This window comes from Verrucomicrobiota bacterium (genome assembly GCA_016200005.1).
GTDB lineage: Bacteria > Verrucomicrobiota > Verrucomicrobiia > Limisphaerales > PALSA-1396 > PALSA-1396.
Map to the genome: position 1 here is coordinate 1 of JACQFP010000077.1, position 87,371 is coordinate 87,371.

General features: G+C 57.8%; 72 protein-coding genes. 42 read left to right on the forward strand and 30 right to left on the reverse strand.

From position 1 onward, the window contains the following. The coding region (mnmG, locus tag HY298_24480) for a tRNA uridine-5-carboxymethylaminomethyl(34) synthesis enzyme MnmG (GenBank protein ID MBI3853416.1) at nucleotides 1-1,240 on the reverse strand (1,240 nt) is incomplete at its 3' end. 8 nt (nucleotides 1,241-1,248) lie between these two features. Beyond that, complete coding sequence (locus tag HY298_24485; GenBank protein ID MBI3853417.1) at nucleotides 1,249-2,844, reverse strand: glucose-6-phosphate isomerase; 1,596 nt, start codon at nucleotides 2,842-2,844, stop codon at nucleotides 1,249-1,251. Nucleotides 2,845-3,058: 214 nt separating this feature from the next. Between HY298_24485 and xylA the strand changes: the two genes are divergently transcribed. Beyond that, nucleotides 3,059-4,372, forward strand: coding sequence for a xylose isomerase (gene xylA, locus HY298_24490; GenBank protein MBI3853418.1), 1,314 nt, complete (start codon nucleotides 3,059-3,061; stop codon nucleotides 4,370-4,372). 32 nt (nucleotides 4,373-4,404) lie between these two features. Here xylA and HY298_24495 read toward each other — a convergent pair whose 3' ends face one another. Both HY298_24495 and HY298_24500 read right to left on the reverse strand, forming a co-directional pair. Further along, a complete protein-coding gene (locus HY298_24495; protein MBI3853419.1) occupies nucleotides 4,405-6,132 on the reverse strand; it encodes a GAF domain-containing protein in 1,728 nt (575 codons plus the stop codon). Between the two features lie 88 nt (nucleotides 6,133-6,220). Further along, nucleotides 6,221-7,336: an LptF/LptG family permease gene (locus HY298_24500; GenBank protein ID MBI3853420.1), complete on the reverse strand. Its 1,116-nt coding sequence runs from the start codon at nucleotides 7,334-7,336 to the stop codon at nucleotides 6,221-6,223. A 140-nt stretch (nucleotides 7,337-7,476) separates the two neighbouring features. Here HY298_24500 and HY298_24505 point away from each other — a divergent pair, with 140 nt between their 5' ends. The 10 genes from HY298_24505 (at nucleotide 7,477) to HY298_24550 (ending at nucleotide 14,119) form a co-directional block, all read left to right on the forward strand. Beyond that, nucleotides 7,477-7,731, forward strand: coding sequence for a hypothetical protein (locus tag HY298_24505; protein ID MBI3853421.1), 255 nt, complete (start codon nucleotides 7,477-7,479; stop codon nucleotides 7,729-7,731). 223 nt (nucleotides 7,732-7,954) lie between these two features. Further along, the gene (locus HY298_24510; protein ID MBI3853422.1) at nucleotides 7,955-8,560 is read left to right on the forward strand and encodes a Spy/CpxP family protein refolding chaperone; all 606 of its coding nucleotides are present in this window, start codon (nucleotides 7,955-7,957) and stop codon (nucleotides 8,558-8,560) included. A gap of 102 nt (nucleotides 8,561-8,662) precedes the next feature. Next, nucleotides 8,663-9,238, forward strand: coding sequence for a sigma-70 family RNA polymerase sigma factor (locus HY298_24515; protein ID MBI3853423.1), 576 nt, complete (start codon nucleotides 8,663-8,665; stop codon nucleotides 9,236-9,238). 40 nt (nucleotides 9,239-9,278) lie between these two features. Beyond that, nucleotides 9,279-9,581: a hypothetical protein gene (locus HY298_24520; protein ID MBI3853424.1), complete on the forward strand. Its 303-nt coding sequence runs from the start codon at nucleotides 9,279-9,281 to the stop codon at nucleotides 9,579-9,581. Beyond that, nucleotides 9,578-10,126: a hypothetical protein gene (locus HY298_24525; protein MBI3853425.1), complete on the forward strand. Its 549-nt coding sequence runs from the start codon at nucleotides 9,578-9,580 to the stop codon at nucleotides 10,124-10,126. Before HY298_24520 ends, HY298_24525 begins: the two co-directional genes overlap by 4 nt. Nucleotides 10,127-10,463: 337 nt before the next feature. Then, nucleotides 10,464-10,817 (forward strand): hypothetical protein, encoded by a 354-nt coding sequence (locus tag HY298_24530; protein ID MBI3853426.1) that lies wholly within the window; start codon nucleotides 10,464-10,466, stop codon nucleotides 10,815-10,817. A gap of 204 nt (nucleotides 10,818-11,021) precedes the next feature. Next, a complete protein-coding gene (locus HY298_24535) occupies nucleotides 11,022-12,455 on the forward strand; it encodes an AAA family ATPase (protein ID MBI3853427.1) in 1,434 nt (477 codons plus the stop codon). 20 nt (nucleotides 12,456-12,475) lie between these two features. Continuing rightward, a complete protein-coding gene (locus HY298_24540) occupies nucleotides 12,476-13,159 on the forward strand; it encodes a hypothetical protein (GenBank protein MBI3853428.1) in 684 nt (227 codons plus the stop codon). Between the two features lie 27 nt (nucleotides 13,160-13,186). Further along, a complete protein-coding gene (locus HY298_24545; GenBank protein MBI3853429.1) occupies nucleotides 13,187-13,915 on the forward strand; it encodes a hypothetical protein in 729 nt (242 codons plus the stop codon). A 3-nt stretch (nucleotides 13,916-13,918) separates the two neighbouring features. Then, nucleotides 13,919-14,119, forward strand: coding sequence for a hypothetical protein (locus tag HY298_24550; GenBank protein ID MBI3853430.1), 201 nt, complete (start codon nucleotides 13,919-13,921; stop codon nucleotides 14,117-14,119). Nucleotides 14,120-14,172: 53 nt separating this feature from the next. Here HY298_24550 and HY298_24555 read toward each other — a convergent pair whose 3' ends face one another. The 5 genes from HY298_24555 to HY298_24575 all read right to left on the reverse strand — a co-directional run bounded on the left by HY298_24555 (nucleotide 14,173) and on the right by HY298_24575 (nucleotide 20,314). Beyond that, complete coding sequence (locus HY298_24555; protein MBI3853431.1) at nucleotides 14,173-16,077, reverse strand: heavy metal translocating P-type ATPase; 1,905 nt, start codon at nucleotides 16,075-16,077, stop codon at nucleotides 14,173-14,175. Nucleotides 16,078-16,795: 718 nt separating this feature from the next. After that, nucleotides 16,796-17,809: a Ppx/GppA family phosphatase gene (locus HY298_24560; protein MBI3853432.1), complete on the reverse strand. Its 1,014-nt coding sequence runs from the start codon at nucleotides 17,807-17,809 to the stop codon at nucleotides 16,796-16,798. A 7-nt stretch (nucleotides 17,810-17,816) separates the two neighbouring features. After that, on the reverse strand, nucleotides 17,817-18,800 hold the full coding sequence (locus HY298_24565) for an ROK family protein (protein MBI3853433.1): 984 nt from the start codon (nucleotides 18,798-18,800) through the stop codon (nucleotides 17,817-17,819). Nucleotides 18,801-18,854: 54 nt separating this feature from the next. Continuing rightward, nucleotides 18,855-19,610 carry a thymidylate kinase gene (locus HY298_24570; GenBank protein MBI3853434.1) on the reverse strand — a complete coding sequence of 252 codons (756 nt, stop codon included), beginning with the start codon at nucleotides 19,608-19,610 and terminating at the stop codon, nucleotides 18,855-18,857. Then, nucleotides 19,607-20,314, reverse strand: coding sequence for a thymidylate kinase (locus tag HY298_24575; protein MBI3853435.1), 708 nt, complete (start codon nucleotides 20,312-20,314; stop codon nucleotides 19,607-19,609). Before HY298_24575 ends, HY298_24570 begins: the two co-directional genes overlap by 4 nt. Before the next feature lie 204 nt (nucleotides 20,315-20,518). Here HY298_24575 and HY298_24580 point away from each other — a divergent pair, with 204 nt between their 5' ends. Together HY298_24580 and HY298_24585 are read left to right on the forward strand one after the other, a co-directional pair. Beyond that, nucleotides 20,519-22,471: a tail fiber domain-containing protein gene (locus tag HY298_24580; protein MBI3853436.1), complete on the forward strand. Its 1,953-nt coding sequence runs from the start codon at nucleotides 20,519-20,521 to the stop codon at nucleotides 22,469-22,471. 430 nt (nucleotides 22,472-22,901) lie between these two features. Continuing rightward, a complete protein-coding gene (locus tag HY298_24585) occupies nucleotides 22,902-25,646 on the forward strand; it encodes a VCBS repeat-containing protein (protein ID MBI3853437.1) in 2,745 nt (914 codons plus the stop codon). Between the two features lie 11 nt (nucleotides 25,647-25,657). Here HY298_24585 and trpE read toward each other — a convergent pair whose 3' ends face one another. From trpE to hisF, 6 genes are all read right to left on the reverse strand, one after another. Further along, nucleotides 25,658-27,226, reverse strand: coding sequence for an anthranilate synthase component I (gene trpE, locus HY298_24590; GenBank protein ID MBI3853438.1), 1,569 nt, complete (start codon nucleotides 27,224-27,226; stop codon nucleotides 25,658-25,660). A 19-nt stretch (nucleotides 27,227-27,245) separates the two neighbouring features. Beyond that, nucleotides 27,246-27,770 carry a hypothetical protein gene (locus tag HY298_24595; protein MBI3853439.1) on the reverse strand — a complete coding sequence of 175 codons (525 nt, stop codon included), beginning with the start codon at nucleotides 27,768-27,770 and terminating at the stop codon, nucleotides 27,246-27,248. 146 nt (nucleotides 27,771-27,916) lie between these two features. Further along, nucleotides 27,917-28,306, reverse strand: coding sequence for a phosphoribosyl-AMP cyclohydrolase (hisI, locus tag HY298_24600; protein ID MBI3853440.1), 390 nt, complete (start codon nucleotides 28,304-28,306; stop codon nucleotides 27,917-27,919). Nucleotides 28,307-28,385: 79 nt separating this feature from the next. Continuing rightward, complete coding sequence (locus HY298_24605; protein ID MBI3853441.1) at nucleotides 28,386-29,618, reverse strand: anion transporter; 1,233 nt, start codon at nucleotides 29,616-29,618, stop codon at nucleotides 28,386-28,388. A 39-nt stretch (nucleotides 29,619-29,657) separates the two neighbouring features. Next, nucleotides 29,658-30,398 (reverse strand): DUF2262 domain-containing protein, encoded by a 741-nt coding sequence (locus tag HY298_24610; protein ID MBI3853442.1) that lies wholly within the window; start codon nucleotides 30,396-30,398, stop codon nucleotides 29,658-29,660. Between the two features lie 65 nt (nucleotides 30,399-30,463). Next, nucleotides 30,464-31,237 carry an imidazole glycerol phosphate synthase subunit HisF gene (gene hisF / locus HY298_24615; protein MBI3853443.1) on the reverse strand — a complete coding sequence of 258 codons (774 nt, stop codon included), beginning with the start codon at nucleotides 31,235-31,237 and terminating at the stop codon, nucleotides 30,464-30,466. Between the two features lie 160 nt (nucleotides 31,238-31,397). On the opposite strand from hisF, the gene HY298_24620 reads away from it, so the two are divergent. The 9 genes from HY298_24620 to purQ all read left to right on the forward strand — a co-directional run bounded on the left by HY298_24620 (nucleotide 31,398) and on the right by purQ (nucleotide 37,301). Further along, nucleotides 31,398-31,970: a hypothetical protein gene (locus tag HY298_24620; protein MBI3853444.1), complete on the forward strand. Its 573-nt coding sequence runs from the start codon at nucleotides 31,398-31,400 to the stop codon at nucleotides 31,968-31,970. 220 nt (nucleotides 31,971-32,190) lie between these two features. Further along, nucleotides 32,191-32,817: a penicillin-binding protein activator LpoB gene (locus HY298_24625; GenBank protein ID MBI3853445.1), complete on the forward strand. Its 627-nt coding sequence runs from the start codon at nucleotides 32,191-32,193 to the stop codon at nucleotides 32,815-32,817. 45 nt (nucleotides 32,818-32,862) lie between these two features. Continuing rightward, nucleotides 32,863-33,183, forward strand: a complete 321-nt coding sequence (locus tag HY298_24630) for a nucleotidyltransferase domain-containing protein (GenBank protein ID MBI3853446.1) — start codon at nucleotides 32,863-32,865, stop codon at nucleotides 33,181-33,183. After that, entirely contained in the window at nucleotides 33,176-33,583 is a 408-nt protein-coding gene (locus HY298_24635) for a HEPN domain-containing protein (GenBank protein MBI3853447.1), read from the forward strand. Before HY298_24630 ends, HY298_24635 begins: the two co-directional genes overlap by 8 nt. A 127-nt stretch (nucleotides 33,584-33,710) precedes the next feature. After that, on the forward strand, nucleotides 33,711-34,091 hold the full coding sequence (locus tag HY298_24640) for a hypothetical protein (protein ID MBI3853448.1): 381 nt from the start codon (nucleotides 33,711-33,713) through the stop codon (nucleotides 34,089-34,091). 291 nt (nucleotides 34,092-34,382) lie between these two features. After that, nucleotides 34,383-35,540, forward strand: coding sequence for a hypothetical protein (locus HY298_24645; GenBank protein ID MBI3853449.1), 1,158 nt, complete (start codon nucleotides 34,383-34,385; stop codon nucleotides 35,538-35,540). 35 nt (nucleotides 35,541-35,575) lie between these two features. Next, entirely contained in the window at nucleotides 35,576-36,109 is a 534-nt protein-coding gene (locus tag HY298_24650) for a DUF1425 domain-containing protein (protein MBI3853450.1), read from the forward strand. Between the two features lie 172 nt (nucleotides 36,110-36,281). Beyond that, nucleotides 36,282-36,521 (forward strand): phosphoribosylformylglycinamidine synthase subunit PurS, encoded by a 240-nt coding sequence (gene purS, locus HY298_24655; GenBank protein ID MBI3853451.1) that lies wholly within the window; start codon nucleotides 36,282-36,284, stop codon nucleotides 36,519-36,521. A 66-nt stretch (nucleotides 36,522-36,587) separates the two neighbouring features. Further along, nucleotides 36,588-37,301, forward strand: a complete 714-nt coding sequence (gene purQ, locus HY298_24660; GenBank protein MBI3853452.1) for a phosphoribosylformylglycinamidine synthase subunit PurQ — start codon at nucleotides 36,588-36,590, stop codon at nucleotides 37,299-37,301. A gap of 32 nt (nucleotides 37,302-37,333) precedes the next feature. Here purQ and HY298_24665 read toward each other — a convergent pair whose 3' ends face one another. Beyond that, a complete protein-coding gene (locus tag HY298_24665) occupies nucleotides 37,334-38,893 on the reverse strand; it encodes a TIGR03663 family protein (GenBank protein ID MBI3853453.1) in 1,560 nt (519 codons plus the stop codon). Further along, a complete protein-coding gene (locus HY298_24670; GenBank protein ID MBI3853454.1) occupies nucleotides 38,890-39,597 on the reverse strand; it encodes a hypothetical protein in 708 nt (235 codons plus the stop codon). The genes HY298_24665 and HY298_24670 overlap by 4 nt, the downstream gene beginning before the upstream one ends. 216 nt (nucleotides 39,598-39,813) lie before the next feature. Here HY298_24670 and HY298_24675 point away from each other — a divergent pair, with 216 nt between their 5' ends. From HY298_24675 to dprA, 10 genes are all read left to right on the forward strand, one after another. After that, the gene (locus tag HY298_24675) at nucleotides 39,814-41,205 is read left to right on the forward strand and encodes a Gfo/Idh/MocA family oxidoreductase (protein ID MBI3853455.1); all 1,392 of its coding nucleotides are present in this window, start codon (nucleotides 39,814-39,816) and stop codon (nucleotides 41,203-41,205) included. 294 nt (nucleotides 41,206-41,499) lie between these two features. Then, nucleotides 41,500-41,826, forward strand: coding sequence for an HAD hydrolase family protein (locus HY298_24680; protein ID MBI3853456.1), 327 nt, complete (start codon nucleotides 41,500-41,502; stop codon nucleotides 41,824-41,826). Between the two features lie 8 nt (nucleotides 41,827-41,834). Then, nucleotides 41,835-44,243 (forward strand): phosphoribosylformylglycinamidine synthase subunit PurL, encoded by a 2,409-nt coding sequence (purL, locus tag HY298_24685; GenBank protein ID MBI3853457.1) that lies wholly within the window; start codon nucleotides 41,835-41,837, stop codon nucleotides 44,241-44,243. A 224-nt stretch (nucleotides 44,244-44,467) separates the two neighbouring features. Continuing rightward, nucleotides 44,468-45,811 (forward strand): IS1380 family transposase, encoded by a 1,344-nt coding sequence (locus HY298_24690; GenBank protein ID MBI3853458.1) that lies wholly within the window; start codon nucleotides 44,468-44,470, stop codon nucleotides 45,809-45,811. Between the two features lie 379 nt (nucleotides 45,812-46,190). Further along, nucleotides 46,191-52,382 (forward strand): LamG domain-containing protein, encoded by a 6,192-nt coding sequence (locus tag HY298_24695; protein MBI3853459.1) that lies wholly within the window; start codon nucleotides 46,191-46,193, stop codon nucleotides 52,380-52,382. Between the two features lie 161 nt (nucleotides 52,383-52,543). Continuing rightward, entirely contained in the window at nucleotides 52,544-56,083 is a 3,540-nt protein-coding gene (locus HY298_24700) for a hypothetical protein (protein MBI3853460.1), read from the forward strand. 16 nt (nucleotides 56,084-56,099) lie between these two features. Further along, entirely contained in the window at nucleotides 56,100-59,864 is a 3,765-nt protein-coding gene (locus HY298_24705; GenBank protein MBI3853461.1) for a PD40 domain-containing protein, read from the forward strand. A gap of 146 nt (nucleotides 59,865-60,010) precedes the next feature. Continuing rightward, the gene (locus HY298_24710; protein ID MBI3853462.1) at nucleotides 60,011-61,471 is read left to right on the forward strand and encodes an amidophosphoribosyltransferase; all 1,461 of its coding nucleotides are present in this window, start codon (nucleotides 60,011-60,013) and stop codon (nucleotides 61,469-61,471) included. 101 nt (nucleotides 61,472-61,572) lie between these two features. Beyond that, entirely contained in the window at nucleotides 61,573-63,327 is a 1,755-nt protein-coding gene (locus tag HY298_24715; GenBank protein ID MBI3853463.1) for an amino acid permease, read from the forward strand. 50 nt (nucleotides 63,328-63,377) lie between these two features. Next, complete coding sequence (dprA, locus tag HY298_24720) at nucleotides 63,378-64,484, forward strand: DNA-protecting protein DprA (protein MBI3853464.1); 1,107 nt, start codon at nucleotides 63,378-63,380, stop codon at nucleotides 64,482-64,484. Here the strand turns inward: dprA and HY298_24725 are convergent. From HY298_24725 to HY298_24745, 5 genes are all read right to left on the reverse strand, one after another. Beyond that, nucleotides 64,444-64,680, reverse strand: coding sequence for a hypothetical protein (locus HY298_24725; GenBank protein ID MBI3853465.1), 237 nt, complete (start codon nucleotides 64,678-64,680; stop codon nucleotides 64,444-64,446). The genes dprA and HY298_24725 overlap by 41 nt on opposite strands. Before the next feature lie 469 nt (nucleotides 64,681-65,149). Beyond that, nucleotides 65,150-65,677: a hypothetical protein gene (locus tag HY298_24730; GenBank protein MBI3853466.1), complete on the reverse strand. Its 528-nt coding sequence runs from the start codon at nucleotides 65,675-65,677 to the stop codon at nucleotides 65,150-65,152. Nucleotides 65,678-65,982: 305 nt separating this feature from the next. Next, nucleotides 65,983-67,845, reverse strand: coding sequence for a DNA primase (locus HY298_24735; GenBank protein ID MBI3853467.1), 1,863 nt, complete (start codon nucleotides 67,843-67,845; stop codon nucleotides 65,983-65,985). A gap of 34 nt (nucleotides 67,846-67,879) precedes the next feature. After that, nucleotides 67,880-68,494, reverse strand: a complete 615-nt coding sequence (locus tag HY298_24740) for a CvpA family protein (protein ID MBI3853468.1) — start codon at nucleotides 68,492-68,494, stop codon at nucleotides 67,880-67,882. A 248-nt stretch (nucleotides 68,495-68,742) separates the two neighbouring features. Further along, on the reverse strand, nucleotides 68,743-70,602 hold the full coding sequence (locus HY298_24745; protein ID MBI3853469.1) for a tetratricopeptide repeat protein: 1,860 nt from the start codon (nucleotides 70,600-70,602) through the stop codon (nucleotides 68,743-68,745). Between the two features lie 12 nt (nucleotides 70,603-70,614). Between HY298_24745 and HY298_24750 the strand changes: the two genes are divergently transcribed. Together HY298_24750 and HY298_24755 are read left to right on the forward strand one after the other, a co-directional pair. After that, nucleotides 70,615-71,682, forward strand: coding sequence for a DUF362 domain-containing protein (locus HY298_24750; GenBank protein ID MBI3853470.1), 1,068 nt, complete (start codon nucleotides 70,615-70,617; stop codon nucleotides 71,680-71,682). 38 nt (nucleotides 71,683-71,720) lie between these two features. Further along, complete coding sequence (locus tag HY298_24755) at nucleotides 71,721-71,990, forward strand: hypothetical protein (GenBank protein MBI3853471.1); 270 nt, start codon at nucleotides 71,721-71,723, stop codon at nucleotides 71,988-71,990. Nucleotides 71,991-72,431: 441 nt separating this feature from the next. Here the strand turns inward: HY298_24755 and HY298_24760 are convergent, their stop codons facing one another. Further along, nucleotides 72,432-72,758 carry a HigA family addiction module antidote protein gene (locus tag HY298_24760; protein MBI3853472.1) on the reverse strand — a complete coding sequence of 109 codons (327 nt, stop codon included), beginning with the start codon at nucleotides 72,756-72,758 and terminating at the stop codon, nucleotides 72,432-72,434. 3 nt (nucleotides 72,759-72,761) lie between these two features. After that, nucleotides 72,762-73,043: a type II toxin-antitoxin system RelE/ParE family toxin gene (locus HY298_24765; protein ID MBI3853473.1), complete on the reverse strand. Its 282-nt coding sequence runs from the start codon at nucleotides 73,041-73,043 to the stop codon at nucleotides 72,762-72,764. Between the two features lie 339 nt (nucleotides 73,044-73,382). Here HY298_24765 and HY298_24770 point away from each other — a divergent pair, with 339 nt between their 5' ends. Beyond that, nucleotides 73,383-73,616, forward strand: a complete 234-nt coding sequence (locus tag HY298_24770) for a hypothetical protein (GenBank protein MBI3853474.1) — start codon at nucleotides 73,383-73,385, stop codon at nucleotides 73,614-73,616. Between the two features lie 32 nt (nucleotides 73,617-73,648). Here the strand turns inward: HY298_24770 and HY298_24775 are convergent, their stop codons facing one another. The 3 genes from HY298_24775 to HY298_24785 all read right to left on the reverse strand — a co-directional run bounded on the left by HY298_24775 (nucleotide 73,649) and on the right by HY298_24785 (nucleotide 75,240). Next, nucleotides 73,649-74,095, reverse strand: a complete 447-nt coding sequence (locus tag HY298_24775) for a PIN domain-containing protein (GenBank protein MBI3853475.1) — start codon at nucleotides 74,093-74,095, stop codon at nucleotides 73,649-73,651. Continuing rightward, nucleotides 74,076-74,264: a hypothetical protein gene (locus tag HY298_24780; GenBank protein MBI3853476.1), complete on the reverse strand. Its 189-nt coding sequence runs from the start codon at nucleotides 74,262-74,264 to the stop codon at nucleotides 74,076-74,078. Before HY298_24780 ends, HY298_24775 begins: the two co-directional genes overlap by 20 nt. Before the next feature lie 652 nt (nucleotides 74,265-74,916). After that, nucleotides 74,917-75,240 carry a hypothetical protein gene (locus tag HY298_24785; protein ID MBI3853477.1) on the reverse strand — a complete coding sequence of 108 codons (324 nt, stop codon included), beginning with the start codon at nucleotides 75,238-75,240 and terminating at the stop codon, nucleotides 74,917-74,919. Nucleotides 75,241-75,414: 174 nt separating this feature from the next. Between HY298_24785 and HY298_24790 the strand changes: the two genes are divergently transcribed. From HY298_24790 to HY298_24805, 4 genes are all read left to right on the forward strand, one after another. Next, nucleotides 75,415-76,287, forward strand: a complete 873-nt coding sequence (locus HY298_24790; protein MBI3853478.1) for a nucleotidyltransferase — start codon at nucleotides 75,415-75,417, stop codon at nucleotides 76,285-76,287. Then, nucleotides 76,284-77,138: a hypothetical protein gene (locus tag HY298_24795; GenBank protein ID MBI3853479.1), complete on the forward strand. Its 855-nt coding sequence runs from the start codon at nucleotides 76,284-76,286 to the stop codon at nucleotides 77,136-77,138. The genes HY298_24790 and HY298_24795 overlap by 4 nt, the downstream gene beginning before the upstream one ends. Further along, nucleotides 77,135-78,283, forward strand: coding sequence for a hypothetical protein (locus tag HY298_24800; GenBank protein MBI3853480.1), 1,149 nt, complete (start codon nucleotides 77,135-77,137; stop codon nucleotides 78,281-78,283). The genes HY298_24795 and HY298_24800 overlap by 4 nt, the downstream gene beginning before the upstream one ends. Before the next feature lie 110 nt (nucleotides 78,284-78,393). Continuing rightward, nucleotides 78,394-80,007, forward strand: a complete 1,614-nt coding sequence (locus HY298_24805) for an exonuclease (GenBank protein MBI3853481.1) — start codon at nucleotides 78,394-78,396, stop codon at nucleotides 80,005-80,007. A gap of 44 nt (nucleotides 80,008-80,051) precedes the next feature. Here the strand turns inward: HY298_24805 and HY298_24810 are convergent, their stop codons facing one another. After that, nucleotides 80,052-82,454 carry a hypothetical protein gene (locus HY298_24810; protein ID MBI3853482.1) on the reverse strand — a complete coding sequence of 801 codons (2,403 nt, stop codon included), beginning with the start codon at nucleotides 82,452-82,454 and terminating at the stop codon, nucleotides 80,052-80,054. 409 nt (nucleotides 82,455-82,863) lie between these two features. On the opposite strand from HY298_24810, the gene HY298_24815 reads away from it, so the two are divergent. The 3 genes from HY298_24815 to HY298_24825 all read left to right on the forward strand — a co-directional run bounded on the left by HY298_24815 (nucleotide 82,864) and on the right by HY298_24825 (nucleotide 85,439). After that, nucleotides 82,864-83,706 carry a prepilin-type N-terminal cleavage/methylation domain-containing protein gene (locus tag HY298_24815; protein ID MBI3853483.1) on the forward strand — a complete coding sequence of 281 codons (843 nt, stop codon included), beginning with the start codon at nucleotides 82,864-82,866 and terminating at the stop codon, nucleotides 83,704-83,706. 45 nt (nucleotides 83,707-83,751) lie between these two features. Beyond that, nucleotides 83,752-84,570, forward strand: coding sequence for a prepilin-type N-terminal cleavage/methylation domain-containing protein (locus tag HY298_24820; GenBank protein MBI3853484.1), 819 nt, complete (start codon nucleotides 83,752-83,754; stop codon nucleotides 84,568-84,570). Nucleotides 84,571-84,683: 113 nt separating this feature from the next. Further along, complete coding sequence (locus tag HY298_24825; protein ID MBI3853485.1) at nucleotides 84,684-85,439, forward strand: type II secretion system protein; 756 nt, start codon at nucleotides 84,684-84,686, stop codon at nucleotides 85,437-85,439. A 63-nt stretch (nucleotides 85,440-85,502) separates the two neighbouring features. Here the strand turns inward: HY298_24825 and HY298_24830 are convergent, their stop codons facing one another. Further along, on the reverse strand, nucleotides 85,503-86,111 hold the full coding sequence (locus HY298_24830; GenBank protein ID MBI3853486.1) for a hypothetical protein: 609 nt from the start codon (nucleotides 86,109-86,111) through the stop codon (nucleotides 85,503-85,505). A 158-nt stretch (nucleotides 86,112-86,269) separates the two neighbouring features. After that, nucleotides 86,270-86,743, reverse strand: coding sequence for a hypothetical protein (locus tag HY298_24835; GenBank protein MBI3853487.1), 474 nt, complete (start codon nucleotides 86,741-86,743; stop codon nucleotides 86,270-86,272). Nucleotides 86,744-87,371: the final 628 nt, after the last annotated feature.

An 87,371-nucleotide genomic window follows, 5' to 3' on the forward strand; every position in this document is an offset into this window, starting at 1 on the left:
TAAGTCCTTGAGCACCAGCCTCTTCGTATCCAGACGTTCCATTAATCTGCCCGGCTAAGAACAAGTTGCGGCAGGTTTTTGTTTCCAATGATGCGTCTAGTTGAGTCGGGAATGCAAAATCGTATTCAACGGCGTATGCTGGACGAATGATTTCTGCGGACTCACAACCAATTATTGTTCTGACCAGTTCGACTTGGACCTCAAATGGGAGAGAAGTAGAAAATCCATTAACGTAAATCTCATCCGTGGCAATACCTTCTGGCTCCAAGAAAACCTGGTGGTGCTCTTTGGTAGGAAATTTTACAATTTTATCCTCAATGGATGGACAATAACGTGGACCGACGCCCGCTATCGCACCGGAATACATGGGCGACTTGTGAAGGTTGGCACGTATAAGATCAGCCGTCGAGTTCGTGGTATGGGTGATATAACAACACAGTTGACCTTTCAATTTATCCAAGACCGAGTTTGGAGGATAGCAACCATTGACGGAACTGATTTCACCCTTCGAAGCGCCGCATTGTTCCACGTGGAACAAGTCGTTCCTCCAGTACGAGAAGAATGGTACAGGCTCATCGCCTCGTTGAATTTCTGTTTTGTCAAAATCGATTGTGCGCCGCAAGAGCCTCGGCGGAGTGCCGGTTTTTAGCCGACCAAGTTCGAGACCAATCTCCATTAGAGAGCCCGATAAGCCCATTTCAGATGACTCACCGGCCCTTCCGCCTTGTTGTTTGGCATCCCCGATATGCATCAATCCACGCAAGAATGTACCCGTTGTAACAATCACAGTCTTCCCGTGGTATTGAACTCCCAGTCTGGTCTCCACCCCGTAGACTGCTCGATGCTTGCAAAGTAAACGTGAAGTTTGACCTTGCATCACGTCAAGATTTCGCTCCTTTTCACAAATCCATTTGAGCCTGAGCTGATACGCTTTCTTATCGCACTGAGCTCTGGGTGCCCAAACAGAAGGACCTTTTTTAGTGTTTAGCATTCGAAATTGCAGACCGGTCATATCCGCTGCTTTTCCCATCTCTCCACCTAACGCATCAATTTCTCTAGCCAAGTGGCCTTTAGCTAGTCCACCGATTGCTGGGTTACAGGACATCTGACCAATGGTGTCCAAGTTGGAAGTTAGGAGCAAGGCTTTGCACCCCATTCTAGCAACTGAAAGTGCCGCCTCAATCCCTGCATGACCGGCTCCGACAACGATTACATCGTATGTTTTCGGATAAATAAACATCGCTTAAACTAGACGAGTTGATATGTGGCTTGGAACGGATTGCGACCAGCATTCTTTTTCAATCCTCGATCTGGATTAGCGGAGAGATGCTCACAGATTTTGAGGACAGTTTCATACTCGCAAAAGGAACCTATTTCTTCGGTCACCTGCACGGCCGTGAATGCACTCCCGCAACGTGCCAAGAAGAACGCCAATACCTTAGACTGAAGCTCTATAAAACTGGCGGCTGCTGTTTTGCCTGCCTCGACCCCCGGTTGATTGTATGCGTTTACATTGATGAGGCTGGCATACAAACTCACAGTTCGCTCAAAAAGCGCGATCAGAACTCCAACTGTGAACGAGGAGACTCTTCTAAGCGAAAGCGTGATTGATTCCCGGCCTTTTTCAGACAATGCGTTGCGGGTTCCATGCAAAAAGCTAACCAAATAATCACCAGATGTTATATTATTGTCAAGCATGATGGATGGTGAGGACCGATCCTTTAGTACCTCAATGAAAGTGACGAAAGAATTGTCAATACCATCTCTAAGTTGTTGAACATAAGCATGTTGGTCTGTTGACCCTTTGTTTCCGAAAACCACAATCCCTTGATTAACCCTCTTGCCATCTAAATCAAGTTCCTTACCGAGTGACTCCATGATGAGTTGTTGGAGATATCGTGAAAGGAGCTGCAAGCGATCTTTGTAGGGCAAAACAACCATTATCTTGTCTCCTTTACCGTTACCGATATAAAACCACATCAATGCAAGCATAGCAGCCGGATTTTGATCAAAGTTTGGTTGGCGAGTAAGCTCATCGCAACACCGCGCACCTGAGACGAACTTATCTATATCTATGCCTTGTAAGGCAGCTGGGAGAAGACCAACTGCGGAGAATTGGCTTGTTCGTCCACCTACCCAATCCCACATCGGAAACCGTTTGAGCCAATTCTTTGTGATCGCAAGGTTATCAAGCTCACTTCCCAAACGGGTAATCGCCACTGCGTGTTCCTCAAAAGAATGTCCGGCTCGCTGATAAACGTTTTGCGTTTCCAACATGCTGTTACGAGTTTCTTTTGTGGTCCCAGATTTCGAGATAACAATACACATCGTCTGTCCCAACAGCGGGGTAATTCCCGAAAAGAGCTTATCCATTCCGTCCGGGTCGGTGTTGTCCAGAAAATGGATTGTCAGCTTGTCTTTGCTGGGCTGTCCGAGTGCGTCGGAAACAAATTGTGGTCCCAAAGCTGAACCCCCTATGCCGATCAGTAAGAGGTTTTTGAACGGACCCTTTGCGCCTTGAATAGTACCGGCGTGCACTTGCGCGGCAAACGCCTTGATCGCTTCCAGCGTGGTTTCTATTTCCCGGGCAATCAACGGCGTTGGAGCGAGTGCCGTGTTACGCAGCCAATAATGACCTACCATGCGGTTTTCATCGGGGTTCGCGATGGCACCTTTTTCCAAGTCTGCCATGGCTCGGAAAGCTTTTTGCATCCGCGGCTCCATTGAGACAAAATAATCGTCGGCAAAATTCATTCGGCTGATGTCCATCGCCAGCTCGATTGTCGGGAACTCCACGTAGTATTGCTGAAACCGCTTCCACTGTTCTTCTCTTGACCTGGTCATAAACGTGAGAGCTAGTTTAGCAGTCATGGCGGGACCAAAACAATGAAATTACCAATTTGAACAAAGTTCGCTGCTAAGGATGATTGACAGCGGTCTGGAACACGGTTCGAGCAATTCGCGGGGTTTCACGACGGCTTTCCGCTTGCGCATCGCCAGTGTTTAACTTAGCAATCGCTGCAGTTTTTCCGAGTAAGAAAACGAACAACTTTAGTTTATGCCACCTGCATTCGCTAACATCTTTTCAATCCCGTTTGAAGGTCCCAAGTCAAGAAACCCGCTTGCCTTCAAGCATTACCATGCGACAGAACTCGTCGAGGGTAAGACGATGAAGGAGCACCTGCGGTTTTCAGTGGTCTATTGGCACAGCTTTCGTAATCGCCTGGCCGACCCATTCGGAATGGGCACGGCGATTCGACCTTGGGACGACGGCACAGAGTCGGTGCAGAACGCCAAGGATCGCGTCCGCGCCGCTTTCGAATTCATTGAAAAACTTGGCGCCCCGTTCTATGCGTTTCACGACCGGGATGTCGCTCCGGAGGCAGCAACCCTCAGCCAAACCAATAAGAATCTGGATGCTGTCGTGAACGTCTTGAAGGAAGAGCAGGAGCGTTCCGGGATTAAACTGCTTTGGGGTACGGCCTGTCTTTTCACGCATCCTCGTTACGTGCATGGTGCGGCCACGAGTTGCAATGCGGACGTCTTTGCGTACGCGGCGGCGCAGGTAAAAAAGGCGCTCGAAGTTACGTATGAACTCGGCGGCGCAGGTTACGTTTTTTGGGGCGGCCGTGAGGGATACTCCACTTTATGGAACACGAACATGAAGCGGGAGCTGGATCATCTCGCCAGATTCCTCCACATGGCCGTGGATTACAAGAAGAGAATCGGATTCAAAGGACAATTCTACATCGAGCCGAAGCCAAAAGAACCGACCAAACATCAATATGATTCTGACGCGGCGGCCTGTCTTAATTTCCTGCGGGAGTATGACCTCATCGACCATCTAAAGTTGAACCTCGAAACCAACCACGCGACCCTGGCTGGTCACACCATGCAGCACGAACTGGAAGTTGCCGCTGCCGCAAACGCGCTCGGCTCGATTGACGCGAATACTGGAGACCCGCTGCTCGGTTGGGACACGGATCAGTTTCCCACCGACATTTATTTGACCACCCAATGCATGCTGACGATTCTAAAAACAGGTGGTTTGAAAACTGGCGGCGTGAATTTCGACGCGAAGGTGCGACGCGAAAGCTTTGAACCCATTGATTTATTTCACGCCCACATCGGCGGCATGGATGCGTTTGCCAGGGGATTGAAGATCGCTGCGGCGATTCGCAAAGACGGACGGCTGGCTGAGTTCGTCCAGCAGCGTTATTGCTCGTGGGACTCCGGCATTGGCGCGAAAATTGAATCGGGCAAAAGCAACTTCACCGAACTCGAGGCCTACATCCTCAAGCAAGGTGAAGCGGCGCCCAACCACAGCGGTCGTCAGGAGTTTTTGGAAAACCTGATCAACGAATTCATCTGATCGGGGCGTTGCGGCCGGGTGCAAACCGCCTTTCACAACGGCAGGGTGATGCTGATGGTAGTGCCCTGGCCTTGGCGCGACATAATCTTGATTTTGCCACGAAGCGTCTCAACCACACGTCGCACGATGGCCAGGCCGAGACCGGTTCCAGTCCTCTTGGTGGATTTTAGCACGGATGAAAATGCCCGGCGGCGCTGCTCCTCCGTCATCCCTTCGCCGGTGTCCTTGAACTCCACAACCACATGCGTGAGGTTCGGGTTGCTTCGCGGCACACGCAACGCCCGAGATGAAATCATCAGTCGCCCCCCCTTGGGCATCGCTTCCACCGCATTGAGCATGAGATTGAGAAAAGCCTGTTCCAATTGCACGGCGTCGGCCATCAGCAACGGCAAGTTCGGTTCAAAGTTGCAGACCAGTGGAATGTTTTGGTGCGTCAGTTTGTGTCGGGTCAGCAGACTCAAATCATCGATCAGTTGGTTGAGATTCACGGGGGTCAATTTCGGCTCGGCACTGCGCGCGAAGTCGAGTATTTGCTCCACGGTTTTGTTCAAGAGATCCATTTTTTCGCCAATCAACCGCGCATCCTTCGCCCGGGGATCCTGGTCGGGAAACTTCAAATCGAGCGAGTGATACAGCATCTTCATCACCGTGAGTGGATTACGAATCTCGTGGGCTACTTCCGCCGCAAGCAGGCCCAGCGCCGAGAGCTTTTCACTTTGGCGCAACTGTTCCTCGGCATCCACCATGCGTTCGTACAGGCGGGCCTTCTCAATGGCGATGGCGGACAATTCAGCCAGCGCAGACAGAATGCGAACCTCTTCGTTGGAGAACACGTGTGACTGCCCGGTATAAACGCTTAACGTGCCGATAGCCTCTCCCGCAAAAATCAGCGGCACACTCAAGAGCGACACCAGCCCTTCGCTTCGGGCCACCTCGACGCTTTGATAGCGGCTGGAAATCTGCACATTCTCGATTTGCAACGGTTTCTTGCGGCGCACGACGATTCCCAACAAGCTTTCTGCCACGTTCAGCCGCGGTTTCTGAATGTAGGCCTCGCCGGCACCCCAGTTCGCGCGCAAATCCAACCACTCCTGGCTTTCGTCTAGCATCAGCAGTGAACACATCTTTGCTTCCATCAACACGCACGCGTCACGTGTGATCACCTTCAATGCCTCATCGAGATTCAGGGTGGAATTGATCGCCTGCCCCACGCTGGCCAGCGTTTCAAACAGCCGTGCCTTGAGCCGCAATTGCGCGTAAAGCCAGGTGTGCAGAATGACCCTGGCCGCCGGCCTCGCGAGAGCCTCCAACAAATCCTGGTCCTCGACACTGAAGGCGTTTTTCCGGTCCGAATCCACGTTGAGCACGCCGCGCACTTCGCCGTTGACCTCCAACGGCACCGCCAACTCAGACCGTACGCCGCGCCGCAGCATGATGTAACGCGCGTCGCGCGTGACGTCGCCAACCCGGGCCGGTCGGCCCGTGCGCGCCACCCAACCGGTGATGCCTTCGCCGACGCGGAGTTTGAGTTCGCCAGCATTGGCCGGCAGACCATGAGCAGCGTGAATCTCCAGGAACCCGGATGTGGGATTGACCAGCGCGACGGACCCGCTGCTGGCGCGCATCACGCGCACGGCCTCTCCCAGAATAAGTTGCAGTGCTTCCTGCGGCTCAAGCGTGGAATGAATGACGTCGCCGACCTGATACAGCAGATGAAGCCGGTCATAACGCGCTTTCAATTCCGTCAACTCGTCACTCATCTGGAAAGCTTAACTTTCATGGCTTTGAATTTGATGTCTGGAGTCTGAAGATTTAAGGGCGCTCCGTTCAATACTTCAATCTCGGAACTCATCGGACTCGCGCGGTCAGCCACAAGCCACAAATGCCAAACGATACATTGGGGAACCACGCCGCCAACCAGGGAGGCACGTAGCCCCCCGAACCGAGCGCCAGGCCGAGACGTAACAAGACAAAATAGATGAAGCAAATGGAAATGCTGCTGGCCACGCCGACAAATACGTTTCGTCGGGCGGAACTGGCGGCAAATGGAATGGCGATGAGCACCACCACCAGGCAGGTCCACGGTGCCGCCAGCCGGCCATGCAGTTGCGTGTAGAGCCAGTTCCGGTCGGAGCGCGCCAAGTGTGGATGCAAGCGCTTGTAGTTGAAGATATCAACCAGCGGCAGATCAGCATTCCGGGCAACCAGGTTGCGGTTGTCGAAACTGATTTCGCTTTTGATCTGCTCCGGCGTTTCCGTGAATTCGGGCACCGCCAGCAACGCTGTCTGGTTGCGGTTGGTCAGCATGGTGGTGCCCGGTGCAAAGGTCAGCTCCAGCGCATTGGAAAAAGTCCAAACCTTGTCGATGCGCACCCCGCGTTGCGCGTACAATTCCCGCCGCGCACCGTCCGGGAGCTTCCACTCCACGATCACATTCTCCATCTCGTGGGTTCGCAGATGGTAGGTCCCAATATGCCAGGTGCGATCATCGCGGAAATTTCGCAGCCCCAGGTTGCGCACGATGTTTCGCTTCTCTGGGCTCGCCTGCTTTTGCACGCGGCGGTTAAGAATCCGTTCGGCGGCCTCCACGCTGTTGGGCACCCACAATTCATTGAGGGCAAAATAAACCAGCGCGAACACGCAACCGACGGCGAGATACGGCAGACACAGCCGCCACAGGCTGATTCCGGCCGCCCGCATCGCGATTAATTCGTGGTGGCGCGCATGATTCGTGAGCGCGTAGAGCAACGCCAGCAACAACGCCATTGGGAGTACCAGCACCAAAAATTCCGGGGCGGTCACCAAGTAGTACTGCAGGATGTCGCGCAGCAACAGTTTCTTTTCCTGGAAGTCATCCAGCATGTTGAACAGGTCGGACGAAACCCAGAAAATCAAAAAGCCGCTCAGGCAATAGCCCAGCGGGATCAGCAATTCACGCAACAGATACCGATCGAGCAAACGCATTCCGCCGCAGCCTAACCGCCGCGCCAACTCAAAGCAAGCGGCTGAGCCGGGCGAGGCCGACGCCCGCCTGAGAATGCCCGTTCGGTGCCGATGCGGGAAACCTGCTTGCTTTCATGGGCATTCCGCCTCATCGTCGTCACATGGGACTTCCAACAAAACCGGTCGAAATCAGCGTCGCTCAAATCGAGGAACTCAATCGCAAACTGTCGAATCTTCGTCACGACGTCAACAATCACGTTTCGTTGATTATGGCGGCGAACGAACTGATCCAATATAAACCGGAGATGATCGCGCGGATGACCATCACTTTGACCGAGCAGCCGCCCAAAATCACGGAAGCCATCAACAAGTTCTCCACCGCCTTCGAGCAGACGCTCGGGATCACACGTCCGTAGCATTAACTTTCGTCCTCGGCGCAATCTCGGATCATTTGCCAGGCCGCTCGCTGTAACGGGGACACGGTTCAGGCCGGCTAGAGTCTCGCTGTAACCTTCCGTCGGATTGCTTCGTCTCGCTCATTAACGATGAACAATGGGACGATGCCGGTTGCAATGCCGATGAAATCCGTGAAACAAAAATCACTTTCCTGAAACCAATTCAAAGAAAAGGACACCATCTATGAACACCAACACTCAACTTCGTTGTTTGAAAACATCCGCCGCACTTTTGTTCGCGGCCGTCTTGTCCAGCACACTGATCGTTTCCGCCCAGCCGCCTCCGGACGGGCCCGCCGGCCCCGACCGGCCTCGACGCCCTGAAGGTCCACGTCGCGGAATTCCGGATCCCTCTTTGAGCGAAGAACAGCGCACCGCCATCCGGGAAGCCATGGAAGCCTCGCGCAAAGACGCCGCACCGCTGGAAGAAAAAATGCGCGCCGCCCGCAAGGATTTGCAAGAAGCGATCCACGCGGAAAAAATTGATGAACAAGTCATCCGCGCCAAGGCCGCCGACGTCGGCAAACTTGAGGGCGACCTTGCCGTCATCCGCGCCAAAGCCTTTGCCAAAATCCGTCCCTCTCTCTCACGCGAACAAATCGCCCGCATGAAAAACATGCCGAGTGGATTTGATCGCCCCCGTCCGCCGTTCGCTGACGGCCGGCCCGGCGGACCCCGCCCGCGCGGCGAAGGATTTGACAGGCCGCCCGGACGCCCACTGCCACCCGGTGAAGATCGCGGCCCAGACGGATCGCTACCGCCACCCCCCAAACCCCGGCCATCGGAATAATTTCTTTCGATGGTCAAGTTGAAGGCAGCAAACCATCCCGACGACACGTTCGGGATGGTTTTGCCTTTAGTCCGGGGAGCGCGCTTGCCATACTGCGCGCCCATGGAACAGACCGATGCGGACCACATCGCCGCAGTGTTGAAAGGCGACACCGCCCGCTTCGAAGTCTTGATCGAAAAATATTCGCCGCGCGTCTTTGCCTCGGCTCGTCGTTATGCACGTCGGGAAGACGAAGTGGAAGACATTGTGCAGGAAGTCTGGCTTAAGGCGTTTCAAAAGCTCGGCAGTTTTCGCGGTGAGGCGCCGTTTGAACACTGGCTGATGCGCCTGGCGGTGCGCACCTGTTATGATTTTCTGCGCGGCCATCAACGCAATCGTGAGACCGCCTTCTCGCAACTCAGTGAACCGGAAACTGACTGGCTCGACCGGTTCGTGGCTCAGCCGGAGTCCGCCGGTGAAAACGCCGATGCCGCACGCCAACTGGTCGAGCGTGTGCTGACCCAACTTTCACCCGCCGCCCGGCTCGTGATCACGCTCCTGGAAATCGAAGAGCGCTCCGTCAAGGAAATCGCCGAACTGACCGGTTGGTCGGTGACGCTCGTCAAAGTCCGCGCGTTTCGCGCTCGCGCCGAAATGCGAAAGTGTCTGTCCAAAATCGCCAAAGATAAGTATCTGTAACCGGGCCACACCTGTGGCCGTCTGAATTAGTGCTGGATTTATGAACGTTGTTGAACTCGAACGAAAATTGATCGCTGCCGCGCGCGCCACTCCGCCGAACGACCGCGTGCCGTATGCCTTTGAAAAAAGAATCATGGCGCACCTTGACGCACGCCCCGTTCTTGATGGGTGGACGCTTTGGGGCAAAGCGCTCTGGCGCGCGACGGCGCCGTGTGTTGCTATCATGCTGGCACTTGGTGTCTGGACGATTTTCTCCACCAAGACCACTGCGTCCACCGACCTGACACAGGATTTTGAAAACACAATGCTCGCCGCCGTCGATCAGAACGGGGAATCCTGGTGAATACTTGGAAAGTCATCCTGGCCACAATGGTCATCTTCGGCACTGGCGTCATCACCGGCGGATTGGTGGTTCGACAATCTGGGAACATCAGGCCGCCCCACTTCTCTCAATTCGCTGGCGAACCGCGCCCATTGCCCCCCTTACCGGATGCTGAAATCCCTCCAGGCCATCTCCAACGGTTTGAATTCATTAATCGTGTGCAACGGGAATTGAATCTCAGGCCTGACCAGCGCGCGCGGATCGAAAGAATCATCAGCGAAGGTCAGGTTCGAACCAAGGAAATGTGGGAGCCGGTGGCCAAACAGATGCGCCAGGAAATGCAACAGGTGCGGGAACGAATCCGCGCCGAGTTGACCCCCGAACAAAGATTGCGCTTTGAAGAACTGCTGAAACAACGTCCACCGCGTAAACCCGGCGAACCGCCGATGCCAGATCGTCGTCCTCGCGACTTCCGCCACCCACCACCGCAAGGCAATCCGCCGCCGGATGGAAGACCGCAACAACCGCCTCTTGGCGGACAACCTCCACCGCCTGAAAATCCTTAAACGGGAACGATTCCCTAGTTCGGGGAGCGCCCGCATCCCGTCCCGCTACGGCGGGCGCCGGTTACCACCACATTACCAACTGCAGCGGCGCGGCCACAGGCGGGAGCAAAGACGGCGCACTTCGATTCAATGTGCGGGCCACATTTCTGTTCCATGAGAATTACGGGAGACGTGTGAAAATATGCAGCGGAGCAAGGAGTCTCTGAAAAACAAGCTATTCAGCACAGGATCTGAGACAAGGCAGAAGAATTTCTGAAGGCAAGTGGAGACGTGTTCACGCCTGGCCAAATGCAGGCTTGAAGTTTCAGACTGTAAACGGTTCAATTACGACAAACCTATGGGACTCTTCGACAAAATCTTTGGTCCGAAGTCAGACGGGAAACCAACACCGCCGCCCGCTGGTGGAGACTCCGCGCTCATTCCGCCGCCGATTCACCAATCACCTCCGTCTGCTATGCCCAATGAGCGGTCGTGCAAGTCCGCAGAAGAACCGACTTACTCCGGAAGCAGCGAGGCCGACAATCAGGATGAAGTTGAGCAAGGCCAGCCGTCTCAGGAAACGGTGAGCGAGAAGGATTTGGTTCTGGATTGGCGCTTGAATCCGTTCCTACCAAGCGCGGTTCTTGCAACGCTATTTCGAAATCCAAACACCTTCGCGATTCCCGCCTACGACTTGGCAATGCTAAACTAGTATAATCGCCAGCCAAATAAGCTCATCGTTGGGGAATTCAGAAGTGCGGGCTGGATTTCCGACGAGGAGCAAAGGCGAATCGAAATGCTCCTTAGTGATTTCAATTTGCTTCAACGGCGGGTGTTCCAAAACTCCGATTCGCGAGCGTGTATGTATGGGTACGATGTCGATGCAGAAAAGGCCATTCTTCGGAACCTAATTGGGATGAATCTTTTCGCAAAAGTTGTTGAGATTCTTACACCTTCCCGAATGACGTTTTTGAAAGCTGAATCGGGGGAGATTGATCTGATTCAATTGATGAAGATTGGCTTGATGAACCTCTCGGCCGGAGTCTGGTGTAAATTCGTCCCACCAACACGGCATCGCTTTGCTTGGGGAACGAGAAAACTTTGGAGTTCTGCGATCCAAGAAACTGGCGATAGGATCGTAGCCGAAATCGATGACGGAGTAGAGATCTCATCGCGCCATGGCCTTGCCTATGTGATTGAGTTGCTTGACAGCTCAACTGACATCTCGCAGCAGCTTGTCGATGACCATGGATTTTACCGACAATATGTCGGCGAAGGTTTGGATCAACAGTTTAATCGGATTGCATTATGTGCGACCGCATTTGGTTTACACCCAATCTGCATGGTGTTTTTCCAGAAGCCATTCGAGGAATGCATCTGGGCGTATTCCCAGATTGATAAGGACATCTCAAACGCCGACAAGCGTTACGCCGAGAACCTCATCGGGTGCATAAACCACATCACCGATGAATACGTCAAAGCTCTGGCTGCGGCCACCACCCAGCAGGGCGTCAAAGAGGATGACTTTGATTCGATTTTGAAGGAGTTGGAGCAATTGGCCGGTTTGGCATCAGTGAAAGAGAAAGTGAAGGAGGCCGCCAATTTTGCCCGCATCCAGCAGATCCGCGTTCAGAAGGGCGCTCCAAAAGTGAATCGTAGTCTGCACGCAGTTTTCTCTGGCAACCCCGGAACAGGTAAGACCACTATCGCGCGCACGATGGGCCGACTTTACAAGTCGCTCGGCGTGCTGACGAAGGGCCACGTTGTCGAATGCGACCGGTCGAGGCTGGTGGCCGAGTATGTCGGACAGACTGCCATCAAGACCAATCAAGTAATCGATTCGGCGTTGGATGGAATCCTGTTTATCGACGAGGCATACTCGCTCTCTGGAAAGGGCCAACAAGATTACGGGAAAGAGGCGATCGACACCCTGCTTAAACGAATGGAGGATGAGCGAGATCGTTTGATCGTCATCGTTGCGGGCTACACCGGCGAGATGGAGGGATTCATCGCATCTAATCCTGGGTTGAAGTCGCGCTTCACAAACTACATCTACTTCCCCGATTACTCTCCAGAAGAGCTTCAGGCGATTTTTGCCGGGATGGCAAAGCAGAACGGGCTAAAATGTTCCGAACGCTTGTCGAAAAAGCTGCTCCTGCATTATCAGATGGAACTCGAAGTTCGCGCCGTGCATTTCGGAAACGCCCGCGATGTGCGCAACAGCTTCGAGGCAACGCTCTCGAATCAATCAAACCGTCTGGCCACACATGGAAAATTCGATGACGAGTCGCTCTCGCTCTTGGAAGCCGATGATTTGGCGTCGCCGTTCAACGACAGGATTACGGTGTGAGGGGATGAACCCTTCCAGATATGGCATACACGACTCCCCACCATGTCAGGGAATATTTGAAAGCTGCCTGCTTGGGTGTTTGCCACGAATACGCCTTCCGGCGTCTTGGGAGACCTCGCGCTTGGAAGCGACAACTCATCGAGAAAACCACAGAGGTAGATTTGCAGGCACGGGTTGGTGCGTTCTTTGGCGCACCGGCCTTTCTGAGCGCGCAGGGACGTAGCGTCAGAGACCTGATCGTGGATGCACCTACAATCCGCGCAGAGGTAAAGTTCTTCCGGCCACCGGCACAAGCATGGGCTGGTCTGAAAGGTGATTGGGATTGGCTTCTGTCTGTCACAAACAACGGCAAGGAATTTCGTAAGCGCGCGTGGATTGTTTTCTGGCCGGGCAAGTCGGTCGCTTCACTGACGAACTGCCTCACAGTCAGCAAGAGCCTTGGGAACAATTTTGCTCCCGCCGACTACGCGCCATTTTCACCATACGTTGAGCCGGTCATGCCAAAGAATGGAGTCAATCAACGACTGGCATTCAAGAGTGAAAAGAACATCGCCCGATTGAGTTTGTTGCGTTTGCCCAATGGCAAGCGGGTGTTGGTTGAGATTGTCGGTTCGGTTAATCATCCGGTTTGGTGTGCGATTTATTCGCGTTTAACACCGGACGAGGCAGACACGTTGAGTTTTGATAAAGAGATCGACATTTAGGAGCTTCTTGGCGACGCTCGAATCAAGATGTTCAGTCTATCAAAATCCCATTCCGATGTTGTGCTGAACGCCCCGGAGCACGGCATGGGCTACCAGTTCGTCGAGGTCATAACCAGCGCGTCGGTCACCCGGGTTGGACGCGACTTTGTCGTTGACGGCATGTCGTTGGGCAAAAACGAGCAATGGAGAAAGGGCATCGTCCTCAACGCCGAACTGCTGATCCTCGACGATGAATTGCAGAAGGGACTGCCGGGCGGATCCTACAAGCAAATGCTGACTTCCGCCGTGAAATCGGAAGGGGTGGTCAAGAAAATCCGAGTGACCGGATTCGCGCAAGAGCAGCAAGCCGTGGCTCAACTCCGCGAGGATGCCGTGCCCTACGGTAAGAAAACGAAACGTGCTGCCGATGCGCCGCACGAAATGACTGCCGCGAATGAAATCTTCAAACGGTTCACCGCTTTTGAGAACGACCGAAGGATAACGGCTGATGGCGGTCTATTGCCAGGAACTTACGCGACAACGGAGGCTGACGCGAAAAACGTGAAAACCGGTCTGGAGGCCGTGGCACGCTACGCTTTGCCAAACCCCAAACCTGCGGTATATGTTTTTACTGTGAAACCGTTGAAGAACACGCCGATTCAGCGCGGCATTGTCGAACCGGAATTTGCTCAACCCGGCAAGGGCGTTGAAGTTTTGTTTCGCGACGGAACTGCGCCCAAGACGGTCACAGACCGTTGCACAATTCCAGAAAGGTGATTTATGACAGTCAAGCTCGCCAAAAAGTGGGTGGATTACTTGATTCGCCAGCCGGAATCTGGAATGGGCTTTCAAAAGGTGGACGTTCGTTTGAAAGGGAATCGCGTATTGCATGACGTGCCCGTTTTCAACGCGGAGGAAATTGATTTACCGGAAGACTGCGCGGGTTCGGCCATCGAGGAATTACAGTTGCACAAGGATTGATTTGAACGAGCCGAGCAAATCCAGATTGTCGCGCATCATCAGGAAAGTGTTCTCTAAATCTTCCGCCGACGCAGCCGGAGCGCGTTGCCGATCACAATCAAGTCGGATAACCCCATCGCCGCAGCACACAACACGGGACTGAGGAAACCAAGAACCGCCAGCGGAATCGCAGCGGCATTGTAGAAGAAGGCCCAGAATAGATTCTGTTTGATCGTCCGCAGGGTCGCTTGCGCCAGACCCAACGCTTCGGGGATAGCCTGAATCTCTGACTTGAGCAGGATGATGTCAGCCGCTTCACGCGCCACATCACTGGCCTGACTGACCGCGATGCCCAGATCAGCCTGTTCGAGCGCGGGTGCGTCGTTGATGCCGTCCCCGACGAAGGCGACTCGCTCCCCACGCTGCTGAAGTTGCTTTACGATTTCCGCTTTCTGTTCCGGACGTATCTCCGAAAAAACATTCTCTGCCGGAATGCCGACTTGCTGGGCAATGGCAGCGGCGGTGAGTTTGTTGTCGCCGGTGATCAAGTAAGTCGTCTTGCCTTGATGCGCAAGTTGGGCAACGACTTCAGCAGCGTGCGGTTTGATCGCGTCGCGCAACGCCAGCAAGCCAATGAGCCGGGCATCAGTAGCGAGACCGAGAATCGTCGCTCCCTGCGCCGACCATTCATTGACAAACCGTGTTGCCGCCGACAATTCCACCTTGCAGCCGCGCAACCAATTCAACGAGCCGAGCCGCAGAATTGCTTTGGATTCTTTACTCGGCGTTGTGGCCTGCACTCCGGCCCCGCGCACTTCCTGCCAATCAATCAACGCGATTTCAGCGCCGGCCAATTTTGCCACTGCCTTGCTCAACGGATGATTGGACGACCGCGCCAACGCAGCGGCAAGTTGTTGGATGCTCACGATTTGCTCGGATTCATTGCGACAATCCTCGACTTTGGCGACTTCAAGTTTGCCTTGCGTCAGCGTGCCGGTCTTGTCGAACAACACGGCGGTGAGGCGGCCGGTCTTTTCCAACGCCACGCCGTCACGAATCAAAATCCCGCGTCGCGCGGCGACGTTTGTTCCAGCCATGATCGCCACCGGCGTCGCCAGACCCATCGCGCACGGGCAGGCCACGATCAAAACTGCGGCGACTTGGATGAACGCTGCGGCCAGCGCAGTTTCGGGAAGATGAACCTTCCAAAGAAACGGGGCGAGTGTCTGGCTCACATTTCTCGCGCTGTCATAAGCCAGTCCCCACCACAAACCCGTGCCGAGCGCGATCAGCACAACGATGGGGACAAACACGCTGCTGACCTGGTCGCCAAGTTTTTGAATATTCGCCCGGCTGGTCTGGGCGTGTTGAACAACCGCGATGATCTGCGCCAAAGCAGTGGCTTCACCGGTCGCGTCCACACGCATGACCAGCCTCCCGTTCTGATTGACCGTGCCGGCGTAAAGTTTCGCGCCGGGCGCTTTGTCGATGGGCAGTGACTCACCCGTGAGCATCGATTCATCCACCGCCGAGTTGCCCTCGACCACCACGGCATCAGTTGGCACCCGGTCGCCCGGACGCAAAACCACAAGATCGTTCAACCGAAGTTTGCTCACTGGTACTTCGATTTCGGCCGCTTGCGGGAATTGATTGACGCGCCCTTCACCCCGTCCCTCTCCCCATCCGATGGGGAGAGGGTGGTTTCCAGCCGGGTGAGAAGCCTCCGAAATAATTTCGCGCATTGGATCACTGAACCCACCTCCAGCCGCTCCCAGGCGGGGAGCAACGCGCGGTGGCTCGTTCCCCTCCTGGGAGGGGTCAGGGGTGGGTGAATTGGCTGCGGCTTCATGGAGAAGGTGGCTTTCAGCCGGGTGAGGGGAGTTCGTTGAAATTTGATCGAGCCGCCGAGCCGTCGCGGGCGCAAGATTCAGCAATGCGCGCAGCGAACTCGCTGCCTTTACGCTGACGATGGATTCCATCCAATGGCCGACGCTGATCAGCGTGATGATCGCGGCGGACTCCATGAAATAGAGATGCCCCGGCCAGCCGGCGAACAATCCCCACGCGCTGTACACAAACGCCGTCGTCGAACCGAGCGCGACCAGCGTGTCCATGTTCGAACTGCCGACCTTGAGCTGGTTCCAGGCGCCGCGATAAAACCGTGCCCCACACAAAAACTGCACCGGCGTTGCCAGTGCAAACGCCAGCCACTGAAACCAGTGCTCCATGCCGAGTTGAAAGACCCATTCGCCAATCATCAACGCCGCCGTGCAACTCGAACCGACAACGACGTTGAATCGCCAGCCCGCCAGCGGCGACCAGGTCGGCTGATCTGTTTGACACGAATCTTCTTCAATCACCTTGGCGCCGTAACCCGCCGCCTTCACCGCCTGAACGACCGCCGGTTCGGTAGGTTGAGCGTCCGGTCGCCAGCGAACGGTGGCGCGACCCGCTTCCAGTTGCACAGAGGCGCTGGCCACACTGGCGACACTTTGAATGGCTTCAGTCACGTGACGAGCGCAGTTGTTGCAGGTCATGCCGCTGATCGCCAACTCAGTCAGCGAAGGAGTGGAAGAACGTTCTGATTTTTCGTTTTGTTCACTGAGCATCGTATGACTCATGGTGAGCTATGTTACGCCCGGTATGAAATACAGTCCAACTCACTCCACCCAGAAGTGCCTGCCAAGCCGACGACGCTCAACCGCCATCCATCACGGCGGCAAAGCGCAACCCGCGCGTGCTGACGCGCAGTTCGCTGAAACCAAATTGCTCCATCACCGCTTCGTAAATCGCCACGCCGGGCAGAATCACGTCCGCGCGCTTCTTCGGCAGCCCGACAATCTGTTTGCGCTCGGCGAGCGGCAAACTCCACAGCCGTTCAGAATGCCAGCGGACGCGCTCGAGGCTCAGGCGCGTCGCTTCGATTCGCTCGCGATCGTAGGTTTCCAGCTTCGCTTCCATGCGCGCGAGGATGCTCGTCGTGCCGCCCGTGCCGACGAGCAGCACGGGGCGATGTTCGCGGATTAATCCAATTTCCTGGCGCAATGACGGTTCCAGTTTCGGGCGGACTTCGGTTTCAAGAAAATGTTTCAGCCAATTGCGGCACCCGACGAGTTCCCTGACCGTTGGCGGATCGCTGTGGGGCATTTTTTCCAGGAGCCGCACAGTGCCGAGCGGAAAGCTGTGGCGAAAATCCTTGTGCTCGCCGTGGCCGAGAATGAATTCCGTGCTGCCCCCGCCAACATCCAGAATCAACAACGGCTGTCGCGCAAGTTCTGCATCGGTGGTCACGCCCTTGAACACCCAATCGGCCTCCTGTTCGCCGGAAATGATTTTCACCTCGAGTCCGGAAGCGTGTTCGATTGCAGAAACTAGATCGGCGGCATTGACCGCATCGCGCGCCGCGCTGGTGGCGAAAATGCGGATGGACGCGGCGTTCCATTCGCGCGCCTTTGCCGCGAAATCGGTGACGGCTGCCGCGGTTTGTGCGATCGCGTTGGGTTGCAGAATGTGCGTCTCGTAAAAGCCGCTGCCCAGCCGCGTTTGCTTGCTGTCTTCCCAGAGCGGCTGGACGTGATGACCCGCCACATCAGCCACCAACAGTTTGATGGAGTTAGTACCGACATCAATGACCGCGCGGCGGACGGAGCGGGACGACAGTGATGGTTTGTCAGCCGCGAGCTTTGCGGAAATGGTTTTGCCCGCTTCCATGCTCAACTCATTTGGTTTCCCGCCGCGCCAGCACCGCGCCGCCCACAATGCCCGCGTCATCTCCGAGCTTGGAAGGAATGATTTCGATGCCTTTCGCCGTGCCGGAGAGCGCATAAGCTTTGGCGGTTTTCACGATGATGGCCATCATCTCGTCCTCCAATGCGTCGATGATGCCGCCGCCCAGGACAATGATTTGCGGATTCAAAAGATTGATGACATTCGCCACGGCGATGCCCGTGTATTCAGCCGCCTTTTCGACAAGTTCTTCGACGAACTTATCGCCGCGTTTGATGGCCTTGCGCAAATCGCCGCTTCGCAGATCATCGAGATTCGGGCCGAGCATGTCGGTCAAGACCGTCTTCTGGCCGCCGGCCACCGCCTCCTGAAGCCGGCGGAAAAGGGCGGTGCGACTGGCGAGCGCTTCGAAGCAGCCTTTGTTGCCGCAACTGCACTTCGGACCGCCTACATCCAGCACCATGTGGCCGATCTCGCCCGCGGTCTGGTTGAAACCGGCGAACGGTTTGCCATCCAAGATCAAACCGGCACCGATGCCAGTGCCGATAAAAATTCCGACCAGATGACGCGGTTTGGCCCCCAGCTCTTTTTCGAAAACGCCCAGCGTGCAGATGCTGCAATCATTTTCCAGGAAGACGGGCACGTCCAGTTGCTTCTCCAATTCCTTTTTCAGCGGCACGTCTTCCCATTTCAGATTCGGAGCGAACACGACGCGGCCGCCTTCCCGGTCCACCGCCCCGGGCGCGCCGATGCCAATGCCGCGAACCTGTTTGAGGTGCAAGTCGCATTCGTCCACCGCGTCCTGCACACAATGCGTGATGCGTTCGATGACGGCCGCGGTGCCGCGCTCCGCCTTGGTGCTCATCTTGGAACGGCCGATGCACTTGAGCGACGCCGTGAAGACACCCGCCAGAATCTTGGTGCCGCCAAAATCGACGCCCACCAGATATTCGGCTTTGTTGTTTGAGTCGGCCATAAGGTTTTGCGGTCAGTGACCAACCGTCGTCCCGCCGGGTGCGCGGCCTCCCGCCTATTTCCGGTTCAAGACGGCCTGGATTTTTTTCCGCAACTCAACATTCACGGCTTCCACGGAGCGGTTGCCGTCCACGATGGTAAATCCGTAAGTCGCCTGGAGTCGTTTGAACTGGGTTTCCATCAACGCCTGGTATTGCAGGAAGCTGTCGAACAAATCGCGCGACAGGCCCAGGTCCATGCCGCTTTCCCAGTAATCGAGCGCGTGGTTCTTGGCGAAATTGCGTTGCACCAGTTGTTCCGGCGAAACGCTGAGATAAAAAACCGCGTCCGGCACCAGGGCGATGCCGTAAATATTTTTCAACCACGCTTCGTCCATGCCGCGCGCCATGTCGCGTGCCATCAGCGTGTAGATGTAGCGATCGGCCAGCACCATGAAACCCGCTTTCAACGCCGGCAAAATGATGTTTTCAAGTTGGTCGGCGAAATCCGTCGCGTAAAAAAGGCTGAGCGTGGTGTGGCTCAGAATATTTCCCTCCTGCGCGCGATCCAGTTCCTCACTGACCAAGGTGGAACGTTTCAACCCCACTTGAACCGTGGCGTGACCGCGGCCTTCGAGCCACTCGACCAGGCGGGCGATCTGAGTCGAGCGACCCGATCCGTCCGCACCCTCGACGACGATCAACTTGCCCGCCAATCGTTCCGGCGCCACGTTCGGGATGCCGTGCCCATAAAAATCGCGGCGTGAGCGCCGCGGCACCGCGATGGAGCGATTCAGGTTCGGCTGGCGACGGCTGCGAGATTTTTGCTTCATGGCTGTGACTGGTTTAAGGCATCTTCCGGCGCCACGAACTGCGAAAGGTCAATCTTGCCCGCCACCAACTCGCGCAACTCGGATTGTTGCGCTTCGACCGGCCGATTGGCGTCGATCACCAGAAAACCAAACTCCGCGCTCATGGCGAGATATTGTTCCAGGATACGCCCCTGAAAAATGCGGAAACTTTCGTATGGATCGCTCGATAGCCGCAAATCCATTCCCGCCTCAAAATATTTCAATTCCGGCCGGCCTTCCAAAATACGTTGCAGCGCGACCTCCAACTGCGCCCGGAAGAAAAACGTCATGTCCGGTAGCGCGGCAAAATTGTAAATGCCCCGCACCCATTCCGGCGGACAACCCCGCACCGTGTCCCGGGCGAAAGCCGTGAATATGTAGCGATCACACAACACGATGTAACCCGCGCGCAAGAGCGGCACGAGTTGCCGTTCATAGCGGTCGGCAAAATCTGTTGCGTGAATCAAGCTGAACGTCGTCGGCGTGAGCAACTCCCGCTTCTTGCCTTTGGTGGTGGCGCTTTTGACGAGCGCCGATGAATTCCATTCGCTGAAAAAAACCTTCAACCCCTGCAACTCCAGCCAGCGCTTGAGCAGATAAATTTGCGTGGACTTGCCCGAACCGTCCAGCCCTTCCACGGCGATCAGGCGGCCGGGAAAATTCAACTGAGCAAAAGTTTTTAGCATCGTTCAGGGAAAGTATGCCTCGGTGTAGCGGAGAGAACAACAATTCAAATTGGCAGTAAGATCAGCGCGCGCTACTTGCATTGAGCTAGACTCTTCGTCAGCGCCACCGCCCCGAGGCTTGCAAAGCTGACGCAAATCGGCTTAGAGTCCGGTAAATCCATTAAGCGCATAACTTCAGTCAAACGTTCTTAACTTGTTCACACCATGAAACAAATCCTCCCAAACCTGCTCGGCTCACTCATCATGTTCTGGATTCTCCACACTCCGTATTCAACGGCGGTCGCCCAAACCACGGCGTTCACCTATCAAGGCCGGCTGAACGACAACGGCGCGCCAGCCAATGGCCAGTACGATTTGCGGCTCGCTCTCTTTGACGCGGCCAACGACGGCGCGCAAAAAGGCAATGCCATCACGAATATCGCGACGGGCGTCAGCAACGGCCTGTTTACCGTGACGGTCGATTTTGGCAATCAATTCTCCGGCGCGGATCGCTGGCTGGATATTGCTGTGCGCACGAATGTCGGCAGCGCGTTCACCGCGGTGGCGCCGCGTCAACTCATCACTTCCGCGCCGTATGCCATCAAGGCGGCTGGCGTGGATGCGGCAGGCATCACCGGCACGATTTCACCGGCCCTCATCGGTTCGGGTTCGTTCAGCGGCTCATTTTCTGGCAACGCCGCCGGGCTGACCAACCTTGAGGCTTCGCAATTGAGCGGCACCGTGCCGGCCTCCGCGCTGGCGAACGCTTGGAAACTTACCGGGAACTCCGGAACCATTTCGAATACACATTTTCTGGGCACGACTGACAGCCAGCCTTTGGAATTGAAGGTGAATGCCCAACGCGTCCTGCGCTTCGAGCGCGACACGAACACTGTCGTTTTCGGTTCTCTCATTCCAAACATCATTGGCGGTTACGAAAGCAACATCGTCACCAAGGGTGTTGGCGGCGCAACGATTGCCGGCGGCGGCGGCCCTCAATGGTACGGAGCGACCCTGCCACACCAGGTCGGCGGCGCTTTCAGCACGATCGGTGGCGGCGTGGGCAATGTGGTGCTGGGAGTGGTGAGTACCATTGCGGGCGGGGAACGGGGGTTCATTGGGTCCAACGCCTTCAACGCCTTCATCGGCGGTGGCGCCTATAATTCAACTGAAGCCTACGACGCAGCAATCCCCGGCGGCAGAGGTAACAACATCGGCGACAGCTCCTCATCCAGCGTCATTGGCGGCGGCAGCGGCAATAGCATCGGAACGAATTCCTCATCTAGTGTGATCGGCGGCGGGAATTTCAACAGCATTTCTTATAACGCGGCAAACGCAGTCATACCCGGCGGAAACAACAACGCGGTAGGGGCTGGGGCGTTGTCATCGTTTGCCGCCGGGGCTCAGGCGAAGGTCAATCACGCCGGTACCTTTGTTTGGGCCGATCGGTCCGGAAGCGATTTCGTTTCCACCGCTGCCAATCAATTTCTGGTTCGCGCCACCGGCGGTGTTGGCATCGGTACCGCGTCGCCCGGCGCACAACTGGAAGTGCGTACGACGGCCGCCAATGCGAATGCCATCCGATTCGGTTACGCCAGCGCCGGCGCCAGCGGCAATCTTATCGCCGGTCTCGCTCGCGTTTCCATTGCCACGGATGACTTGGTCGAGCGCTTCGTCATTCGGCAAGGCTCGGGGAACGTCGGCATCGGGCTGACCGGACCGACTTACCAGTTGCAACTCAACACCGATTCCGCCGCCAAACCCAACGGCGGCTCGTGGGCCAATTCTTCCGACGCGCGACTCAAACGCAACATCGCGCCACTGACCAACGCGCTGGAGCGGTTGAACCGGCTGCGCGGAGTGACCTTCGAGTGGGTGAACCCGGAGGACCACGCCAATCAGCACGGACCGCAGGGCGGATTCATCGCACAGGAAGTCGAAAAGGTGTTCCCGAAATGGATCACGGAAGTGGACGGCGCGGAACACGACCGGACGCTGACGGACAACCGCAAGATCAAAAGCCTGACATTGCCTTTTGAGTTCGATGCGCTGGTGGTGGAAGCGATCAAAGAACAGCAGGCGCAGATTCAAACGCGCGACAGGGAGATCAACGAATTGAAGCAGCGCCTCGCCGCGCTGGAGCAAAGATTTTCCCGGCTCAAGCTCAACGTCGAATGACTTTATCTGCGATGCAGAAGTGCAAATTGCCGTTGAAGCTGAAGTAGCCCACGCAACCGCCAACGGCCCGCGCGTCGTGCCTTCTCGCCCCGTGGGATAGGCCACGGCTCGCACAATGGCGTCCGCCGACGAATTATCCCACGGGGCAAGTTCGGCGATGATCTGCATGGCGCGAATCTTCGGTGCGCCGCTCACCGTGTCGGCTGGAACTGTGCGGGAGTTGCGCGCATTTCGGTTGACCGTTGCTTTGGCGTCAGGTAGCAATCATTCGTCTCCACCATTTCTGGTTCGTTGGCCGTGAATCTCAAATCTTGGCGACATGGTTCTCGGAATCGTAATTCCACGGCCCGTTGAGCTATGAAAGATATTGTTCATTTTCTGTAAAAGTGTGCCAAGGATGCTCTTAAACAACACAAGCTGGACAATGAGCATGTCGCAATTTCGCGCAGCAAAGACCCTTTTCGCCTCGAATCTTCTTCTAATGTTGGCGGTTTGCGCGCACGGTGACGGTGGTCCCGGTTATGCGCTCAGTTTCAACCCCACCAGTTCCGTTTCTGTTCCACACGACTCGGCGCTGAACGCATACCCAATCACGATTACGGCATGGATTGAGACAGTCCAGACTTTCGCGCAGGCCGGAATTGTTACCAAGGCCACGTCCCCAGGAGCTGAGGGCTGGCAGGTGGATCTTGATTTCGGAACCCTCACGGCTTTGTATCAGACGCCAAACGGTTCGGTCGGAAGCGTTGGTTCACCCCTTGCCGCAACCGGCATAGCCGACGGAGTGTGGCACCATGTGGCTTTCACCGTGGATGCAACCGGTGGCCGCCTTTACGTGGATGGGGTGCAGCGAGATTCGCGCGCGTGGACCGGCGCGCCTGGCCCAATGTCCGCCACGACTGCCGTAACTCTGGGAAACTTCCCCAGCGGCGGCAATCTCTACGGATACGAGGGTTTTCTCGACGAAGTAACGATCTGGAACACCGCGCTCACTCAATCGCAGGTTCAATCGAACATGAGTCGCAAGCTGACTGGCAACGAGCCTGGCTTGCTGGCGTATTACCGATGCGATGAGAATGCAGGTTCCGTCCTCGGCGACAGCGCGCCCTTGGCCGGCACTAATTCGGGCACCCTCAGTGGCAATGTGTACTTTGTGCCGTCCGACATACGGCCATTTGCTCCTTTTGTAGAAACGCTGCCTCCAAGTGGCGTTAACGGACCCACGCCGACCTTCAACGGCATCGTGAATCCGGAAGGAACAAACACTGTGGTTTGGTTCCAATGGGGCACGACCACCAATTACGGCACCACCACCGCGCCGCAACCGGTCGGGAACGGCATCCTCAACACGAACTTCAGCCAGCCACTGACTGGCCTGTCGCCCGGCGTTTATCATTTCCGCGCGGTCGCCTCGAATTCCCTGCAGGTGGTGTCCGGCACGAACCAGACCTTCGAGAGGTTCGCGTTCTACGACGCGGGGTTCGATCTTCCGGGCACATTATCCGGCTCCGTGGAGTGGGGCGATTACGATAACGATGGCCGTTTGGACATTCTGCTCGCGAGCGTGGGAACCAATGGAACTGCGGAAATCTGGCGAAACACCGGCACTACGTTTTCGAATATCAACGCAGGATTGGCCAGCGCTAATACCAACGGATATACTAACCTCACCTCTGCTCGCTGGGTGGATTTTGACAATGATGGCCGGCTGGACGTTTTTCTCACCGGGTTCGCGACAGCCGCTCTGTGGCGGAACACGGGAACGGGCTTTTCAAAAGCTGTAACGTTTCCCGTTATTCCGGTTGGGACAATCAGAGGCGCGTTGGGAGATTACGATAATGACGGTCGAACCGATGTAAGAGTAGCCGCCAACGACACAAACACGCTTTGGCGGAATTCGATCGGCGGCTTCTATGTTCCCAGCCAGACGGTTGTACCTGGTCAGGCCGTGGAGCCTATGCTATGGGGTGATTTCAACAATGACGGGCGCTTCGATTTTCTCTTTGGCGCGCAACTCTGGCGAAACATCGCCGAAGGCAACGACGCTATTTTTACCAATGTGCCTGTTCCGTGGCCTACGTTCAATGCCGGTGCCAATGCCGCTGCCTGGGGAGATTTTAACAACGACGGCTTACTCGACTTGTTGTTGATGTCGGTGGCAAATAACGGCACCAACTCGATCCAGATCTGGCAAAACACCGGCTCAGGATTTACCAAGTTTCTGGAACTGCCGGAGTTCTCCGCGTCGTCGTTGGCCTGGGGTGACTATGACGGCGATGGAAACCTGGATTTCGTCGTCACTGGAGAGCGATCCGACTATTACCAGCACTACGTAACGGAATTGTGGCGGAACACCGGCAGCGGTTTTTCAAAAATCGACACGGGCCTGCCCGGCATTCGCGCCAGCGCCGTCGCTTGGGGAGATTACGACAACGATGGCCGGCTTGACTTGATTCTTTCGGGCGCTACGAACAGCCTGTATGGCACCATCACACGAGTATTTCGGAACAACACCATTGCCTCGAACACTCCGCCTGCCGCGCCGACCGGCCTGACGTTCACGGTATTGGGCGGCGAGGTCGGCTTCGCATGGAACCCTGCGACCGACGCGCAAACGCCGTCCGCCGGGCTGACTTACAACCTTCGCGTGGGCACCGCTCCCGGTGCGGGCGATGTGATGACAGCCAACGCGGCGAGCAACGGCAAACGTCGTCTCTCCGGGATGGGCAACGTGCAGCACAACCTTTTCTTCCCGTTGCGAAACTTGCCGGTGAACCAACCGCTCTACGCCAGCGTGCAAGCCGTGGACACGTCGTTCGCCGGCTCGCCATTTTCGGAAAAGAGTTTTGCCTTTAGCCTCGAGGTGACGCCGCCCACCGGCCCGGTTTCCGGTGACACAGATGGAGACGGCATCGTAAGCCAGGCCGAACTGGATGCGGTGCTGGCGAATTATTGGCCTTACGCGCCCTGGCTCCAGATGACGAACGTCGCCGGACTCGGCGGAACAAACGTGACATTTTCACTGAGCAATTCCACAGCGGGCGCATTCAGTGTTGAATATTCGACCAACGTTGTGGATTGGTATTTCCTCGGCCCGGCCATCCCGCGTTATCTTTTCACTGACACCAATGCGCCGGCCAATCCGCAACGCTATTATCGTCTGCGTTGGCCGTAACCGAAGCCTCACTAGGTTTTCGCAAACGTCTCCGCCAGCGCCACGGCTTTGAGCATGGCTTTGCTCTTGTTCACCGTTTCCTGAAATTCCGCTTCCGGTTCGGAGTCGTTCACCCAGCCGCCGCCGGCTTGCACGTAGGCTTTGCCGTCCTTGAGCAGCGCGGTGCGGATGGTGATGCACGTGTCCAGATTGCCGTTGAAGCTGAAGTAGCCCACGCAACCGCCATACGGCCCGCGCGTCGTGCCTTCGAGATCGGCGATGAGCTGCATGGCGCGGATCTTCGGCGCACCGCTCACCGTGCCCGCCGGGAACGTGGCGCGCATCAGGTCATAGGGCGTTTTGCCGGCGGAAAGTTTTCCTTCCACGCTCGACACGATGTGCATCACATGGCTGTAACGCTCAATGATCATCAGGTCGCGCACCTGCACGCTGCCGAAATCGCACACACGCCCGATGTCGTTGCGCGCGAGGTCCACGAGCATGACGTGTTCGGCGCGTTCCTTCGGGTCGGCGAGCAGTTCCTTTTCCAGCGCAGCGTCCTCGGTCGGCGTCTTGCCGCGACGGCGCGTGCCGGCGATGGGCCGAATCTCCACCTTGTTGTCCTCGCAGCGGACATGAATTTCCGGCGACGCGCCGACGAGTGAAAAGCCGTCCAGTTCGAGCAGGAACATGTAAGGCGACGGATTCACCGAACGCGCCGCGCGGTAAACGTCCACGGGCGATGCCTTGGTTTCGACGCTGAAACGCTGTGAGCCGACGACTTGAATGATGTCGCCCGCCGTGATGAACTTCTTCGAGGCCTGAACGTTCGCGAGAAATTTGTCCTTCGGTGTGTTGGACTTGAATGGGACGGAGGGCACTTCCGCCGGCAGCGTTACGGGATGATGTTCGATTGGCTGTTCGAGCAACGAAACGAGTCGTTCGATTTCGCCAACGGCGTTTTCATAAGCGTCAGCTGCGCTGGTCGAGTCGTCGAGCACGGCGTTGACGAGGATCGTGATGGTCTGCGCCACGCGGTCGAAGATGAGCAACTGATCCGCGACGAGGAAAACCATCGTGGGCGTCTGCAGTTCATCGTTCGGCGGGCGCGGCACGATTGGCTCAACGTCGTGAATGAATTCGTAACCGATGAAGCCGACTGCGCCGCCGGTGAAGCGTGGCAAACCGGGCACGTCCACAGGGCGAAATTTCTTCAGCGTGCGCTCGACAACTTCGAGGCCATCGCGAACGGTTTGCCCCTCACCCGGCTTCGCCACCCTCTCCCCATCCGATGGGGAGAGGGACGGGGTGAGGGGTTGCGGTTCAACAGAAAACTTCTCCACCACCTTGCCATTCTCTCTCACCTCCACGCGTGCGCCAGTCTGTTTGATCACCGCACGCGGATTACAGCCCACAAACGAATAGCGGCCCAAGTGTTCGCCGCCTTCAACCGATTCAAAGAGAAACGATTCGCCCTGCCCCCGGATTTTTTTGTAGGCCGACAGCGGCGTTTCGATGTCAGCGAGAATGCGGCGCGTGACGGGGATGAGATTTCCCTGCGTCGCAAGTTTCAAAAATTCGTCCAGCGTCGGTGAATGCATGAACCAGTTGCGCGGCAAATTAACTCGAAGCGCGCCGCAAGCGCCAGACCGAAAGCAGCGTGTAAATGGCCACGGCCAGCGCGTAGGCGATGATCCCCAGACCAACAGCGAGCGCAACCAACTGTCCGTCCGTGAAAAAAATCAGGACCGCTCCCACGCCGGAAATGAGCGCGGTTTGCGCCAATAAGCAGAGCAGATAAAGCGAGATGCGGGTTTCCTGCAACCGTTCGACATGCCAGTTGCGATATACTTCTTCACCCAAAGACCGCATCAGCCAGGCGGATTGAAAATTCCGCGCCGCCACGAGCACGCTGGTTGTGCTGATCACGATGGCAGGCAGGGGCCAGCCGGCAAATGTCACGCAAAGAACCAGGTTGACCACCGCGCCCCATTTCCAGCCGAGTTTTTTCGCCAGCGGATTGCCTTCCAAAACCAGGTTCGGCGTGGCGATCCAGGTGCTCAGAAAATCCATTCCGCGGGCAAAGACCAGCAGCACGAGCAAAAAGAAATACTCGCGGCTGGCGAAGGGAACTGGGTCATCCATAAATTAAGCTCCAAGTTCCAAGCTCCAAGCTCCAGAGAACATCCAACATCCAAACTTCATTTGAGACGGAGCAACGGCGGTTTTGGGCTTTGGTGCTTGGTGTTTCTCTGGAGCTTGGATGTTGGTGCTTGGGGCTTCTTCAGGTTTCACTTCTTTTTGTACATTTGCTCCGGCGTTTCCAATTGTTTCTCCGTCACGCGAAACGTTTCGCCCTTGCCTTCGACCGAGCGGAAGAAACAGGATTTGTAGCCTTCGTGACAGGCCGCACCAATTTGCTCGACTTGAATCAGCAACACGTCGCCGTCGCAATCGAACGCAATGTCTTTTACCTGTTGGGTGTGGCCGCTGGTCTCGCCTTTCATCCAGAATTTCTGGCGCGAGCGGCTCCAGAAAACCGTTTTGCCGGTCGCGATGGTTTTTTCCAGCGAGGCGCGGTTCATCCACGCCATCATCAACACGCGCTCGGTTTTTTGTTCCTGGACGATCGCGGGGATCAATCCGTTCGAGTCAAATTTCAATTTGTCGTAAAAGCTCATGCGGCACGCATTTTAGATTTGCGATGGGCGATTTGCGATTGAAAAGAAGTTGAAATCGGGAAATTCGCGTCAAAGACCGTCAGTTCACTAACAACACAATCACCATGCCCGCGACGGTCGTCAGAATCGTGACCGGAATGCCGAACTTGGCGTAATCCCAGAAGCCCACTTCCGCATGCCCCCGCGCCGACTCGACGACGATGATGTTGGCCACCGAGCCGAGGATGGTGAGGTTGCCGGCAAACGTCGTGGCGAGCGCCATGACCTTCCACATCAACTCTGGCTGTGCGAAATTGCCAATCCATTTCCCGGCCACGAGCACAAACGGTACGTTGGAGAAAACGTTCGAGCCGAGCGCGGAGAACCACGCAAAATTCCACGCCTGACTGGGCGCCGACGTTCCGAAAACGCCCCGCACCTTGTCGTAGGCCTGATCGGGCAGGCCCGTTCCATTCAATCCCTCAACGACGACGAACAGCGCCGCGAAGAAGACCAACAGATGCCAGTCCACCAGCTTGAGCACCTCGTGCGTGTCGCGCCGCGCAAGCACCATGATTAGCGCGCCGCCCGCCAGCGCGGTCCAGGGCAGATTCAAACCCGCCATGAACCCAACGAACACCAGCGCCAGCACCACGAGTGTGGTGATCAACAACCGCCGATCCAGCTTGCGCGGTTGTCTTTCGGGCCGATGGATGGCTGTATTGGCCAGAACTTTGCGGAAGCCAAACGAGAGCACCGCGTATTGAATCGCCAGTCCCGCCACCGCCACCGGCAACAGCGAAGCGGAGAATCGTAGGAAGGGAATTCCTGAAAGATGGCCGATGATCATGTTTTGCGGATTACCCACCAACGTGGCGACGCTGCCGACGTTGGCGCTCATCGCCAGCGCGAGCAGATAGGGTGGGAGCGGCAACTTGCCCTTGACCATTACGGCCACGACCAGCGGCGTCAGCATCAGGCACACCGTGTCATTCACAAGCAACGCCGACAGAATCCCCGACGTGCAGATCAGGTAAAGCAGAAGCGATTGCGGTGTCTTGGCCTTGCGTAGGATCCAGTCCGCCGCCCAATCGAAGAAGCCCGCGAGGAACAGATACGCGGCGATGATCATCATCCCCAGCAGCAGCACCAGCGTGTCGTAATCCACCGAGTGATACACCCGCTCCGGCGTCATCACGCCGCACGCGACCATCAAAACCGCGCCGAGCAAGGCGGCGGCGGGCCGGTTCAACGGCAGCACCTTCAACCGCCGCCCGCTGATCAGCAGGTAGGTGAAGCAGAAAATCGCAATGGCTATGATTTCTTTTTCCATGGAGTTCTCAGGTTCTTGTTCTGAGCCTGATTCCGCGCTTCACCCTTCGATCCCGGCATCATTTGGGCCTTCAGAAAGTGTTCCGCTCACTCGTATCGAGTGTCCCCAAAATAAATCTCCGTCGTCATACCAGAATTCGAAACTGCCGTTCGGATTAACCGTAATTGAGTTAAGCGACATTTTGCTCTTGAACTGCTCCCGACTTAGTTCCTCTTCGTCTTCGCCCAGCCAAGTGTCGTTCTTCAGGTCAAGCAGTTTGGTCACCGCATATTCGGCGATTCGCTCGCTCCAATCGCGTTGTGAGTTCCAGAGCGCTTGTGCAAGTGCGAGTGACTGTTTGATTTCCTTGGACTCGTCCGTGGATAGGCTCAGCCTGATATTCTTTGAAGCCCAAGAAATCTCAGCTTCGTACCAGTTGACGCGACGATCCAAAGTGAAAACGCCAAACCGCTCGTCTCTATAAGTTACGGGCTTCTGCAATTCTAAAGCGCACCGTCGAAGATCCGCATCGGAGTCCTTTCCAATAATTTCGACCAGCAATCCCTGCGGTTTGCCAAAGGCGTTTTGTTCGGCTACACGGGCACGCACGCGAACGCAATCGTATGGCGCGAATTCCTTCATAACCGAGTTGAGTTCTTTTTCAGTGACCTCCTTGCGGATTGTAAGCTTCCCGTTTTGGATGTTGTCGTCGGCATATTTCCATGCTTCAAAGGTCAACAACAGAATCCAAAGTCCCTTGCGGTCTGAACTACCGCCGGCCACTCCGCCGGCTTGAACCACGCCCAGAACCTCAGTGATGGGACTTTGGTTCAACTGCACCATCAATTGTTCTTCGAGGCTGGCCATTACAGTCTCACGGGAATGTTTTGCTTCGCCAAAAATTGTTTCACATCGCCGACGGTGTAGGTGCCGAAGTGGAAAATACTCGCGGCGAGGACGGCGTCGGCTTTGCCTTCGAGCAGCACCTCGGCCATGTGTTCCAAACTCCCCGCGCCACCGCTGGCCACCACCGGCACGCCCACGGATTCGCTGATGCGTCGCGTGATGACGAGGTCGAAACCGGCTTTCGTGCCGTCGGCGTCAATCGAATTCAAGACGATTTCGCCCGCGCCGAGCGACACGGCGCGTTTGGCCCATTCCACGGCATCGAGGCCGGTGGCTTTGCGGCCGCCGTGCGAGAAGACTTCCCATTTGTCCGGCGCGACGCGCTTGGCGTCAATCGAGACGACGATGCATTGGCTGCCGAACTTTTCCGCGCCATGCCGGATCAGGTCGGGATTGGCCAGAGCGCTGGAGTTGATGCTGGTCTTGTCCGCGCCCGCGCGCAGCATGGTGTACATGTCGTCCACGGACTTGATGCCGCCGCCGACGGTGAGTGGCATGAAGCATTGATCCGCCGCGCGTTCGATCACGTCCACCATCGTGCCGCGACCGTGCGCGGTGGCGGTGATGTCGAAAAACACCATTTCGTCCGCGCCCTGTTCGTTGTAGCGCAGAGCGAGTTCGACGGGGTCGCCGACGTTGCGCAAGCCCCCTTTCTCGGCGACACCGAACTGGACGCCGCGAGTGACTTTGCCGTCGTGAACGTCGAGGCACGGAATGACACGTTTGGCGAGCATGACGTCATTCAAACTTGGAATTGCGAAAGAATCAACAGTTTGCTGGATGCTGCTGAATCACGTCGAAACACCGGCGAGCAAAACAATTTACCAGCGGTCTAATTCGTGATAAGTTGCAACGCGAATAAAGAGTAACACTTACCGTCGAAGGATGATGACTATGAAAAAGCTCTTGTTGACTGTTTTTGTGGTTGGATTTGCCCTCTCAACCCAGGCCGGACATTTCCATGGTGGCGGCTGGCACAGGGGCTATTGCTATCGCGGGGGCTATGGGTTTTACCCGGGATTCTCGCTCTCGGTTGGCTACCCTGCTTACGCTTATTACCCTGACTCCTATTATTCCTACGCCGACTATGGTTACTACGGCTATTACGACGTGGGCCGTCCCAATTATGCGGTGGGCGGGACTTTGCTGGGCGCGTTGACCGGCGGGCTCATCGGCAACAGCTTCCATCATCAAGGCTGGGAAGGCGCGGCGATCGGTGCGGGCGCGGGATTGCTGCTCGGCGGAATCGCGGAGGACGCGGCGCGCCGACAAGAGCGCAGAGTTGCAGCGACGATGTATCAAGCGAGTCCAGCGCCACAACCCCAGATGCAAGCGCAGCCTCAACCGCAGTCAAGCCCTCCGCAAAGCCAGATCACGTCAAAGCCCTGCGCGACTTCCACCTATTACTGGACTACGCGACCGCAGATTGCCGACGCTCCGCGCGTGCCGGACGCGCCGGGCTTCTGATTGAAATCCGAAATCCGCATGTCGAAATCCGAAACAAATCCGAATTCCGAAACCCGAACGGAACGCAGGCTTCAGCCTGCTTCAACGTTTGTTTGCAGCCAGGTGTCCGAGCAGCCTGAAGGCGGCGTGCCTTTCCTTTCGATTATGACATTCGGGCTTCGGGCTAGTTTCGGCTTTCGGGTTTCGGCCTTCGGATTTAACCACTGACAATTTACCAAACATGAAACCATCCATCACCAAACTGTTTATTCCCCTCACCAGTGCTGTCCTCCTTGTCGGCTGCGCCTCCAGCGGCGTCAAGAATCCTTCCGGCGTGCCCGTCACGCGCATGAACGCGGACGAGCAGGGCTTCGTCGCCGGCACGGGCGTCGAATCGCAGGACCTCGTGGCCGTCAGCGACAAGATGGCGCGCAACATCCTCGGCATCCAGCAAATCGCCAGTGCCACCGTGCCGCCCATCATCGTGCTCGATCCGGTGGAAAACAAAACGCGCTTCCCGATCAACAAAGACATCTTCCTCACGCGCATCCGCTCCGAGTTGAACAAGAAATCCGGCGGCAAGGTGACGTTCCTGGCGCGCGAGCGCATGGCCGCATTGGAAAAGGAGCGCAACCTCAAACGCGAAGGCGCGGTCACGGCTACTAGCGACCCGAAGCTGCAGGAGTTCAAGGGCGCGGACTATTTCCTGACCGGCTCGCTGGAGGGATTGTCCACGCGCACGAAAGCCGGCACGAGCGATTACATCCTGTATGCGTTTCAACTGATTGACGCGCGCACCAGCGCCATCGTCTGGGAAGACAACGCCGAAATCAAAAAACAAGGGCTGGAGGACGCGGCGTATCGGTAACTCACAAAGCTTCCTTTTGACCCGGCACTGAATTAGAATGAAGTGATGAAAACGCTCGACAAGAATGTGCTTGAGACTGTCACGCAAAGACTGGTGGCGGAATTCCAGCCCGAACAAGTCTGGCTTTACGGCTCGCACGCTTGGGGCAATCCGCACGAAAGCAGCGACGTTGACCTTTTCGTCGTCGTGCCGCACAGCGAGGAGACGCCCATCCGCCGTTCGCAGCGCGCGCATCGTTGTTTGCGCGGCTTGCGGATGCCCAAAGACGTTTTGGTCGAAACCCGCCGGGAAGTGGATCGCGTCAAGGGACTCAAAACGTCGCTTGAAAACGCGATCTTGAGCCGAGGGCGGAGGCTCTATGGCTGACGCGCCCGCCCCTGATGCAAAGGCGTGGATGATCAAAGCTTGGCGCGACTTGGAGACCGCCCGCCGTGCGGCGACTGGTGAACCGCCCTTCTATGATGTGGCGGTTTATCATTGCCAGCAGGCGGCGGAGAAAGCCGTCAAAACCTTTCTCGTTCAGCATGGAAAACCGTACGAGAAAACCCACGACATCGAAGTGCTGATTGACCTTGCAGGCGAGGTTGAAGCGAGTTTCAGCAAACTGGCCGACGACGCCGATGCGCTGACTCCCTACGCGACGAGGTTCCGTTATCCCAACGCGACCTTCGCCGTCGAACCGCAGCCGGCCGAATACGCCGAAGCCGAGCAACACGCCCAGGCTGTTTACGATTTCGTTCTGAACCTGTTACCAAAGGGAGCATGACCATGAAGAAAAACAAAATCAAAGTCTGGGAAGACAACGCGGAAATCAAAAAGCAAGGGCTGGAAGACGCAGCGTATCGGTAGGAGAATAAGCTGCTGCAAATCAACTTAAATCGCTGGCAACGCTCGTGAAATTCAAGCGATCGAATGTAATCATTGCCGCGGTTGTTATCTTGCTCGGTGCATTGTGGATTCGAGGCTTTTGGTTTACCGAGGTATTTCACTCGAGCAAACGCAAGGAGCCGAATCGGGCCGCTTTGATTCAAATCCGTGCAGCCGTAAATGTCGGTGCGTCACATGCAGACGTTTTGGCAGCTTACTGGAGCAATCGCGCAGACGAACTCAAATTGTTCGCTGACAGGCCCACAGACTGGATCATTCAGATGCCTTTGGAATTTGGAGCAAGCGACTGGAAACTCTACATCGATTTCAAAGACGGGCGCGTGAACGCAGTCAAGGTCCGCACTTCTGACGGAGCAGCCAAAGATGGGCCGCCAGATAAGGAATAAGTGCCGCCGCCCGTCACTCCTTGCATCTGGTCAAGAACGCAGCCCGAATTGTTAATAATGTTTTCACGAATGAAGGGATTAACGCCAAGACACCAGGACGCCAAGACGCAGGAGCGCGGCGTTCACGCCGCTTCATCGTCCATTCGCTTTCGGACATTGAAGCGGGCTGAAGCCCGCGTTCCGGAAACATTCAACATTCAACATTCAACATTCAACATCAGATTCCTGCATCGTTCACGCACCAGACCTTGGATGTTGAGCGTTGAATGTTGGATGTTGAATGTTCTCCTTTTGACCTCTCTGCTTTTCACCGGCTGCGCCACCACACCGCAGCACAACATCGCTTTGACCGGTGACATCATGGTGGATGGGCCGAAGATGATCGCCGAAGGCCCGCCGCGCGACAAAGTCCTCTGGCAATACCGCACGGCCGCCGCCGCCATGCGTCGTGGCGATTTCGCGACCGCCAAGCCACTGCTGGATGACGCGTTGCTGACGCTCGGCGGGATTTACGGCAAGGACGCCGAGGCACGGAAGGCGCGCGGTTATTTCTCGCGTGAGGCGCGCAAGACATTCATCGGCGAGCCGTACGAGCGCAGCATGGCGTATTTTTATCGCGGCGTGATTTACTGGATGGACGGCGAACTGGACAACGCCCGCGCCTGTTTCCGCAGTGCCGAGTTCGAGGACAGCGACGCCGAGAGCAACGAATACAAAGGTGATTGGGTGTTGCCCGATTACCTCGACGGCCACGCCACGACCAAGCTCGCGGGCGACGGCTCGGACGCGTTCAAGCGCGCACAGGCCAGTGCCAAGAACATCAATCTGCCGCCATACAACCCAAAGGCAAATGTGCTGTTCATCCTGGAGTTTGGGCCGGGGCCGTTGAAGTATGCGAGCGGGCAATACGGCGAGGAACTGCGCTTCAGGACGCGCTCGTCGTCGATTGTCTCCGCGCGAATCAAAACCGGGAACATCAATCAACTCGTCGCGCCGACGGACGACGTGAACTTTCAGGCGACGACGCGCGGCGGTCGAGTCATGGATCATGTCCTCGCGAACAAGGCGGTTTTCAAATCTGCCACGGACACCGCAGGCACGGCAGCCATCATCAGCGGCGCAGTCCTCGCCGGCTCGCAAGCCGGTCGGCACAACGCGGGACAGGAAGTCGGTCTGGGCCTGGTGCTCGCCGGCATTGCGAGCAAGATTATTTCCAGCAGCACCACGCCAGAGGCGGACACGCGCACTTGGGACAATCTTCCACAGTTCATCAGCTTTGCGGCCGTGCCATTGCCAGTGGGCCAGCACGCGGTAACCGTTGAGTTTCTTGACGCCAGTGGCAAGCCGGATGAAAAACTTTCCAAATTGATCAATGTCAACGTCGCGACGACCGACCGTGACAAAGTCGTGTTCGTGAGCGACACTTCAACCACACCACAGACACAATGAAAACGAATCATAGTAAACCAATGCAGCAAACCGTTATGAACGATAAGACTCAAACGACCCCTCACCCCGCCCCTCTCCCCATCGGATGGGGAGAGAGTGGCCGGAGGTCGGGTGAGGGGAATGTTTCGGCAGCCTTCTCCATACTTGTCCCTTGCTGCCTTGCGCTGTTGGCAGCCGTCACTGCAACCTTGATCACCGGCTGCGAATCCACGCAGGACAAAGGACCGTATGTGCCGCAGCAGTCGAAAGCCCCGGCCTACGAAAGCACCGAGCCGGTTGTGCTGATGGATCCGGGCGTGCGGTATTCGCTCACGACGACGGGCCAACCGTTCGCGCAAACGCTGCCTGACGGCCGCCTGGAAGTGACCGTGCAACTCCGCAACCGCGAGAATCGACGCATCGAAGTGCAAGCCGGTTGCGTGTTCAAGGACGTGAATGGCATCGCCACCGGCGACGAAACGCCGTGGCAGACTGTCATCCTGACGGAGAATGCCACCGAGCAGGTGAAGTTCGTTTCGTCAAACGATCAGGCGAAGAAATACACGGTCCGCGTGCGCCAGGCGCGGTAAGCGTGACAGAGAAGCGTGACCAGTGATCAGGCCTCCGAGGTTTGGAGTTCGCTTTAGGCGGCAATTTGCAAATGCGCCCGGTGCGGTTGCCTGCTTCAAGAAAAATCTCGCCTCCACAGTTTTCCTGCCGCAACATCACGTCGAGTTTTTCAGCGGGCGAATCCCGCGATGCATGAAAGCCAAAATTGTCATCACGCCCAAGAAAGCGGTGGTCGATCCGCAGGGCAAAACCGTCCGCAACGCCCTCGAACACATGGGCTACACCGGCATCAACGCAGTCCACGTCGGCAAATATCTTGAAATCGAACTCAACGGTGCGGACAGGGAAACCGTGCGCAAACAACTCGACGAAGCATGCCACAAGTTTCTCAGCAATCCGGTGATTGAGGATTACCGGTTGGAAATTGAATGAAGACGTGAAGCGTGACACGTGAGTTAGGATTCCCGGTCACTTTTTACGCATCAAACATCACGAGTAATGAATTTTGCCGTCCTGCAATTCCCCGCCAGCAACTGCGACCAGGACGCCGTCCACGCGTTGCGCGATGTGCTCGGCCACTCGGCGCGCTACGTCTGGCACAAGGAAACCTCGCTCGGCGATGCCGATACCGTGATCGTGCCCGGCGGTTTCAGCTACGGTGATTACTTGCGCTGCGGCGCGATTGCGCGGTTCAGTCCGGTGATGCAGGCGGTGCAGAAGTTTGCGGCTGACGGCGGGTTGGTGCTTGGCATCTGCAACGGCTTTCAAGTGTTGTGCGAAGCCGGGTTGTTGTCCGGCGCATTGATTCGCAATCGTTCGCTCCAGTTCCGCTGCGAACATGTTTTTTTGAAAACGCTCACGACCGATTCTCCGTTTACGTGCCAGATTCAGCCGGCCAAGCTGCTTAGGATTCCCATCGCGCATGGCGAAGGTTGTTACTTTGCCGACGACGAAACGCTGAACAAACTCAAGGCGAACAACCAAATTCTGTGGCAATACTGCAACGCGCAGGGCGAAGTGACCGAGCAATCGAACCCGAACGGCTCGCTGTGGAACATCGCCGGAATATGCAATGAGCGTCGAAACGTCGCCGGTTTGATGCCGCATCCGGAACGCGCGTGCGAGACGCTTCTTGGCAGCGACGATGGGCGTTTGATTTTCGAGAGCATGATTCACGCGCTGCACAGCAAACAGGTGGCGAAGGCCGCGTGAGATCGCACGAAGTTCGGTTGCGTCGCGAATCTTCAGTCCTTCTCTGGTGGTAAAGTCTTTACGTAAGCCCGCCAGAGGTTGAGTTCGACGTACAGCTCGAAGAAAACCTGCGGTCGCAGTTGAAAGTAACCGGCCATCAGATGCGTCTTGTCCGGCCGCTCGTCGAACTTCGCCTCGTATCCGGACGAAACCAGCATGATCGGCGCGATGGGGTCTTTGGGCATTTCATCCCACCAGCCGACTTTGTTAAACCGGCGCAAATACCAGGGCAACGGCCAATAGCTTTCCTGTGAGGAGATGACTTTGATGACGGTATCGTGCCCTTGCGGCGACACTCGGGCGATGGCTTCAATTTTGTTTATCAGTTCCACGACGTTCGGCGAGGTCTGGGCATACACGTACGGATTGAATTGGCTGGCACAGTCAGGAAAACCGGCCCGCCACGCCTGCCAGCCGAGTTGTCCTGATGCGGCGAGGAGCACAGCGGCCGTCGTCCATTTCAACCCCGGCAATTTGCACGCGCGCAGCAACGCGATCGCGCCCACGCCCGCCAGCAATATCATGCCATAAAGAAAATTCAGCAGGCACCACGGCGTCTTGTAGGAAATCAGTGTGTAGCTCAGGGTCAGACCGGCGGTGTAAAAGGCGAGGACACGAACCAATGCCCCATTGGTCTGGCCGAGCCAGCGGCGGGTGAGCGCGCAGACGAATCCAATCACGGCTAATCCCACGATCAATGCCTCCGTCCAAATCGGGCCGTTCGGGTAATGAAAGAATATCAGCCGGCGCAAATAAAAATCCCACGGATAAATGTGGGGCGATTCTCCACCGGCGCGATTAAGCCAGGGCAAATAAGTCCGCAGCGAATCCAGCGGGCCGCTGGCGTTGGTGAAGAATGAAGTGAACAACACCACTGAAACCAACAGCGCGACCACGAACGCAGCAGCAATGTGTTTGAAGTTCAAATGCCCTTTGATCTCGCTGCGGTGACCGTCCACCCAACGGCTCCAGAGCAAATTGCCGAGCACTGCCAGCACCAGGCAACCCGCGGACAAGACAAAGGTTTCTTTCGTCGCAAACATCAGTGCCAATCCGGCGCCCGCCAGCAGACACCAGCCAAGTGACTTCGTTTGCCAATATCGCCAGCCCGCGCCGAGCGTCAGCGCCGTGAAAAAAACCAGCAGCATCTCGTGGATGTAGTAGCGACTGTAAAAAACCATCGCCGGTGAAATGGCCGTGAGCGCGACAGCGCAAAGGGTTTCCGGTTTGCCCAAACCATCGGTGAGCAACAGAACCAACAGAATCAAACCGATCCCGAAGGCCACCGTCACGAGGCGGAAAGTTGATTCCGTAAAGTCATCGAAATTTCGCGCGGGCGACAGCCACGCCGCCGGTAGCGTTGCATAAGGCAACGTCGGGCCGTGGAATTCGTGTGGATCATATTTGTAGTCGTTGGTGACCCAGAGCGAGCGGAACTTCATCGCATTGAGGCCCTCATCGTTGTGCATGGGGCGACGATCCAACTGGGGTAGTCGAAACGCCAGCGCGAGGCAGATGAGCAGAAACAACCCCGGTGCAAACCACCGGTTCATTTCGCAGGCAGGGCGTACACTTCGATTTCGGTATAGGCGTTCAAGGCGTTGTCCGTGCTGCCCTTGGAGTACGTGCGGACATAGCGGGCCTTGACTCCCTTCGCGTCGATCAATTTGCCTTCGTAGCCTTCAAAATATTCGCGGTCCGTGCCCACGCCTCGTTCGGAACTGTTGTCCTGATCGTTGTTGAAGATGGTTTGAACGCCGGTTTTGAATTCAGGGTCATCGGAAACCTGCACAATGACGTCGCGATAAACCACCGGCGACTTGTGCTCGTGCCAGATCAGGATGGCAAAAAGATTGTACTCCTCCTGCAAGTCAACTTGCACCCACTGCGTGCGCTTGCGCAACAGGACGACGTTCTCGTCGAACGCGTCCTTCTTCCCGTCGGTGATCTGTTTCAGTTCGCCGGTGATCGGATTGGGGTCGCTGCTCGTCACCGGTTTTCCCAGGGCGACATTCTTGACCCCTTTGGGCGCGAGAAAGGGCGGCCGCGGTTTGCCGGTCGGTTTCTCGGCAGTGGTGTCGGGCGGCATGTTTTTGGGTGTGCCCAGGTAACCGGCCGGGGGCAATTCCAGCGGGAGTGGCGCTAGATCACCCGGAGCATCTGCGGCCAAACTGACTGTGGCGCGGACGAATATCTGGAGTGTGAAAGCCGCACTAACCGCGAAAACCGACGGCCATCGAAAGAAGTTTTTATTCATGTTTTGTGACGTTTAATCCAATCAGAGCGGACTAGTTACCAAATCCCACGGCTCAGGGCAAGCGGTTCGATTGGCCACCCGCAATCCCAACCCGCCCCGGGGTTTAACTGAGTCCGACGCGTAACCGGCTTGGTTTATTTGATCTAAATGAGGGATGAAATAGGACTTGAGTTGGGTCGCTGTCCGGGGTATTTCAAGCCCATGAAAAAACAAGTCATCTCTTCTCCACAAAATCGTCGTACTTTCATCAAGTATTCCTCGTTGGCCATCGGAGCAGCCGCCCTCAGCGGTCCTTATCTGCTGCGAGGACAGAATTTAAACAGCAAGTTGAACATCGCCGCGATCGGCGCCGGCGGCAAAGGGTCGAGTGATACCGACCACTGCTCCGGCGAGAACATCGTCGCCCTTTGCGACGTTGACCAAAACACACTTGATAAGCGCAAGGAGAAATATCCCAACGCGAAGTTGTTTCGAGACTATCGCAAGCTCTTGGCGGAAGCGAAAGGCATCGATGCAGTGACCGTGAGCACACCCGATCATCATCACGCAGCCGCGGCCATCATGGCGATGAAACTCGGCAAGCATGTCTATTGTCAGAAGCCTTTGACTTACTCCGTTTATGAAGCGCGGATGATGGTGGAACATGCAAAAGCACACAAGGTTGTCACCCAGATGGGCAATCAGGGCAGTTCGGAAAGCGGGCTGCGCCGCGCGGTGGAAGTCATTCAGGCGGGCGCCATTGGGCCAGTGCGGGAGATCCACGTCTGGTCGAACCGTCCGGTCTGGCCGCAGGGCATTGACCGCCCGGAAGGTTCAGATCCGGTGCCGGAAAGCTTGGATTGGGATGTGTGGCTCGGCCCCGCGCCGGTCCGTCCTTATAAGAAGGACACCTATCATACGTTCAAATGGCGCGGGTGGCAGGACTTCGGCACCGGCGCATTGGGTGACATGGCTTGTCACACCGCCAACATGCCGTTCCGCGCGGTGAAGCTGGGATATCCCACCGAGGTCGAGGCCGAATCTTCTGGCATCAACAAGGAGACTTACCCCTTGAGTTCGAAGATCCGATTCCAATTTCCCGAGCGCGAGGGTTTGCCGCCCGTCGCGTTCTGGTGGTATGACGGCGATCCGAACAATCCCAAGAGTTTCCGTCCGCATGGTGATCAGACCAAGGAAGTGGTGGACATGCTGGGCAAGCTGCCCGGCAGCGGCTGTCTGCTCATCGGCGACAAAGGCAAAATCTTTTCACCCGACGATTACGGTTCGCAATTCTTCATCAAGCTCAAGGATGACAAGGAATACATTTCCGGAACGAAGCACGAAGCCGTCGCGAACGTGGCGCAGACCATTCCTCGCAACACCCTCAGCCCGGACACCGACCGCCGTCATCATCTGGAATGGCTTGCGGCCATCAAGGCGGGCAAGCCGGAAATGTGCTTCTCGCGGTTCGCCATCGCGGGCTACCTCACCGAGATCATCCTACTTGGATGCGTCGCGTTGCGCGCCGGCCAGAAGCTCGAATGGGACGGCCCGAAGATGAAAGCCAGGAACACGAAGGCAGCGGATCATTTCGTCCGCCGCGAGTTCCGCAAAGGCTGGAAACTCTGATCGGCGCGATTCGATAAACAGATTGCCAACCAGGGGCGGCCGTGGGAAACGGCCGCCCTTGCTGTTTGTCAGGCATGGGGCGTAGCGCTAGGGGCAAAAACAACTCGCCTACGACGACACCGTTGGTAGTTTTGTGCCGTGCGTCACAGCTATGACGCAGAATTAATTGCAATCTGACTTTTGAAAATGCCCAACCCAAACCAAGCGACCGTCAAAAACAGGGAGGCATTATCTGTAGTCGCCGGTACCCCGCGCTCAAAAACAAAAACCGTCGCGCAAGCGGCGTAATTTCAGATGAAGAACGCGAACGTTTTCGTTGATGTTGACCTGACGCTCGTCGATGCGGACGGAAAGCTGCTGCCGAGCGCACCTGAAGCTTTGACCAAACTTCGAGACAAAGGTTGCCACTTGTTTCTGTGGTCAACCAACGGCGCGAATTACGCCCGCAAAGTCGCGAGTCTGTATGGCTTGACAGAAATGTTTGAAGGATTCGCCGCGAAGCCGGACATCATCATTGATGATATGCCGGGAACGGTTGTGAATCCATTTGTCTTCGACGTGAACACGGAGGAATCATGGCCTGCGCTGGCCGACAAAATTATTCGCAAACACATTGATTGAATTTTGCCATGACCGAACCCGCCATCACATCTGAGTTGGTTGCCAAACACAACCTCACGCCGGAAGAATACGCCCGCGTCAAAGAAGTCCTCGGGCGCGAGCCGAGCTACACCGAGCTGGGCATCTTCTCGGTGATGTGGAGCGAGCATTGCAGCTACAAAAATACCCGGCCGCTGCTCAAAACGTTTCCGACCAAGTCGCCGAAAATCCTCGTCGGCGCGGGTGAGGAAAACGCTGGCATCATTGACATCGGCGACGGCATCGCCATTGCGTTCAAGATCGAGTCGCACAATCATCCGAGCGCAGTCGAACCGTTTCAAGGCGCGGCGACCGGCGTGGGAGGAATCATCCGGGATATTTTTACGATGGGTGCAAGGCCGGTTTGTGCGGTGAACTCGCTGAGGTTTGGGCCAATCGTGGCCGACGTAGCAGCGGACGTCAGTCCGCTCCATTCAAGTTCGGGGAAAAGTCAGAGCCGACTGACGTCGGCTGCTACGAATGGAGAGGCGGATGCAGCCCTGAAAAACAACCGCCGTTTGTTTGCGGGAGTCGTCAGCGGCATCGCGCACTACGGCAACTGCTTCGGCATCCCGACCATCGCGGGTGAGGTTTATTTCGACAAAAGCTACGAGGGCAATCCGCTTGTGAACGCCTTTTGCCTCGGCGTGCTGCGCCACGAACAAATTGCGCGCGGCGCGGCCAAGGGCATCGGCAATCCGGTGTTCTACGTCGGACCGGCCACCGGACGCGACGGTCTGGCAGGCGCGGCGTTCGCTTCGCAGGATTTGACCGAAGAATCCGCCGAGCAACAACGCGGAGCAGTGCAGGTTGGTGATCCGTTCATGGAAAAACTTGTTTGCGAAGCCTGCCTCGAACTGCTGGCCACCGGCGCCGTCGCAGGCATTCAAGACATGGGTGCAGCAGGCCTCACATGCTCGACTTGTGAAACCGCCGCGCGCGCGGGCACCGGCATCGAAATCGAATTGGACAAGGTGCCGCAACGCGCGCCGAACATGTCCAGCTACGAAATCATGTTGAGCGAATCGCAGGAGCGGATGCTCATCATCGTGCACAAAGGTCGCGAAGAAGAAGTGAAACGCATTTTCGACAAATGGGATTTGCCGTGGGCGGAAGTTGGTATCGTCACCGACACTGGCCGGATGGTTGTGAAACATCACGGTAAGGTCGTCGCGGACATTCCAGCCAAGAAGATCGCCGACGAATCGCCGGTCTATCAGCGCGATTCCCAAGAGCCGGAGTACTTGAAGGAAGTACGCGCGTTTCGCCTCGATGGCGTTCCCGACACGACCGACCCGGTTGCCGATCTCAAGAAACTACTCGCCTGGCCGAGCATCGCGTCCAAGAACTGGGTGTATCGCCAATACGATCAGATGGTTCGCGACGGTACGGTCGTTTGCCCTGGCAGCGACGCGGCGGTGCTGCGCATCAAGGCGGATTCATTGCCAGAAGCTGCAAACTCGCCTCACGCCTCACGCCTCACGGAGAAACTCATCGCCCTGACGGTGGATTGCAACGGCGTTTACGTTTATCTCGATCCCTACGAAGGCGCGAAGGCGGCAATGGCAGAAGCGTGCCGCAATCTCGCCTGCTCCGGCGCTGTTCCGCTCGGCACGACCGACAATCTCAACATGCCCAGTCCGCTCAAACCGGAACTGTTCTGGCAGATCAAGGAATCCGTGCGCGGGTTGGCCGAAGCATGCAAGGCATTCAACGCACCCGTCACCGGCGGCAATTGTTCGCTCTACAACCAAAGCCCCGCCGGCCCGATCGACCCCACGCCGACGGTCGCCGTTGTGGGCCTCATCGAAAAGCCGGAGCACGTCACGACACAGTGGTTCAAGGATGGAGGTGACGCGATCATTTTGCTCGGCGAAGCGGTGGACATGCAAGACCCGCTACTCGGCCTCGGCGGCTCAGCCTGTCTGCAAGTAATTCACGGGAAAAAAACCGGCAGTCCGCCGCGCTGCGATCTCGATCAAGCCCGCACGCTGCACACCACACTGCTGGGTTTGATTCAATCCGGCTTGGTGAAAAGCGCGCATGATTGCAGCGAGGGTGGTCTAGCCGTGTGCCTTGCTGAAAGCTGCATCAGCCAACTCATCGCCCGCGAAACGCCGAGGTTGATTGGTGCGACAATTGACTTGCGTGCGATGAAAGACACCCGCCTTGATGCGCTGCTCTTCGGCGAAACGCAAAGCCGCGCGGTCATCAGTTGCAAAGTCCTCGACGCCTTGAAAGTCGTCGAACGCGCCAAACTCATGGGCGTTCCCGCGGTTCAGATCGGAAAAGTCGGCGGAGACAAATTGACGGTGAAGGCGGCGGGCAGTGAATTCTCCGCCCCGATCACTGAGTTGCACGACTCTTGGTGGAACAGCATCGCCCGCGCGATGCTGTAAGCCCCACCCAAATTAGAGAGACGCGAGTTCAATCCATAATCGGCGTAGCGGTACAGTTTGATGTACTGCGTCGGGCATGGGGTTTCCCCCCATTGTGTGAACGCGGCGTTTTTCATACGGTCACTCAAATGCACGCCGCTGACCAATACATTCGGAAACAATTAACCCGAATATTTCCTTGCAAAAAAGTGCAACCGTGATCTCCGGCCCACGTTTATGGGTGTATGATTAATACAAGAGACCACGATTGCACGGGGACAGTTTGTAACCCTGAACTTTTCCAATTTCCAGCCGTAAAAAAGCGCCAGGTCACGGCGGGTTTTTCCGGCGGGGACGTGACCAGTGATGGCGGCATCCTGTTGTTGCGCCAAGCCGACCGCCAACTGGGACTGACCCAGGCGCTGGCCCGGGTGTTGCCCGATCCGCGCAACCCGGAGCGCATCGTGCATCCGCTGCTGACCTTCATCCGTCAGCGCGTCTATGGTCTGTGCCTGGGGTATGAGGATTTGAACGATCACGATCATCTGCGGCAGGATCTGGCCTGGCAGACGGCGGCGGAACGGGACGAGGCCCTGGCCAGCAGTCCGACCCTCTGCCGCTGGGAGAATCGGGCCGACCGCCAGGCGGCTTGGTGGGTGCAGGAAATCATGGTGAACCAATTCATCGCCGCCTTTGCGCAGGCACCCACGGAACTGATTTTGGACTTCGACAGCACGGATGACCGGGTGCATGGCAAACAGGAAGGCCGCTTCTTCCACGGCTACTACGGCAACTATTGTTTCCTGGCGCTGTATGTGTTTTGCGGAGAGCAGTTGCTGGTGTCGTATTTGCGGCCCAGCAACCAGGACAATGCCCGGCACGCGTGGGCGATTCTGAAGTTACTGGTCCGGCGATTGCGACGGGCTTGGCCGCAAGTAAAGATCGTGGTGCGGGCCGACAGCGGCTTTTGCCGGTGGCGGATGCTCCATTGGTGCGACGCTCACGGGGTGGGTTATGTGATTGGCTTGGCCAAGAACGACCGACTCCTGGTTCTGGCCCGGCCGTTAATGGACCAGGCGCAAGCCCAACACGAACAAACTCAGGAGAAGCAACGGCTCTTTGCCGAGGTGCGATATGCCGCCCAGAGTTGGGAGCGGGAGCGACGGGTGATCGTCAAGGCGGAGCACACGGACAAAGGGAGCAATCCGCGTTTTGTGGTGACCAATTTGGAGGCGGACGCCCAGCCGCTTTACGACGACGTTTATTGTGCGCGGGGCGAGATGGAGAACCGGATCAAGGAACAACAGTTGGGTTTGTTCAGCGACCGGACCAGTTGCCACGATTGGTGGGCCAACCAGTTTCGGCTGCTGCTCTCCAGTTGCGCGTATGTGCTGCTGGAGACGATGCGGCGACTGGGCTTGGCTGGCACCGACTTGGCGCGGGCGCAGGTGGGCACCATCCGGCTGAAGTTGTTGAAAATTGGCGCCGTGGTGTTGCGCAACACGCGGCGTGTGCGGCTGCTGTTGGCGAGCAGCTACCCGTATCAAAACATCTTTGCGCAAGTGGCCAAAGCGTTCAACACGGGATAGACCCCAACGGTGCTGTCCCCGGCACGATTAAACAATGGGGGTAAGGGGGCGTGTGTACCGGAATCGAACAAATCAAGTTGAGAGGGCAAGTGGCGTTGAAAAATCACCCGAAAGACGTCTTCGACAGCCGGAAAATCAATTTCGAAGGTATGGTGAAATATTCGGGTTAACTCAAACTGTACCATTACCATAATCCCCTTGCATTTACCGGAAGTCGGCGGATGATGCACGCGTTCTAACACTTAAGGCATTCATGCGTCCTTGGCGTGCAGCTTGCCGTTCCGCCAGGGCCGCAGGGTCGTGGTGGACGGCGCAAAGGTGGGTCACCACTCGACTCGCGTCATTCGTTCCTCTTGCGGCTCTGCTACTGACGCCGCTGGTGCTGCGGGCACAATCCGGGGCGGGCAACTGCCTCCGCTTCGACGGCACGAACGGCTACGTCAGCATCCCGCACACGAATGCGTTCAACGCGTATCCCTTCGCGGCCACGGCGTGGATTCGCACCACGTCCATCAACCCCACGGCCCAGGGCATTGTTTCCAAGTATCCCGACGCTCAATTCGACGGCTGGTCCGTGCATCTCGTGAATGGTCGCGTCAATGTCTGGTACATCCGATCCTTCGGGAACTGGGTGCTCGCCAGCGGTGATAACCCGATTGACGCCGGCTTTGTCGCCGACGGGAGCTGGCACCATATCGCCTTTGCGGTGGATGCGACTGGGGGCCGCGTCTTTGTGGACGGGACACTGCGAGCGACTGCGATTTGGACCGGGCCGGCCGGGCCAGTGACGACCACCTTGCCGCTCCAGATTGGGCGTTATTACACTTATGCGAATCGCTTCCAAGGCGACATTGATGAGGTGTCAGTCTGGAACCAGGCGCTTGGCGCGAACACCGTGAATTACCTCAAGCACCGCCGGCTCACCGGAAACGAAGACGGGCTGGCGGGGCTTTGGCATTTGGATGAAGGAATGGGAACTATCACCAGCAATGCGGTCGTTGGCGCCGTTGGCGGAACTTTAAGCAACAGCCCAGCCTGGACTGGTTCCGCTGCGCCCATTGCGCTCGCGATGGTGGCGACGAATTGTTTGCGATTCGACGGCACGAACGGCTACGTGCAGGTGCCGCACAACACGAACCTGAATGCGTATCCGTTGACGGCGATGGGCTGGTTTCGCACCACGAACACCGTTTCGTTTGTGCAGGGTATCGTCAGTAAATACGCCGAGAGCAGCCTCAACGGCTGGAGTCTCTTTGTCCAAAACGGAAAGCTGCGCGGATTTTTTTATCGCCCGGGCTTTGGCGCGGCGATTGACGCCACGTCGGTCGCCACCGTCGCCGATGGCGGTTGGCATCACGCGGCGCTGACGGTGGACGCGGCAGGCGGAAAGTTGTGGCTCGATGGTAGCGTTGTTGGCACCGGCTCGTGGGTATCGCCCGGTCCGCCCACGAATACCCAGCCGGTTTTGCTCGGGTGCTACTCTCCGGCGAATTACTCGCAACGCTTCCACGGCGCGCTTGATGAGATCACGGTCTGGAATCGTGCGCTCACGACGAACGAGATTCAAACGCTCAAGAACCGTCCGCTCGTTGGCAATGAAACCAATTTGGTCGCTTACTGGCGATTGGACGAAGGCACGGGCACCGTGGTCGGCGACGCCACCGGCCACGGCTACAACGGATCGTTCTCCAACTCGCCCTCGTGGACCGGCTCAACGGCGTATTTGGGCGATGGCAGCGTGTATCTGCTCGCGGCGACTGACATTCCGTTCATTGAACGTTATTACGCCGTCAACGGCGCCGACTTGGTAAACTCGTTCGGCGTGACAGCCAAAGCCACGTTCTGGCGGTTCTACGACTTCGGCACCGCGCCGTCGAACTTGCTCGTCGCATACAAACTGGATACCGGGCTGCAAATCGCACCCGCCGGCACGCCGCTGGCGATCAAGCCCAACACCTACTCCAACGCTTTCAACTTTGCGTCTTACAACGCGTCAGCGCCGATTGTCTCCGGAGTCGCAGCGGGAATGGCAACGATCAATCAGTTCCGAAACGTCGAACCAGACACCGGCGTGCAATTGGATTCGGTCAACAATTTCCATCTGATGACCGGCACGCTTTCGCATGACGCGACGGGCGGCGGCTTCACGACGGACGGCACGGAAGCCTCCGACCCCGCGCGGTTGTTGCACTTCAACGGGCATGTTTTCTTCGGCGGGATTGACACCATCCTCACCAATGTCATCAACACACCGGCGGCCGGCACGGTCACCGCGCCGACGCATCTGGCATCGCAACTGCAAATCGGCGCGGGCGGCGCGTATCTCGCGATCGCGCCCGGGTTCAAGTTCGGCGGCGGCGCGGCGTTCAACGTGAATCTCGGCGCGAATGGTTTCGCCACGAACCTGAACGGCTCGTTCAGCCTGGCCAACCCCACACAGTTCTTCGAGACGAACGGAATTCGTTATCGCCTGCCCGGCGCAACCCTCAGCGCGGCGGGCATGGTGGCCACGAATCTCGAAGCGTGGTTTCCCGCGGGCTTCGGCCTGGCGACCAGCACGAACACTCGCGCCATGATGCCGTTTGCGTCGAAAACCAACGTGGCGCTGGGGCCGGATCTGTTGCCCACGAGTTCGCCGGTCATTTTCACCGCCGCGTCCTACAATACGAATCTCCTTTGGTTCGCGGAGGAAACGAAACCGTTCTTGATTGGCGGCTCGCAAATTCTGTGGCGTATTCCGGAGGGCGAGTTCTACATGCCGGATGCGCAGGTGCTCCAGTTCGTCCGGCAGCAGGAGGACGCCGACCTCGACGCGGAGCGTCCGAATCTCGTGGACCAACTTGGCGGCTATCGCATCTCGAACGACAGCTACTATCGCAATATCGCCGCCGTCTCGGGCGCGCCGGTCTATGTGCGGCCCGACACCAACGGCGGCGCGCTGCTCACGATCCAGGCGGCCTTGGCGCCGGGCAACTACCGCCCGCATTTTCCCTATGTGCCTGGCTTCAGCCACATCCCAGCGGCCCCGGGCGAGCTGGTGATCACGAACGACCTGATTGACACCGCCGCGAGTTATTTGCTGCTGCAAGACGTGGTGGCCCTGCGGTACGCGCGCGATTGTCCGCCGGATGGCGGTTGCAGTAATGCGGCGGTGGTGGGCGATCAGGTGTTGTTCTTTACCGCGCCGCCCGGACATTTTGGTCTGGGCGAACTTCGCTTCACACCCGAGGGCGGGTTGCTGGCTTACGGCACGATTGCGCCGCAGAATCTCACCTGGGGATTTGCGGGCGCAGGCAAATACGCCCAACGCACGAGCGACATGTCGGACGGCGCTTGTTATTTCTCCGGCACTTTTCTGAAGGCCGACGATCTGGCGGGCGAACAGGATGCGCGTCGCCCCACGCGCCTGTTGCACACCGGCTACGGGAGCGCGAACACCAACGATTTCACCTACGTCGAACGTCCGGGCGCGGCCAACTACGCCGAGGGTCTGGCGAATTACGCGGGCTTGAATTTCCGCGCGCCGGCGTCGGGCCGCAGCGTCATCGCCGACGTGGACACCGGTTCGTATCCGCTCACGTCGCGTTCCAAATACTATGTGCGCTTTGGCGGCGTCAGCGGGATTCATGAATCGGCGACCTTTCCGACGAACCTCACGCTTTACGGTTACGCGTTCACGTTCCAAAGCTATCGCCTCTCGTTCCTCGACAGCGACAATGAAGAATCGCGCACGGACGGCGTGGTCACGTTGCCCGTGCCGTCGGGTTTTCCAGTGGAGTTCGAGCGGATGAAATTCTTGTGTCGCGGCAACCTCGACTCCGCGCGGCTGCCGGCAAACATTGACACCAAGCATCTGGTTTACTGGAACACGGATCTGAAGCTCTTGAGCCTGCAATTCAAGCCCGAATCCGGCGACCCATGCAGCCTCACCAAGCGCTATCTGGTGCTGGGGGTGGAAACCAAATTGCCCTTCATCCCGCAAGCCCTTCACACCGCGCTGGCCATCAAGAACAATGGCAACCTTGCCACGGCGGCGACCGATGTGGAAGGCGTGGATTCGCGTTTCCCTGTGCCCGCGAATCTCCAGCTTCAAGGACCGGGCGGAAGTTTTTATCCGCTCACGACGGCGGGCGATGGTTACTTCAACAATTGGGAAAGATCCGACAAGCCGACCACGGGCTTCTACAATATCGCGGCGCGGGTGCGCGTGCCGTTTTTCCGCGACGTGAAAATCCATCTCCACGTCACGCCCACCGGCACGAACTCGGCGCAGCTTGCGCTGATGGGCGGTTGGGCGGCGGAAGAAGGCAAGGGCACGCACCGCGGCTGGAATGTCGGGGCACAAAATTATTTCAACACGGCGAAGTTTGACCGGACGCACGACGGCTGGCCGGCCGGCGTGTCGCTGACCGACTATCGCAAGAACGCCGCGGATTACCGCCCGCGCGCGCAGCAGAACTGGATTGACGTGGCGGACTTCGACTATCCGCTGGCGTGGAACGAGACGCTGCGCCAGTTCAAGGGTTTTGCCGACGCGACGGTGATCCTGCCGGTGATTGACGTGAACAGCCGGCTCAAGGAACTCACGCCCGGCAAGGTGGACTTCGATTTCGCGCAGGACCTCAATCTGCAACTGCCGCGCCTCAAGGTGCTGGATTTTGCCAACGACGCCTTGAATGAAATCAACGCGCCCCTCGACTCGCTCGCCGGCGCGCTTCGCTCGCAACTCGGCGCGGGGCTGGATGTGAGCGGCCTGACCAGCGGCTTCCGCAGTCTGCAAAATGTCCTGCGCGAAAATCCCGAGGGCTTCTTCCGCCCGGTGCTCGAACCGGCGCTCGATGCGGCGGTGGTGAACAACCTTTACAACGCCCTCGCCGCCGAACTCGCCGCCAACGGCAAAGCCGCGCTGCTGGCCAAGACTGCCGCCATCGTCGGCGCGAACAGCAACTTGCTGCAATCCGCGATCATGAATCTCAACGGGACCGCGGGCCAGGCGACGAAGGTGTTCGGCCAGTTGGACCACACGTTCGCCGACGCGGAAGCGACGTTGAACCTGTTCCTCGACATGATCAAAAAAGACGGCGGCGGTAACCGCAACGTCATGCGCGCCGTCATCAAACAATTCGGGGCGGATATCGGAGACATCCCCGACTCGCTGCTCGCCAGCCTGCTGCAAGATCTCGAGCCGACACTGGCGAGCATCGAAAGCGACTTGCGCCAACTGCTCGTCCAGTTCGCCGAACTGCGCGCGCAGATCACCGGCGCGTCGGGCGATTTCGCCGCCGCGCTCAACGCCGCCAATCACTCGGGCGGGGTGGGAACTTATGTGCAGCAGGCTGGCGGCGGCATGGTGAAGCTGCTCGATTCCGTCGTCGGACCGGCGAACGATTACTTCACCGCGGATCCCTTGCGGGCAAGGCGCGAAATCCGCGAGCGGCTGATCGCCACCTTCCTCGGCTCGCCCGTGCCGGGTAGTTATCAGACGGCGTTCCGGCAATTCATGTCGGACAAGAATTTCCAGTTGGATCAGCTCATGGACGTGTTGTTCGACCAGGTAAATCGTTCGATCCGCGACGGGTTGAGTTCGTACCTCGCCGGCGCGCAGGATGGCATTCCCCAACCCACGAAGGGCGGAGGCGGCGGTTCGTTGCTCTCGGCCAAGATTCGCGGTTCGCCAACTTTTGAAGGCGATTCACTCCGCCGGATTCATCTCGATGCGGAAATCAAAATGAAATTGCCGGACGACATGACCTTCTCGGCCTACATGGACATCAAGGAACTCGATTCGCAATCCACGGCGCTGAGTTGCATCCCGGCAGGCGGTCCGGCGGCGGAGGTGACGCTCGGCGCGAAGGATATTCCGCTGGATTGGCTGGGCGTGTCGAGCGGCGGGCCGCTCAAGCTCAACATCGAGGCGCGCTGGACGTTGCAAGAAGGCGCGGTGCTCGGGATCGGCGGGTCCTTCGAGGTGCTGGGGAAAATCGGATTCAAGGGTGGCAGCATCAATGATTTTGGCGCGTCGCTGGCCATCGGCAAGTTTGAAAATTATATCGCGGCCAAGGCGGGCGCCACTGTCACGATCATTGCGATCCCGGTGGATTTTAACGTCGGGATTTTTGCCGGCCGCGCCTGCTCGCTCGACCCGCTCAAGTTTATTGATCCGGAAGTGGAGGAAGTCCTGATCACCAAGGCCGACGAATTCGCCGGCATTTATCTCCAGTTCGGCGCGAGCGTTTCGCTCTCCGACATTCTTTTCGGTTCCTCAAGCTGCCTGCTGGATCTCACCGGCAGCGTCAACTACGCGCTCTTTTATCAAGGCGGCCCGCGCTTCGGCAGCATCGGTGGCCGGCAGAAGTTGAGCTTGAGCGCCGACTTGATTTGCATCATCAGCGCCGAGGCGTCGTGGGCTATGGGCTACCGGCTGGATACGGAAGGAAAATTGTCCATGGCCGGCAAAGCGCGGCTCTGCGGGAAAATCGGCGCGTGTCCCTTTTGCCTGAAAGCGTGCGCGACGCTCTCCGTGAGCGGCACCGTGACCGATGAGGGAGTGGATTACTCGATTGATTACTGACCGAAAGAAATCCGATGACCGAAATCCGAAATCCGAAAGAAGTTCGAAACCCGATGGCCGAAGTCCGAAGAAGTCGGACGCGTGCAAGCGCCTGTTTCGGATTTCGGCCTTCGGATTTCTTTCGGATTTCGATCATCGGATTTCGGATTTCCCTGTTTTTTTTGATCCCATTGCTCACGACCTCAATGGTCGCTCAAACTCCCCTCTCCAATCTCGTTTACGCCGTCGGCACCACCGCCCGCGATAATTTGAACCAGGATTGGTCTTACGTGCTGCTCGATTCCTCCGCGCCGCAGATCCTCGCGGGAAAACGCTTCGCGGTTTATGGCAAACCTGGTTATCCCGCCGACGCGGGCACCTTTACCTTGCGCGGCGATCTGGTTCAGTCCCCGGACGTCGCCGCCATCAACGCGAAGCTGAATCAATCGGTCGCGCTCGGCCAGAACCTCGCCTCGCTCAACGACGCGCTCGCCTCGGCGGTCGGAACCAATGTCTTCGGGTTGCTGCGCAAAGTTCCCGGTATTACGAGTCAATCGCTGCCGCAAAAAGTCCTCACTGCTTTTCAACTGGCTGCGACAGATCAATCCATTGCCGAAATGCTGGCGTTGCTCGAACATGGCAATCCCGGACTCACCCTTTGCGCCGGGCACGCGTTTTCCGAAATGATCGGCGCCATCACGACTTATGAGATTCGCGAACTCGATCCCGTGTCGGGCGCGGCGGGCAATGTGGTGGGCCGGGTCACGCTCGTGCCGAATGCGCCGGTGGTTTTGCCGGCGCCGGGAAAACCGTTTCAAGTCGTCAGCAATCATATCAGCGAACATCTGCTCATCCGCTTGCGCTGGGGCACGCCGGCGGAATTGCGACGGCTCTCGGTCTTGAATGTCGGATTCAACTTGTGGCGCATTGGGAAGACAAATGCCGAAGCGGGAAATTTCCACAACCTGCCGCCCACGCTGGCAGTGCTTCACTCGAATCCGGATTTTGTTCAAGCCAATCGCGCCGCGGTGTTCGCCACGATGGACTACCACACCGGCAGCGGCGCCGGTGGGGCGGATGATCCGGCGGATCGCCTCACGTTTTTCTTCGCTGACAACGCCCGCGGGTCCGGATCGCCGCCGTTCATTGACGGGCAGGAATTTTATTATTTCGTGACCGCCCGCGATTTGCTCGGTCGCGATGGCTTGGTGTCGCCCGGTGGATTGGCGCGCGCCTGCCGCCGTTTGCCGCCCAAGCAACCGACCGATGTGAAAGTCGTCAACATCGTCCTGCCCGGCTCGACCAACCAGCCGCGGCTGCAAGTCACCTGGACGCAGAACACGAACGCCGCCGATCACGTGACGCACTACTGGATTTATCGCTGGACGAATCCGACGATGGCCCTCACCAACGACGCCGCGCCGCTGACCTTCCGCGTCGGGGTGGTGACCAACCTGCCAGGCACAAACGTGAATTCGTTCACGGACACCGGCGCGGGCGCGTTTACCGACCCGAATATCACCAACGCCTGGTTCACCGTCCGCGCGGTGAGCGAGGCGGCGTGTGATCCGTTGCTCTCGCCGCACAGTGCGCCCGCCTGGGGTGTGTTGCGACAGCGCGAGGGACCAGCGGCCACCACGGGCGAACTACTGGGCAGTTGCGGCACGCCGGTGGTGATGTTCCAGAATTTTGTGACGAATGTCATCCCCGAAGATTCCCAGACGTGGAATTTCCAGCTCACCTGCACGCGGCGCGATCGCGGCATCGCGTGGGTGCAGTTCCTCATCACCAACACCATCTCCGGCGTCAGCACGCAGGTGGACACCGTCGGCCCGACTTACTTCCCGCCGGACGAGGACACCGCCCAACTGGATTATCCCGTGACCGCCGGCGACACTTACGCGCACACCTTCCGAATCGGCTGCACCGTCGGCACTTTCCTGGAGCAGGTGTCCGCCGTCGCCAACTGCACGCTCACCGCGCCCGTGCCGCCCACGCAACAACGCGAGGCGGTGTTCTTCGCGGGCCAACTGCTCACGACCGCGCTCAGCAGCACCGACCCGTTGCTCACCGTACTCAACAACGGCAACAACACCTTTTACTCCGCCACCAGCGCCACGGTGGATCCGAGCGGGATGGTCGCGTTGCATTTCAACACCGGCCCCGTGCCGCTGCTCGTGCAGGCGCTGACGAACAACACCTGGCTCGACATCGCCGTGATCCGGCCCGACTCGAATCTGGTTTATTGGGTTTCGTATCCCGCGTGTCTCATCGGCCCGCTGCCGTATTTCCGGGGTTACACCGTGAACCTGCCCGCGACGGACGCCAATTGCGACCAGCACGTCGCCCGCGCGGCGGACAATGGCCCGGTCGCGCCGGTGCGCGTGCGCTTCAAACTCACGGAACGCACCCGCGAATATCGCGTCTATCGCCGGGCGGGCGAGGGGCCATTGACGCTCTTCGCGCAAGGCCCGGCGGCTTACGATCCGGCGAATCCGAACAAGCTCATTGAATCGAAAGACGAGGCCATGCCCACGAGTCCGACGCGGCTTTGCTACTTTGTGCAGACGCTCGACGAACATGGCAACGGCAGCCCGCTCGCATTCATCGGTTGCAAGCCCGTCGGCAGTTTGCCCAAGCCCGTGCTCGCGGAACCGCAACCCATCGGCACTGTCAACACTCCCCAAATGATGTTGAGCTGGTTCTGCCCCACGTCGGGTGTGGCGCGTTTTCAATTGAAAGTCCATCGTGTGGATCCGCCCAAGCCTGGGGGAGGCATCAACTTGAACGACCCGGTGCTCACGGTTTATGTGCCCTACAACAAGCAGGCGAGTTATCTCGGCCTCAACAAAAAGCATAAAGCCGCGCGGCAACTCTACGACGAAGCCCATCTCACCCCGCTGGTCGGTCCGGGCTTTGGCCCCGGCCCCAAGTTCACGCTCAACGTGAATGTGCTGCCGAACGCGACTTACGATGTTTCCGTCGCCGCCGTGGATAGCCAGGGTAAGGTCTGGGACAGTTCGGAAAACTGGCAGTTCACCTGGACGCCGCCGGTGGTGCCCGTGACCGTGCCGTGGCCAGCGCGGCCTCCGCCGCCGGTGAATGGCTTCGATTCGACTTCGCCGGCCGACACGTCGCTGCCCTACGCGCCGCGCGTCCAGGCGAAGGTGTTTTACGATTCCGATTTCATCGCGCCCAACCCGCGTTACCCCGTCGGCGTGCGCATCGGGGAGTTAAGCCTCACTGGGGGGCCGAACAATAACGCGTGGACGGAATTCAACAACGACTACTTGAGCTATTACACGGGCACGGCGGAGAACGTGAGTCAGCAGAGCGCCGATCCGAACGCCGGCGTGTTCCGGTCGCGCAGCTCGGCGCGGGCCGGCCAGGCGTTGCTGCCGTTCGTGCTGTATCGCGAGCAACTGACCAACGCGCTCTTCCCGCGTGTGTCCGGCGACATCACGCAAGTCTCGCCGCTGATCGAACGCGTGCCGTGGAAGGTCGGCCCCAACAACGGTCAGGTGACGATTCCGGACCGGTTGTTCGCGGGGCAGGAAGAATACTACGCCCCAAAGTACTATTTCTTTTTCTACGTGCGCGACCTGCAACCGGTGCAGCGCGGCGCGAAATACCGCTACTACGTCGTGCGCTTCAACGCCCAACGCGAAGTGGAGGAAACCATCCCGGCCGGCGACGTGGAGCCGCCGTTGAACAATAACTAGAGCCGATGAGCAACGTGTGAAATCCGAAATCCGAAATCCGAAATCCGACCCGCTGCGACGGCGCGACAGCGCGGCGAGAAGAAGCCCGAAGGCCGAAATCCGAACCGGCCGCCCGCCGGTGGCTGGATCATTCGGCCTTCGGATTTCGGATTTCGGATTTGCGTTGACGTGTGTCGCGCTCTTGTTTTTCTGCGCGCCGGCCCTTGCCGCCATCGTTTACGAAACGCCCGCCGAGTTCCTCACCTCCGGCGATTTCAATGGCGACGGCCTCCCCGATGTGCTCGTGCTGGACAAAGCGATCGGCAACGCGCGAGTCGGTTATCAAGACAACGCCGGCGTGCTCACTTGGTCCGCGCCGCTCGTGTCGGGCGTCGAGAACGCCAGCGGTTGTGGCATCGGCCGCTTACTGCAATCGGGCCGCGACGCGTTCGCCGTCACGGCGCCGGATTTCAATCGCATCGCGCTGATGGACGTGAGTAACAGCGTGCCGGTGATCATTCTGCCGGGCGACCCGGCGGCGACGAACGGGCTGATTGCCGCGTGGGATTTCTTCAGCCTGCCGGCGACCACGGTCTCGACGGCCACGCCCGCCACGATTGCCGCAACCGTCGGGACGGGAACGCTGGATATCTCGGCCTTCGGTCTGGGCAGTCCACAGGGCAGCAACCCGGAACGGACTTCGTTCAGCGGGACGACACTGAACGCATTTCCGGGATCGGTGGATGGAAATCCCGGAACGGCTTTGGCGCTGGCGAACAGTTCGGCCAACGGCAAGTCGTTGATCGTAAGTTTCAGCATGTCCGGTCATCAGGACCTGGTGGTTTCGTTCGACACGCGCGGCACTTCAACCGGTTTCACTTCCGGCACGTGGGCCTGGAGCACCGATGGAATCAATTACACGACGCTCACCGGCGTGAACACCGCTACGACAAACACCACCTTCAGCACGGCGACCGCCGACTTCTCCGCGGCGACCGGTTCGAACAATGCGGCCACGGCCTACCTGCGCTACACCCTGTCCGGCGCCACCACCGCCGGCGGCAACAACCGCATTGATAATGTTCAACTCAACGCATCGCCGCTGGTGCCGCAGGACCTGGGCCCGCATGCGTTGGCCGGTCTGACCGCGCCCTACGGAACCAACTCCGCTTTTGATCGCCTCCTTTGCGCCAGTTCGCTGAATTCGACGCCGACCGAACGGCTGCATTTGATCAGCTTGAACGCGGGCACGGTCGTTTCTTCGGACGAGCACTCCGAAACCGCGCCGCTGGAGCGGATCAACGCCCTGCCCATCGCCAACCTGACGTTCGCCGTGGGCATGGCGCGCGGCGCGACAAACGACGCTCTGCATCTCTGGCAGTTCACGAACTCCGCGAGCGTCATCGGCCTGTTGAGCAACCTCCTGCCGGGCAGCGATTACGCGTTCGGCCGATTCAACGACGAAGCACTGCCGCGTTTCTGGTTTTATGTTCCCGGCGGAACGAACGTGAGCATCCGCTCCCTCGTGACCAGCGGCGCGGGTTTTGGTTTCAGCGCGCCCGTGACGCTCAACTTCACGCAGGCGGTCGAACACGTTTACGTCACCGGGGCGAGCAACGACAGCAGCGCGATCATTCAATTTGGCGATGGCATTCAGGGCGCGCGGCTGCCCGGTGGGTCGCCGAGCCTGGCGTCTAGATACGGGACGGGCGCGAGCGGGCATGTCACCGGCGTCGCCGCGCTCGACGACGGAAAATTTGTTCTCCTGAGCGCGCCGACCGGCTCAGTCTCGTCCGTGGGCGCGCAAGTGATGACGTTCGACGGCACGAACTACACGCAGATCAGTTCCAACAGTCTGCCGGCGGTCACGACGCGCAACACGCGCGCGACCGTGTGGCTGTTTCAATCCGAGCCGTTCACCAACACCGCCGCCACGCTCATCGCGTCGTTCAGCGTGCCGGACTGGAGCAGCGGTGTGTTTGGCGTGCCCGGTTCACTCTCGGTCCGCGCGGAAAATGATTCCGGCGCGGCGTCGGGTCTCGGCAGTCCGGCCACGAATAATCTCGGCGTGCCGCCGGCCGGGACGGCATACGCCCTGCCCGACCAATATCGTGACGACATTTCCTTCTTCACTTATGCGCCGCCGCGTCCCGTCGAGCCGGTCGTCATCACCATTGCGCCGCCGCCGGGCGCGTACGGCGGACCGATCCAGATTTCTTTCATCAAACAGAACGCCGCGCACCAAGTTCTCTATCGCACTGGGACGGCGGACAGTTGGAAATTGTATGCCGCGCCTTTCGCGCTGACGAACGACGCGACGATTCAATATTACGGCAACGTCCCTGGCGGCACGCGGGGACGATTGCAATTCGCCAGCTACACGATGGGCCGGGCCGACAGCGTGAGCGAACCGCCGGTGAAGTTGCCGGGCAGCGATACCAACACGCCACCGGTCGTGAATCCGAACGTGCCGCTCCCCTCCATCCACGGCACGGCGTTTTATGGACGTCGTGGCAGCAATACCGTCCCGACGATTTGGGCGATCAATCTGGATGGCAGCGGCGAAACCTTCCTCACCACGGGTCGCGAGCCGCGCGTGTCGCGCGACGGACGCTGGATGGCGTTCTGGCGCGAAAATGATCCGCTGACGAATCAGTTCAGCCTGTGGTTGCGCGAAGTGCCCACCGGAGAGGAAAACCGCTGGCACACGAGCAGCGCCCGCTACGTCGGTTGCGACTGGGAGCTTGGCAACACGAACCTCATCTTCGCCACGGACGGCGTGTTCTGGCGGATCGGTGTGAACGAACCACCGGTGGCGTTTCCGTTGAGCCGCGACCCCCAGCAGGGCGCACCGAGCGTGAACCCGGTGGACGGGCGCGTGGCGCTGCAAGTCATTTATCCCGTCAGCCCCGGCCTTTACCTCGCGCCGTCCAACCTGACGTCACGGCAAAATCTCGGCCTACTGAGCATTCTGGGGCCGCGCTGGCCCGCGTGGTCGCCGGACGGACAGCGCATTGCGATGGCCGACGCTCCAAGCGGAAGCACAGCGATTGATGCGGGCCACGATTTATGGATTGTTGAACTCGGCGCGCAAACGAACGTTTACCAGATCACCGCGCTCACGGGCGGCGCCGACGGTTTTCCGAATGGCGCGGTGTGGAAACCCAATGGCGAGGCGCTCGTGACCGCCGGAACGATCTTCGGCACGAACGGGCTTTGGGTGCTTCCACTAACACCCAATGGCACGGATTGCGACGGCCCGCCGCTGCTGTTGCCGACCTCGCCGGGCGACCCGATTGATTTTGCCGGCTCGGTCGTCGGCTCGCTGCCCCAGGTCAGTTACACGAACCTCGGTTTGTTCATCCGGCTTGAACCGAACGTCGTCGTCGTTTATTGGAGCACCAACTACGACGGGTTCACGCTGGAATCCGCCGCGAACCTGCCGGCCGGCTTCACGTGGACGCCGGTCAGCGGCCCGTATTTCCGCGCCGGCCCGAATTTCGAATACCGCGAGTCACGAGCTGCGTTACAACCGCGCAAATTCTTCCGCCTGCGTTATCCCGGGATACTGTATTTGACGCCGCCCGAGCCGGAATTGGAAATTCATCGCGAACCAAACGCGGCGGTATTGAACTGGCCGCTCAACTACGTGGGCTACACATTGGAGGCGACGCCGAGTCTTTCGCCGCCGGCGGTGTGGACGCCGTTGAACGGGCCGTATCTGAACACCAACGGCGTGTTCGAGTATCGGCGCACGCTGCCCGGGCCGCCGCAGGAATTCTACCGGCTGCGCTGGCCGTAAGCCGTCCGCCCGCCTTGTTCGATCCGTCCGGCCGACCTGCGCGGCGTGGCGTTGCCACGGTCGCCTGCCCGCCGGCTGTTGAGTTGGGACTTGCGCGAACTCGACGACCTCTGTTGGAATGTCTCCGCGCGAGCTTTGAGCGGGCGATGCAGCTTTACCCAAAACATTATTGCGGTGTCTTCGGCATTTACGGTCATCCGAATGCGGCGGAACTGACCTACTACGGTCTGTATGCACTGCAACATCGCGGACAGGAGAGTGCGGGCATTGTCACGTCTGACGGTAAACAGTTTCGCGAGTTTCGTGGAATGGGATTGGTGTCGCAGGTTTTCGATGGCGACATTCTGCACCGGCTTGTCGGCAACATGGCGGTGGGGCACACGCGTTATTCCACCATGGGTTCTTCCCACTTGCGCAACGCGCAACCGCTGACGGGCAATTGCCGGCGCGGACAAATCGCCATCGCGCACAACGGAAATCTCACCAACGCCGTCAAGGTGCGCGAGGAACTGGAGGCTAAAGGTTCGATGTTCCAGACTACTGTCGATAGCGAAATCATTTTGAATCTCCTGGCGCAACCTACCATCGGCGGGCACGAGAACAATCTGGTTGAAACCGTCCGCCGGATTGAAGGTGCTTACTCGCTGGTCATCATGACAGAGCAGGAGTTGATCGGGGTGCGCGATCCGCATGGTTTTCGGCCGCTCTCCATCGGCCAGGTGGATGGCGCGTGGGTGCTGGCCAGCGAGACCTGCGCGTTCGATTTGATCCACGCCAGATTCGTCCGCGATGTCGAGCCCGGCGAGATCGTCATCATCGACAAGAATGGGCTGCGCAGCATCCAGGCGTTTCCGGAGCACGAACGGCGCGCCTTCTGTATTTTTGAATACGTTTATTTTGCGCGGCCTGACAGCACGATCGCCAATCGCAACGTGTATAAAGTCCGCGTGGAAATGGGGCGGCAGCTCGCGCGCGAAAATCCCATCCAGGCCGACGTCGTCATTCCGGTGCCGGACAGCGGGAACTGCGCGGCGCTCGGTTATTCCGAGGAGAGCAAGATTCCGTTCGAGATGGCGTTCGTGCGCAATCACTACGTGGGGCGAAGTTTTCTCCAGCCTTCGCAATTGATTCGCGATTTTGATGTGCGCGTGAAGCTTAACCTCATCACCGAACTCGTGAAAGGGAAGCGCGTGATCGTGGTGGATGATTCCATTGTGCGGGGCACGACATGCAAGACGCGGGTGAACAATCTCAAGGAAGCCGGGGCCAAAGAGGTCCACGTGCTGGTGAGTTGTCCGCCGCACATGAACCCGTGCGTTTATGGAATTGATTTTCCGGATCGCAGCAAGCTCATGGCCGCAAATTATTCGCTGGAGGAAATCCGGCGCTATCTCAACGCGGATTCGCTCGCCTATTTGTCGAAAGAGGGGATGATCAAGGCGACAGGTTTGCCGAAGGAGGCGTTTTGCATGGCCTGTTACGATGGCAATTATCCCGTGCCGTACGATGCGATGCTGGACAAACACATCATGGAACGTCGCGGCGCGCGGGTTGAGGGTTTGGGCGAGGCGCTCACGAAAGAAGAGTTGCAGATCAAATTGCTGTAAACGCCCCGGCGGCCCTTCCACTAATGCTTGCGACAGCACGGGAATTTCCAGTATCAAGATCGCGTGACCAGCCCCCAATGCACTCCCGATGAACTAGCGCCATGGAAATCAATACCATAGGCCGGCCGCGAAACGTAGGCTGGGCGCGCGCCGCTGCTCTGCTCTACGGCGATTGGGGCACGAGCAAGGCTTATGTCATCGGCCTGGCGCTGGCGTCGATCGGGTTTGCCGCATTGCCGCATTTGCTGGCGGTCTGTTTGCTCACGGCCTTGGTGGGGGTCAATTACATCTGGGTCTGCCGATGCTTTTCCACTGGCGGCGGAGTTTATACGGCCGCCGGCATGCATTCGCGCCGCCTGGCGATGATCGGCGGACTGTTGTTGCTGGCGGATTTCATCGTCACGGCCTCGTTGAGCTGTCTGGACGCGTTTCATTATCTGGGCTTCGACCAGGCCGATGCCAAGAAATGGGCGATCACGGCGATCTTTCTCATCGGAGCGATGAACTTTTTCGGGCCGAAGCACACGGGCGGCATCGCCGTCTGGTTGGCGATTCCGGTGGTGGTCACGGTGACGATCTTGATTGGCGCGGGCCTGCCGCATCTCAAGGATTTCCACGCGCAGGCGCCGACCGGTGGCCTTTGGCACAACTGGGTGGCCTTTGTGGGAACAATCCTCGCGTTGTCGGGTGTCGAGGCTGCCGCGAGCAACACCGGCGTGATGAAGTTGGACCCACACACGACGCCTGATCGTCCATCCGTGCGGGTGACGTCGCGCCGGGCTATCACTGCGGTCATGCTCGAAGTGGTGATCGCGACCGCAGCGTTGGCCGTGCTGGCCATGTGCCTGCCGCTGGCGGCCGACCACTTACACGAGCACCGGGAGGACATGCTCCGCTACATGGGTGAAGTCTTCGTCGCGCCGTGGTTTGGCACCGTGGTAGGCTGGGTGTTTGCCCTGCTCCTGCTTTCCGCAGTCAACACCGTCATCGGGGGCATGGTGGCTTTGCTCTACGTGATGGCACGGGACGGCGAACTGCCGGACACCTTCGTGGAACTCAATCGTTTCGGCGTGCCGTGGGTGCCAGTCATCGTTGCCACGGTCCTGCCGGTCATCGTGCTGGATGTGGGCGATTCGGTGGAGTCGCTCGCCAACCTTTACGCCATTGGTGTGGTGGGAGCCATCGCGCTGAACATTGGTTCGTGCGCATTTGCACGCGCGCTGCCGTTGGAGCGCCACGAGCGGCTGATCATGAAGGCGACGATGCTTATCCTGGCTGCCATCTGGCTGACCATCGCCTTCAGCAAACTGCACGCGTTGATTTTCGTCCTAGTTGTGCTGGCGGCGGGACTGGCCTTGCGCGAGGTGACGGCGCGTTACCATAGGGCGCGAGTTCCGGCCACCGTCCAACCGGTTCTGGCGACGGCCAACCCGGTGGCGAACAGCGAAGAGCCTTTCCTGGGTCGCACGCTGCTTGTGGCGGCGCGGGGCTGGACGCCAGCGGTGCAATTCGCCCTGGACGAAGCCCGCGCCCGCAGCGCGCATCTGCTCGTGCTTTATTGCCGCGAACTGGCGTTGCCGATCGACACCGGTGGCACCTGGGAAAACGATCCGGACGCCCGCGCCCTGTTCACCCGGCTTGAAGCCGAAACCCGGGGCATCAACGTTCACAAGCTTTACAGTGTGAGCGATTCACCGGCGGACACGATCATCGACATCGCGGCCACGTTCGGGGCGGACACAGTTGTGCTGGGCGGCAGCAAACGCGCCACGCTGGTGCATCTTCTCAAAGGCAACGTCGTAGCTCGCGTCGCAGCGAATCTGCCGGAACCGATGCGGCTCATCGTGGTCGGTTAAAATCCAATGCAATCCTTGCCTTTGCGCTGCCGTCGCGCTATCCACGCCGCATGAATCCCGCTGAAGCCCTCGTGGCGCTGAACATGATCGAGCACGTCGGTCCGGTGCGCGTGCGGCAATTGCTCGAACATTTCGGCGAGGCGCCGGCGGTGTTGCGCGCTTCCCAATCCCAACTCCTCCAGGTGCGCGGCATCGTCGAGGACACCGCCGAGGCAATCGCGACCTGGGAAAAAACCATCAAACTCGATGAGGAGCTGAAACGGATCAGTGACTTTGGCTGTCACATTCTCACCCAATCAGACGAAGATTATCCGGACCTGTTGCGGCAGATCTACGATCCGCCCATTGTGCTCTACGTCAAAGGCAAACTGAGCGCCAAGGACAAGAACGCCGTGGCGATGGTTGGGTCGCGCATGACGACGCACTACGGCGTGGAGACGGCGCGCAAGCTGGCGTATCAACTGGCTTACGTCGGCGTGACCGTCGTCAGCGGCGGCGCGCGGGGGATTGACACGGCGGCGCATCAAGGCGCCTTGAGCGGCAAAGGACGGACGGTTGCGGTGTTGGGGACGGGCATCAACATCATTTTCCCACCGGAGAATGTGGAGTTGTTCGAGCGCATCGCCGACAACGGCGCCATCATCACGCAGTTTCCTTTCAATCGCAACGCGGACAAACAATCCTTCCCCATCCGCAACCGCATCGTGGCGGGCATGACGCTGGGCACGATTGTTGTTGAGGCGAACCTGACGAGCGGCGCGCTGATCACCGCGAACATGGCAGTGGAAAATGGCCGGCAGATATTCGCCGTGCCCGGCCGCATCGATTCGCCGCGCAGCAAAGGCTGTCACGAACTCATCAAGAAGGGAGCGAAGCTCTGTGAAGGCGCGGAGGACGTTTTGAGCGAGTTTGAATATCTCTTTCCCGCCAGCAATCGCCCACCGGGCGCGAGTGAAACCGGCGCGCTGCCTGCGCTCACGTTGTCCGAGAACGAACAGCGAGTCTATGACGCCCTGAGCAACGAGGAATCGAGCACCGACGAAGTGATCCGGCGCAGCGGCCTGCCCAGTTCCACGGTGTCCGTCGCGCTGCTCGGATTAGAGATGAAACGGTTGATCAAACAATTGCCGGGGAAGTTGTTTGTGCGAAATCAATGAATGATATTTCTTGTCGAAGTTCTTGCTCTTCCCAATGTCGCACAAGACTCCGCAGCAAACACGTGGACTTCTGATTCATTCCCTTTGGGCCAAGCCGGGCGACCGTGCCGACGATGCCCGCCATCATGCCCGGCAACACCGTTTCCAGCAGCAACAGCAACGCGCCGGCTACCAACAGCATGATGACGAGTTCCATGAACGCCATGATAACCGGCGCCAGGCGTGTCGCAAGAGCAATCGAGGGATGGCGCTGTTTACGGCGCCACTCACTTTTGTGCGGTCGCCATCCGGGTCTCATTAACACCCTGCTTTAGCGGGTGTTGGCGGCAAAGGTGACTGCGTAACCGCTTCAGCGGTTTTTCTCCGCATCGGAAACCGCTGAAGCGGTTGGTGAATCCTCGCTTCTCTTAACACCCCGCCAAAGCAGGGTGTTAAGGAAAGGACTGCAAACTCGGCGGTTTTCGACCGCGTTGCGTTGCTCAAATTGTAAGTTGAGCCTCAGTTTGAAGCAGCCACTAAACCCTTATTGACAGGCAAGAAAACCTGACTTACTACCAAATCATGAAAACAGGGATTAACCGCAAAGTGCGGACAAAGCTCCGTTAGATGCTATGGTTGCGCGGACTCAAAAGGCATCACCTTTCTGGCGATGGGTTCTGATTGTATCAGAGTTGCTGCTCGGCAGTTATCTGATCACGATGGAGCTTGCTGGCCGTCACGCACGGCAAGAGACGGGAGCGTTTGTCGTGGTTGGTATCTTGGCATTTGTCGCTTGGGTTTTTCTTTTCTTTGGCAGTCCATTTCTTGTCTCGTCGCAGCGGTGGCTCGCCATTCTCGGCTGGTGCATTGCTGTTACTGCGATATTGATTCCAGTCTTGTGAAGAATGACCACAAACCCGAAGCATAACAAAATCGGTCGAGTGAAGCGCCGCTTGATTGGCGGACTGCTTGTTGGAGTCGTCCTGAGCACTTGTGTGGGATGTCAGACTTTCAAATTGTCTGAAGCAGACTTTGAGAAGCAGCAGAGCGGCAAGATGGTTGATCGCGAAACGGGCGAAGCGGTCGAGGTTGTGGGCACGGCAGGTTACTACGGAGCCATGATTGGTGCAGTCGTGGCAGAAGCACTTGGCAAATGAAGTCGAACGCCTATACGATTGATGGAATGAAGCGACAATGGTTTGGCGGTCGCGCACGACTGACGTTAGCCTTCGTCTCCTATGCCAGTCTTTGAGATCATCTTGGCGGTCATCGGCCTCGCGATGGTTTCTCTGTCGCTTGTGCTTTACCAGACCCGAACACACGATAAAAAGTTTCTTTCACGATTTTGGCTGAGCAGACGATTGCTTACCCGCCGAGAGTATGCGCTGAATCGTATTGGCTTTACTATAGCACTGGGTGCCGTGTTCAGGATTTGGATAGATGTGGTCGCTCTTATCTCTTACCACAGATGAGAGCGATGGGAAAATGGCCAAATAAAATCGGTCGAATCGCTCGCGTTTTAACCAGCCAACGGCGACAACGGTTGTCTTTTCACCTTCCGCAGTTCCGCCTGTCGGCGCAAGAATTCATGTTGTTCCGGTTCCGGCAATTCCGGCTGGTTGGCGCGCTGGGTCAGCGCCGTCAATTGACGGTCGATGAACTGATTGCGCAGACGCAGCAAAATGTCTTTCAACTGCTGTTCGGGGTTCGGAATCTTGCGTTCGTCGGCCAAGGCTTCAGTGATCAAACTGCGTGCTTCTCCGCCTTCCACGTTCGTGAGCAGCACAGCCACGTTCTGCCAGGTGTCGTTGCGATGCGCCGCCAGCCTTTTTGACACCACCTGCCGGACGACTGCATGCGATACCCAATCCAGATTCAGATGCGCCGCCACCCAATCAATCTGTTCATCGGAAAGCAACAGCAGTTTCAACAACCAAAATTCCTGCAACGAAGGACGCGGCGCGGCTTCGTCGGCAGCCTGGGTTTCTTCCGGCTGGGCAGTGGCGGTCGTGGGACGCGACACCTTCTTAAACTCCGCCCGCACCGACTCGGGCGAAACAGCCAGACGCAAGGCGGTTTTCTGCGCGTATTTGTCCGTCAACACCAGGTTGTTCGTTTTGTGCACGGCTTCGGCCATGTGCTTTAGCACGGCGTGCCGCCCTTTGTCTGTCGCCACGTCGTTGCTTGCGCAAAGCTGGTTCAAATAAAAATCAAAAAAACCTTCGGCCTTGTCGATCAATTGTTGAAACGCCGTTCCCCCGGATTCCTTGATGAAACTGTCGGGATCATGCGGCGCCGGCACGGTGACAACGCGAATGGCCAGATCGGAGGCGAGCAGACTGTCCAGCGAACGAACGGCGGCCGCCTGGCCGGCGGTGTCGGAATCGAAGCAGAGCACCACCTCCTCAACGTAGCGTTTGAGAATGCGCGTGTGATCGGCGGTCAAGGCCGTACCCTGCGGCGCGACGATGTTCTTGATGCCGGCCATGAAGCAGGCGATGAGATCGAGCTGGCCTTCGCAGATGATGGCAAAGCCCGCGTCGAGGATGGCGCGCTTCGACTTGTCGAGGCCGAAGAAAACTTTTCCCTTGGTAAAGATCGGTGTCTCCGGCGAGTTCACATACTTGGCGGTTTTCTCATCGCCGGACAAGACCCGCCCGCTGAACCCGATGACCCGCCCCTGCTCGTCGCAGATCGGAAAAATCAAACGTCCGCGAAACCGGTCGTAATAATGCCGGAGGTCAGACGTCAGAGGTCGGAGGTCAGAAGTCGGAGTTTCGACGTCTGATCTCTGACTTCTGTTATCTGCCTTCTGGATTATCAGCCCGGACTTTTCAACTACGGTAAGGTCGTGGCCTTTGCTTTTCGCCCAGTTGACGGTGTCGTCCCACGCTTCGGGCGCGTAGCCGAGGCGAAAGAGTTTCACCGCTTCGTCGGAGACCCCGCGTTTGGCGAGATAATCGCGCGCGATTTGACCGGCGGCATCGTTGCCGAGCGCGGTCTGCCAGCGTTGGGTGATTTGTTCGTGGATTTGCAGCAGCGTTTCCTTGAGATGCTTTGATTGCTGCTGGCCGGGAGTCTTTTCAAAATCCAGCGGGATCTTGGCGCGTTCGGCCAGCCGCTTCACGGCCTCGGGAAAATCAATGCTCTCAAATTCCTTGACGAAGGTGAACACATCACCGCCCTTGTGGCAGCCGAAGCAATGAAAAATCTGTTTGTGCGGATTGACGTTGAAGCTGGGCGTTTTCTCGCGGTGAAACGGACAGAGCGCGACAAAGTTGGCGCCCGCGCGTTTGAGCGGCACGTAGGAACCGATCACGTCAACGATGTCACTGGCGGAACGGACTTGTTCGAGTGTCGCGGGGGAGAAAAAGCCAGACATTGAATCAAACGGTCATCCGACCGGAATCAATTCGTCACAGCGGATTGAATTCCTTGAGCTTGAATTTCCGGTTGCTCGGCGCGGTCGGCGTAATCAGCAGGAACTCGAGTTGCTTTTTCACAAAACTTCCCGAAAGCGAATTCTCAAAGACTTCATTTTGCAGGGCATTGAGGCCCGGAAAAAACTTGCTGCCATAAACGTCATTTTGAAACTTGTCATCCGCTGCGATTTCCTCCGCGGTGAACGAGCGCGCGTTGAGCAGCGCCAGCGCCATCATCAAGACGCAGGCAAACCGCACCATGCCCGCCGGCATCCCCAGGTAATATTCCGCGCCACCGAAAACATCACTCCCCACCAGCTTGCCTCCGATACTGTGCTTGATCATCATGAAGAAGAGTTTGATGACCACCGCGATGAGCAGGTACACGAACACGTAGGAGAACAACATGCCGGAGGAGGTGAACTGCGCGAACGTCTGGCCGAGCGGTTGATAAAGGAAAGCGCCGCCACAGATGATGGCGAGCCACTGGATCAAATCCACCAACTCTTGCGACATGCCACGCTTGCGACCCCGCAACACGCCGACGACCAGGACGGCCACGACCACGAGGTCGAACCAATTCACGGGAAATCTATGGTCCGCATTCATTTGTTTTTCCAGGGCTAGGCGCCTGATTCCTCCACGCCCATCGGACACGCTAAAGCGTGAACTCCAACGCCGCGCAAGGGCCGCTTTCGTTGGAGTTCAACCTTCAGGTTGTTCCTGTCTCCACCAAGAGGAATCGAGTGCATGGCCCAATATTTTTTGCTTCTGCGTTTCAACGGTGGCAATCCTAGTGGCTTCCCTTAAGATTGCCAGCTAGTTTTGCAAAAGTTTTGCGGCCCTTGGCCGCGTCCTTAAGGATTGGCCGCCAGCCAATAACGGATCGCCGTCGCCTGCGGATGTTGCGGGTTGATGGCCAGCACCCGCAAGTAATGTTGGCGCGCCCGCTGTTGCTGATTCAATTGTTGCGCATACAAATTGGCCAGCGACAAGTGCGCCCGGGCTTCGTCCGGATACGCCGCCAGCACCTTCTCCAGTTCCTGCGCGGCGTCCACCGGGTAGCCGGCTTCCTTGAGCGCGAGGGCAAAATTGTAACGCGCGTTCGCCGAATCGGGCGTGATGGCCAGCGCATTCTCATACGCGACGAGCGACTGGGGCAGGTCCTTCGCCTCAAATGCCGCCAAACCGAGATTGTATTGCGCCTCGAAAAACCCTGGGTCGGCCTTGATGGCCACGCCGTAGGCGGCCACGGCTGCCGCCGGACGATGATCGCGTTGCGCCTGCACGCCTTGCGCGAAAGCGGTCTCAGCTTCGCTGCGATCACCCGCCGCCGGTTTGGCCGGTGAATGATAAACGTAGCGGTTGAAAGCCGGCGGCGGGGCAGGTCCCGGCGCCGGCACCACTGAAGGCGGCGACGTTTCCGGTTTTGGGATGGCGGCGGTTTCAACCGGCTTTGTCGAAGGGGCACCGGGGGTTGCATTCAATGGCGTGACGTTGGGGGCGGACTTGGAATCGCGGCGAAACAGATTCGCCGGGTTTATCCGTTCAAGAAAACCCCGCTTCTCGATCCGCGGGTCCGACGTCGCGGTGGTGGCCGCTTTCGTGGTGGGGATCAATGCGGGTGCGGGTCGGGTTACAGGCGGCGGCGCAGCAACGACGTCCTGCGCCGGTTTTACAATCGGACCGTCCTGCACGCGAACCACTTCGACCGGTGTTTCCACCGGTTTGGGCGGTGGCGCCGCGTTGGCCACGAGCACCGGTGCGTTCGTTTTCGGTGGGTTGGGAGCGGGTGTTTGATTTGTGGTCGGCGCGGTCCTGGGCACATTGGTCTGCGCCGTGCGCGGCAGATTCTCCGCTGGCTTGGGCGCGGGATTTGTGTTCGCACTGATCGGCGCCGCCAGATTGATTGGGGCCGCCGGTCTGGCGGGTGCGAGCTGCTGTTCGAGCAACCGGGCGGTGGCGTTCACAGCCTCCCAATTCTGCGCGCGCGGTTTGAGCGCCAGATATTCACGATATTTTTGGAGGGCGACGGGCCGCGCATTTAGTGACTCCTGCGAGACGACGGCCAGGTTGAGCAGCGCGGGCCGGTAGTCTGGCGTCTGCTTCAAAGCCGCACTGAAATACTGCGCGGCTTCCTGCGGGCGGTTTTTTTGAGCATGAACGACGCCCAGCCCATTCAAGGCTTCCGCATTTTGTCCGCCGAGATGGAGCGCGCTGTTGAAACTTTTTTCCGCCGTGCCCAACTCGCGCGTTCGCAATTGGGCCGTGCCGAGTTTCAGCCAGCCGCCGGGCGAATTGGGTCGGCGCAAGGTGTAAGCGGTCAGTTCCGACCGGGCCGCCTTGTCCGCGTCCGCCTGATGTTGTTCGAGCAGCAGACAGCCGAGGTTGTAATGGGCTTCCACGAGGTCGTGATTCAACGCGAGCGTCTTCTGGTAGGCCAGCCGGGCATTGGTAGTCTGTCCGGCGCCGTGATAAGCCAGCCCGAGATAGTTCCAGGCCAGCGCATTCGTGCCGAGCAGCGACGTAGCCACCCTGAGTTCTTCAATGGCGGCGGAGAATTTCCCCTGTTCGATGAGTTTCTTGCCTTCCCACAACGCGCGCGGCCCGGGCGGCTTGCAGCCCAGGAGAAAAAGAATTCCGGAAACCATCAAGAAAAGATTCAAGCCGCGCACGCCCCGCTTTTTGTTGGTCAGCATCAAAGACGGTGGTAACATTCACACCAGAACGTGTCAAGAAACGCACCGGTCAACGCGGCCCAATTATGTTGGGCGTGGTGGGTGCTCTGTTTGAGCCTGCCGCTGAGGGCAGCCGAACAAGCGCCGGAAAAGGTTCCATCCGCGCCGAGCGCGCTCGTGTCGGCACGAGTCGTGATCGTCCAGGACCCGGAAGCCACCGATGCGTTTCGTCCCCGTCCGGAAAAAGTCCAAGCCCTCGTTGATCGGGCCATCACCAATCTGACGGGGAAAACGAGTGCCACCGCGGCCTGGCGCAGTCTGGTCTCCACGCAGGATGTCATTGGCATCAAGGTCTTCGCCGGCCCCGGCCCCAACAGCGGCACGCGCCCGGCCGTCGTGGCCGCCGTCGTGCAAGGTCTGTTGCAGAGCGGCCTCCCCGCCAGACAAATCATCGTCTGGGACAAACATTCGGAGGACTTGCGGCTCGCCGGATTCTTCGACCTGGCCGAGCGTTACGGCATTCGCGTGGCCGGCGGCGCGGACGCGGGCTACGATGAAAAAACTTTTTACGAGACCGCGTTCATCGGAAATCTGGTCTGGGGCGATCTGGAGTTCGGGAAAAAAGGCGACGGCATCGGGCGCAAATCATTTGTGTCCAAACTGGTCAGCCGCGAAATCACCAAAATCATCAATGTCACACCGCTGTTGAATCACAATAACGCCGGCGTGTCCGGCCATCTCTACAGCCTGGCGGTCGGCAGCGTGGATAACACGCTGCGCTTCGAGACGGACGATGAACGGCTGGCCGCCGCCGTGCCGGAGATTTATGCCCTGCGAATGCTCGGTGACCGCGTGGTGCTGAACATCACCGATGCTTTGATCTGCCAGTATCAAGGCGGCGAACGCGGCCTGCTGCATTACTCCGCCATCCTGAATCAACTCCGTTTCAGCCGCGACCCGGTGGCGCTGGATGTCCTTTCAATTCAGGAACTCGACCACCAGCGCGAGGCCGCCGGGGTTACCGCCGTCAAAAACAATCTGGAACTGTATCACAACGCCACCCTGCTGGAAATCGGCGTGAGTGATTTGCCCAAGATCAACGTGGAACGCTTGCGCTAGCAAGCCGCCGGCAGGCTCCGCATCAACCGTGTCGTTTTATGAGAATATTCTGTTGGTCCGCCCTCCCGACTGGCGCAATCGTCACGCCAGGCTGGGCGTGTGATATTTGTTCTGTTTTTGCCGCCACACACGCGCGAGGCGGGATCGGCAAAGGATTCTTTGGCGGCGTCGCCGGGCAATTCACCCATTTCGGCACATGGCAGGAGGAAGGAAGAAAAGTGCCGAACCCGGTCGGCCAGCAGCTTTACAGCCCGGTCTCGCGGATGGTTGCCGGTTACACTTCAACGAACGGTTCGGGCTGCAATTGATCGCGCCCGGCATCTGGCGCGGCTCGAACCCGGCGCGAACGCCGGGACGCAAATGGCTCGGCACGTCTTCCGACGCCGGCAAGACCTTGAGTGAAGTGCAGGCATTGACATGCGACGATGGCTCGCGCTTTACGGCGAGGATGCGACCAACATTTTCAGCGCCAACAACTACAAATACACGCTGACGATTAAGTGACGTCGGGTAAGGACGATTCCAATCGTTAGACAACGTCCCTTCGCGTTTTTCCGAAGAGGTTTGCTTAACCTTGAATTCAACTGCTACGCAACGAAACCCATTTTCACCCAATCCTGGAGTGGCCGTTTGCGCCGAGAAAGCGGAGAATTGGCCGGCGAGTTCCGCCGCCGCCGCCTGCTTCCCGACGAGGAAATCCACGACGCCCTGATTCTGGCGCAAACCGCTCTACCGGACTGGGCCATGACTCACACGGGGACTGGTTCAGGAGTGGGCCGGAGCTTGCAAGGTTTAACGGTGCGGGCGATGCGGGCTTCGAGTTCGTCACCGGCGGTTTCAAGATCAAAATGCGTTTGCAAGTCGAGCCACCAGCCGGGCCGCGTGCCGAAATAACGGGAGAGGCGCAAGGCGGTGTCCGCCGTGATCGAGCGCTGGCCGCGCACAATCTGGCTCACGCGCATGGGTGTGACGCCGATGGCGTCGGCCAGCGCGCTCTGGCTCAAGCCCAGCGGTTCAAGGAAGTCGTGCAACAGGATTTCGCCCGGATGCACCGGCGGGATTTTTTTGGTATTCATAGTTCAGTGGTAATCAACAATTTCAACATCGTGCGCGTCCTCGCCCTGCCAGCGGAAGCAAAGGCGCCACTGATCGTTGACGCGGATGCTGTGCTGTCCGGCGCGGTCGCTTTTCAAGGCTTCCAGGTGGTTGCCGGGCGGCAGCCGCAAATCACGCAACTCCCGCGAGCGGTCAAGCTGGGTGAGCTTGCGGAGCGCCACGCGCTCGATTTGTGGCGGCAAACCGTGGTCACGCCGCCGCTGCCACAACCGCTCAGTCTTCCGGCAGGCGAAACTGGCAATCACCGCGTCAAGTTATCGTTGCGCGATAATATGTCAAGCTGCGCGGTATTACGCGATGCGAACGGGAGCCAGGCGAACGCGTCGGTGTCAAGGGCGGCGACGCCGATCAAACCCCGTAGGAGACGAGGTGACGCGGCTCAATTCAGTTTCCGACCTCTGCTTTCTGCTTTCAACTTTCTGCTTTTCACCTGCCCCTTCTGCCTTTGAAACCAGCGGGAGCACCGGCGGCAGTTTGAAGGCGGATGGCCGCCGGGGCTGGGCTGCGTGAGATTGTCCGCAAGTTCCTTCGGTGAGGCGTGATTTTGAATTGGCAAACCGAGTCGGCGCGCTTAAATTCCCGCCATGAGTACGCTTGTGGAAATTGAGACGGCCCTGAAGGAATTGCCATTGCAAGAAGCGCAAAGCATTGCGCAGTGGCTGCAAAAATACCTGGACCAGCAAGGCCGTGCCAGGAACACCCCGGCCCCGCAAGTGTCAGTCACGCTGCCCGACTACGCGGCGCGCCGACGAAGGATTCTGGGCGACAAAATCCTGCCCAACATGGTCATGCTGGGGCGTGAACAGGAGCGCTGGTGAAAATCTACGCTGACACCAGCGTCCTTTTCTCCTTAGTCCACCACGAAAAGTAGTGGCTTGACCGGATCGTCCAGATTGGCCATGCGCTTTTCCAGTGAAGCCAGCGCCAGTCCATGTGTGCGGGCAAGATGCAGCAAGTAAGCATCCGTCCACTGCCGATGGCCCTGCATGGAACGCAAGCCAACTTCGGTGAACGGCGCATCATCGGGCAGGAAAACATGCCCATCGGCTGCGGTGAATTCGCGCAACTTCGCCTGTGCCTCCGCCATCGTCAGCCGGGGCGGTTGTTCCTCTTTGCGCTCGTTTCTCCACGGACGCGTCGCGAAACGCAGGAAGCCGCCTTGGGTCATCGGTGTCGTGTGAAAACGTTCCAACCTCTCCACGAAACTCCTCGCCGCTCCGTGCATCATGTGGTCGGCGAAGACCGACGCGATGATCACGTTCACATCCAGCAGTGCCTCAGTCGGCGTCGAGGGCATCGTCAATCTCCTCCTGAGTGATCGGACGTCCTGTGGCGGGAACAAGTGGCAGAAGCCGTTTGGGTTCGGATCGCTTCTTCAGGCGTTGCGCGAGATGGCGGAACAATGCCTCCTGTTGCGGTGACGGCAGCGCATCCACTGCCGCTTCGATCTCAACGAGCGTGCTCATGTTCGAAACGTTAGCATTGCCCGGGCATGAACTTCAAGTGCGCTTTCTCGCCGGAAACATCTTGATCACCTCACGTCGGCGAACAGCCTGCTTCGCGGGTCTGCACGTTCAACCGTGAGACCGGCTGTGGACCTACGGCTTGAACCCCCCTTGAATCGTGGCAGCCGAGGTGACGAGGCTTAAAACACAAGAAGTCGGCCGGAGCCATTCGATTCCGACTTAACGGCAAGGCGCAAATAGGCAAAGACGCAAGGGTGGAAAGGCGCGGCTTCGAGCGGGGCGCGGCTGTCCTCAGCCGCAGCGGGTACGCCAGCACGGAACGGTTCGAATTCGCGTCGGTTTGCAATCGGGCGGGCTGCGGCGGAGACCGCCGTGCGCCGTTGAAATTGCCTCGCCCCGTGAAATAATACCCGCCGCTTCTCCCAGACCCGCCGCGCGCGCTATTTCACGGGGCGAGCGTCTTTGCGCCTTGGCGTCTTGGCGTTGAATTCCGTCTGTAGTTTTTGAAAGTGGCTCTGACTTCCGACCTCTGCCCTCCGACCTCTGACCTCTGACCTCCGTCCTCAGTTTTCTGTTTTCTACTTTCTGCTTTTTGCTTTCTCCCTTCTGCCTTTGAAACCAGCGGGAGCACCGGCGGCAGCTTGATGGCGGATCAGGCGGCATCTTTGAACGGGCGGTGCAGGAGCAGGGAGAGCAGGAGGAAGACGCCAGCGGCGATGTCCAGCGCGCGCCAAGTGGAGCGCGGAAAATGAAACGATAGAACCGGGTTGAAAAGCAGGCCGATGGCAAAGTATGCCGGGGCGAACGACGGCCAGAGGCGACGACGACAAATCCAAAGCGCCCAGCAGCAAACGAGGAAAACCATCCACCGCGTAAAGGTGTAGTAGTTGTAGGGAAGCTGCGCCGTGGCGTAAAAAGCGAGAGCCGCAGCGAAGCAGCGCGCGATGATGAAAACGATGCGAACAGGTGGCGGCATAAGCATCTCATTTTTGGCAGAACGAGATTTTCCGCAACTCCTTTCGCTTTTCATTTCGCCGCTTTTTCTTAAACTTTGAGCATGTAAAAAGATTCACATGCTGTCCCCAGGACTGATGGTTTTGTGAGGTGAAAGGAATTGCCCTGGCGGAAAGGCTCTAACGGTGTGAGCGAAATGAATATAGCAAATTGCTTTTTGAAGTTGATTCCGCGAATCCAGCCGACCCCGGCTGAGATTGCGCTCGCACAACAGCATATCGCTACAATCAGGGTCCGACTGAACTCCACATTCAAGTTGAGCAAAGTTTTGGTTGGAGGCAGTTTTTCACGAGGCACACTCATCCGGGGAGCAAGCGACGTTGACCTTTTCGCTGTAATCGCCCGAAGCGAGGCAACATGGGGGAACAGATACGAAAGTTCAGAAACAATTCTTAACCACTTCAGGACTGAACTGGCTCGCCGGTTGCCGAATACACCTGTTGGCCGAGATGTTCACGCTGTAGTTGTGCCATTCTCGCAAGGACCAAGTGTGGATGTCGTCCCCGCTATTTTCGACCAGATGATCAATGGCCGGCCACAATACCTGATTCCAGATGGTGATGGTGAATGGATGCCGACCAGCCCGGAAAGGCATAATCTTTACATCCAGAATGCAAACGAGCGAAGCGGTGGAAAACTGAAGCGCGTAGCCCAAATTCTAAAGTTTTGGCGGCAGTGCAGTTCAACCCGGTTAGCGATGTCCTCGTTTCACATTGAAATGCTTTTGGCTTCAAGTGGAATTTGTATTGGCGTAAAGAGCTATGCTGCTTTCATAACGAGTGTGCTTCGCAATCTTGCCGAACGAGAATGTCGCGCGCTCCAAGACCCGGTTGGCATCGCCGGGCTAATTCCTTTGGTGAAGACAGAAAATCAGCTTGAAAACGCTCTCGCTTCTGTGAAATACGCTCGCAATCATGCCAACGAAGCTTGTGTGGCCGATTATGCCGGAGATTCAGATGAGGCGTGGCAGCGATGGAACACCGTGTTCAATGGAAATTTCCCGCGATGACTACTGATCTCCAAAAACTTCGCAAGATAATTGCCAAGTCGTTCCGCAAGGCAAAGCAGTGGTATCTGGCCTATCTTGTTTCCCAATTCGTGATTCTTCTCGCCGGTGTTGTTTCCATTTTTGTCGCAATCAGCCCAAACCTGAGTGCGATGATTGCCTTTTTGGGTGTCTTGGCGATTGAAGTTGTTCGCTGGAGGTCAGATTGCTGGAAGTCAGAAGGCGAATCAGTAAAACGGAAATGGGAAATCGCTGATGGTTTTGGAACCCCATTGGACTGCAAAGAAATTGCTGATTGGCTGGCAGCCAGAGCAAAAGGATTCCTCGATGATGTTGCTTCGGGGGAACTGTCGGGTTCGGATTTCGACAGCGTCCAACCACCCGGAGTTCGGCGTGCTTTGGAGAACACCGAAGAATCCGCATGGTGGAGCAAACACGAAAGCCGAATGATGGTTTCCTATCTCTCGGTCATTCTTGTCTGTGCCGTAGGCGTTGCGTTCGTCGCGCTAACAACCAGCATCGCGGCGCTCAAGTCTGGCAATGTGCAACAGAGCGGCGCAGTCGTGCAGAATGTTGGCGGGATTATCTGTTCGGTTTTGGTTTTTGTCTTTTCCATCAATTTGATTCGCCTGCTGACTGACTTTTGTGCTTTTGCGAGAAAGGCCGAAGAAGTTCTTGAGAAATGTAGCCAGTCGTTGAAGTCATCCAACATCAGTGAGCGCGAAGCCCTGTCGATTCTGCACGATTACCAGTCCGCACGAAACTCTGCCCCACTTTTGCCAACCTTTGTTTGGAAAAGACATGGCGATCATTGGCGCGAACAATGGTTGCATTTTCGGCCAAACAAAAAATGAGTGAGAAGAACGATTTTGCGTTAGTGCCGAGGCCGTCAAGCGCGGTTGAAAAAGCCGCGCCCGGCGAAAAGCGCATTTTGTCTGGCATGGTTGCGGACACGCTGGCGTTGAGAAAAGAGGCGGCACTTGCCGCCGAAAGATTCCGAATCGGGGAATACGAATGGCGCGAGCCGGATTACCGACAGATTCTCATTTGGGCCAAGGCCCTGACTTTGGAGCCGGAGGAAGTGATCCGGCGGTTGCTCGAGGGAAAAAATGGGACATCTCTATCGGACTGGATTGAAACGACGTTTGACGACGGAACGCTGCTAAGGTTGAACTGGGATTTCGATTTGCTGCCACTTGACAAGTTTGAGTGGGTTGATGGTTTGGCTCTGACCCACTTACGCTTTTCTCCGTCACTTGAAAAGAGGCCAGCCCTTTCGTTGCGTCTTCCGTCGTTAAGGTATTTGCAATGCCAGCAGCTTGGTCTAACCCGACTGGACCTTTCTGGTGTGCCGATGCTGGATTGGCTCTGGTGCAATGAGAACCGGCTCACGGCACTCGACCTTTCCAATCTGCCCAAGTTGACGGTCCTTTGGTGCGACGATAACCAACTCACTGAACTCGACCTTTCCCGCCTGCCCTTGTTGTATGAGCTTTCGTGCGCAGACAACCACCTCACGAAACTCGACCTTTCTGGCGTGCCGGTGCTGTCGCGGCTCTGGTGCAACCGCAATCGTTTCACCAAGCTCGACCTATCCAAAGTGCCTTTGCTTACGAGTCTTTGGTGCGAGAACAATCAGCTCACGGAACTGCGCCTTTCCGATCTGTCCAAATTGGAGGAGCTAAAATGCGAAGGCAACAAGCTCACGAAACTGGACTTTTCTGGACTGCGCATGTTGACGACGGTTAACTGCGCGTCCAACCAACTCGCTAAACTTTCTCTCTCCGATGTGCCGCTGTTGGCAGAGCTTCACTGCCAGAGCAATCAACTTACCAAGCTTCCTCTCCCTAGTGTGCCGATGTTGACAGAGCTCATGTGCTACGACAACCAACTTACGAAACTCGACCTTTCCGGTGCGCCCATGGTGAAGAATCTTTCGTGCGAGGCCGCGAGGGTCGTCCGATTAAGGTTCTCGATATTCGTTCCCTTCAAAACCTAGAAGAGTTGTGTTACGACGCGGGTCTCACACGCTTGATTCAACGTCCTGATCAAAACTTCTGAGCCATGAACAGAGAGCCTTGACTTCTTTTTGGCACCGAAACAAGCGGCTTGTCCACGCCGATTTTCGTCGTCGAGTTGGCCGCGCAACGGATGTGCGGTTGGAAATCAGATGGCGAACCGTTCCGCAAGTTGCTGAATCAAAACGCGGACATTCCCGCCGAGGCATCTCGCGTTCACGGTTACACGCGCGAAATTCTGGAGCGTGACGGCGAACCGGCGCATCAGGTTTATCGGGAGTTTGCCGAATACACGGGCGACCTGCCGCTCGTCTCTTTCAATCTGGAATACGATCTGGACGAAGTATTGAAGCCGGAGTGGAAGCGGCTGGGTATCGGCGCGATTGGCAGTCGCGGATTTTGCGCCCTGCGGCTCGCGCAACGGCTGCTCGATCCCGTGCCCGCCGGCAACTGCAAGCTGCAAACGCTGCGCCAGTATTATCGCCTGCCCGAACGCGGCGCGCACACGGCGCTGCGCGACGTGCAAACGGTCGCGGACCTGATGGCCCAGGTGCTTCGCCCCATTGCCGGGCATCGCGGTCTGGATACGTGGGAAAAGCTGGTCGAGTTTGCGGCGGAAGAATGGTTTCCGTCCCGCATCGCCTTCGGGAAACACAAAGGACGGTTGTTTCAAGAAGCCCGCAAGGATGCGGAATTGCGTCGCTGGCTCGATGGGCTGGCCGGTTCTTCCAACGCCCGCACTCGGAAAATGGGCCGTTGGTATTTGCGGCAACTGGAAATGGCGGCGGCGCAACCCGACACGGCTGTTTTTGCCGCGCCGGAAATTGAGAGTGGTAGCAAGCGAGTAAAGCCGTTGTCCGCAGCCGATGTTGCGGCGCTGGTCATTTACGTCAATCCAGAGTTGGAGCAACTCCGGCAACTCGTCGCTGGATCAAGGGCGCGTTTGGCGGAGTTGGAAGCCACGCGCACCAAGGAGAAATCGCGCGTTGACGCCGTGCAAGCTGTGCTATTCCGGCGGTTGCGCGAGCATTACCAGAAACGCGACCGGCTGCGGCTGGTTGTGGACTACCGGAAGAAGTATCTGGACTCTCTGATTCGCGGTGGCGAGGAGGAAGCAAAACAGGCTGAGGAAAATTACGAACGAGCCAAAACACAAAGCGACAAGGATTACGAAGAGACCGCAGCAGCCGTCGCCGAAAAGAAGCAACTCACTGCCGACGAGGAGGCCGAGTTGACGCGGCTTTGGAAGAAACTGGTAAAGTTGTACCATCCTGACCGCTTCGCTCACGAGCCGGACAAGTTGGAGACGTATCACAAGCTGACCGCCGCCATCAACCGGGCGAAGGACGCGGGTGACATTGCCACGCTGCGGGAAATCGCTGAAGACCCGCACGGATTCATTCTGCGTCAGGGCTGGTCGAGGCTGGATTTCAGCGAGGAAGTGGAGTTGACGCAGTTGCGGCGGCTTTACGAAACGCTGCAACTGGAAATCATCAACGTGATCGAATCTTTGAATCGGCTTCGCGAAAGCCCCGAATACGACCTTTGTCAACTCAGCGAGAAGAAGGCCGGCGTACTGGAAGAGCTGGCGTCGGAGAAAGCCAAGTTGCTTGAGAAGGAAACCGCAGAATTGGAGCAGCGGGCGAGTGAACTCGCGGAGGAGATCAAGGAATTGTCCGGGGAGTCGCCCGGTCGCATCAGTTAATGGGGCTGCCCAGCCTCAGCGGTTCCTGAAACCTCCACCCTTTCTCATTTTCCACTCCTGGACTTGGGGGTGTCCGAGAACTCCTCCATCTTGTGCTCCACGTCGTGACCGCGGCTGATCCAAAGCATCTCGCCGAAGTTGGGCAACGCCGGCTCGGTGCGAATGAGCTTCCATTGGCCGTTTGCATTGCGTTTCCAGGTCCAGGTCACGCGATCGCCATCGTGGCGTGGAATCCGGACGCGACCGTGATAGCCGAAGGGTTCATCCCAAACAATCGTCCCGCGAAAACGATTCCACGCCGTGAAACTGATCACGCCTTCCGCCGCACGTGAGGTGTCCCACTTGCGCACTTGCGCGACGACATACGGGACGACGGTGCGTCGATACCACCACAGCCAGGCACGGCGCACATATTCGGTGCTGTAACCGTTGCTATCGCGGTAATCCGGGTCGTAGAAAGACATGAGTTGGTCCAGATTCTTTGCCTCGAACGCTGTGATTAGTCCGCGAAAACTTTCCAGTACGGCTTCGGCCTCCTTCTCGCGTCCCTTCTGCACGCCGTCAAAGATGCGCCAGACTTCCTGCGTCGCTGGCAGGGATTCATCCGTCCAAGAAATTCTTTCGGTCCGGCTTCCGTCCTTCGTTACGATGGCCTGTTCGATGATCGGACTTTCCTCCATCGTGAACAATAAGTAGTCGGTGAAGTTCACGGTGCCTTCGAGAAGTTTTTTCGCGGTCGTCCGGGCAGTGACGGCGAACGTCCCGGCTTCAGTGCCAGAAATCGAATAGAAGTTTCCTTCAACTCCATCTTTCATCAATTCCCACTCCGGGAAAACCTTCGCGCCGGGAATGCGTTTCCAGACGCGATACGACTGCGCTTCCGTGTCTTTGTCCCATGACAGGCCCACGCTTCCGTTTCCGGTTTTGGCTGTGAGGCCAGTGACCCACCGTGGCAGTTCGACAGCGAACGGTTGTTTCTCGAACAGGTTCTCGCGCGATTGCATCACCGCGACCGCGTGACCGCATTTCAAGACACAAGCGCGGTTGTTGGCGGAACTATCGCCGCCATTTTCGGATGGTGGATAATATTTGTTGAGAAGCTGCCGATAGGCTTCCGGCGATGCGCCTTCGCCGGGTTGAATGATTTTCGCGAACTGTTTCACCATCGTTTCAGGCGTGCCGACCGGTAGCAAGGGAATGAAATAATATCGCCCGCCGGTATCGGGTATCATCTCCTTCATCAAGTGCGGCAGCCGCACGCCGTACGCACCGCGTTCGAGATGGCCCGCAGCCGTTTCGAGATCGAGGTCTTGCAACATTTCATCGTATTCATGCAGCGTTTTGCACTGCTTCATTTGATAGGCGACCTTCGCCTGTTTAAGAACATCCTCTTTGTTCGCGATCAACTTCTGTTCGATGATTTGCCGCAGCGTCGGGTAGATGACGTTGTCGAAGTGACGTTTGTCGGTGGATTCGCCGTGCCAGACATCTTGTGGTGGCTCAATCGAAAACACCGTCGCGCCCATGAGCGCTCCTTCGATGATGAATGCCCGATACAGCCGCGCATAATGATCCTCGTCCGTTTCCATTTCGGCTTCGACGCCGAACACGCCCGGCCGGATGAAATACGATTCGCCCTTGGTCCACCACCACCATTGCGGTTCCATGCCCCAATTCTCGCAATAGCCCGCCAGCCACAGCCCCCACGTCGCCGTTTGTGTGGCGTAATAGGACGGCGGAATGCATTCGTTCTGAGGCAAGACATAATCGCTGTAGGTGCGGAACACCTCTCTTAGCGGGCCAGATAATTGGTCGCAGCCGAGGTGGATCAAGTCCGTCTGAAATTGCAGCGAGAGATGTTTGCCGTGTCGCCCGCAGAGTTTCAGCAGCTCGGCGAGGTAACGCAAGTTTGCCGGCATCGCCATTGGCAGCTCGCCGTCGAGACGTTTGTAATATGCGTCGCGCCATTCTTTTTCCTCGAACATCATCGTGTCGAGATCCACGTCACCGCCGAACCGGCTGTAGTAAGCGCAGCGCCACTCCACAACTTGGATTGCTTTGATGCAGGAGAATTCTTTGAGCAACGTTTCGACCACCCACAGCGGCGTCGTCCATTCAACTTCGTCGCCGGCGACTTGCAGCACGATTGGAATGTTGTGGGGCTGCACCACACGCAACATTTTCCGCCAACCTTCCAATCGTCCTTTGATCTCCAAACCCGGCGGGTCCATCGTCACGGCGCAGTACGGTTTGATGTCGGCCGGCAAATTGCCCCAGCACTTCACCGTCAATTCGCCGGTGCCCGGTCCGTACAAAATGATGAGCGGATGCTCGCGGGAAATCAGGAGTTCGGGCGGCTTGCAACCGGGTGGCACTGCCGCCAGCGCGTCAACCTGCAGCCAGCTCAACAGCAACGCGACAATCCATACCCCTCGCCTGGGCCTCATGCAGAGGGTGCTCAAAAAGTGAAACAAGGGCGCGCTTGTTGCCGGATGCGTTGGCTGGATCATGGGTGGATTATCCCCAACATTGGCGGGGGTTCAATCGCATTTCGCCAAAAAAACCAACCGCTGTCTTTTCCACTACCCGCTAGAACTGGAGTTTCCCAAGGTGCCTCCGGACACTGGCCCGCTCGCGTAGCGCAGCCGTCCTGCCTGCGGGTTCGCGGGGCGTCCACGCCCCGTGGACCGGGCTTGGCCGCGAGACGCGGCCAGAACTTGCAGGCGGAGACGCCCGCACTACAGGGGCACTGTTCGAATCCGCACCGTTTTTGAATCGCACGCAACGCCTGATTGACGTTTCCTGTGACAAATGGTATCGACTGTTGGTCACCATTTGATTCAACCCGGAGTCGCTATGTGCGCTGAAATTCCTTCAAACACAGGCCGGCACAGTTTCTCAGCTTTTACGCTTATCGAACTGCTCGTCGTCATTGCCATCATCGCCATTCTGGCTGCTCTGCTCTTGCCGACGCTGGCCAAGGCGAAGCAAAAAGCCAAGACGATCAATTGTCTGAGCAACATGAAGCAATGGGGCATCGCCACGGTTCTTTATGAGGGAGATTACGAAGACCGGATACCCCTCTTTTGCGACGACTATCCGCCGACGGGCACGCTGCCCTTCTGGTTTAACAAGCTTTCGTCCTACGTCGCCCAGCAAAATAATAATTATGGCTGGGGCGCCGTCGATGGCGAAATCTACAGCTACAAAATCTTGAAATGTCCGGCGGGCAACTTCGGCCCGCCGCCATTCTGCACGCTCACACCGGCGCAGTTCGGCCTCTGGAATTGCTGGATTGGTTCAAACTTCGGCTTGGGGAACAATACCGTGAGTCTACTCGCCGCTCCATTCTTCTATGGCGGAAAAGTCCTCACCGGCGCCGACAGTCCGCCGTTGAAAGCGTCGAACGTCAGGAAACCCGCCGACGCGATGTTCTACATGGACTGCGTGGCGTTTTACCTCTATTCGCCGGGCGACCCGTCCTATCGCTTCACGCGCGATTCGGACGGCGACCGGCAGTTGGACGCGTGCGCGAATCAACCCGAATACGCCTACAGCTATGCCCGGCCCACAGTTCACAACCGCGGCGCCGATGTCACGCTGATGGATGGACATGTCGAGTGGGTGTCGTTCAAGAAGCTTTGGCAGGTGGACCGGGCGGGGAATGTCGTCCATTCGTTTTGGTATTTGAATGATTGAGCAACCAAGCGTTGCCTTGGGCGTCCGGCTTCAACACGATTCGTTATGCATTTTGCAAATGATGTTCGCCCGGAGCGCTTGAAGAATCGGGCATTTACCTTGATCGAACTCCTCGTCGTCATTGCGATCATTGCAATTCTGGCAGGGTTGTTGTTGCCCGCCGTCGCCAAAGCCAAGGCCAAAGCGCACGCCATCACCTGCGCGTCCAACATGAAGCAGTGGGCGACTGCGCTGGTGATGTATATGGGGGAGAACAACGACGCGATCCCGTACTTTGCCGAGGACTTTGCCGCCTACGACAAGCCGTATGTCTTCGACAGCCTCGCCCCCTACGTGGCGAAGGAAACCGGCTCGAACTACATTTACTCGTCCGTCTATACCTGGAACCTGCGCAAGTGTCCGCGTGGCAGTTATGGACGCGAACCCTTCTGCACCGCTCCGGATTCACAGATCTCCGCGAGCTCGTGGAATTGCTGGATTGGCATCAACTTTGGCGCCTACGGTACGCCATTGAGCGGGCCGTTCTACTATCGGGTTGGCCCGTCCGGGAAAGCGGCGCCTCTGAAAGCCAACCGTATCCGGAAACCGGCTGATGCTCTGATGTTCATGGACACTTCGTTTTATTACGTGTACTGCCCGGTGGAAGCCAATTACCGATTCACGGTCGATATGACTGGCGATGGAATGGCGGACAGTTTCGGTGCTTATCCGGGATGGCCCTTCAACCACGCCCGGCCAACCGTGCACAACAACGGGGCGAACGTCGCTCTGCTGGATGGCCACGTGGAGCGGGTGGCTTTCAAACAATTGTGGGACTTCCGCAGTGGGAAGGTCACGCACTCCTTTTGGTATCTGGAGGATTAGCTCTGACGGGCGCCAGTTGCAGGTGGTCGCCAGCGGGTAAAGGGGTTGATTGACGTTCCTGGTCGCAGGTGGTATTGGCTTCCTGACACTTCTTGATGCGAACCAGAGTCGTCATGCGTTTTAAAGCCGATCATTTTTCCAATTGGATTAAAGAGCGGGCGTTTACCCTCATCGAACTGCTTGTCGTCATCGCCATCATTGCGATTCTGGCCGGGTTGCTGTTGCCCGCACTGAGCAAGGCGAAGGCGAAAGCACTGACGATCAAGTGCAACAGCAACATGCACCAGATTTCCATCGGCTTTCACCTGTACGCGGACGACAATCGCGATTTCTATCCGGTTTATGAAGACTGGGGAACATCGGGTGGCAAGACTGGCGTGATGGCGCTCCACGGCGGACCGGTGCCGATTGAACGTCGGCCGTTGAACAAATATGTCCCGGCGGTCGAGACGTTTCATTGCCCGGCTGACAAGGGCGATTCGCTTTGGAAATCGCAATTCCCGAAAAACATCCGCAGTTGCTACGATGGTTGGGGCAACAGTTATCTCGTCGTCTGGGCGGTGGAAACACTGCGCATCAAACACGTGACCGGCGACTCGCTGGCAACTAAAGGCAGCCCGCAAGCCACTCCAATGAAAATCAGCGAGGTCGCACGCAGTCCCTCCAACAAGCTCGTCGCCGGCGACTGGCCCTGGTGGGCGGACCGCGACAAGAATGATCCGTGGAGCCAGTGGCACAACTGGAAAGGGCAATACCGTTTCAACGTGATGTTTGGCGATGGCCACACCGATTTTTTCCAGTTTCCGCTCCAGGCTTACCAGTGGAATTACGCCGGCCCGGCTCCCGATCCGACATTCACGTGGTGGTAGGGGCATCTGCTCGTGACCTGATTCGATATTCGCCTGCCTGAAGAATCAATCCGCGCTCTTACGTCAGGCGCTTTTGCGCGATGTCACTCCACGGGCCGGGGCCAAGCGGGCCGACGGCGCGCACGCGGAAGAAATACATCTCGCCGGGGTCCATGCCAGTGGCGGTGCAACGCGATTGCGCTCCCACATAGAATTGTTTCCACGGGCCCGTGGCACTGGGCGAACATTCCCCGAGTAGGCATTACGGCCTCGCACCGGGTCCCATTGCAAATCCGCCTCGCCTTCCAGATCGCCGCCGGTTGCGCTGAGATTCTGCGGCGCGGGCATCTCGCCTATCGGCGTGGGCGGCTGGCGCAAATGCCAGCCGCCGCTTAGCAACTCCGCTTCGTCGTTGGTTTCGCCTTCGGAAGCGCTGGCCAGTGCGCGGGCGGCTTCTTCCGCCGCCACACGCTCCACGTCGCGCTCCGTCAACTGCTGCTGGCCCAATTGGATCGTGGCGTTATAGGCATTGTTGCCGGTTTCCAGTGTATTCACCGCCGTGTCGAGCGCGGTCACCTTGGCCGCCAACGCCGCGAACACGGGATTGCCCGTCATGGCGGTGATGATTTCTCGCATCCGCGCGATGAAGTCCGGGATGTCCAGGAGCGAATGATCGAATTTTATTTTAGCCATTGGGCGCTCGCTCTGGATTAAGTGGCGCGGGTTTGCGCCGGGTCGCTGTACGGGCCGGGGCCGGCGGCGCCCACGGCGCGCACACGGAACCAATACAGCGTGCCGGAAGTCAACCCCTTGGCAGTGGCGCTGGATTTCTTGCCGACATAAAATTGCGTTCACGGCCCGCTTGCCGCGGCGGCTTGTTCTCCGATGTAAGTGTCGCGGCCATCCACAGGGTCCCACGTCAGGTCAACCTCACCTTCCTGGTCCCCGCCCGTCGCACTGAGATTTTGCGGCGCGGGCATCGGACCGACGACTGACGGCGTTCCGCGCAAATGCCAGCCCCCGCTCTGCAATTCAGACTCGACAGTGGTTTCACGCTCGGACGCCATCGCCAGCGCACGAGCCGCATCTTCCACGAGGACGCGCGCCGTATCCCGCTCCGCCAACTGTTGTCGCCCGAGTTGTACCGTGGCGTTATAGGTGCTGTTCTTGGTTTCCAAGTCAGCGATTAACGCATCGAATGGCCCAAACTTGGGACCGAGCGCGCCGAAGACGGGGGCCGCTTGCAGGGCCGTGCTGATTTCCTTCATTCGGATGATATAGGCCGCAGTGTCCAGCCGTGAGTGATCCAATTTGATTTTTGGCATATTATGTTTCCTTTCTTAAGCCGCCTCGGGCGGCTCAGTTCATGGTTTGGTTTGTTCTGCCACTGTGAACGGCTGGCAGCGGCGAGCATGGAACAGCCTTGCACTTGGTTGTCCGTGCTTAATGGTCAATACGGACGGAAGGGCACAATCTTTCAAAAGACTTTTGGAAAAATGATTTTGCGATGAAGCGGATGCTGGTCGCGATGGTGCAGACTCTGGTCGCGATAGTGCAGACGCCGGTTGCGATGGTGCGGACGCCAGCCGCAATGGTGCAGACACCGATTGCGATGGTGCGGACGCCGGGTGCAATGGTGCAAGCGGCGGTAGCAATGGTGCGAACGCCGGTTGCGATGGTGCGAACGCCGGTTGCGATGGTGCGGACGGTGGTTACAAGCCTGCAAACGCCGTTTGCACACTCACAAACCACAAAACAAAACTCACAAACGCCGTTTGCAGGTCGAGAAAGGCCATGGACAAATAGGAAAACGGTTCTTCGCTGTTGTCGGTGGAGCCTCAGAACTGGGGGAAGCGGAGCTTGCTGGCCACGAAGTAGAGCATGGTGATCAGGTGCGTGGTGGAACGATAGCCGCGCGCTTTGCGTTTGGTCGCGCTAAAGACGCTGTTAAGA

Excerpts from the sequence above, each read along its gene's own strand:
- HY298_24605 (MBI3853441.1), bottom strand. The coding sequence starts at position 29,618 with ATGGAAAAAGAAATCATAGCCATTGCGATTTTCTGCTTCACCTACCTG.
- HY298_24735 (MBI3853467.1), bottom strand. The coding sequence starts at position 67,845 with ATGTCTGGCTTTTTCTCCCCCGCGACACTCGAACAAGTCCGTTCCGCC.
- dprA (MBI3853464.1), top strand. The coding sequence starts at position 63,378 with ATGAATCCCGCTGAAGCCCTCGTGGCGCTGAACATGATCGAGCACGTC.
- HY298_24790 (MBI3853478.1), top strand. The coding sequence starts at position 75,415 with ATGAATATAGCAAATTGCTTTTTGAAGTTGATTCCGCGAATCCAGCCG.
- HY298_24620 (MBI3853444.1), top strand. The coding sequence starts at position 31,398 with ATGAAAAAGCTCTTGTTGACTGTTTTTGTGGTTGGATTTGCCCTCTCA.
- HY298_24625 (MBI3853445.1), top strand. The coding sequence starts at position 32,191 with ATGAAACCATCCATCACCAAACTGTTTATTCCCCTCACCAGTGCTGTC.
- HY298_24570 (MBI3853434.1), bottom strand. The coding sequence starts at position 19,610 with ATGAAGCAAAAATCTCGCAGCCGTCGCCAGCCGAACCTGAATCGCTCC.
- HY298_24770 (MBI3853474.1), top strand. The coding sequence starts at position 73,383 with ATGAGTACGCTTGTGGAAATTGAGACGGCCCTGAAGGAATTGCCATTG.
- HY298_24780 (MBI3853476.1), bottom strand. The coding sequence starts at position 74,264 with ATGAGCACGCTCGTTGAGATCGAAGCGGCAGTGGATGCGCTGCCGTCA.
- HY298_24515 (MBI3853423.1), top strand. The coding sequence starts at position 8,663 with ATGGAACAGACCGATGCGGACCACATCGCCGCAGTGTTGAAAGGCGAC.
- HY298_24545 (MBI3853429.1), top strand. The coding sequence starts at position 13,187 with ATGTTCAGTCTATCAAAATCCCATTCCGATGTTGTGCTGAACGCCCCG.
- HY298_24575 (MBI3853435.1), bottom strand. The coding sequence starts at position 20,314 with ATGCTAAAAACTTTTGCTCAGTTGAATTTTCCCGGCCGCCTGATCGCC.
- HY298_24715 (MBI3853463.1), top strand. The coding sequence starts at position 61,573 with ATGGAAATCAATACCATAGGCCGGCCGCGAAACGTAGGCTGGGCGCGC.
- HY298_24565 (MBI3853433.1), bottom strand. The coding sequence starts at position 18,800 with ATGGCCGACTCAAACAACAAAGCCGAATATCTGGTGGGCGTCGATTTT.
- HY298_24745 (MBI3853469.1), bottom strand. The coding sequence starts at position 70,602 with ATGTTACCACCGTCTTTGATGCTGACCAACAAAAAGCGGGGCGTGCGC.
- purQ (MBI3853452.1), top strand. The coding sequence starts at position 36,588 with ATGAATTTTGCCGTCCTGCAATTCCCCGCCAGCAACTGCGACCAGGAC.
- HY298_24580 (MBI3853436.1), top strand. The coding sequence starts at position 20,519 with ATGAAACAAATCCTCCCAAACCTGCTCGGCTCACTCATCATGTTCTGG.
- HY298_24825 (MBI3853485.1), top strand. The coding sequence starts at position 84,684 with ATGCGTTTTAAAGCCGATCATTTTTCCAATTGGATTAAAGAGCGGGCG.
- HY298_24755 (MBI3853471.1), top strand. The coding sequence starts at position 71,721 with ATGAGAATATTCTGTTGGTCCGCCCTCCCGACTGGCGCAATCGTCACG.
- HY298_24630 (MBI3853446.1), top strand. The coding sequence starts at position 32,863 with ATGAAAACGCTCGACAAGAATGTGCTTGAGACTGTCACGCAAAGACTG.
- HY298_24495 (MBI3853419.1), bottom strand. The coding sequence starts at position 6,132 with ATGAGTGACGAGTTGACGGAATTGAAAGCGCGTTATGACCGGCTTCAT.
- HY298_24665 (MBI3853453.1), bottom strand. The coding sequence starts at position 38,893 with ATGAACCGGTGGTTTGCACCGGGGTTGTTTCTGCTCATCTGCCTCGCG.
- purS (MBI3853451.1), top strand. The coding sequence starts at position 36,282 with ATGAAAGCCAAAATTGTCATCACGCCCAAGAAAGCGGTGGTCGATCCG.
- hisI (MBI3853440.1), bottom strand. The coding sequence starts at position 28,306 with ATGAGCTTTTACGACAAATTGAAATTTGACTCGAACGGATTGATCCCC.
- HY298_24760 (MBI3853472.1), bottom strand. The coding sequence starts at position 72,758 with ATGAATACCAAAAAAATCCCGCCGGTGCATCCGGGCGAAATCCTGTTG.
- HY298_24810 (MBI3853482.1), bottom strand. The coding sequence starts at position 82,454 with ATGAGGCCCAGGCGAGGGGTATGGATTGTCGCGTTGCTGTTGAGCTGG.
- HY298_24635 (MBI3853447.1), top strand. The coding sequence starts at position 33,176 with ATGGCTGACGCGCCCGCCCCTGATGCAAAGGCGTGGATGATCAAAGCT.
- xylA (MBI3853418.1), top strand. The coding sequence starts at position 3,059 with ATGCCACCTGCATTCGCTAACATCTTTTCAATCCCGTTTGAAGGTCCC.
- HY298_24710 (MBI3853462.1), top strand. The coding sequence starts at position 60,011 with ATGCAGCTTTACCCAAAACATTATTGCGGTGTCTTCGGCATTTACGGT.
- HY298_24540 (MBI3853428.1), top strand. The coding sequence starts at position 12,476 with ATGGCATACACGACTCCCCACCATGTCAGGGAATATTTGAAAGCTGCC.
- HY298_24835 (MBI3853487.1), bottom strand. The coding sequence starts at position 86,743 with ATGCCAAAAATCAAATTGGATCACTCACGGCTGGACACTGCGGCCTAT.
- HY298_24585 (MBI3853437.1), top strand. The coding sequence starts at position 22,902 with ATGTCGCAATTTCGCGCAGCAAAGACCCTTTTCGCCTCGAATCTTCTT.
- HY298_24510 (MBI3853422.1), top strand. The coding sequence starts at position 7,955 with ATGAACACCAACACTCAACTTCGTTGTTTGAAAACATCCGCCGCACTT.
- HY298_24670 (MBI3853454.1), bottom strand. The coding sequence starts at position 39,597 with ATGAATAAAAACTTCTTTCGATGGCCGTCGGTTTTCGCGGTTAGTGCG.
- HY298_24815 (MBI3853483.1), top strand. The coding sequence starts at position 82,864 with ATGTGCGCTGAAATTCCTTCAAACACAGGCCGGCACAGTTTCTCAGCT.
- hisF (MBI3853443.1), bottom strand. The coding sequence starts at position 31,237 with ATGCTCGCCAAACGTGTCATTCCGTGCCTCGACGTTCACGACGGCAAA.
- HY298_24690 (MBI3853458.1), top strand. The coding sequence starts at position 44,468 with ATGATTAATACAAGAGACCACGATTGCACGGGGACAGTTTGTAACCCT.
- HY298_24680 (MBI3853456.1), top strand. The coding sequence starts at position 41,500 with ATGAAGAACGCGAACGTTTTCGTTGATGTTGACCTGACGCTCGTCGAT.
- HY298_24530 (MBI3853426.1), top strand. The coding sequence starts at position 10,464 with ATGGGACTCTTCGACAAAATCTTTGGTCCGAAGTCAGACGGGAAACCA.
- HY298_24535 (MBI3853427.1), top strand. The coding sequence starts at position 11,022 with ATGAATCTTTTCGCAAAAGTTGTTGAGATTCTTACACCTTCCCGAATG.
- HY298_24785 (MBI3853477.1), bottom strand. The coding sequence starts at position 75,240 with ATGCCGCCACCTGTTCGCATCGTTTTCATCATCGCGCGCTGCTTCGCT.
- HY298_24820 (MBI3853484.1), top strand. The coding sequence starts at position 83,752 with ATGCATTTTGCAAATGATGTTCGCCCGGAGCGCTTGAAGAATCGGGCA.
- HY298_24560 (MBI3853432.1), bottom strand. The coding sequence starts at position 17,809 with ATGGAAGCGGGCAAAACCATTTCCGCAAAGCTCGCGGCTGACAAACCA.
- HY298_24595 (MBI3853439.1), bottom strand. The coding sequence starts at position 27,770 with ATGGATGACCCAGTTCCCTTCGCCAGCCGCGAGTATTTCTTTTTGCTC.
- HY298_24740 (MBI3853468.1), bottom strand. The coding sequence starts at position 68,494 with ATGAATGCGGACCATAGATTTCCCGTGAATTGGTTCGACCTCGTGGTC.
- HY298_24775 (MBI3853475.1), bottom strand. The coding sequence starts at position 74,095 with ATGCCCTCGACGCCGACTGAGGCACTGCTGGATGTGAACGTGATCATC.
- HY298_24555 (MBI3853431.1), bottom strand. The coding sequence starts at position 16,077 with ATGGAATCCATCGTCAGCGTAAAGGCAGCGAGTTCGCTGCGCGCATTG.
- HY298_24520 (MBI3853424.1), top strand. The coding sequence starts at position 9,279 with ATGAACGTTGTTGAACTCGAACGAAAATTGATCGCTGCCGCGCGCGCC.
- HY298_24830 (MBI3853486.1), bottom strand. The coding sequence starts at position 86,111 with ATGGCTAAAATAAAATTCGATCATTCGCTCCTGGACATCCCGGACTTC.
- HY298_24725 (MBI3853465.1), bottom strand. The coding sequence starts at position 64,680 with ATGGAACTCGTCATCATGCTGTTGGTAGCCGGCGCGTTGCTGTTGCTG.
- HY298_24800 (MBI3853480.1), top strand. The coding sequence starts at position 77,135 with ATGAGTGAGAAGAACGATTTTGCGTTAGTGCCGAGGCCGTCAAGCGCG.
- HY298_24650 (MBI3853450.1), top strand. The coding sequence starts at position 35,576 with ATGAACGATAAGACTCAAACGACCCCTCACCCCGCCCCTCTCCCCATC.
- HY298_24485 (MBI3853417.1), bottom strand. The coding sequence starts at position 2,844 with ATGACCAGGTCAAGAGAAGAACAGTGGAAGCGGTTTCAGCAATACTAC.
- HY298_24505 (MBI3853421.1), top strand. The coding sequence starts at position 7,477 with ATGGGACTTCCAACAAAACCGGTCGAAATCAGCGTCGCTCAAATCGAG.
- HY298_24795 (MBI3853479.1), top strand. The coding sequence starts at position 76,284 with ATGACTACTGATCTCCAAAAACTTCGCAAGATAATTGCCAAGTCGTTC.
- trpE (MBI3853438.1), bottom strand. The coding sequence starts at position 27,226 with ATGCATTCACCGACGCTGGACGAATTTTTGAAACTTGCGACGCAGGGA.
- HY298_24550 (MBI3853430.1), top strand. The coding sequence starts at position 13,919 with ATGACAGTCAAGCTCGCCAAAAAGTGGGTGGATTACTTGATTCGCCAG.
- HY298_24500 (MBI3853420.1), bottom strand. The coding sequence starts at position 7,336 with ATGCGTTTGCTCGATCGGTATCTGTTGCGTGAATTGCTGATCCCGCTG.
- purL (MBI3853457.1), top strand. The coding sequence starts at position 41,835 with ATGACCGAACCCGCCATCACATCTGAGTTGGTTGCCAAACACAACCTC.